Annotated in this window: 62 protein-coding genes, 17 tRNA genes and 1 rRNA gene; 33 read left to right on the top strand and 47 right to left on the bottom strand. The window is 40.7% G+C overall.

Features of this window, described 5'->3' with window-relative positions; genetic code table 11:
• Positions 1-113: ribosomal RNA gene (locus NFU46_RS06605) — 16S ribosomal RNA — on the bottom strand; the annotation flags it as partial.
• Positions 114-688: 575 nt separating this feature from the next.
• Here NFU46_RS06605 and NFU46_RS06600 point away from each other — a divergent pair.
• Positions 689-2,107: a sodium:alanine symporter family protein gene (locus tag NFU46_RS06600; RefSeq protein ID WP_175081176.1), complete on the top strand. Its 1,419-nt coding sequence runs from the start codon at positions 689-691 to the stop codon at positions 2,105-2,107.
• A 17-nt stretch (positions 2,108-2,124) separates the two neighbouring features.
• Here NFU46_RS06600 and NFU46_RS06595 read toward each other — a convergent pair whose 3' ends face one another.
• The 13 genes from NFU46_RS06595 to NFU46_RS06535 form a co-directional block, all read right to left on the bottom strand.
• The gene (locus NFU46_RS06595; RefSeq protein WP_175081175.1) at positions 2,125-2,571 is read right to left on the bottom strand and encodes a hypothetical protein; all 447 of its coding nucleotides are present in this window, start codon (positions 2,569-2,571) and stop codon (positions 2,125-2,127) included.
• Positions 2,572-2,730: 159 nt separating this feature from the next.
• Positions 2,731-2,817, bottom strand: a tRNA-Leu gene (locus NFU46_RS06590).
• Positions 2,818-2,852: 35 nt separating this feature from the next.
• A tRNA-Cys gene (locus NFU46_RS06585) sits at positions 2,853-2,926 on the bottom strand.
• An 18-nt stretch (positions 2,927-2,944) separates the two neighbouring features.
• A tRNA-Gly gene (locus NFU46_RS06580) sits at positions 2,945-3,020 on the bottom strand.
• Between the two features lie 189 nt (positions 3,021-3,209).
• Positions 3,210-3,296: transfer RNA gene (locus tag NFU46_RS06575), tRNA-Leu, on the bottom strand.
• A 39-nt stretch (positions 3,297-3,335) separates the two neighbouring features.
• Positions 3,336-3,411, bottom strand: a tRNA-Gly gene (locus NFU46_RS06570).
• A 59-nt stretch (positions 3,412-3,470) separates the two neighbouring features.
• Positions 3,471-3,557: transfer RNA gene (locus tag NFU46_RS06565), tRNA-Leu, on the bottom strand.
• 34 nt (positions 3,558-3,591) lie between these two features.
• Positions 3,592-3,665, bottom strand: a tRNA-Cys gene (locus NFU46_RS06560).
• A 12-nt stretch (positions 3,666-3,677) separates the two neighbouring features.
• Positions 3,678-3,753: transfer RNA gene (locus NFU46_RS06555), tRNA-Gly, on the bottom strand.
• Between the two features lie 139 nt (positions 3,754-3,892).
• Positions 3,893-4,438, bottom strand: a complete 546-nt coding sequence (gene pgsA, locus NFU46_RS06550) for a CDP-diacylglycerol--glycerol-3-phosphate 3-phosphatidyltransferase (protein ID WP_054564017.1) — start codon at positions 4,436-4,438, stop codon at positions 3,893-3,895.
• Positions 4,439-4,480: 42 nt separating this feature from the next.
• Complete coding sequence (uvrC, locus tag NFU46_RS06545; protein ID WP_054553646.1) at positions 4,481-6,304, bottom strand: excinuclease ABC subunit UvrC; 1,824 nt, start codon at positions 6,302-6,304, stop codon at positions 4,481-4,483.
• Positions 6,305-6,312: 8 nt separating this feature from the next.
• Positions 6,313-6,963 carry a UvrY/SirA/GacA family response regulator transcription factor gene (gene uvrY / locus NFU46_RS06540; RefSeq protein WP_054564041.1) on the bottom strand — a complete coding sequence of 217 codons (651 nt, stop codon included), beginning with the start codon at positions 6,961-6,963 and terminating at the stop codon, positions 6,313-6,315.
• Between the two features lie 108 nt (positions 6,964-7,071).
• On the bottom strand, positions 7,072-8,223 hold the full coding sequence (locus NFU46_RS06535) for a dicarboxylate/amino acid:cation symporter (protein WP_054553767.1): 1,152 nt from the start codon (positions 8,221-8,223) through the stop codon (positions 7,072-7,074).
• Positions 8,224-8,438: 215 nt separating this feature from the next.
• Here NFU46_RS06535 and NFU46_RS06530 point away from each other — a divergent pair, with 215 nt between their 5' ends.
• The 3 genes from NFU46_RS06530 (at position 8,439) to NFU46_RS06520 (ending at position 12,532) form a co-directional block, all read left to right on the top strand.
• Positions 8,439-10,772, top strand: a complete 2,334-nt coding sequence (locus NFU46_RS06530) for a carbohydrate binding family 9 domain-containing protein (RefSeq protein ID WP_251600710.1) — start codon at positions 8,439-8,441, stop codon at positions 10,770-10,772.
• A gap of 195 nt (positions 10,773-10,967) precedes the next feature.
• Positions 10,968-11,936, top strand: coding sequence for a cysteine synthase A (gene cysK, locus NFU46_RS06525; RefSeq protein WP_058583732.1), 969 nt, complete (start codon positions 10,968-10,970; stop codon positions 11,934-11,936).
• Between the two features lie 155 nt (positions 11,937-12,091).
• Positions 12,092-12,532 carry a hypothetical protein gene (locus NFU46_RS06520; protein WP_175081138.1) on the top strand — a complete coding sequence of 147 codons (441 nt, stop codon included), beginning with the start codon at positions 12,092-12,094 and terminating at the stop codon, positions 12,530-12,532.
• A 73-nt stretch (positions 12,533-12,605) separates the two neighbouring features.
• Here NFU46_RS06520 and NFU46_RS06515 read toward each other — a convergent pair whose 3' ends face one another.
• The gene (locus NFU46_RS06515; RefSeq protein WP_251600707.1) at positions 12,606-12,905 is read right to left on the bottom strand and encodes a DUF6172 family protein; all 300 of its coding nucleotides are present in this window, start codon (positions 12,903-12,905) and stop codon (positions 12,606-12,608) included.
• Positions 12,906-13,078: 173 nt separating this feature from the next.
• Positions 13,079-13,594, bottom strand: coding sequence for a VC2046/SO_2500 family protein (locus NFU46_RS06510; protein WP_055022407.1), 516 nt, complete (start codon positions 13,592-13,594; stop codon positions 13,079-13,081).
• Positions 13,595-13,706: 112 nt separating this feature from the next.
• Between NFU46_RS06510 and NFU46_RS06505 the strand changes: the two genes are divergently transcribed.
• Together NFU46_RS06505 and NFU46_RS06500 are read left to right on the top strand one after the other, a co-directional pair.
• Positions 13,707-13,791 (top strand) — tRNA-Tyr (locus NFU46_RS06505).
• A 49-nt stretch (positions 13,792-13,840) separates the two neighbouring features.
• Positions 13,841-13,925 (top strand) — tRNA-Tyr (locus tag NFU46_RS06500).
• 38 nt (positions 13,926-13,963) lie between these two features.
• On the opposite strand, the gene NFU46_RS06495 is transcribed toward NFU46_RS06500, so the two are convergent.
• Complete coding sequence (locus tag NFU46_RS06495; protein WP_175079735.1) at positions 13,964-14,644, bottom strand: M48 family metallopeptidase; 681 nt, start codon at positions 14,642-14,644, stop codon at positions 13,964-13,966.
• A gap of 102 nt (positions 14,645-14,746) precedes the next feature.
• Between NFU46_RS06495 and NFU46_RS06490 the strand changes: the two genes are divergently transcribed.
• On the top strand, positions 14,747-15,727 hold the full coding sequence (locus NFU46_RS06490) for an ion channel (RefSeq protein ID WP_062566990.1): 981 nt from the start codon (positions 14,747-14,749) through the stop codon (positions 15,725-15,727).
• On the opposite strand, the gene NFU46_RS06485 is transcribed toward NFU46_RS06490, so the two are convergent.
• On the bottom strand, positions 15,724-16,794 hold the full coding sequence (locus NFU46_RS06485) for a GGDEF domain-containing protein (protein ID WP_251600704.1): 1,071 nt from the start codon (positions 16,792-16,794) through the stop codon (positions 15,724-15,726). The two genes, NFU46_RS06490 and NFU46_RS06485, sit on opposite strands and share 4 nt — an antisense overlap.
• A 137-nt stretch (positions 16,795-16,931) precedes the next feature.
• Between NFU46_RS06485 and NFU46_RS06480 the strand changes: the two genes are divergently transcribed.
• Positions 16,932-20,261: a PAS domain S-box protein gene (locus NFU46_RS06480; protein ID WP_251600701.1), complete on the top strand. Its 3,330-nt coding sequence runs from the start codon at positions 16,932-16,934 to the stop codon at positions 20,259-20,261.
• Positions 20,258-21,247: a two-component system response regulator gene (locus NFU46_RS06475; protein WP_175083205.1), complete on the top strand. Its 990-nt coding sequence runs from the start codon at positions 20,258-20,260 to the stop codon at positions 21,245-21,247. The genes NFU46_RS06480 and NFU46_RS06475 overlap by 4 nt, the downstream gene beginning before the upstream one ends.
• A gap of 12 nt (positions 21,248-21,259) precedes the next feature.
• On the opposite strand, the gene NFU46_RS06470 is transcribed toward NFU46_RS06475, so the two are convergent.
• Together NFU46_RS06470 and NFU46_RS06465 are read right to left on the bottom strand one after the other, a co-directional pair.
• Positions 21,260-21,661 (bottom strand): VOC family protein, encoded by a 402-nt coding sequence (locus tag NFU46_RS06470; RefSeq protein ID WP_251600698.1) that lies wholly within the window; start codon positions 21,659-21,661, stop codon positions 21,260-21,262.
• Entirely contained in the window at positions 21,654-22,301 is a 648-nt protein-coding gene (locus NFU46_RS06465; RefSeq protein WP_251600695.1) for an HD domain-containing protein, read from the bottom strand. The genes NFU46_RS06470 and NFU46_RS06465 overlap by 8 nt, the downstream gene beginning before the upstream one ends.
• A gap of 135 nt (positions 22,302-22,436) precedes the next feature.
• On the opposite strand from NFU46_RS06465, the gene NFU46_RS06460 reads away from it, so the two are divergent.
• The gene (locus NFU46_RS06460; protein ID WP_251600692.1) at positions 22,437-23,627 is read left to right on the top strand and encodes a class I SAM-dependent methyltransferase; all 1,191 of its coding nucleotides are present in this window, start codon (positions 22,437-22,439) and stop codon (positions 23,625-23,627) included.
• Here the strand turns inward: NFU46_RS06460 and NFU46_RS06455 are convergent.
• From NFU46_RS06455 to NFU46_RS06430, 6 genes are all read right to left on the bottom strand, one after another.
• On the bottom strand, positions 23,624-23,920 hold the full coding sequence (locus NFU46_RS06455) for a PilZ domain-containing protein (protein ID WP_054564030.1): 297 nt from the start codon (positions 23,918-23,920) through the stop codon (positions 23,624-23,626). The genes NFU46_RS06460 and NFU46_RS06455 overlap by 4 nt on opposite strands.
• An 8-nt stretch (positions 23,921-23,928) precedes the next feature.
• Positions 23,929-24,342: a two-component system response regulator gene (locus NFU46_RS06450; protein ID WP_285835531.1), complete on the bottom strand. Its 414-nt coding sequence runs from the start codon at positions 24,340-24,342 to the stop codon at positions 23,929-23,931.
• 72 nt (positions 24,343-24,414) lie between these two features.
• On the bottom strand, positions 24,415-28,305 hold the full coding sequence (hrpA, locus tag NFU46_RS06445) for an ATP-dependent RNA helicase HrpA (protein ID WP_251600689.1): 3,891 nt from the start codon (positions 28,303-28,305) through the stop codon (positions 24,415-24,417).
• A 69-nt stretch (positions 28,306-28,374) separates the two neighbouring features.
• Positions 28,375-29,247 (bottom strand): peptidylprolyl isomerase, encoded by an 873-nt coding sequence (locus NFU46_RS06440; protein ID WP_251600685.1) that lies wholly within the window; start codon positions 29,245-29,247, stop codon positions 28,375-28,377.
• Between the two features lie 91 nt (positions 29,248-29,338).
• Positions 29,339-33,025, bottom strand: a complete 3,687-nt coding sequence (locus NFU46_RS06435; RefSeq protein WP_251600682.1) for a translocation/assembly module TamB domain-containing protein — start codon at positions 33,023-33,025, stop codon at positions 29,339-29,341.
• Positions 33,025-34,752 (bottom strand): autotransporter assembly complex family protein, encoded by a 1,728-nt coding sequence (locus tag NFU46_RS06430; RefSeq protein WP_405030607.1) that lies wholly within the window; start codon positions 34,750-34,752, stop codon positions 33,025-33,027. The genes NFU46_RS06435 and NFU46_RS06430 overlap by 1 nt, the downstream gene beginning before the upstream one ends.
• A gap of 171 nt (positions 34,753-34,923) precedes the next feature.
• Here NFU46_RS06430 and NFU46_RS06425 point away from each other — a divergent pair, with 171 nt between their 5' ends.
• Positions 34,924-35,256, top strand: coding sequence for a ribonuclease E inhibitor RraB (locus NFU46_RS06425; protein ID WP_251600680.1), 333 nt, complete (start codon positions 34,924-34,926; stop codon positions 35,254-35,256).
• Positions 35,257-35,282: 26 nt separating this feature from the next.
• Here the strand turns inward: NFU46_RS06425 and NFU46_RS06420 are convergent, their stop codons facing one another.
• From NFU46_RS06420 to NFU46_RS06385, 8 genes are all read right to left on the bottom strand, one after another.
• Complete coding sequence (locus NFU46_RS06420) at positions 35,283-37,028, bottom strand: DEAD/DEAH box helicase (RefSeq protein WP_251600677.1); 1,746 nt, start codon at positions 37,026-37,028, stop codon at positions 35,283-35,285.
• A gap of 68 nt (positions 37,029-37,096) precedes the next feature.
• Positions 37,097-37,402: an H-NS family nucleoid-associated regulatory protein gene (locus NFU46_RS06415; RefSeq protein WP_063707100.1), complete on the bottom strand. Its 306-nt coding sequence runs from the start codon at positions 37,400-37,402 to the stop codon at positions 37,097-37,099.
• Positions 37,403-37,513: 111 nt separating this feature from the next.
• Complete coding sequence (locus NFU46_RS06410) at positions 37,514-41,716, bottom strand: ATP-binding protein (protein ID WP_251600676.1); 4,203 nt, start codon at positions 41,714-41,716, stop codon at positions 37,514-37,516.
• Between the two features lie 115 nt (positions 41,717-41,831).
• Positions 41,832-42,713 carry a class I SAM-dependent methyltransferase gene (locus NFU46_RS06405; protein WP_251600672.1) on the bottom strand — a complete coding sequence of 294 codons (882 nt, stop codon included), beginning with the start codon at positions 42,711-42,713 and terminating at the stop codon, positions 41,832-41,834.
• Between the two features lie 60 nt (positions 42,714-42,773).
• Complete coding sequence (locus NFU46_RS06400) at positions 42,774-45,416, bottom strand: TonB-dependent receptor domain-containing protein (RefSeq protein ID WP_251600669.1); 2,643 nt, start codon at positions 45,414-45,416, stop codon at positions 42,774-42,776.
• Between the two features lie 394 nt (positions 45,417-45,810).
• On the bottom strand, positions 45,811-46,692 hold the full coding sequence (locus NFU46_RS06395) for a class I SAM-dependent methyltransferase (RefSeq protein ID WP_251600666.1): 882 nt from the start codon (positions 46,690-46,692) through the stop codon (positions 45,811-45,813).
• Between the two features lie 62 nt (positions 46,693-46,754).
• On the bottom strand, positions 46,755-49,376 hold the full coding sequence (locus NFU46_RS06390) for a TonB-dependent receptor domain-containing protein (RefSeq protein ID WP_251600664.1): 2,622 nt from the start codon (positions 49,374-49,376) through the stop codon (positions 46,755-46,757).
• A gap of 244 nt (positions 49,377-49,620) precedes the next feature.
• On the bottom strand, positions 49,621-51,969 hold the full coding sequence (locus NFU46_RS06385; protein ID WP_251600661.1) for a DNA polymerase II: 2,349 nt from the start codon (positions 51,967-51,969) through the stop codon (positions 49,621-49,623).
• A 150-nt stretch (positions 51,970-52,119) separates the two neighbouring features.
• On the opposite strand from NFU46_RS06385, the gene dinG reads away from it, so the two are divergent.
• The 8 genes from dinG to NFU46_RS06345 all read left to right on the top strand — a co-directional run bounded on the left by dinG (position 52,120) and on the right by NFU46_RS06345 (position 58,216).
• The gene (gene dinG, locus NFU46_RS06380; RefSeq protein ID WP_251600658.1) at positions 52,120-54,195 is read left to right on the top strand and encodes an ATP-dependent DNA helicase DinG; all 2,076 of its coding nucleotides are present in this window, start codon (positions 52,120-52,122) and stop codon (positions 54,193-54,195) included.
• Positions 54,195-54,971: a TSUP family transporter gene (locus NFU46_RS06375; RefSeq protein ID WP_055021493.1), complete on the top strand. Its 777-nt coding sequence runs from the start codon at positions 54,195-54,197 to the stop codon at positions 54,969-54,971. The genes dinG and NFU46_RS06375 overlap by 1 nt, the downstream gene beginning before the upstream one ends.
• On the top strand, positions 54,972-55,580 hold the full coding sequence (locus NFU46_RS06370) for a primosomal replication protein (RefSeq protein ID WP_251600655.1): 609 nt from the start codon (positions 54,972-54,974) through the stop codon (positions 55,578-55,580).
• Positions 55,577-56,470, top strand: coding sequence for a histone deacetylase (locus NFU46_RS06365; RefSeq protein WP_251600733.1), 894 nt, complete (start codon positions 55,577-55,579; stop codon positions 56,468-56,470). Before NFU46_RS06370 ends, NFU46_RS06365 begins: the two co-directional genes overlap by 4 nt.
• Positions 56,471-56,516: 46 nt before the next feature.
• Positions 56,517-56,789, top strand: a complete 273-nt coding sequence (locus NFU46_RS06360) for a late competence development ComFB family protein (protein WP_105175122.1) — start codon at positions 56,517-56,519, stop codon at positions 56,787-56,789.
• Positions 56,786-56,944 (top strand): YbaM family protein, encoded by a 159-nt coding sequence (locus tag NFU46_RS06355; protein WP_082874113.1) that lies wholly within the window; start codon positions 56,786-56,788, stop codon positions 56,942-56,944. Before NFU46_RS06360 ends, NFU46_RS06355 begins: the two co-directional genes overlap by 4 nt.
• A 72-nt stretch (positions 56,945-57,016) precedes the next feature.
• A complete protein-coding gene (locus NFU46_RS06350) occupies positions 57,017-57,904 on the top strand; it encodes a DMT family transporter (protein ID WP_251600652.1) in 888 nt (295 codons plus the stop codon).
• 69 nt (positions 57,905-57,973) lie between these two features.
• Positions 57,974-58,216, top strand: a complete 243-nt coding sequence (locus NFU46_RS06345) for a hypothetical protein (RefSeq protein WP_058583760.1) — start codon at positions 57,974-57,976, stop codon at positions 58,214-58,216.
• A 15-nt stretch (positions 58,217-58,231) separates the two neighbouring features.
• On the opposite strand, the gene NFU46_RS06340 is transcribed toward NFU46_RS06345, so the two are convergent.
• From NFU46_RS06340 to NFU46_RS06325, 4 genes are read right to left on the bottom strand one after another with little or no spacing between them, the layout of a single operon-like run.
• The gene (locus tag NFU46_RS06340) at positions 58,232-58,888 is read right to left on the bottom strand and encodes a tRNA (adenine(22)-N(1))-methyltransferase TrmK (protein WP_251600649.1); all 657 of its coding nucleotides are present in this window, start codon (positions 58,886-58,888) and stop codon (positions 58,232-58,234) included.
• Complete coding sequence (locus NFU46_RS06335) at positions 58,888-59,817, bottom strand: class I SAM-dependent methyltransferase (protein ID WP_175083209.1); 930 nt, start codon at positions 59,815-59,817, stop codon at positions 58,888-58,890. Before NFU46_RS06335 ends, NFU46_RS06340 begins: the two co-directional genes overlap by 1 nt.
• 5 nt (positions 59,818-59,822) lie before the next feature.
• Positions 59,823-61,817, bottom strand: a complete 1,995-nt coding sequence (gene uvrB, locus NFU46_RS06330; RefSeq protein WP_054563646.1) for an excinuclease ABC subunit UvrB — start codon at positions 61,815-61,817, stop codon at positions 59,823-59,825.
• Positions 61,814-63,193: an MATE family efflux transporter gene (locus NFU46_RS06325; protein WP_058583763.1), complete on the bottom strand. Its 1,380-nt coding sequence runs from the start codon at positions 63,191-63,193 to the stop codon at positions 61,814-61,816. The genes uvrB and NFU46_RS06325 overlap by 4 nt, the downstream gene beginning before the upstream one ends.
• 1,064 nt (positions 63,194-64,257) lie before the next feature.
• On the opposite strand from NFU46_RS06325, the gene NFU46_RS06320 reads away from it, so the two are divergent.
• From NFU46_RS06320 to nth, 12 genes are all read left to right on the top strand, one after another.
• Positions 64,258-64,334, top strand: a tRNA-Asn gene (locus NFU46_RS06320).
• 21 nt (positions 64,335-64,355) lie between these two features.
• A tRNA-Asn gene (locus NFU46_RS06315) sits at positions 64,356-64,432 on the top strand.
• Between the two features lie 19 nt (positions 64,433-64,451).
• Positions 64,452-64,528, top strand: a tRNA-Asn gene (locus tag NFU46_RS06310).
• A 29-nt stretch (positions 64,529-64,557) separates the two neighbouring features.
• A tRNA-Asn gene (locus NFU46_RS06305) sits at positions 64,558-64,634 on the top strand.
• Between the two features lie 195 nt (positions 64,635-64,829).
• Positions 64,830-66,773 carry an EAL domain-containing protein gene (locus NFU46_RS06300; RefSeq protein WP_251600647.1) on the top strand — a complete coding sequence of 648 codons (1,944 nt, stop codon included), beginning with the start codon at positions 64,830-64,832 and terminating at the stop codon, positions 66,771-66,773.
• Between the two features lie 177 nt (positions 66,774-66,950).
• Positions 66,951-67,532, top strand: coding sequence for an electron transport complex subunit RsxA (gene rsxA, locus NFU46_RS06295; RefSeq protein ID WP_054553689.1), 582 nt, complete (start codon positions 66,951-66,953; stop codon positions 67,530-67,532).
• A 1-nt stretch (position 67,533) separates the two neighbouring features.
• Positions 67,534-68,088, top strand: coding sequence for an electron transport complex subunit RsxB (gene rsxB, locus NFU46_RS06290; RefSeq protein WP_251600644.1), 555 nt, complete (start codon positions 67,534-67,536; stop codon positions 68,086-68,088).
• Positions 68,089-68,096: 8 nt separating this feature from the next.
• The gene (gene rsxC / locus NFU46_RS06285) at positions 68,097-70,802 is read left to right on the top strand and encodes an electron transport complex subunit RsxC (protein ID WP_251600640.1); all 2,706 of its coding nucleotides are present in this window, start codon (positions 68,097-68,099) and stop codon (positions 70,800-70,802) included.
• The gene (rsxD, locus tag NFU46_RS06280; RefSeq protein ID WP_175083183.1) at positions 70,799-71,854 is read left to right on the top strand and encodes an electron transport complex subunit RsxD; all 1,056 of its coding nucleotides are present in this window, start codon (positions 70,799-70,801) and stop codon (positions 71,852-71,854) included. The genes rsxC and rsxD overlap by 4 nt, the downstream gene beginning before the upstream one ends.
• Positions 71,854-72,489 carry an electron transport complex subunit RsxG gene (rsxG, locus tag NFU46_RS06275; RefSeq protein WP_054563640.1) on the top strand — a complete coding sequence of 212 codons (636 nt, stop codon included), beginning with the start codon at positions 71,854-71,856 and terminating at the stop codon, positions 72,487-72,489. The genes rsxD and rsxG overlap by 1 nt, the downstream gene beginning before the upstream one ends.
• A complete protein-coding gene (locus NFU46_RS06270; protein ID WP_054553694.1) occupies positions 72,489-73,187 on the top strand; it encodes an electron transport complex subunit E in 699 nt (232 codons plus the stop codon). Before rsxG ends, NFU46_RS06270 begins: the two co-directional genes overlap by 1 nt.
• Positions 73,188-73,225: 38 nt before the next feature.
• Entirely contained in the window at positions 73,226-73,858 is a 633-nt protein-coding gene (gene nth / locus NFU46_RS06265) for an endonuclease III (RefSeq protein ID WP_054553695.1), read from the top strand.
• Between the two features lie 117 nt (positions 73,859-73,975).
• Here the strand turns inward: nth and NFU46_RS06260 are convergent, their stop codons facing one another.
• Positions 73,976-75,514 carry a S10 family peptidase gene (locus NFU46_RS06260; RefSeq protein WP_251600638.1) on the bottom strand — a complete coding sequence of 513 codons (1,539 nt, stop codon included), beginning with the start codon at positions 75,512-75,514 and terminating at the stop codon, positions 73,976-73,978.
• A 254-nt stretch (positions 75,515-75,768) separates the two neighbouring features.
• Here NFU46_RS06260 and NFU46_RS06255 point away from each other — a divergent pair, with 254 nt between their 5' ends.
• A complete protein-coding gene (locus tag NFU46_RS06255) occupies positions 75,769-77,676 on the top strand; it encodes an aminotransferase class V-fold PLP-dependent enzyme (protein ID WP_251600635.1) in 1,908 nt (635 codons plus the stop codon).
• Positions 77,677-77,895: 219 nt separating this feature from the next.
• Positions 77,896-78,294, top strand: a complete 399-nt coding sequence (gloA, locus tag NFU46_RS06250) for a lactoylglutathione lyase (RefSeq protein ID WP_054553771.1) — start codon at positions 77,896-77,898, stop codon at positions 78,292-78,294.
• Between the two features lie 10 nt (positions 78,295-78,304).
• Here the strand turns inward: gloA and NFU46_RS06245 are convergent, their stop codons facing one another.
• The 8 genes from NFU46_RS06245 to NFU46_RS06210 all read right to left on the bottom strand — a co-directional run bounded on the left by NFU46_RS06245 (position 78,305) and on the right by NFU46_RS06210 (position 85,572).
• Positions 78,305-80,542: an ATP-binding protein gene (locus tag NFU46_RS06245; protein ID WP_251600631.1), complete on the bottom strand. Its 2,238-nt coding sequence runs from the start codon at positions 80,540-80,542 to the stop codon at positions 78,305-78,307.
• A complete protein-coding gene (locus tag NFU46_RS06240; RefSeq protein ID WP_251600628.1) occupies positions 80,539-81,702 on the bottom strand; it encodes an extracellular solute-binding protein in 1,164 nt (387 codons plus the stop codon). Before NFU46_RS06240 ends, NFU46_RS06245 begins: the two co-directional genes overlap by 4 nt.
• 68 nt (positions 81,703-81,770) lie before the next feature.
• A complete protein-coding gene (locus NFU46_RS06235) occupies positions 81,771-82,916 on the bottom strand; it encodes an ABC transporter permease (protein WP_251600730.1) in 1,146 nt (381 codons plus the stop codon).
• 5 nt (positions 82,917-82,921) lie between these two features.
• The gene (locus tag NFU46_RS06230) at positions 82,922-83,848 is read right to left on the bottom strand and encodes an ABC transporter ATP-binding protein (protein ID WP_251600626.1); all 927 of its coding nucleotides are present in this window, start codon (positions 83,846-83,848) and stop codon (positions 82,922-82,924) included.
• Positions 83,845-84,792, bottom strand: a complete 948-nt coding sequence (locus tag NFU46_RS06225; protein ID WP_175083178.1) for an HlyD family secretion protein — start codon at positions 84,790-84,792, stop codon at positions 83,845-83,847. The genes NFU46_RS06230 and NFU46_RS06225 overlap by 4 nt, the downstream gene beginning before the upstream one ends.
• A gap of 307 nt (positions 84,793-85,099) precedes the next feature.
• A tRNA-Glu gene (locus NFU46_RS06220) sits at positions 85,100-85,175 on the bottom strand.
• A gap of 167 nt (positions 85,176-85,342) precedes the next feature.
• Positions 85,343-85,418 (bottom strand) — tRNA-Glu (locus NFU46_RS06215).
• 78 nt (positions 85,419-85,496) lie between these two features.
• Positions 85,497-85,572: transfer RNA gene (locus tag NFU46_RS06210), tRNA-Glu, on the bottom strand.
• Positions 85,573-85,575: the final 3 nt, after the last annotated feature.

Here is an 85,575-nt window from a genome sequence, read left to right as displayed (position 1 = left end):
CCCGTCCGCCGCTCGACGCCAGAGGTGCAAGCACCTCTTCGTTTCCGCTCGACTTGCATGTGTTAGGCCTGCCGCCAGCGTTCAATCTGAGCCATGATCAAACTCTTCAATTAAAAGTTTTTTGTTTGAAGTAAACTTCAAACCATGCTCAATGAATTCTGATTTTGATACCTTTCGATATCGAATTGACTATGAAGTCACTCAGTTACATTTGAGACTCTAAATTTGTTTGCGTCACTTAGTAAACTAAGCTTCGCTGTTAGAACTCAATCTGTACGAGTGCCCACACAGATGATTGCTTTATATTGTTAAAGAACGTTGCGACGTTGTCGCTAGGGATGCGTATAATACATCCTTAAATTTTCGAGTCAACACTTAATTTCAAACTTTCTTTTTAGACCGTTTTAAACCCAAGTTTTACTTAACTCTCTGTTACGTTGTTCAGCGCTTTTCATTGCTGCCCGCCGTGTCAGTGGATGCGCATTATAGGGAGATGGATTTTTAACGCAAGCACTTTTTGAAGGTTTTTTTGAATATTTTCAAATTAATCAGATACCCACCAAGTGCAAACACGTTACCCACAAAGACCTGTGGATAACTGGTGTTTTTTAGCAGAATAACTAAACTCTCCTCGCTTGTTATGGTAACTTGCGCCGCAGATTTTCCACTCGCTCACAAGGCAAGAAAAATGACAGACATTATAAATAGTATAAGTGGTCTCCTTTGGGGTCACATTCTGGTTTACCTTTTAATAGCTGCGGGGCTATTTTTCACTCTTCGACTCGGTTTTATTCAATTCACTCAATTCCCACATATGCTCAAAGTGATGTTTCAGAGCCGCCAAGGTTCTGGCGATGGCATTTCTTCATTCCAAGCATTTTGTACTTCTTTAGCTGCGCGAGTAGGTACGGGTAATATGGCAGGTGTTGCCGTTGCACTTTATTTAGGCGGTGCCGGGGCAATTTTCTGGATGTGGCTTATTGCTTTAATAGGTATGGCGACAAGTTTTGCCGAGAGTACGCTTGCTCAGGCATATAAAACCGTCGATGAAGATGGCAACTTTCGCGGTGGCCCTGCTTATTATATGGAATATGGTTTGGGCAAACGTTGGATGGGTGTGATCTTTTCTCTGTGCCTTATTCTTGCTTTTGGATTGGTGTTTAATGCCGTTCAATCAAACTCTATTGCTGCTGCATTTGATGTTGCGTTTGGTATTCCAAACTATGTTGTAGGTATCGGCTTAGTATTAGGGTCAGGTATTATTATTTTTGGTGGCTTAAAAACTATTTCACGTTTTGCAGAAATGGTTGTGCCATTTATGGCGCTGGCTTATTTGTTAGTTGCACTTTATGTGTGTGCCATGAACTACGATTTATTACCGGGCGTATTTATGCATGTTATTAATAGTGCCTTTGGTATCGAGCAAGCGGGTGCGGGTGCAATAGGTTATGGTGTAATGCAGGCCATGATCCAGGGTATTAAGCGTGGCTTATTCTCTAATGAAGCTGGTATGGGTAGCGCTGCAAATGCTGCTGCAACGGCAACACCTAACCCACCGCACCCAGCCTCACAAGGTTATGTACAAATGCTCGGCGTATTTGTAGATACAATTATTATATGTACTGCAACTGCAGCACTTATTTTATTATCACAGCAGCTTATACCTGATTCAGGTGTGACTGGCATTGCGTTAACACAAGCTGCCCTTGAAGAACATGTTGGTAGCTGGGGTGCCACCTTTGTTGCAATTGCAATTTTGTTTTTTGCATTTACCTCGATTGTTGCTAATTATTCTTATGCCGAAACCAATTTATTGTTCTTAGAGCATAACCATGCATCGGGTATGTTGATCTTCCGACTACTGGTACTTGGTATGGTGATGTTTGGTGCGCTTGGAGAATTACCATTAGTTTGGACGCTTGCCGATGTCTCGATGGGTCTAATGGCTATCGTCAACGTCATCGCTTTATTTATGTTATCGGGCGTCGTTATTTGGCTTGCGAAGGATTACAACTCACAACGTAAAGCAGGTAAATTGCCTACTTTCGATCCTTCGCAAAACAAAAAGCTAAATCAAACTATTCCTAAAGGTGCGTGGCGCAAATAACCAAGCCAAGTGATTACTTAATTGGGGAGCGATTGTGCTCCCTTTTTTGTATTTGCTAATTTTTCAAAAACAGACAATATGAATGTGATTTGCTGTTCGTTAAGTTTGGATTCAAGCTCAGTAACAAGCTGCTCTTTAATTTGCGCTTTTAATGCTTGTTTTTGCTCTGCGGTTAATAATGGCTGCGATTGTTGCTGATAAGATTGCACAGCAGTGAGCATATCCATTACCACGTCATTATCAAAATCGGTTAGTGCTGCTTTCGCATTACTAATAGCCTGTTCTGATTTATCAAAGACGGTCGATACTTTATCAACAAGCACGCTCACCTCATGAATTTTCAGTACATCATTAATGTTTGACATAATAATCGCAACAGGAATGAGTACTAACGAGATCGCTAGACAAAGCCCAAATACGGCGCCTACCCAAAACTGGTTTAAGCCACGTTTAAATTGCTCCATTATCTTTCCTTAATCCTATTAATTGATTAAAACTTGAAACGCGTTAGCTGTTTTAAAAAGACTAAGGAAACTATAAAGCTATTTTGGCAATAAAAAAATAATTTGATGGGATTATAAAAAGAAATATAAATGAAATAGAGAAGAGGTATTTTACGTAAATGGTGCCCGGGGCCGGACTTGAACCGGCACGCTGTTACCAGCGAGGGATTTTAAATCCCTTGTGTCTACCAATTCCACCACCCGGGCATCGGGTCGCTCCTAAGAGCATGTGGAGTATTATATGGAGGCGGAACCCGGAGTCGAACCGAGGTAGACGGATTTGCAATCCGCTGCATGGCCACTCTGCCATTCCGCCTTATCGCTTCCAAATAATTGGAGCGGCACACGAGGCTCGAACTCGTGACCTCAACCTTGGCAAGGTTGCGCTCTACCAACTGAGCTAGTGCCGCAAATTTGTTTCTGTCAGTATTTTGTCCGTTGGTGCACAACCTTGGGGTTGCGATGATAACGTTCTGGCAACTGAGCTAGTGCCGCAAATTTGTTTCTGTCAGTATTTTGTCCGTTGGTGCACAACCTTGGGGTTGCGATGATAACGTTCTGGCAACTGAGTTAGTGCCGCAAACTTTTCTTTATCAAAATGGTGCCCGGGGCCGGACTTGAACCGGCACGCTGTTACCAGCGAGGGATTTTAAATCCCTTGTGTCTACCAATTCCACCACCCGGGCATCGGGTTTGCTGTTTAAAGCAAGTGGATAAAGCTAATATGGAGCGGCACACGAGGCTCGAACTCGTGACCTCAACCTTGGCAAGGTTGCGCTCTACCAACTGAGCTAGTGCCGCATCATATTAACTCTAATATCATTTTTATAACTACATTTGGTGTTGTAGTTAACCACAAATGGTGCCCGGGGCCGGACTTGAACCGGCACGCTGTTACCAGCGAGGGATTTTAAATCCCTTGTGTCTACCAATTCCACCACCCGGGCATCGGGTTGCTCATAGAGCGCGTGGAGTGTTGAATGGAGGCGGAACCCGGAGTCGAACCGAGGTAGACGGATTTGCAATCCGCTGCATGGCCACTCTGCCATTCCGCCAAATTAGATAATTGGAGCGGCACACGAGGCTCGAACTCGTGACCTCAACCTTGGCAAGGTTGCGCTCTACCAACTGAGCTAGTGCCGCTTTCTTTATCTTGGGGGCTATGCCCTCTCAACACGGACGCATTCTACAGAGATTATTAAACGCGTCAATATAAAAAATGCTAGTTTTGAACTGTTTGCTTATTTTTTATCTAAAACGGTGTGTAATTAAACGTTTAGGATCAATTTTTGGTCAATTCTGACCATGCCGCTATTAAATACTGCAACATAGAACTAAGCGTTAAGAATGTTGCGACGTACAAAAGGCCATAACTTAAGTAGATCATCCATGTATCAAACTGCCAGATCAAACCAATAATGGCTAGCATCTGCGCTGCAGTTTTAAACTTACCCATGTTTGATACAGCTACGTTGTCACGTTTACCCTGCTCTGCCATCCATTCGCGTAAAGCAGAGATAACAATTTCACGGCTAATAATAACTAATGCAGGAATAGTCATATACAAACTTTGGTAATGGCTTGATAAAGCAACCAGTGCTGCACACACCATTACTTTGTCGGCAACCGGATCTAAGAACGCACCGAAAGGCGTTGATTGATTTAAACGACGCGCTAGATAACCATCAAGGATATCTGTGATTGACGCAAGCCAGAAAACAAACGCAGCTGCGAAAAACGCCCATGAGAAAGGCAAATAAAATATCACCAAAAAAATGGGGATAAGAAAAAGTCTAAAGGTTGTGAGTGTGTTTGGAATATTCCACATAACTACTTGGAGATGTCTTTTTTTACTATATTCGCACGAAGGCTACGCCTTGTCATGCAAATGATTAAATATCTTTTCAGCCATTTCAGGGCTGATCCCAGGAACTTGTTTTAATTGGTCTATATTAGCAGCTTTTACCCCTTGCATGCCCCCTAAATATTTTAATAATGCTTGTCGGCGCTTTTGTCCTACGCCGGTAATTTCTTCTAACAATGATTGTGTGCGTTGTTTTTGTCGTTTATTACGATGCCCTGCAATGGCAAAACGGTGCGACTCATCACGAATATGCTGAATTAAATGCAGCGCTGGTGCATCTGAATCAAGTGGTATTGTTTTACGTCCGCCATCAATTAATAGCGTTTCTAAACCGGGTTTTCGGCTTGTACCTTTTGCAACACCCACCAGCAATGGCATTTTATTATGTGGCCAGTTTTCAAAATATTGCTCAGCACGAGATAATTGACCTTTACCACCATCGATGAAGATGACATCTGGAATTTTTTCTTCATCGACTACTTTGTTGTAGCGTTTATTAAGTGCAAATTCCATCGCAGCATAATCATCACCGCCGGTGATACCAGTAACATTAAATCGACGATATTCTTTATTATTAGGCCCTTGCGAATCAAACACCACACAACTTGCTACCGTGTTTTCACCCATTGTATGGCTGATATCAAAACATTCCATGCGATTAATATCATCTAGGCGTAATGTTTCTTTTAATTGTGCGTAACGTTTGTTGATTGAATCCTGCGTGCTTTGCTTAACACTAATGCTGTTAAGTGCATTTTTATTAGCAAGTTTTAAATACTGTGCCCGCTCACCGCGATTAGCAACTTTTAGACTCACTTTACGTTCAGAGATTGCCGTAAGCGCTTCGCTTAATGGCTCACTTTCTTCAATACTAAACGGTAATATAATTTCTTTAGCAATACGCCCTGTTGCACCGGGAGCTAGATAATATTGTCCTAAAAAAGAAGTTAGAATTTCTTCTTCACCTGAGTCTTTTGGCACTTTAGGAAAATAAGTTTTACTGCCTAGCACTTTGTGGTCGCGGATCATTAATAAGTGAACCGCATTCAATCCATTTAAATGCGCAAAACCCACTACATCCATTTCGGCATGGTTACCTGAAATAGATTGTTGCTCCTGCATTTTTCGAAGCAACATGATTTGGTCACGCACTTTGGCCGCAAGCTCAAATTTAAGTTCTTTACTTGCTTGCTCCATTTTAGTAACTAAATCGGCAATGACTTCATGAGATTTGCCCAATAAAAACTTGCGAACAAAATCAACTTCTTGTTGATATTCTTCATCGGAGATTTTATTCACACACGGCGCTGAGCAGCGTTTTAACTGATATTGTAAACATGGACGGCTTCTAGCTCGGTAATACGCATCTTCACATTGGCGAACCGGAAAGATTTTTTGCATTAAACGCAAACTTTCAGATACCGCTCCCGCACTTGGGAATGGGCCAAAATATTCGCCTTTAATTTTTCGGCTACCACGATGAAAAGCAAGTCGCGGGTGCTTATGATCAGTTAAAAGAATATACGGATATGACTTATCATCTCGCAGCAAAATATTGTAACGAGGCTGATATTTTTTAATTAGGTTGTTTTCGAGTAATAAGGCTTCGGTTTCAGTGTTGGTCAGGGTGACTTCAATACCGCAAATATTACTTACTAATACACGGGTTTTGCTATCAGTTACATTACTACGGAAGTAACTACTTACGCGCTTTTTTAGATTTTTAGCCTTACCAACATAGATAACTTGCCCTTCACTATCAAGCATTCGGTAGACACCGGGCTCACTTGATAGTGTTTTTAGAAAACGGGCTGGTTCGAAATCAGACATTGAGCAAATTAATGCGAGCTATCAATGTCGATCATTTTATGACGAATTGCTAAATGGGTAAGTTCAACATCACCCCCTACATTTAGCTTTTCAAACATGCGATAGCGATAGCTATTCACTGTTTTTGAACTCAGGTTCAAGCGATCCGCAATATCTTGCGCTTTTTCACCTTTAGTGATCATCAGCATGATTTGCAGCTCACGCTCAGACAAACTCTGGAATGGGTTTTCATCTGTGCGACCGCTTACCTGAGCAAGGGCAATTTGTTGTGCAATTTCAGGCGCAATATAACGTTGCCCTGCATTAACCGCACGAATGGCATTAACCATTTCATCAGAGCCGGCACCTTTTGTCAGATAACCATGAGCACCGATTTGCATTACTTTACTTGGGAATGGATCTTCACAATGCACAGTAAGCACAATAATTTTTACATCTGGGCAATAACGACAGATTTTTTTTGTCGCTTCTAAACCGCCAATACCTGGCATATTCATGTCCATCAACACGATATCAGGTGAATGTTGACGGCAAAATTGCACCGCTTCTTCACCGGTTTTAGCTTCACCCACCACTTTAAAACCACGAACATCATCAAGTATACGTCTGATCCCTGTCCGTACAAGTTCATGGTCATCAACTAAAAGTACATTAATCAATGGAACACCCTCAAATAACCCAAATAGCTGCTTTCGCACAATTTAATGTGCCACATTAGCACAGAAAAAGTGAAACGATAAATCAAAATATCGTTTCACTAATTAATTTTAAGCTGATGCTTTCTCGCTGAAACGATCAACCCACAGGGCAATGATACCATCACCTGTTACATTACAGGCAGTACCAAAGCTATCTTGTGCTAAATAAAGTGCAATCATTAATGCAACTGCACCTTCATTAAAACCAAGCATACTTGTTAAAAGACCCAATGCCGACATAACTGCCCCACCTGGTGCGCCAGGCGCAGCAATCATTACAACGCCTAGCATCATAATAAATGGCAACATACCAAATAACGATGGTACATCCATATTCGGTGATAAGAACATGACAGCCATTGCACATGTCACAATCGTAATTGTTGAGCCCGATAAATGGATAGTGGCACATAAAGGTACTGTAAAGTTAGCAACATCTTCTTTTACGTTATTTGCTTTGCTTGAGCGAAGTGAAACTGGAATTGTTGCTGCACTCGACATTGTACCTAAAGCAGTAAAATAAGCGGGTAACATATTTTTTACAAGCTCTAAAGGATTACGCTTTAGTAAAAGGCCTGTAGATACATATAAAACAGTAAGCCATAGCCAATGCATAATTAATGCAGCTAGCAAAACAATACCAAATGTTTGCAGCGTATCAACCACGGTGCCAGCAACTGTCATTTCCGCGAAAACACCGGCAATGTAGAAAGGTAACGCAGGAATAATTACTTTTGCTAATAAGCCATCAATCACATCACGGCCCTGATCAGATACTTTCTTTAACGTATCAAGCTGTAACTGGCTCATACCAATACCAAAAATGAATGCCGCAGCAAGTGCTGTCATTACACTCATAAGAGGTGGAATTTCTAAATCAATAAAGCTGCCCACTTCGGTAGCAACTTCTGCTTCAAACGTTAAACCGCCATCAAACAATGGGATCATAGCGCTGACAAGTAAAAAAGCTAAGGTTCCAGCAATAACAGTTGAACCATATGCAAAGCCAACTGTTTTTCCTAACAAGTGGCCTGACCCTTTTGGTAAACCAGCAATACCTGATGCGATAAAAAATAAAATAATTAACGGGATGGTAAAGGTGATCAACTGACCTATTATTTCTTTTACTGTGTAAAGGAGTTCAACACCTGTTAGTGGCACATATAAGCCCACTAAAATACCGGCAACAATACCAGCAATTAATTTTAGAATTAAATTCATAACGATCACTTCAATTTTTAGGTGGTAATCTTTTACCACGTTTTAGTTTACTTTTGTTATAAAACAGCCAAATTAACGTTTAACTGCGCAAATTACCACCACCGCTTGTTAGAATCTAATTTGAACGTAAATATATGCGCCCTATCGCGTTGCATTTGTTAACAAAGTTGCAAATTAATAACATGCTCGCAGTTTTGAATACCCGTATAGTGCTTATGTATAAATCAATGTTAAGTGCCGCTCTATTAAGCGTGCCTTTTACCAGCTTGGCCACCAGCCAACCCGTCACCCTTCCTTTTATTGCGGAGCAAGCAACAATCGACGGCCAGCTCAATGAGCCAAGTTGGCAACGTGCCAAAAAAATTACCATAGACAACGTTACTTGGCCTTACGAAAACAGTAAAAGCCCAGTTACCACTCACGCTTATGTTTATGAGGATGGCGAAACACTTTTTATTGGCTTTGAAGCGAATGATCCAAACCCAGAACTTATTCGTGCTTTTTACCGTGACCGTGACGCAGCCTGGGATGATGACCTAGTCGGGCTAAAAATTGATTCATACAATAATTCTCAATTAGCCTATCAATTTTTTATTAACCCACTTGGCGTACAACAAGATTCAATAGAAAACGAACTGACTAAACATGAAAGCTCATCATGGGATGGTATTTGGGATAGCGTCGGTGTTATTCATGATAAAGGCTACACAGTTGAAGTTGCCATTCCATTACGCGTATTGAATTTTGACGACAGCGTAGCAAGTAAGACTATGGCGATGGAGTTTTTACGCTTTTTACCGCGCAGTGAGCGGTTACGTATCTCCAATATGCAAATTGACCATGGTAACAACTGTTGGATTTGCCAAATGCCAAGTTACCAAGGTTTTGAGCAAGCAAAGCAAGGCAATAACGTGGCGATTATTCCATCTGTGGTGCTTGGCAAAAATGAGACACGTGATATTGATGGCGCACAGGTGGCTGATTGGGAGACAGAAAACAATACTGAAGCCAGCCTCGATGTTAAATGGGGGATCACACCAGATATCACCTTAAATGCGACGATTAATCCTGATTTTTCTCAGGTTGAAGCGGATGTAGCACAATTGAGTGTGAACAATAATTTCAGTTTATTCTTCCCAGAAAAGCGTGCCTTCTTTTTAGATAACGCTGACTACTTTGCCTCAACACTTAACCTTATTCATACCCGTAATATTGCCCAGCCAGATTACGGCACCAAGATCACCGGCAGCAAAAATGGTCATACATTTGCCGGCTTCATTGCCAATGATACGCAAACCAATGTGTTGATCCCGGGCAATTTAGGCTCATCGCTTGTCGCCCTTGACGAGACAAGTGAAAACGGTGCCCTGCGTTATCGATACGATTTTGAATCTGGGTTATCACTCGGTTCAACGGCAACACACAGACAAAGTGATGATTATAAAAACACAGTCTACAGTATTGATAGCAAATACAAACCAACAGTGAACGATGTTTTCTTAGTACAAGTATTAAAGTCACAAACGCAATACAGCCAAGATTTTATCGATGAGTTATGTGATGGTGATAACTGCTTACAGCCCGAGCAAGTAATCTGTGAATTAAATAGTGACTGCGACTATAACGAAGGCGTACTTCGTGTTTTAAGTAAAGAACAGCAATCCGGTACTGGCTACTACCTAAAGTATCAACACGACGAGAAGTACTGGCGTGCCTTCGCTGATTATAATTATCGTGATGCTGATTTAAGAGCTGACTTGGGCTTTATCTCACAAGTTGATTTTAAAAAGTTTACGACTGGTGGCGAATACCGCTGGTATGGCGATAAAGGCAATTGGTGGAATCGCGCTAACCTTTACGCCGATTGGGATATTACCCACAACGAAAATAACGAACTTCTTGAAAAAGAAGCACAAACTAGTTTTTCAGTCAGCGGCCCGTTACAGAGCTTTTTTGAGGTCTCTGTTGAACACCGTAACCGCACCGGCCTTCGCCACGATAAATCACGTTTAGATATCGACGGCAACACTGACTTGTTTAGCGAAAATGGCGTTGGCTTTTACAGTGACTTTAAACCAAAAGCAGGGGTATTTGCTTCTTTATATATGTATACAGGTAATGCCGTTGATTTAGCGAATAACCGCGTTGGTGATAAGTTCCATATCCGCCCTGTGCTGAATATGAACCTTGGTAAGCATTTTGAAGTGCGTTTACGTCATACTTATGAGCAGCTTGAAGCCGATGGCAGTGAAGTATTTACCGCCAACTTAAGTGATGTACGTTTTACTTACCAATTCAACGTGAATAGCTTTTTACGCCTTGCAGTCATTTATACCGATTTAGAGCGTAATCAAGCTAATTACATAGATGATGTTGATAGCCAATATAAAAACCTAGCCACTCAGCTGTTGTATTCTTACAAGCTGAACCCACAAACGGTTTTCTTTGCAGGTTACTCAGATAATGGCTATCAAGATGATGAGCTATCATCAATTACTAAAGAGCAGCGTACGTTATTTGCTAAATTTAGCTACGCTTGGTTGCTTTAAGACCCTATTAGCGCACCTTTTGGTGCGCGCCCTTCTTTTCCCCCCTTATTACTAAATGCTATAAGCCTATTCGCTATATGTTATAGCCAAACTTTACTTTCGTTTTTATTTCACCACAGTAAAGTGTGACTATTACAGATCACTAGCCTTAGCTAGTTGATCAACGATTGAATAAATTGCTTCCAAGGGAACACTATGTCTAACATTTTTGAAGATAATTCATTAACGATTGGTAATACACCAATTGTAAAGCTTAACCGCGTAACCTCAGGTAATGTTTTTGCTAAAGTTGAATCACGTAACCCAAGCTTCAGTGTTAAATGCCGTATTGGCGCTTCAATGATCTGGGAAGCAGAAAAGTCAGGTGTATTAACCAAAGAAAAAGAGTTAATCGAGCCGACTTCAGGTAACACAGGTATCGCACTTGCGTTCGTAGCAGCTTCTCGTGGCTATAAGCTAACCCTTACTATGCCTAACACAATGAGCTTAGAGCGTCGTAAATTATTAAAAGCCTTAGGTGCTAACCTAGTATTGACTGATGGCGCTAAGGGTATGAATGGCGCGATTGAAAAAGCAAAAGAAATTCAAGCCAGTGAGCCTGAAAAATACATTCTTTTACAACAGTTCGAAAACCCAGCTAACCCGAAAATTCACTTTGAAACAACGGGCCCTGAAATCTATGAAGCAATGGACGGTAAAATAGATATCTTCGTAGCAGGTGTTGGTACTGGTGGTACTATTACGGGTGTTAGCCGTTACCTTAAACTAGAAAAAGGTTTAAATGTACAATCGGTTGCTGTTGAACCAACTAACTCTCCAGTTATTAGCCAAACATTAGCTGGTGAAGAAGTTAAACCGGGCCCTCATAAAATCCAAGGTATCGGTGCAGGCTTCATTCCTGGCAACCTTGATTTAGAAGTTGTAGACGCTGCAGAGCAAGTATCAAATGAAGATGCGATTGCTATGGCTCATGAACTGATGAAAAACGAAGGTATTTTAGTGGGTATTTCTTCTGGTGCAGCAGTAGTTGCGGCAAAACGCCTTGCTGAAAAACCTGAGAACGCAGACAAGAACATTGTGGTAATTTTACCAAGTGCGACTGAGCGTTACTTATCTAGCCCATTATTTGCTGAAGAGTTCAGCGATAAAGAGCTAGTTCAGTAACCACTAAGAATCACTTAGTAGTTAAAAAAGGATGCAGACATGCGTCCTTTTTTATTACCTGAAATAAATAAAACCAATAATTTTACCGAGTTAACTTTACATCATGCTCATTTAGTCACACACTTAATTTTAAGTTCACTCGAAAAACTACAACAATGAAAAATATACTTTTAACTTTTATCCTTCTAAGTAGCAGCATTCTTTTCGGTTGCGGTTCTGAAGACGCACCAAAGGGCGAAAAAAACACCCCAGGTAATGTAGCGACTCTCTATTTTGATGCTTTGTACAACCAGAACGATTTAAACCTTGCAATGGAATACGCCACGCCGAAAATGGCCCGTATTATGAAGTCTTATGGTACTGCTGGGCAGTTCGCTCGTAACCTGGTTAATATGCAATACGATGAAGTGGTAATTGAAGTCGATATGACTAACATGAGCTTGCGCGAACAGTATGGCGATAAAGCCAACATCAATTTAATTTTTACAGGTTATTTTAATGGTAAGAAAATTGATGATATGCGCAGTGTGAAAATGATGCGTAAAAAAGGCAATTGGTACATAGAAAAAATTAATGCAGATCCATTTGCGCGATAATTAATTACGAAAACTAAAAAAGGGCCTGAAGGCCCTTTTTGTATTAGAGTATTACTGCAGAACAGTATGGATATTACTCTTCGTCAAACTCTTGATGTTGACGCTGTGCAGGACGCGCTAAGATTTCAACGTAAAACGATGTAAGCTGTTTTGCTTCAATATCGCTAATACATTTATTAATATCTGCCACGTGAACGACATTGGCCTCATCCGCTGATTCACCAAACTTACAGTCAAACGCCCAATAGTCGGCGCCTGCTGGGAGTGTTTTATTACGCTCACGTTTTAAGTATTTTTTTACTTCGTGCTTGGCTGCATCAACCATACGAGGATATTTAATTTTCTCGTGGTTTAGCGTGAATGTTTTCTTCATTATAGTCCTAGTAACTTGGTTCAATGACAATGGCATTAAGCCATAGACTGCTATTATAACAAGCACATCTTAATTTAGCTGTACTTTTTGCAGTTTTACTTAAATATAAGTCTATTCTAAGCTTATTCTTAGTGTATTCGAAGTCTATGACATTTCGATTAAGCCACTTATACCTAAGCTGTAGCTAAATGAAGAGGTTGATGTATCGCCTCGTCAGTAAGGCTATCATAAAATGCAGCTGCATCGATTTGTGGGCGCTCAACGGGTTTATTTTTTTCATAAAAGCGTTTTCTAACTGCAGGCTCACAGTTATCAATCACTTCTAGCGGCACATGTTGCTTATCATCACGAACATTCAATGGCTCTGGGTTTAAACAATGACGTAATCTGATGTCTGATAAACCACCTTGCAATAGTCTAAGTGCATTTTCTTGGCCAATCAGCATATCAAACTGTTCGGGAGCTAATGGTTGTGTGGGGCCTGCACCTAACTCGGTGCGCAAAGCAGATTCAGATACTTCAGGATTGCTTAATTCAGTTTTTGGCAGGTGAAACTGGCTAAAATCGAGCGCATCATGAGAAAGCATTGCTAGTAATAAAGCAAATTCTCCAGAGCGGTGCTCGTGAACACTTTTATTTAGACGATTATCGAGTTGGCTCTCTGTGAGCAACAAACCATCAATTTGCATAGTCTTTAGCCAAATAGTTTCTTGATTAACCAGTTATCGGCATTTATGCATTTTTCTTTAGTTTTTTTCTTTACTTAAATAATAAGTTTGCTATTATCAGCGCCGTTGCATTGGAGGGGTTCCCGAGCGGCCAAAGGGATCAGACTGTAAATCTGACGGCTCAGCCTTCGCTGGTTCGAATCCAGCTCCCTCCACCACTTTCCTTCTTAGAAAAGTGGGGCCAGATGCAATAGTAAAAATTTGTGTGGAGGGGTTCCCGAGCGGCCAAAGGGATCAGACTGTAAATCTGACGGCTCAGCCTTCGCTGGTTCGAATCCAGCTCCCTCCACCACTCTTTACTCTTTCTAACTTTGCTCTCGCTAACTTAAGCTACCAACTCAAACTACTTCCATTTGCTTTTAACCATTGCTCGGCTTTTTTATAATTTGGATAATACTGGTTCACACGTTGCCAGAACTTAGCGCTATGGTTCATATGTAAAAGATGCGCAAGCTCATGTACAACCACATAATCAATCACCCAGGTTGGCGCACTTGCTAAATGTAAGTTAAAAGTCAGCTCGCGGCGTTTATTACAACTGCCCCAACGACGTTTATAATGTTGAATTTTAAGCTTTGTAGGGAGCGATTCAGACATCTGTACACAATAATCATGAACACGCATTTCGATATAGCTCTCAAGCTTTTCATGTAAAAACTGCTCCAGCAAAGCGAGGTAGTTAGCTTCTTGATGTTTGACACGTGATGATATTGATAAGGTAAGCTGAGACTGTGCATCTTGTTGCCACATGCTTTTCGGGCCTTTAGCGAATACTATCGGCACGTTTTGCCCAAACAACTTAATAGTGGCGTTTACTAATGGTAGTTGACGGCGCTCAGCATGAATGGATTGTTTGGCTATTTGTTCAGCGACCCAACCTTGCTTGGTCTTTAACCAGGCATCAATCTCAGTTTGTGAAACATAAAAAGGCGCATAAACGGTCAATTTCTGCTCGGCAACTTTAATTGCCACTGTGGTTCTGCGTTTACTGCGCTTTAGGGTGTAATCCAACAAAGGTCAGCCAATTCGATTAATAAAAATAAGAGATTCCATTTTACCCTGCTAAATAGCTGCTAATCTATAAAGATGACTCACAAATAAGTTTTCACCTTTATGCCTGACAAACCATGTTGTAGTTATACCTCACCAACAGGTAACAAGTGCCAAGAAACAGATATGGGCTCTGGATTTTGCTTTTGGCATGATAGTAAATTTGATAAATCAGGGCTAGATCTAACCCAAAAATTAGAGCGCTATGCAAAAAAAGGTGGCTTATTAGAAGGCCTGCAATTGCAAAGAGCGAACCTTTCAGGACTTAACTTAATAAAGCAGGATGACGAAGAAGGTTATGATCTCTCCTATTGTAATTTTTATCGTGCGAATTTAACGGGCGCTCACCTATTTAATAATAAAATAGCCAATGCTTCATTAATGAAAGCTAATTTACATAGCGCGAGTTTGCATTACTGTGATTTAAAAAATACCAACTTACTAGGTATTAAGCTCAACGACAGCAGAATTGATAACATCGAATTGGGTAACCAATTATTACAAGAAGCGGCTGCATTTAAAGCACGTAAAAATAAACAGCATGATGAAGCACGAGACTTATTTGAGCAATCTGAAGAAATATATCGCAATTTAAGAAAAGCCTCTGAACATCAAGGGCTTTTTGAGCTCGCCGGTAACTTCACCTACAAAGAATTAAGAATGCGTCATGCGCAATACCGAAAAGGCTCAACCAAGCAAATTACTTCCAGCTTTATAGATATGTTATGTGGTTATGGCGAAAAGCCCGAAAATGTCATTCGCTTTAGTCTGTCACTCATTATTTGCTGTGCATTTTGTTATTTCTTATTCGGGGTAAGTTATCAAGATTCTGTGATGCAACTGAGCTTTGAAAACTCATTTCAAAGCAATTTGTCGGCATTGTTGAATAGTTTTTACTTCAGCGTGGTGACTTTTACAACCCTTGGCTATGGTGACATTACGCCAATAGGTTTTTCGAGGTTAATCGCAGCCATAGAAGCATTTTGTGGTAGCTTTTCGCTTGCTTTATTCGTCGTTGTTTTTGTAAAGCGTATGACTCGCTAACGCATAATGTATGAACCCTTATGCTCTTTTGCCTGATACATTTTTTTGTCGGCTCGATTAATTAACTCTTCAGCATCTACCGTGCTATCAAGTGGCGCTGCAATAAGACCAAAACTTAGATGAAGCTCAGGGTATTGTTGTTCAAATGCGGCTATAAGTTTTTCACAAATAGTAAAGGCGCTATCTAACTCGCAATCGGGTAAGATGATGCAAAATTCATCGCCGCCATAACGGCACGGTATATCAATCTCGCGAATATTTTCAAGTAAGTATTGGCCTATATATTTAAGGACTTCGTCACCTTTTAAGTGGCCTTGTGTGTCATTCACTGACTTAAAGTCATCTAAATCAAAATAAACAACCGTTAATGGTGATTTGTGACGTCTGGCTCTGGCAAGGTCGCGTTGTAATAGCTCTTGCATTACACGGCGATTGTAGAGGTTGGTGAGTGGGTCGAGTTTAGCGAGTTTCTCAAGTTCTTGAGTGCGCTGAGCTACTTTTTCTTCAAGGCCTTTCGCATAGACTTCGGTGCGGCGTTTCGCATTTTCAATTTCGCCCACTAAGCTGTCGATATAAGTATCAAAGACCAACGTCGTATCAAAGTAAATCAATTTATCAATGATGGTAAGGGTATGATTTAACTCATCTTGATCGCTTATTGTGGTGCGAAGCACATTAAAAATGAGCTCTTTTAAAGTACACACCGCCGATAAGTAAAGCTTTGGCTCAACCCCAATACGCTTATGCACCATACCAATCCGTAGACGGTTGTTAACATATTCATGCTCGTAACGACCACAAAATAAATCGATTATATACTGCCTTTGTGCATCTCTGAGTCGTGTTAAAGTATCTGCATCACCAATTAGTAACGAAATTTCATCCACTTCGGTTTGTTTTTTATAAAACTCATTCACTACATTTTCGATGGCTGATTCGATTATAGGTTTATAGTTCAAAAGAGATGACAGACTATTTGAAGTCAGCCCTAATAAGCTCATTCTGTGTTGGATTTCTACATCATTAATCTGCATTTGCTCAACTAATGTTTGCTCGGTTCTTCTCATCTACCCACCTCGAACTACTCCTTTTTAATTAAATATAGCCAAGGTTTTGAATCCTACGTACTTAAGTGATAGGTTTTTCTCTAATTTACTAATAATTTGTATTAGACTGCTATTACAAGTCGTTTCAAAAAAATATTATGCTCGCTAAATTTTTCATTACTGATCAGGACCCCAGCCTAATTATAAGTGGTGTCTATGATCCAAGCTTAGTTGCTCTTTCTATTGCTACGGCTATTTTTGCTGCTTATTTTTCACTCCATACCATTGATCTAGCAAATAGAACTCAATTTGATTCGTACCGTAAATTAGGTAGTGCAACAAGTGCCTTGGTGATGACAGGTGGGATTTGGAGTATGCACTTTATCGGCATGCTAGCTTTTTCATTATGCACCACCGTGGAGTACGACCCTACACTGACATTTTTTTCATTTATTCCTGCATTTTTAGCCTGCTATACCGCATTTTCATTTTTGAAACGCAAAGATTTAAAGCAAATACCAACAACAATAAAGCTACTCATTGGCTCTGTATTACTTGGCTCTGGCATTGGTGCAATGCACTACTCTGGGATGGCAGCCATGCAAATGAGTCCGCTGCTTCGCTACGACCCAGCTTGGTTTGCAGCATCTATTGTGATGGCTGTTGCATTATCTTTTGTCGGCTTATATGCGCGATTTCACCTAGGTGAGTATTTTAAAAAACTCACTGTGTTTCAAACCCGTGTCATTTGCGCCATTATCTTTGGCTTTGCTGTGGCTGGTATGCACTATATGGGAATGGCCGCTACTCGCTTTGTTGCAACCTCACCTTTGTTATCTGAAAACGTTCAAACCTCACAACTCACTTTTATCGCCATTAGCGTTTCATTTGCCACCGTATTATTAACCGCTCTGGTTGGTATCATTAACGGCATGGTACGTTTTCGCTTATTACTGGCAGAAAAATCAGCAGAAGAGTCGCGCTTGGATGCCATTTTAGGCACTGCAATAGATGGCATCGTAACAATTAATATTCATGGCATTATTTTAAGCTTTAATAAATCCGCAGAAACTATTTTTGGTTGGCGACAAGATGAAGTGTTAGGTAAAAACGTAAAACTATTAATGAACGACGATATAGCCGCTCAACATGATGGTTACTTAGCGGACAGTAGCAGACATGAAGTTAAAAAAGTGATTGGCGTTAACCGAAATGTGTTTGCAAAACATAAAGATGGTCATTTATTCCCGATTCGGTTAGGTCTTGGTGAAGTGAAGCAACCTAACGCAGAAACATTGTTTGTAGGCTTTATAACCGATTTAACTGAGCAACGTGCACTGCAGCAAAGTCTCGAAGAAAAAGAAAAGCAATATCGTACTTTAATGAACAATACTCCCGGCGCTGTATTTCGTTGTTTGTTAGATGAGCACTGGACAATGAAATTTATCAGCCCCAGTGTTGCTGACTTAACTGGTTACAGCCCTGAAGAGTTTACCGATGGCACAGTTACATTTGCTCAAATCATTAATAACGATGATGTAGCCCATATTGATGAAGTTATGGAAAAAGCCATAGCTGAAAAAAACCAATATGCGGTTGAGTACCGCATTCGCCATCGAAATGGAAACGTTGTGTGGGTTTTAGACCAAGGAACAATTAATGAAAGTAGTGATTCTGAACAAAAGTGGATCGATGGTGTACTTATCGATATCACTGCGCGCCACGAATATGAAGAATCACTCAAAAAGGCTAAACAAGAAGCTGAAGCCGCAGCACAAGCAAAACAATCATTTATGGCAAACATGAGCCATGAAATACGCACGCCAATGAATGCCATAATCGGCTTTAGCGACATATTAATGGATAGCCCACTCAGTAAAGAGCAACAAAAACATATTATTACCGTGAATAAATCAGCTCGCTCACTGCTGCATTTGCTCAATGAAGTACTAGATTCTGCAAAGTTAGAAAAAGGCAAACTCGATATTCAGGCTGAGCACTTTAACTTACAAGCCTTGCTCGACAATATCGTCTCGACTTTTTGGCTTGAAGCGAAGCGTAAAGATATTCTGCTTGATTTGATTATCGCTGATAGTGTTGCGCCCATTTATATTGGCGATGAGTCTCGCATTCGCCAAGTGATGAATAATCTCATCGGTAATGCCATTAAATTTTCCGAGCAAGGGTCTGTCACAATTACGGTGAGTCAAACTCAAAACAAACAATTGTTTTTCGAAGTGCAAGACAGTGGTATTGGCATAGCCAAGCACCGCTTAGAAGCTATTTTCCAGCCATTTGAACAAGCCGACGGCACCATGACACGCCGATTTGGTGGCACAGGTCTTGGCACCACTATCAGTAAGCAACTTGTTGAATTAATGGGTGGTTCAATTGGTGCTATCAGTGAAGAAGGTAAAGGCAGCTGCTTCTACTTTAACCTTCCTTTACAAGAAGGTGATATCAGCCAAGTCGATACCCTAACTTGTAATCAATTAGACTTACCAAAACTTCGCATATTAGTGGTTGATGACATTGAGCAAAATGTTGAGCTACTGAACATTTTATTATCGCAAGCTGGGCACACCATCAGTACGGCTCACAATGGTCTTGAAGCCATTGCAGCATTTGGACAGCAAAGCTTTGATGTGATTTTGATGGATATACATATGCCGGAATGTGATGGCATTACGGCCTGTAAAGAAATCCGCGAAATAGAGAAAATCAGATGCTTAAAAATTACACCTATCATCGCGTTGACGGCGAGTGTTTTACAACAAGATAAAATTACCACTAAACAAGCCGGTATGAATGGCTTTGCAAATAAACCCGTTGATATTAACCAGCTGAACCATGAAATTGCGAAAGTGCTTGGTTTAGAAGTAAATAAAATCACTAACAATAAAGTCGGTGATGAGAAAAAGCACATCAACTACGACAAAGGTGTTTTGATGTGGGGAAGCAAAGAGAAATTAAATACGGAAATTGGCTTATTCCTAAGCAATCATCAACAGAGTATTCTACGACTGAAGGATCAGAAACTCAGTGAAGACGAACAAAAAGCAATTTTGCATACTCTTAAAGGAGTCGCGGGTAATTTAGCACTAGCAAAATTATTATACTTGTTATCAAACGCTGAAAAAGAACGTGAAAAGGAAAGCTTCCCTACACTCATTGCCGAGTGCGAACAGGAATGGCAAACGCTGATTGCATTGCTTGCAGATCAGCCGCAGTCTAGTTCACAACAGCAACCCATACACGAAACGTCGTTGGGGGCATTTATTAGCCAAATTGAGGCACTGCAAGCGCAAGCTGAGCATGCAGAAATAGACGATGATTTATTAAGCCAAGTGCAATCCCAAGCACCGGCAACCTACCAAGAGCTGGTTGTTGAAATTTGTGCGCATTTTGAAAACTTTGACTTTGATGCAGCAAGCACTGCTTTATCAGCTTTAAAGCACACTCTCCAAGCTGCTAAGGAACACCTATGACGCAAATCTCAGAACGTGCAAGAATTTTGGTCGTCGATGATGAACCAGCCAATTTAAAAGTGATCCGTGAAGTACTCGCTAACGATTATCGCTTATCGTTTGCAAAATCTGGCGAGCTTGCTCTTCAGCTTATTGAAAATGAACCTCCTAAGTTGATTTTGCTCGATATTATGATGCCCGACATGAGTGGCTTCGAAGTCTGTAAAGTGTTAAAAGCAAACCCTAAAACCGCTCATATTCCTGTTATCTTTGTTACCGCACTTTCTCATGAGCAGGATGAGTCTGAAGGCTTTGCTCTAGGTGCAGTCGATTATATTACCAAACCAATTAGCCCTGCGATTGTCAGAGCACGGGTTAAAAATCATTTATCTTTAGTGCAAGCTGAACAACTGCAATTAGCCCATATTGATTTGATACAACGTTTAGGCCGCGCCGCAGAATATAAAGACACCGACACTGGTGAGCACATTGCAAGAATGAGCCGTTACAGTAAAGTACTCGCCCTTGCCTATGGCATGAGTGAGTACGAAGCCGAACAGCTTAAACAGGCAGCGCCTATGCATGATGTAGGTAAGATAGGTATTCCTGATTCAGTACTATTAAAACCTGGCCGCTTAAACGAAAACGAATACGAGCACATGAAACAACATGCCTTAATCGGTGCGAAGATTTTAGAGAACTCAACTTCGCCGCTATTACAGCTTGCTCATAAGCTTGCCCTTGAACACCATGAAAAATGGGATGGTACGGGCTATCCGTATGGCCTGAAAGGCGAAGAGATAAGTATAGAAGGGCGTATCGTGACAATTGCAGATGTGTTTGATGCTTTAACCTCAAAACGTCCTTATAAAAAAGCCTGGTCGGTTGAAGAAGCCATCGACTTATTGAAAGACGAAGCCGGTAAGCATTTTGACCCGCAACTAGTTGATTTATTTATCGGTCAAATAGATAGCATCATAGAAATCAAAAATACTTATACGAGCTAATATCTTAGGGCCTCATTTGAGGCCTTTTTTAATTGCACCGTAATCATGCGAAGTAATTTCATGGCTATTACCAGCACAATCTTTGAAATACATTGAATAAGTAACACCGTGGTCAGCAACAAATGTTTTAATATCAAACTGAGCGAGATGCTCAAGCCATGCTAAAAACTGTTCTGCATTTGCGCCAAAGGCAATACCTTTGCTTCTACCGTCTGCTTCAAAGAGTGCTAAACGAATTGTCTTTGCTTGGTCTTCTAAAGTTAAAGGCCCTTTTCCTTCATCCCAAAAAGCAAGCTCTGGTACAACATTAAAGCCAAGTACTTGCTGATACCACTTAAGCGCAGCCGCTAAATCATCAACATTTAAGTGGCAATGATCAACACCACGTAAAGATGGAATAGCCATGTTACTCACCAATTTCTGCTTTTAACTGCTCTAAAAATTCGAGCATGTAAGCTGTACGTCTTTTGGCTTCATCTTTTGCTGATGGCGTGTTCATACTCTCGCTAATGTGCAACAACTTAATGAAAAAATGATCTAGGGTATATTTTGTATCGTCAGGTTCGCGGTTTAAACAAAATGGGTCGTCTTTATGATACAAGTAGCGACCAATTGAGCCCCCTACTTTCATACAACGACTCACACCGATTGCACCTAATGCATCCATTCGATCTGCATCCTGCACTATTTGCGCTTCAACACTTTGTACTTTGATATTGGCACTAAAGCTATGTGCCGCAATAGCATGATGAATAGCGCTAAAATACTGCTCAGGATAATTAATTGAAGCTAAAAAGCTTAACGCCTTGTCTGCGGCCATGGTCGATGCTTTTGCCCTGTCTGGATGGTTTTTAGCAACCGCAACACAATCATGTAACCAAGCTGCGGGTAACACCACAGCCATTTCTGCCTGCTCGGCAATACATAATTGTTTTGCAACCCTCACTACTCGCTCAATATGACTAATATCGTGTGCGACATCGGCATGAAGTAAAGACAAAATAAAGTCTCGACACTGAGTTTCTAAAGCTGCAAAGTCTATTTCTGGCTGCATATACAGACTATCACCATTAACTAATTGAAATTATGCTTACTTTATCGTGGTTGCTGGATTTGTTCAAAACATTCATTGTATGTTTGTCAGTGCTTCATTAAACTATGCCCCCTTTTGTTTGACGCGAGAATCCCTATGTCATCTACTATTTACCTGCAAGCTGGACGAGAAAAATCATTAAAAAGAAAACACCCATGGGTGTTCTCAAAAGCCATTAAAAAAGTAAAAGGTAAGCCAGGACTAGGTGATACTGTCACTATCTATGACAATGACGGTAAGTTTTTAGCGATTGCAGCTTACAGCCCGCAGTCGCAAATTCGTGCTCGCGTATGGAGCTTCGATCAAAACGAAATCATTGACCAGGCTTTTTTTGAAAAGCGTTTGCGCCGTGCCTATGATGCGCGCGAACAGGTGATCAGCGAAGGCGGCTTAACGGGTTTTCGTTTAAGCGCTGCAGAGTCTGACTACTTGCCAGGCATCACTATCGATAAATTTGATAATGTACTGGTGTGCCAACTGCTTAGTGCCGGAGCAGAGCGCCATAAAGGTGAAATTGTTGCTGCACTAATGGCCATTTTCCCTGGTTGCGATATTTATGAGCGATCAGATGTTGATGTTCGTACAAAAGAGGGCCTTGAACCAATCAAGGGCATACTTTGGGGTAAAGAACCAACAGAGCCAGTCGTCATTGAAGAAAATGGCTTAAAACTCGAAGTAGACATTCTTGAAGGCCACAAAACAGGCTTTTACTTAGATCAACGTGATAGCCGTGCAGCCCTTGAGCGCTTTGTTAAAGACAAAACAGTATTAAACTGCTTTAGCTACACAGGTACTTTCTCGCTTTATGCTTTGCGTGGCGGTTGTAAGCACGTTACTAACGTCGATGTGTCACAGCCAGCACTTGATACCGCTAAGCGTAACGTTGAGCATAACAACCTTGATTTATCTAAAGTTGATTTCGTGAAACAAGATGTCTTTAAGTTATTGCGCCAATACCGTGATGAAGGTGTGCAATTTGATACTATTGTTATGGATCCACCAAAATTTGCTGACAACAAAGCGCAACTAACCGGTGCATGTCGTGGTTATAAAGATATTAATATGATTGCGATGCAAATCTTAAAACCAGGTGGAACCTTACTCACTTTCTCGTGCTCTGGATTAATGGAACAAAATTTATTTCAAAAAGTGGTAGCGGATGCTGCCCTTGATGCAGGTAAAGACTTGTTGATCATGGAACGATTAAACCAAGCTGCCGACCACCCAATTGCTGGCAGCTACCCAGAAGGCTTTTATCTTAAAGGCCTGATCTGTAAGGTTTACTAGTTAAAACTTACAATTTCTAAACCGGCACTCAAGGAGCCATCTTGCTCCTTGGTTGCTCGAATCACACGGGCTGTCGCATCAAATGAAGTAATCGCCGTGCTAGTCGAAGCAATTAACACCCGATACAGACTACCTATTTCTAAAACTTCATCAAGGTGTATTGCCAGCCCTGTTGCACTTAAATCAGTGCACATAGCCTGAATTTCTTCACCATTAACAACATCTAATGGGATCAGTTTTGCAGGGGTATGAATTTGCATGCGGCGAAAGTCGCGTTTCTCCTCATGAAACATATGGCCTCCTATACCAGTGTTTTTATTTTCTCTATTAATGTTTTAACAGAAAAAGGCTTCACTACATAGGCGTCACACCCGGCATCAAACCCTGCTTTTTGTTCAAGCTCGGTTTCAAGACCAGACACCATGACAACAGGAATTTGCTCTGTTTCTGGAGTGTTTTTTAGTAATCGGCAGGTATCATAACCATCTAAGCCCGGCATACACACATCGAGTAGTATAGCATCCGGCGGCTCAGCAATAGCCGATGTTAAACACGATGTGCCTGAGTTTGCATAACTTAATGAAAACTCATCCCCAAGGCTTGCTTTGAGCATTTCAAAATTAAAATATTCATCATCGACGACCAAAATAGTTGGACGCGGTCGATTTACCGTACGCTCAGGAACTGAGATCGGTCTTTCCTTTTCAATGCCCACATAATCTCCTTTTAGCATCTGTGTTTGTAACTTAAAGCAAGGAGGCGCTAACCCATTGCTCATTCCTTAGTATTATAACTCACATTCTTTGATTGCGTTTAAAACACGTTTAGCAGATACAGGATAAGGTGTCCCTAGTGTTTGTGCAAATAAAGAAACACGTAACTCCTGTTGCATCCAAAATATCGCACTGATCTCTTCAGGAATTGGCATACCCTTAGGAATTTTATTAGCTAATTTTTGATATTGCTCAGCTACTTTTTCAAGCTCAAGCACACACAACCTATCACGATTAGGATCAACAGGGAGCTTTTCTAAGCGGCGTTCAATGGCTTTTAAGTAACGAATTAAATCCGTCATTTTTGCTGCGCCGTGCTGACTAACAAAGCCTTTGAAAACTAAGCTTTGTAACTGTGATTTAATATCACCGTGCGCCGTGATCATGGTTAAATCAACGCGTCCTTTCATACGTTTATTTAAGCCATGAGCAATACTCAACACTTGCTCTACTTGGGTAGCGATCTCAACAACCGTATCACCGAGCTCGCCGCGAATTTGTTCTTTTGCCTTTTCAAACGCATCTGCAGTGCGAATGTTGCCGTATTTAGTTAATAGGCTATCAACGGCTGCAGCGATACAGTCATCAATTAAGTCATTGACCTTACCAAACGGATTAAAGTACAAACCTAATTTAGATTTGTTCGGTAAGTTTTGTTGTAAATACTTAATTGGTGATGGCACGTTTAATAACACTAAGCGACGTAAACCTTGTTGGTGCGCCTGCTGTGCTTTGTGTTCATTATCAAATAACTCAACCGCTGCTGAGTCTTTTTTATCCACCAGCGCTGGAAACGCTTTGATTTCGTATTGACCTTGCTTTTTCACGTAAGAGCTCGGTAACTCACCAAAGCTCCACTCGGTCAAATCAGCTTTCTCTATACCCTTGTCGGCTACTTTCGATAAGGTATCCGTTACCTTACCTTGTAACTGGGCTTTTAGTTTAGATAGATTTAACCCGCGAGCGAGTAACTTATCGTGTTCATCGCGTACTTCAAACTGTAAGCGTAAATGCGGAGCAAGGGTTGATAAATCCCATGCATCTGGCTCAACACGCACACCTGTCATACGTAATAAGCGCGTACTAATTGCATCAATTAAGTTGCCTTGCATCGGCTCGATTGCAGCAAGTACCGCATCGGCGTAGTTTGGCGCAGGCACAAAGTTGCGACGGATCGTTTTTGGTAGCGACTTGATAAGCGCACAAATTAACTCATGCCTAAATGCAGGAATATGCCAATCAAAGCCAGTTTCTTGTACTTGATTTAACAGTGCAACTGGAATTTGTACCGCAACACCATCAACGGCTTGCCCTGGATCAAAGTGATAAGCCAGTGGTAACAACAAGTTCTCTTGCTGCCAAGTATCTGGGTAATCAAACTCGGTAACATGATCAGCACCATGCTGCATTAATTCTTCTCGAGACATGTGCAAAAAGCGCTTATCTTTTTGCTTTTGCCCTTTCCACCACTTATTAAACGCGGCACGATTATTTACATCTTGTGGAATTTTCTTGTCGTAGAATTCAAATAAAGTTTGTTCATCAACTAAAATATCACGGCGGCGAGATTTATTTTCAAGAACCTGAATATCTTCAATTAACTCTTGGTTATATTGTAAAAAGCCTTCATTTTGACCCAGTTCTTGCTCTACTAAAGCGGTGCGAATAAACAACTCGCGACTTACTTTTGGATCAATATTGCTGTATACACAGCGGCGCTTATTAACAATTAATAGGCCATACAAGGTTTGCTGCTCAAACGCGATAACTGCACCCGGCTTTTTCTCCCAATGCGGTTCACTGTAGCTGCGCTTTACTAAATGCTGTGCAAAGCCTTCAACCCATTTCAAATCTATGCGCGCGTTGATCCGCGCATAAAGCTTACTGGTCTCAACAAGCTCTGCCGACATAATCCATTTTGGGCTCTTTTTAAATAATCCTGAACCTGGGAAAATATGGAATTGGCTGTTGCGGGCGCCTTTATAAATTTGTTTTTCATCTTTAAAACCAATATGACTTAACATACCGCTTAATAAAGATTGATGAATTCGCTCGCTATCAGCAACATTTGTAGTGGCCTTCATGCCCATTTCATTACATACCGTTGATAGCTGATAAACAATATCTTGCCATTCGCGGATCCGCATATAGGCTAAAAAGTCCTTTTGGCATAACTTTCTAAACTGGCTATTGCTCAATTCAGATTGCTGCTCTTCAAGGTAATTCCACAGATTTAAAAAGGCGATAAAATCTGAATCAGGGTCATCAAAACGGCCATGCTTTTCATCCGCTGCACCGCGTTTTTCTTGTGGTCGCTCTCTTGGGTCTTGAATCGACAATGCCGCAACAATAATAATCACTTCACGCAGTGCACCTAAGCCATCGGCAGTCAGCACCATTTTCGCTAAACGTGGATCAACCGGTAAACGGCTTAAACTTCTGCCTGATTTCGTAAGCTCAGTCTTTTTATGACGTTTAGCTGGCTTAATGGCTTCGAGTTCTTCAAGTAGCGTTAAACCATCATTGATATTTCGGCTATCTGGCGCTTGCACGAACGGGAACTGCTGCATGTCGCCAAGCCCTAAACCAAGCATTTGCAAAATAACAGAGGCTAAGTTGGTGCGTAAAATTTCAGGGTCAGTAAACTCCGGGCGCGAATAAAAGTCTTCTTCACTGTATAAGCGAATACAGATACCCGCTTCGATACGACCACAGCGACCTTTACGCTGATTGGCACTAGCTTGTGAAATTGGCTCAATCGGTAATCGTTGTACCTTGGTACGATAGCTATAACGGCTGATGCGCGCGGTACCAGGGTCGATAACATAGCGAATACCCGGCACCGTTAGTGATGTTTCAGCCACGTTGGTAGCTAAAATAATATGACGGCGGCTATGCGGCGCAAAAATTCGGTTTTGTTCTGCGTTTGATAAACGCGAATATAGCGGTAAAACATCCGTGCCTTTGAGGTTTCGCTTTGATAACGCATCAGCGGTATCGCGAATTTCTCGTTCACCGTTCATAAAAATCAGAATATCGCCAGGGCCTTCATCGCAAAGCTCATCAACGGCATCAAAAATACCCTGTAATTGGTCACCATCCGCTTCCATCTCGTCTTTGTTGATTTCAGTGGTTGGTCTATAACGTACCTCTACTGGGAAAGTTCGACCGGATACTTCGATGATGGGTGCATCATCAAAATGTTTAGAAAAACGCTCTGGGTCAATCGTCGCTGAGGTAATAATAATTTTTAAGTCGGGACGTTTTGGCAGTAAATTTTTTAAATAGCCTAAGATGAAATCGATATTCAGGCTACGTTCGTGGGCTTCATCGATGATGATGGTATCGTACTGATTTAGGTATCTGTCTTGTTGAATTTCAGCCAGCAGAATACCGTCTGTCATCAATTTAATATAGCTATTGTCAGAAACTTGGTCACTAAAACGAATTTTAAAACCCACTTGTTGACCTAGCTCGCATTGCATTTCTTCTGCAATACGATTCGCGACACTTCGAGCCGCGAGTCGGCGAGGCTGGGTGTGGCCAATGTATCCGTCAACACCGCGGCCAAGCTCTAAACACATTTTTGGGATCTGCGTCGTTTTACCAGAGCCAGTTTCACCGGCAATGATCACCACTTGGTTATTGGCAATCGCCTGTTTAATGTCATCTTTCTTTTGGCTAACAGGAAGTTGCTCTGGGTAGGTCACTTTAGGCAATGCAGCCAAACGTTGCTCGCGCAATTGCTGCGAACGATTAATATCTTCTGCTATTTTTTGCGCTATGTTTGCTTGCTTAGTTTCATCGTTGATTTTTTTAATACCATGAAGGCGTTTTTTGAAGATGAATTGATCTTTGCGTAAACACGTTTTTAATTCGCCGAACAGCGGACCTAGGTTAACCACCCGATACCCTTATATTTCTTAACCAATAGACTGATATTGTATCAAATAATCTATCAGGTGGTCATGGCTTTATTTAATCCGTTCGGTTGGGATTGGCATTGCACAAACATCGATAAAATCAGGGCTTTCAACAAACCACGCTTCTACTCGATTTTTACGCGCCTCGATGAGGGCCTTAAACACATTTGAGTCTGTTTTCATCACCCGAAACTCACTTTTATCTGTGTCTTTAATATCTGCTAATACTTGCATATCTGTGATGGGATTAAATGCCTGACCTTCAGTAGCTTTACGCTGCAATAGATTAAAATGCTCCATGCCTTCTAAAACACGACCAAACACGGTGATATTACGGTCTAAATAGCGCTGGCTATTGCCGATGATGACATAAAATTCGGTACCACCGGAATTAATATCATTACCGCGGGCCATGGCAAAAATTCCTGGGCAATGTACTTGCCATGTTTCGGTTTGGCTTTGGTTTTGCGCCACTGCGAAGCCATTTAAAAAGCCCGTTTTAGTGGCATAACCATCAGGCCCTTTAAGCTCTGTAATCGCTAAGGGAGTCTCAGTGCGTAGATAAAACTCAGCGGGTAACCCTTTTTTGGCATTTTTAATGGGTTTATTTTCACTGACATCCCCGCCCTGCGCGACAAACCCTTCAACAAAGCGATACACACTTAGGCCTTGATAGAACCCTTCTTTGGCAAGCTGTCGCATGTTATTTGCGTGAATGGGCGCTAGTTTATCGTTTAGTTCAATATAAGCAGCACCCGTAGGTAAGGTTAATTTAATGACGTTTTCGGCACTGACTTTTCGCCACTCACTGCTATTTGCGGTTTTAATGATTTCCCCAGCGGAACGTTTTTGGCTTGTTTCTTTTGCAGCAATTGGTGCAGCTAAAACTACGCCAAGGCACAGAGTTAATAGACTTAATTTCATTGTTATTATCTTTTAAGTAATTGACAATTCAGCCTATTAACTTATGCCCTAATAAGCAAGTAAAAGCGATGTTTGGCCACAAGTAGAGATATTAGTCCCAATCAAATTTATAAAGAATATCAACATTTTGATTTAAGCCGCTGGTGACCTCGATATACAATTGCGACAACAATTGATAACGTACCGCCACTTCACTTAATGAATCAAAAATACCGACACTGTATTTCACTTGAATACCCGGAGTAACGTAACCAGATATTTCGACTTTAGTATCATCCCCGCTGCCGCTTGAACTTAAGCTGACATCTGATAAGCCAAAGCTTTCACCAATTTTAGATACCACCCCCTCACTACGGTTTACACCTTGGGCAAGCAGTAATTGGGTGAGCATCGCATCGGTTGAACTATCTCCTTCATCAAGAGGTTGCCCATTTAATAAATAAGCCAATGCTTGGGCTTGGTCCATCGCTGGCTCTGAGAATACTTTTAATGAAGGCTGTTCAACATTACCAGTTAAGGTAATACCCGCAATCACGCCATTCGAGGTGTTGTCTGGATTTCGAATTGCCTTAATGTTCAAGTACGGTTTATCAATTGAGCCGCTAAAGCCCACCTGACCGGTACGAATTTGCAAGTCTTGACCAAAAGCACGATAGGTACCTTGAACAAGGTTCAACTCACCCGTTGCTATCATCGGCGTAACTTGGTCCATGCTGATGTTAATGTCACCTTCAACTTTAGACTGTAAGCCAAACGAGTCAACGCGCACATCATTTTCAACCAACACCTTTAAGTTAATAGCATAGTCAAAAGGGACTTTTTCTGACTGTTGCTGCTCAATATCAACAATGACTTCATCATCGCTGACTTGCACAGCACCTTCTGGTAGCTCTTCAATCGCAATACGTCCCCATGGCACGACGACTTGGCCATCAAGATTAAACGCATTATTTTTTAACGACATAGTTAAATCTGGAGACACTTTAAAGGTGACATCTTGCTGAGCACGCACAAAAAACTCTTTACCGTTTAGCTTCACGTTAACGTCCGGTAAATCTTGCTGCCAATCAACACCGCCAGATAAATTAAGCGCGCCCCCTTCGGTGTCTTTGAGCTCCCCCGTGAGCTTCGCACTTTGGTTATTAAAGGCAATGTTCACATAAGAGTTTTGCAGCGACACAGGCAAGGATGACCCTTCAAGGTTGATTTTTTCGACATCAAAATCACCATTGAGTAATGGCTCTTTTAAAGTACCAGCGATTGCTAACTGGCCTTTTATGTCGCCTGTTAATTGCTCAAGTGATGCAATAAAGGGTCGTAAGTTTGTTAACTCAATTTTCTCAATAACCAAGTCGCCCGCTAAGGTTTGTTGATTCTGGATATCATCAATCTTGAGCTCTGAGGTTACTTTACCTAATACAGATGAATCTAAAGTGGCATTAAGTTTACCCGTTTGCGCATCGCTCATTGCCGAGATATCTAAAACCTCTATCGGTAATTTATAAACATTTGCATCATCAATTAAAGATGCTTCAAGCTGCTGAGTTTTGATATTGGCACGAATCGTTTTCAATCCGCCATTATTCCAATTAGCAACAAACTCCCCGTTTGCATCGCCAGTTACTTTCAAGTTATCGGGTAAGAAGTGTTTAAATTCAGCAATAGATAGCGCTGCAAGCTGTGCATTTAGCTGGCCTAATTGCTTAGTTTGCTGCAAGGTCTCAAAGCATAGTTTTGAGTTATCACTTTGCCAGCAATGCGCGCCTACATTAAAGTCAAAGGTTTTAGTATTCAGTTGAATATTAACTGGCTTATTAGTGCCAAAGCGCACCTGATTATCGGTAACAAGAATTTGGCTTAGCGCACCTTGCCAGGTTTCTTTATTGAATTTACCGTCTATATCAAATGATGCCTTGCCTTGATCTGCATCGAGTAAAAAAGTTAAATGGTGATCTGTTTTATCGCCACTGGCGTCTAACTCAATTTGATTAATTTTGTGTTCGTTAATAGATGCAGAATCAAGCACCAAAGACACATCCGTTTGCCAGTCTGCAGCGTAATCAAATTGCCCTTTTAATGTTAAACCATCAACCTGAATATCTTGATAGCTCAATGTATTAAGAACTAGATTTAAATCAACCGTTGGCGCAAGACGCTCGCCACGTAAGCTCAAATCTGCAAAGCCCTTGCCTTGTATAGGCAAGATATCTTGACCACTTGCATCTAGACGCAATTTACCGTCGACACGCCATACGTCATCAACCTGTCCCGATAGCGCAATTTCATTTTTGCCGCTTTTTACTTCAAGTTTTTTAAAACTCGCATGCAGGCTGCTATCAAGTTCAAAATCCGACAACAAGGTCACTGGCACTTCATTAACTGAACCATTTAATTGCGTGTTATCTAAGGCAAGCTGCCACTCACCTGCCTGTAAATTAAATGAACCATTAAATTCACCAGATAAATCACTGCTTAATGCATCCGTTAAGTATTGGGCTTTTAAGTGGCTTAAAACCCCTTTAAACTCGCTTTTTACCCCGTTCGACCAATCAACTGATGCGTTAATGCCTGCTTTGCTGTCATTAGCATTGAGGCTTAACTGCTCAAGCTTTGCGTTTGTTAAACTACCTTGTAATTGCGATTTCACAGTCATTGCTGGTAATGCGTCTAACTGCGTAACTAGGCTCAAATCGACAGTATAAGCATCGGCATGGCCTTTCGCTTTTAAATCAAAGTCCGATAATTGCAGCTGTTGTGTATCTGACGTAATTTGCCACTTTGCTATCTGGCCTGTTAAATCAAATGGGTAATTTGTTTTTTTTAGGTTCACAGCCCCTTTTAACTCTGCTGGGTAAGTTCCTTGCGTTACTAAATCTAACGTTAAATCCTCAAGCGGGCCCCAAAGCGATAACTTCGCTTGATGCTCAGTGCCTTTTACAGACACTGCTCCATCAATTGTATTTTCACCAGAAAGCTCTGCCATTAAATTAGAGTGCAATTGCCATTGCTGATAACTTGCAGCAAGCTTTTCAAGATTAATATCGCTCCCCTTAGCAGACGCAACTAATTCGATATTTTCAACTAACTGAGCCTCTTCAGCACCATAAGGGGTAACAGCAACTTTACTGATTTGAAATTGCTTTAATTCAACATTAATCGGTAGCGTAATATCAATTGCGGGTAATGCTGGCAGCTCTGTTAATGGCTTTGATTGAGGCTGCTCTTTCGCCTCGTGCAGCATCACAGCAACATCAGCAATGGTCAGTGTATCTATTGTAATATCCGATGCTTCGCCGTGACCACTTAGGCTTAACTTGTTAACTGTTACATCGGCACTCGGATGCGCGAGGTTAAAGCGATTAATTGCAACGCGTTTAACAGCAACTTTCAATGGTAAATTGATTTGACCAGCTTGCTCAGCTTCAGGCTCTGCTTCAGTACTCTGCTCAGTTGATACAGCTTGGCTTTTAATGCTTATATCAATCGACTGGGCGCTTAAATTATCTAGGCAGATACCATCACAACGCCACCAGAATAAATCAATTTTTAGCTGCTTTGCATCAAGCTTGATGCCTTGATTTTCAAAGTGAACATCAAACGCATCATTATATAAAAAACGCCCAGATGGCAGGTTGATTTTTAAGCCACCAACTAACTTATTCGCTGCGTATGCAATGAAATGATTACCGGGTGCAGTGAAAAACAAACAAAACACAATAACTAGCAAACTAGCCAACGTGATTGATAGAACCTTGGTTATCTTTTTTAACATCTTCATTAGATTTCAGGTCCTATGGTAATACTTAATCTGGTACTTTTACTTTCTTTTGTTAAACCCCAAGCATGGTCGATACGCACAGGGCCAACCGGCGTTAAATACCGAAAACCAAAACCGGCACCGACTTCGACGCGATCACTAAAATCATTAGTCGCAGTACCACTATCGACAAATAAGGCTGCGCGCCAATGTTCAGCAAATTGATAGTTATATTCAACAGTGCCGCTCATTAAATATTTACCACCAATTAGGCGCCCTTCCTCATTTTCAGGGGAGATAGATTCATAGGCAAAACCACGTACACTCTGATCACCACCGGCATAAAAACGCAGTGATAACGGCACATCATTTATATTATCGACCAGCATGGCACCTAGGTTAGCTCTTAAGAAAAGCATATGGCGATCTGCAAAAGTAGTTAACCAGGCATTTTGCAGTTGTAAGCGCAAAATATTGGTTGTAGACATCATATCTTTTAAACCAAACTCGACTGACATCATCCATTGATAGCCTTCATAAGGCGTTGTCCCCCCCTCAGTGTCTTTTTTGGCATAGCTAATACCGGGCATCAACATTTTTGCGCTTTGTTCTTCATCCCCTATTCGATAGGTTTCGTAATCGCGTCTTAAAAAAGCAGTACGAACCCAATCGTCTTCGGTTAGCCACTGTCGCTGTAATTGCCCCGTGAATATTTTGCTATATAGATCATTAGTTACTTCATCTTCGAGCTTGTAACCCACAGAAAAGCGCCAAAGATCATCATTAGGATCATCAACAGGAACAGTGTAACTCATCGATATATCCTGCTGTTTTTCAGACACATTGAGGTTACTTTCTAAGTAGTGACCATCTTCGGTGATCCAAGGTTTAGTCCATTTGAAACGAACTTTTGGGCCAAAATCAGTATTAAAGCCACCACCCACTTCATAGCTATTGGCAGGCTTGTGTAAAACGTCAACGTTGACAGGCACTTGGTTATTTTTACGTTTTGCAATGTCTGCATACACACGAACACTGGTAAAATAAGGGGTACTCGACAGTGCTAAGTTGTAATCAGAAATCTCGGTGGCTTTATAAGGCTGACCTTGTTTAAATTCAGCCAGCGAACGAATGTATTTTTCAGCTGGGGTTTCAGTACCAATAGCGATATCACCAAACTGATAACGGGGCCCAGTATCGACATTAAAAATGACTTTTGCGCTATTATTTTTTAGCGAAACTGCCAATTTATGTTCATGCCATTTTGCATCAAAATAACCTAAGTCTAATAGTTGGCTTTCAATGCGTTTTCTTGCCGCCTCATATTTACCGTGATTTAAAAAGTCACCTTGTTTGATTTTGATACTGTTGACGGCAGACATGAATTCAGCGTCATCTTTACCGGCGCCCGTGATAGTCACGTTAATATCCGCAATTCGGGTAGCAGGACCACGCTGAACATCAACAATTAAAAGCTGCTGAGCATCATCGAAACTAATTTTGATGGTCGGTTTATAATAACCAAGGGCTTTTAAACTCATTTCTACTTGGCTTTTAGCATGACGCTTTAATGCCTTGGAAGTTTTTTCATCGACCAGTTGCTTAATGTAAAGCTCAACGTTTTTTTCGAGCTCATCACTGATCCCCTGAATTTTATAATCTTTAATAACCGTTGCCGCACTTAATGCAAGCTGGCTGTATGAAAAGCAGATAAACAAAAAGACAAAAAAGAAATGCCGAGTATACAAAAAATATCCTTACTTTTTTGGAAGAGTCATAGTCTAAAATGAGTACAAAATGATACTAGCACAGTGCCATAGCCACTGACATAATTGAAATGTTAAAATTAGTACGCGTTAAACAATTATTTTCGCTACAATAGCGGATAATACCTAGATTTATAATGAATGAGCGACTAAATGCACTTCCCTGATGACGAAAACGGTCAATTATTAGCTGAAATTGCTGACGCTGGTGTCGATTTAACCAGTATGCACACCATCGATTTCTATATTCTTTTTGAACAAAAGCCTGAAGCAGAAAAGTTTGCTGAAGCAATTACAAGTGATGAACTTGCCCCTTCAACAGAGTTAGCCAAATGCCCAGATACAGGGGTGTGGGAAGTAATTACTCGTGTGAAGATGGTGCCAGATCACACCTTACTTAGCCAAACAGAACAATACTTAGAAAGCATTGCTAATAGCCATAATGGTTATGGCGATGGTTGGGGGTTGATGGCCGAAGAAGAATAAGCCATTCCCACAATCTCGTAAGGGGATCAATTTAATTGATTCGCCTTACGAAAATTGCCCTGATAATCAAATAGCTTTTCAGCCACTTTCCAACCGTATTTTTTATTTTTACGCGCAATCACAAAATCGGGTGCAAGTAGTTGCTGTTGTAAATTGACAACCTGCTCCGCGCTTTGCCAATCTATTGGGGTAAAACCTGGTGCTGCTCGCTTACCAAACTGCTTATTAAAAATAAAACGTCCGGTGTCATTTGCTAAGTTAAATACCTCATCACAACTGGCTCCATCTTCATCATAATAGCTAATTTTAAGTAAACCTTTTGCTAGCACTTGAGCTGACAAACCACTACACCTTAATACCAAGGCATCTTTTAAATTTAGTGCTTCTCGTAGTTTATCATCAGGGTCTGCCATCATGGTACCACAGGACTGACACTGCCTTGCAGCAATATCATTTTGTTCACCACACTGCTCACATTCTTTAAACCGAAAACGATAATCGCACTGTACTTGTTCTTCACCATCGTCCAGCAAGCCTTGGCAACGCCTACCAAAATGCTCAACCACTTTGCCTTCGCTGTCTGTTTTACCCCAAAAAATATTCGCAAATCCACAGCCTGGACACAGCACTTGAACAGGCTCATTATCACTTTGCGCTTTTTTACTGCCGACCTCAGGGTAGAACAAATCAAAGCCGTTACCTGCATAATCAATCACTAAGCAGTCTTTTTTTCCTTCGCTTAAACGAAGGCCTCGACCAACAATCTGTTGGTATAAACTGACCGACTCGGTGGGACGTAAAATCGCAATATAATCGACATGAGGCGCATCAAAACCCGTCGTGAGTACGGATACATTTACTAAATATTTTATTTGTTTTGCTTTAAATTGATTAATAATTCGGTCACGCTCGTTATTATCAGTATCACCCGTGATAAGTGCCGTACTATCCTCAGGTAAATAACTGGTAATTTCTTTGGCATGCATTACGGTTGCTGCGAAGATCATCACGCCATGACGCTGTTCACTGTATTCTATAACTTGCTTGATAATCGCTTTTGTTGCGCGTGTATTATCTTTCAATAACGCATTCATATTCTCAATACTATACCGACCAAATGAATCACTCGGTAATGATGAAAAGTCATAATGGCTAATGGCTGCATCGACTTCATGGGGCGGCGTTAAATAGCCGTTCTTAATCATATAGCGCAGTGGTAGCTCAAAAATACACTTTTTAAACGGTGCATCTTTATCACCTCTAACAAAACCATGATAGTGATGATGGTAAACCCAACCCATCCCCATACGAAATGGTGTTGCGGTTAAGCCAAGTACTTTAAGATTGGGATTTTGTTTTTTTAGACTCGCTATCACCTGCCCGTACTGACTTTGTTCATCACCGCTTACACGGTGGCATTCATCAATGATCAACAAAGAGTAATCATCAGTGAGCTTTTCTGTATTGCGTGCCAGTGATTGCACACTCGCAAAGGTGACTTGCTCTGTTAAAGACTTTTGCTTTAACCCCGCAGAAAAAATACTCGCCTTAAAACCAAAGCTAATATATTTATCGGCGTTTTGCTCTACTAATTCTTTAACATGCGCGAGCACCATAATCTTTTGTTTAGCAATGCGCGCAAGTTCAGCAATAACAAGGCTTTTTCCAGCCCCTGTTGGTAAAACAATCAGCGCGGCGTCGTCAGTTTGTCGAAAGTGAGCAACCGTGCGTGCTACGGCCTCTTGTTGGTAGGGTCTGAGTACGTACTTCATGTTATCGGACTATAATCGACATAAAAAAGGGAAGCATACGCTTCCCTTGATATTCTTTAAAGCAAAAATTAAGCGAGGTGTTTTGTTAAATCGACACCTTGGAATGCTTTAGGACGTTTGCCACGGCCTGTCCACTCAACAATTTCGCCATTAAATTCGATGCGGTACTTTGGTTTAACCTTAGTACGTTTATCTGTTGTTGCTACATCCTGTAGATCTTCTAATGTAAGTCCTTTTTCTTTTAGTAAATCGAGTACTTCTTTTTTAGCTTCTTGCTGTTGAGTATATTTCTCGATTGCTGTGTCAATTAGCTGTTTTGCTTTTTCTAATTCAGATAATGACGCAGATTTTACAAAAGATCGGATTTCTTTCATTGAGAGCTCTCTTAAAAATTAAAAGTAAAGTTAAAATGTTCAACAATAACTAGTATATGTGGATTTAATGAAATAATCTATTCTATGTTTATTATTTATCCTATTTTTTCATTATAGCCATAGCTTAATTTTATCTATAACATCATTTAATTCAGCAATTAATTTCTCAACAATTAATGTGTCTTGCTGCTGATTAAAGCTACTTTCCGTTGCTACGATTAGTTCAGACAAAGGTGGATATTGCAGCATTACAATAGCTCCTTTAAGCTTATGTATTGCAGCAGAAACCTTTTCTAAATTTTGAGCTTCCAAGTGCTCTTGCAGAGTATTTAAATCACTTTGCAAACTGTTAATAAATACGTCGGCAAGCATTTTCGCATCACTCTCATTACCAAAAACAGTTAACCAATGCTGCTTATCTTTTATACCTTGTAAACTGATATCAACGCCTTCACTGCTATTAGGCAAATCATTAGAGCTTAAATCTATAAACTCAGCTAGACGATTATATAATTCATTAAGCTTATAAGGCTTAAATAAAACACTATTCATTCCTGACTTTAAGGCTGTATTTAAACACTCTTGAGAATCATCAGCGGTAAAGCCAATAATTGGCAAATGTTTAAATTTTTCTTGATTACGTAATTGCTCCGTTAATTTAAACCCATCTAAGTCAGGCATATGACAGTCGGTTAGTAATAAATCAAACTGTCCTGTTTCAAGTGCTCTGAGTGCAGCAATACCATCATCAACCATCACGGCTTTGATACCGAGCTTCTGGCATTGTTTTTCGAGTAATAATTGATTTGTTTTATTATCTTCAGCTATTAATATTTGCCCATGTAACTGAGCATTTTGCGCAGCCAACCCCTCATCATTGCTGGTATGTACATTATCTAAAAGCTCTCTTAGAGTATCTGGATATAATGGCTCTGTAGGTAAAATATGACAGCTACAATTAGCCGGCCTATGCTCTTTTTTTGCACTTGCGACTAAAATGTAGTTATTGGTTGCAGTACTAATTGATTGCAGCCAGTTAGCGCCCCATAACGCTTTAATATAGCTTTCATCAATAAGAATATTATCTTCCTGTGTAAATGCCTCTATATCTATTGGCCAACTTAATTGATGATGCTTTACACCCATATTAGCTAGATTATTTAATAACTGATGGTCTTGTGAACACACAGCCCAATTCACTGATACAGCCTGCAGTTTTTGTTTGCTGACGCTTTTAAGTGGCACAGCAATGTAAACATTGGTACCTTTACCAAAAGTACTTGAAATGGATATTTCACCTTGCATTGCTTCTACAAGTTGCTTTGCCAAGCTCAAGCCTAAGCCTGTACCTCCATGGCGACGTTGAATTGAGTTGTCAGCTTGCTCAAAAGGGGTAAATGTATGCGCCAACTGCTCAGCTGTCATACCTTTACCTGTATCTGATATTTCAATTTTTAAAGACTGCTTCTCAAATAACACATCGCAGCTTATTGAACCATTTTCAGTAAACTTCACAGCGTTATTTAAAACATTAGAGAGAACCTGCATCAAGTGGCTTATGTCAACAGAAGCTAAGGTATAAGCAGCTGTGCGCCATATCACGTTAAACTCAAGCCCTTTTTGCTTAGCTAGGTATTCATGGGCACGCAAAACACGACATAAATGTGCTTCTAGGTCGACCTCACGTAATTCAACTTCAATATTGCCTGTCGTGGTGTTAGCAAAATATAAAATATCATCCACTAATGTGCGAAGCTTGGTTACAGAGCTATCAATGTGCTCAACGAGATAATGCTGCTCTTCATCAAGCGGTGATGATTTTAACAACTCTATAAAGCCATTTACCCCAGACATTGGCGTTCTTAATTCATGACTCATAGTGGCAATAAAGCGGCTTTTTGCTAGATCAGCTTGATGTGCAAGCTGAGTAGCTTTACTTAAGTCTGCTTGTTGACGTTTAAGTAAGCTGATGTCCAGCAAGATCCCGTTCCAACGCACACCTTGCTTATCGTCTCGTTTATTAATTTCAGCATTAGCAATATAACGACACCAAATTTGCTGGCCGAGATTATTTATCCGAAACTCAATATCGATCAGTTTGTTTTGTTTTGTCGCGGCTTTAAAACTCTTGGCGATTTGCACGCGGTCTTCATCAACAATAAATGGCGAGATACATCCCGTCATACCGCGCTGGTTAATCATTCGTGAAGTGACACCTAATAAGCTCTGCGCGCCCTTACTTATATAGGTATAACACCCCTCACCATTGTCATAATACTCATACTGGAATACGCCGCCGGGTATGGTATCTGTGATGGTTTGTAGAAGCTGTTGAACTGACTGATTCTCACGTTGTAAATGGCGGTGCTCAGTAACATCAGTAAGTACTGTCATGATGCCTGCTAGTTCACCATCTAACCCCACATACGGCTTTTTAGTGTAAAGCAGCTCCAGTTCTTTGCCAGATTTGTTAGTGTAATTAATATGCTGATTAATGACTTTGCCTGAATTTAAACTTTGTTCATTTTGTGAAATTAGTTTTTTTACGACTTTAATGTCGCCGCGCAGATATTGGTTATTTTCATCCCATAAGTGAGCAAAATTTTCTTTGTAGGCACGATTCCACATAACGCGTTTTTGATGCTGATCTTGAATCACCACCATAGTGGGTAAGTCATCAATGAGTTTTTGGGTAAAGTTAAGCTTAATCAATGCCACTTCTTCAGCTTCTTTACGCTTTGCAATTTCGCGATTAATAGTTAACCGCCAGCTAATAAAATAAATCACAGACACAGCGATTAAAATTAAAATAAGAATTGCCGTGGTATTCACTGTTTTACGGTCGTAACCACGTTCAATACTAAAAATGCCATGACGGTTCACAACATGGCTAAAATCGTTGCTGGTCAGTGTTTTAAATAAGCTATCTAGCAAAGTCGCAAACTCTGAAAAGTGCTTATTCACTAAAAAGTAAATAGGCTGGGTATAACGGTATTTTGGATTAATATAAAACTCACCAATATAGAATTGGTTTAACTGGTATGCAGCAATACTTTGCGGCAGTATCACAGCATCAATGTTGTCATTTCTCAGTGCATAAAATAGCGTTTTAATTGAGTCAAATGATACCGTTTCAACGAGTTCATTCGTTACAAGCTTTTGCTTAGGGTCAGCAAACGCTTCTAAATAACCAATTCGTTTAGTTTGGCTTGCTCGTTTAGAGATTAACACCATCTCTAAACTGTAATGAGCTGGCAGCGCTATCAACACCCCCTCATCTATTTTCGTCGGATTCATGGTCGGGATTAAATCAATTTTATTGGCTAAAAATAGTCGTTCTAACTCTTTCGAATTAGCCGCAGGTATATACTTAAACTGAAAGTCACTGCGCTGCGCTAAAAGCTCAAGAGTATCGTTTAAATAGCCGTCTGCTTCTCCTAAATTACTTGTCGCATGAATTGGATATAAACCATCGACAAAAGAAAATGTCAGTAAGTAATTATTTTCTTCTTTTTTATCAATACGGTTAAAGTCACGCTTAAATTGACTATACGCTTTAGCGGCTAAATATTCTTCACTAGCAGAACTTTCCCATAGTTGTTTCGTGGTTGGTGAAATAGCGGCTAATACCGAATTAACCTGATTGCGTAATGCTGTTTTGTTTTTATTAAACATTACATGCAAGGTTTCGCTCGATAACCAAACTGGGCTTACAACTTTCAGGTTCTCTTGTGAGCGATTCTTTAGTTGGTGAGATAAAACCGAGTAATCACCCATAAACGCATCAAACGAGCCATCCGCTACTTTTTTAAAGGCGTCTTCGGGTTTTATAAAACGATTAATAAATAGCGCGCCATTTTCAACTAAGTATTCACAATGTGAGCTACCCGTAATGCACACCCAACGTAAACTCGCTAAGTTTTTCAAAGCATCATTTGCGATAGACTGATTTGCGACAATGCCTCTTGGCGCTTCCATGAAGGGTGTTGAAAATAAATAATGCTTTTTACGCTGCGAGGTTTTATTTAGGCCAACGGCAAAGTCGATATCACCGGCTTTAAGTGCATCTAATAGCTCGTTTAAGCTGTCATAAACACGGTATTCGAGGTCAGCTTCAGCTAGTCGAGCGATTTCATTACTATAGCCAACAATAACGCCAGAAAACTGCCCATCAGCATCCCGGGTGTGGTAAGGAAAAAAGTTATAATTAACGATACCCGCTTTTAGTGTTACGCTGTTTTTTTGAGCTTTTGCGCTAAGTGATACAAGTAATGAAAGTACTAAAAGAAGGGTAAATACAGTAATTTTACTCAACTAAAAGCCTTAACTAATTGTTAATCTGGAAATTCTAGTATAAGAGATTAACTGAGTTGGTACAAATAACTAATTTTTACTCTAAAAACTTTCTATTTCATAATTCAATTGATTGCTAAAATTTAGTTGCTTTAGCATACAAAAAGCAGGCTAACAAAGTTGAACTTTTATCTTCTCTTATATAGCCAACTTCAAGATCTATATTTTCTTGGTTTAACTTATTTATTATTAAGGGTAAGTTATCTGCAGCTTGTGTTAGCTCTTGCAATCTCAATATCAATAATTCGAGCTCTTTTTGAAATAATTTAAATGCTTCAACGAATCGAATTTTCTTACCTTGGTTTTTTTTCAAAAAATCAACAAAAGAAAGTAAATTGGTTCCTTTCAAGCCATGTATATTTCCACACCTCTCAAAAGTGAAGGTATCAATAAATTCAAAACTGCTGTTTATCAAGTCATGATCCTCTTCAACGAGTGCTCTTGCAAGAACATTCAGGCTAGTAAGTAGTTTGCTTTTGATTTCATTTGAAATATTAAGAATTTCTTGATTCGATTTAATAATCACCGATTCAGGGTGGTGGCAAATAAATACAAAGTTTCTTTTATTTTTTAGTACTCTAATTACTTCTTCTAGGCTTTTATCAATATTAGTGTATTCAATAGCAAACTGAGATATCACATAGTCAAATCGACTACTTTCAAATGGCAGTATCTCTGCAGAAACACCAGATAAAAGCTCACCTTTTACCAAGTTAATATAATCTTTATGAATTAAAGCTTTATCGACACCTACACAGTTAAAATCATGATTTTTCTGTATTAATTCTATTAACGCACCATTACCGGTACCTATATCAAGTACACTAGAATGTTCAGCTATATTGTCCGCAAACCTTTGCCAAAAATTTTTGAGTTCTCCTTCGTAGTTAGTTTTGAATCCACCTCCAAATGACGTCAAATGTCCCTGCTGCCAGTAATTAGTCCAATGATCACTCATTATTACTCCACAAATAAAAAAGGCTGAATAAATTCAGCCTTTTGCGTTTAATAAACTTAATTAGAAGCTAATTGAATAGCTTACACGGTAATCACGACCAAAGTTATTATATAGGTCTTGATCATCCCAAGTTCCATTTGATGATAATACAGGGTCTTCATCTGTTAAGTTATTAACAGTGAAGGTAAGTGCACCATAAGCACCTGCGTTATAGGTGTAGGTTAAGTTGTGTACCAACCAGCTATCAAGTCTACCTGATACATCATATTTAGCACCTGGGATTGGGTTATCATCAGCATCAAGAGGTGCTCTTTCAAACTCACTAGTGCTATCAGTAAATGTTGCATTCCATGCCAGCGAGTGATCTTCATAAGACCAAGCAACGGTAGCAACAGATTTAAGTTCAGGTTGACCAGACCAGCCTGATGTATCTTGAACTCGACCGCCTACCTCTTCTTCATAAGAAAGTACAAAGCTATTTACGTTTTGGAAACGGAAATCACCGAACCCTGTTTCAAGGTTTGCAGCAATAGTAAAGTCGATACCTTCAACCTCAAAACCAGCACCATTGAAGTAAGATGTACCCGCTTCAATAAGTGTTCCAGATGCTGCACGCTTCAAGTAGAAAGTTTCGTTTGAAGTATCTGTGTCTACTGATACTGCAGAAATTAAACCTGCAGCTTCATCAGATAATAGCGACTGTAATGTCTTTTGCTGAATTACATTATCGATTTGTAACTGGAAGTAATCAACTTTGAAAGTAAGGTTATCGTTTACATCCCAAGCGATACCAAGGTTAGTGTAATCAGATTCTTCCGCATCTAGCTCTGAGTTTTGTGTGTAATAAGTATCATACTGGCGTTCTGTAGTAGATCCATTTGCATAATCGATTGCGTCTTCTGCAGAGAATGAACGTGCTGCATTCAAACGGTCAAGGCCTGGAGCACGGAAAGACTCAGAGTATGAACCACGGATAACGATGTTATCAGCTACTTGCCAACGAGCTGAAATTGCAGGTGCAATATTATCGCCGAAGTCAGAATAATCATCGTAACGAGCTTTTAAGTTCAATTCTACTGTTTCAGTCACTGGAAGCACTGATTCGAAGAAGAATGCAGTTACATCACGCTTACCTTCAGAAGAGTTACCTGCTGAACCACCAATTCGACCGGCTTCTGACTGACCATCATAAATATCAGCAAAAGATTGCTCAAAGTACTCCATACCTACGTAGTGTGCTACTGTGCCACCAGGAAGTTCAAATAAATCAAAGCCTAAACCAGCAAAGTATTGGTCAAATGTAGAAGAAGATTGTTGAAGGGTTGTTGCTTTCATATTAGCAATACCTTCTTCAGAATCTAAAGATATATCATTTTGTTGGTTGTATGCTAAACCAGCATAAGAAAGGTAGTATTCACCAACTGACTTATTGTCTGCTTTGTTACGGTGATAGTAAACTTCCCAAGACGCATTGTTCCAGTCCAAATCACCACGAAGACCTGTCGTTAAATCGATATTGTAGTCATCTACGTTACCGTCACGAGTACCGATACCAACCCAACGGAATAACCCATATGCATCGTCTACGCCGTAAGGGTTATGCGGATTATCAGCTGACATACTCTCCCACGCGGCAGCAGGTGGAGCATAACGGCCAAATGATGAGTTTTGAACGAACATTGTTTGACCAAACCACTCTACGTTATCAGCAATTTCATAGTTAGAGCTGATGTAAAGCGTGTTACGATCAATAGACGCTGTATTGTAAGATACATTACCAAAAGCATACATACAGTATTCAGAACCAGGGCCCCAATCTTCATTCGCATCTACACGACGGAATGTATCTTCGCCGTACTCAGCAATTAGGTCATCACAAAGTAGTGATGCGCGTGCTTCAGAAAAATCAGGTGAAAGAACTGTCGCACCGTAGTAAGACCAACCCACAGTATCTGCAGTGTATGCTTCGATATCACCATCACCATCTAAATCGCCAATTTGAGCTTTAGTATAATCACGTGCAGCATCGCTGATACCCTCACGTTTTTGGTAATCATATGCAAACGTGATGTTACCTTTATCGTTTGAGATACCACCTACAACTGAAAACTCAGAAGATGTTGTGCCTTCATCTTGGTCACGGTGGCCAGCACCTATGTTGAAGCTTAAGCCTTCGTAGTTATCTTTTAATACAACGTTAACAACACCAGCCATTGCATCAGAACCATAGATAGATGATGCACCTTCAGTCATGATATCGATACGCTCAACTGCAGCCATTGGAATAGCATTTAAGTTAGCTGATGCGCCACCTAAAGTTGGTGAACCTGGGAAACGGCGACCGTTTAATAGTACAAGTGTACGACGAGAACCTGCACCACGTAAGTTGATTGTTGCTTGAGACTGAGCAGAGCTACCTGAACGCTCTGAGAATGAGCCGAATGAGTTTAGTGAGCTTGAGCGAAGAGCATCAGCTACAGTAAAGTCACCTTCCATTTTAATATCAGCAGATGTGATACTGATTACAGGCGATGCACCTTCAAGATCAGTACGCTTGATGCGTGAACCTGTTACTTGAATACGCTCAACTTTTTCTACACTATCATCTTCAGCTGCAATAGTTGATGCAGAAAATGCAGCTGTTGACGCTGCACCAAAAGCAATTGCTAAGCGAACTGCTTTTGAAACTTGATTATTTAACATTTGATTCTCCCTGGTCATATCCATGTTATGACTTTATTAATTTATTTTAACCCCAAAGAGCTAAACAACCCTTTAGAGCTATCAAATACTAATATCAGGTACAACTTTTGGTCAACTTATTTTTAACCTTTGTTTTTAAAGGGAAAATCAAAAATTAACAAATACTCAATAATCAACTGCACATGTTAACAATGGGTACAAAACAATTGCTAATAATGAAAGTAACTTTCAAGGAAAGGCTTAGTAACTAGCTTTGACTGAGTGAAAAATGCAACTATATAATTTCTGAGTTGATATAAATGAAATTATTAAAAATTCGCAAAAAGAAGTTAGTTACAGAAAAAGTAACATCTAATTTTAAAATGCTACTTTTATTAAAGAGAGTAAAGAAGCTCTAAATGCTAGCCCTGCCTACTATGTAAGTGGCTAACAATCCACTATGGTTGTTATCGAAAATTTTCCCTTCGTCATAACTCGTGGAAACAGCTTTAACTTTATTAATTAAAGTGGTTGATTGAGTCGCAGCATTTACTAATTCAGTGAGTCTAAGAATAAGTAGATCTAATTCATTCATAAAAAGAGATAATGCTTTTTTGAAGTCTATCTTGTTATTCACATTTTGGAGCAGAAAGCTCAGAAACGCAGGTAAGTTAGTCCCTGCTAAAGCATCGGTATCATTTTTAAACTCATTTTTGATTTGAGTGTTTATTTCATCAAAGTAACGTTCAGCAAAAGCAAACCCCTTTTCATCTAGGCAGCTAATCAAAGCAGTTAAACTGGGTGTAATATTTCTTTTGACAAAATGTGCCGCAGATAAAATAAGTGTGTTAGGCTTTACGATTATTGACTCTGGGTGGTGGCATACAAACGCAAATACCCCTTTTCTCTGTAACACCCGAAATACTTCTTGAATACTTTTATTGATTAGACTGTATTCTAGAGCGAATTGCGCAACTACACACGAAAACTCATCATCATTAAATGGTAATTTTTCAACGGCAGTGTTCGATAGAAAGGTTCCACCTATACTTTTTGAAACCTCTGGATGAATCGTTGCCTTATCGACGCCAAAACAGTTTAATTTTTTATCTTTCTGTAATAGCTGAATTAAAGCACCGTTCCCTGTGCCAACATCTAGTATAGCTGCATTTTCTTCTAACTTATTCGCAAAGCTATACCAAAATTGTTGAAGTGCACCTTGATAGTTATTTTTAAAACCATTACCAAAAGAGGTCAAATGCCCTTGCTGCCAATAATTTGTCCAATGGTCGCTCATAACATCTCCATAAATAAAAAAGGCTGAATAAATTCAGCCTTTTTTGCATTCAAAAAACTTAATTAGAAGCTAATTGAATAGCTTACACGGTAATCACGACCAAAGTTATTATAAAGGTCTTGGTTATCCCAAGTACCGTTTGATGATAACACTGGATCTTCATCTGTTAAGTTGTTAACAGTGAAAGTAAGTGCACCATATGCACCTGCGTTATAAGTGTAAGTTAAGTTATGAACTAACCAGCTATCAAGCTTGCCTGATTGATCATAGTAACCGTCACCATCTTCATCTACTTCAGTTTCAGAAGTGCTATCTGTATAAGTTGCATTCCACGCTAAAGAATGATCTTCATAAGACCAAGCAACGGTAGCAACAGATTTAAGTTCAGGTTGACCTGACCAGCCAGATGTATCTTGTACAACACCGCCAACTTCTTGGTCGTAAGAAAGCACGAAGCTATTTACGTTTTGGAAACGGAAATCACCAAAACCAGTCTCGATGTTAGCAGCGATTGTAAAGTCGATACCTTCAATTTCGAAACCTGCACCGTTAAAGTAAGATGTACCAGCTTCAACTAGAGTACCTGAAGCCGCACGTTTCAAGTAGAAAGTTTCATTTGAAGTATCTGTGTCTACTGATACTGCAGAGATTAGACCTGCAGCTTCATCTGATAGTAGAGACTGAAGTGACTTAGACTGAATTACATTATCGATTGCTAATTGGAAGTAATCAACTTTGAACGTAAGATTGTCGTTTACATCCCATGCAACACCAAGGTTAGTGTAATCTGAAGTTTCAGCATCTAACTCAGAGTTTTGCGTGTAATAAGTATCATACTGACGTGATGTAGTTGAACCATTAGCATAGTCGATTGCAGATTCTGCTGAGAATGTACGTGCTGCGTTTAGAAGGTCAAGACCTGGAGCACGGAAAGACTCAGAGTATGAACCACGGATAACGATGTTATCAGCTACTTGCCAACGAGCAGACACTGCTGGGGCAATGTTGTCGCCGAAATCAGAATAATCATCGTAACGAGCTTTAATGTTTACTTCTACTGTTTCAGTTACTGGTAATACTGATTCGAAGAAGAATGCAGTAACATCACGCATACCTTCAGATGAGTTACCTGCTGAACCACCAATAAGGCCTGCAGCTGATTGACCATCGTAGATATCAGCATAAGTTTGCTCAAAGTATTCCATGCCTACGTAGTGAGCTACTTGACCACCTGGAAGTTCAAATAAATCAAAGCCTAAACCAGCAAAGTATTGGTCAAATGTAGAAGAAGACTCTTGAAGAGTCGTTGCTTTCATATTAGCAACACCTTCATCTGAACCTAAGTCGATATCATTTGCTTGGTTATAAGCTAGACCTGAGTATGATAGGTAGTATTGACCAACTGACTTATTGTCTGCTTTGTTACGGTGATAGTAAACTTCCCAAGACGCATTGTTCCAATCAAGGAAACCACGTAAACCTGTTGTTAAATCGATATTGTAGTCATCTACGTTACCATCACGAGTACCGATACCAACCCAACGGAATAGGCCGTATGCGCCATCTTCACCATATGGGTTATGCTCATTGTCTGCAGACATATTTGTCCAAGGTGCTGCAGGTGGAGCATAACGACCGAATGATGAGTTTTGAACGAACATTGTTTGGCCGAACCACTCTACGTTATCAGCAATTTCATAGTTAGAGCTGATGTAAAGCGTGTTACGATCAATAGACGCTGTATTGTAAGATACGTTAGCGAAAGCATACATACAGTATTCAGAACCAGGGCCCCAGTCTTCATTTGCATCTACGCGACGGAATGTATCTTCACCGTATTCAGCGATTAGGTCATCACAAAGTAGTGATGCGCGTGCTTCAGAAAAATCAGGTGAAAGAACTGTCGCACCGTAATAAGACCAACCCACAGTATCTGCAGTGTATGCTTCGATATCACCATCACCATCTAAATCGCCGATTTTAGCTTTAGTGTAATCACGAGCACCATCGCTGATACCTTCACGTTTTTGGTAATCATATGCAAACGTGATGTTACCTTTATCGTTTGAGATACCACCTACAACTGAGAACTCAGAAGATGTTGTACCTTCGTCTTGATCACGGTGACCAGCACCAATGTTGAAGCTTAAGCCTTCGTAGTTGTCTTTTAAGATAACGTTAACAACACCAGCCATTGCATCAGAACCATAGATAGATGATGCACCTTCAGTCATGATATCGATACGCTCAACTGCAGCCATTGGAATAGCATTTAAGTTAGCTGATGCGCCACCTAAAGTTGGTGAACCTGGGAAACGACGACCGTTTAATAGTACAAGTGTACGACGAGAACCTGCACCACGTAAGTTGATTGTTGCTTGAGACTGAGCTGAGCTACCTGAACGCTCTGAGAAAGAGCCGAATGAGTTCAGTGAGCTTGAACGAAGAGCATCAGCTACAGTAAAGTCACCTTCCATTTTAATATCAGCAGATGTGATGCTGATTACAGGCGATGCACCTTCAAGATCAGTACGCTTGATGCGTGAACCTGTTACTTGAATACGCTCAACTTTTTCTGCGCTGTCGTCTTCAGCCGCAACAGAAGATGCAGAAAATGCAGCTGTTGATGCAGCACCAAAAGCAATTGCTAAGCGAACTGCTTTAGAAACTTTATTATTTAACATTTGATTCTCCCTGGACCACTATATTGTGGTTATATTTAGCATAAGCTTGTTTATTATTTGTTATCGCATCAGGACTGCGACCAACAAATAATAAACAAATTAAACAAAATATCCAGACATTTGTTTATAAAAAATTAATAAAAAACCACAAATGAAACCAAACTTTAATCTATCGAGCAAAATTCGTACAAAACAAAACACCAGCAACCCCACTAAAAACGGGACAAGCGTGAAGTTTTAAGTTTTAAAACAATTGAATTTGTTTATTTATTACCGATGAAGCAAAAGTCCCTAAATCAACAACAATCATTTCAGCTATTGGCAATAATTGTTTATTAACATAAATGCCATAATCATAATTATGTTGACCTGTGTAGTACTCAGCGCCTTTAGCGGTGTACACATATTCAATTATTTGACCACGTTGAAACGTTAGATGGGGGTTGTCAGCTAAATACTGTTTCGCTGCTTTTACATGAGGAGGGATGTTTTTTTGGTAATCAGTAAGATGCTGACCCAGTCGCTTGCGATAGGTTAGCTTAGAATCAAATTCACCTGCATAAAGTTTTTTAACATACCTATCAAAGGCTTGAAAAATAGATTCTTCTCTGTAATTTTCAGAAAATAATATTTCAAATAATTCTGTCTGAAACTCATGGGCAAGTTCTGTCCAATCACTTCTTACGGTTTCCATACCTTTAAAGACTAATTTTGAAGCGCCATTTTTTTCGACTTTTCCTACATAACGCTTTTTTGAACCCATTGTTTTGCCTCTAATTGTGGGCATAAAAAATGGGCTATAATGGGTTTCGTACTCAATTTCTAAAAAACTGTCTATTTTATAATCTTGCTGTAAAACTTGCTGCCAGCGTTTGTTAATTTTATCTGCCAGTTTCGTACCGATTTCATTACAGTTTAGTGAATTTAGATCATCGTCAAGTTTAACAAAGGTTGAATCTGTATCACCATAAATGACGTTATAGCCCCACTCTTCTATCCATTGCTTAGTTGTTTGCATTATTTCATGGCCACGTAAAGTAATTGAGCTCGACAATCTCGGGTCATAAAAACGACAACCTTTAGAGCCAAGTACACCGTATAAACTATTCATAATGATTTTAATGGCCTGCGAGAGCATAGGCTGGTTTTTATCTTTGGCTATTTGTCTTGTTGCTGAAAGTTCACGAATAAGCTCAGGCAAATGGTGCTCAGTACGTGAAAACTGTGCTTGGTTAAAACCTTCGATTGCGTCATCTGGCTTTTTTAAACCTTCAATTAGTCCCAGAGGGTCTATACAAAATGTGCGCATTATTGATGGATAGAGGCTTTTGTAGTCAAGCACCAAGATATTCTTATATAGGCCAGGCAGCGATGACATGACATAACCACCTGGGCTGTCAAAACTTAAGCCATGATCGCCTAAATTAGGGGCTACATAGCCACTTCTATGTAGTAGCGGTAGATAAAGGTTAGTAAAGGCGGCAACTGAGCCACCCATTCGTTCTAATTCAAGTCCGGTGAGTTGGCTTCTCACAACAGCAAAATCGAGTAACTTAAGTTTCTCAAAAATTCGCAGCACTAACATGCAATCTTGTCTGTTGTAATTAGCAAGAGACAGTTTGTCTTCATTAAACTGGCGAATAATTTCTTCTAAGCGATTATCTGTGCTGATCAGCTTCTCTTCACCAAGCTCAATACTCGCTACATTGGCAAGACTAAAACTATCGTAGTGATAGGTGGCGTTTTTTAGGGTATCAATACCATCTACAACTACGCGGCCAGGTATTGTAATACGGGTAAAATTACCTTGCCGCAGCTGCATTTTTTCTTTATTGCGGCCAAGCGGTAATTCAACACCGAGTGCTTCAGCGCGGGCATGTAAAACACTAAAATCAAATTCAATCACATTCCAACCAATGATCACATCAGGGTCGACAGTTTCAATGTGTATACAAAGCTGATTGAGTAAATCAATTTCATCCACACACCAATGAAGGTTAAATTCAAGTTCACTGGTATCTTGTGGCTGGCCTACCATCAACACTGTATCTATGTGTGCCCCTACTAGACCTATTGAAAATAGCACTCCTTCACCATTACATTCTATATCGAGCGACAAACTTGAAAACTGCGGCGTAAAATCGTTATTTTTTTTGAACTTAGTATCTGTTAAAACAGGATATGGATGGCTTTTTATTGGCCTTCCTTGAGCCCAAACTGACCCTTTTATGAAACGTTCCATCAAAAACCTATCAACAGGACGAATATCATCCTCATATACTTTTATATGCTGCGCTTTGAGTCGTTTCGCTGCATTGTAATAGTGCTTTAATGAGGAAAAGTAACAAGAAACTACTTGTTGTTGCATAAAGCTCTTCAGTGCCACAGGTTTAATTTCACAAAAAATACCATGCTCTGAAAACACTCTATTCGCAGCGTCTATTTGAGATTCATTAATAAAGAACACTGCTCTTTGTGGTGTGCTTATGAGTTTTACAGGTCCTTGCTTAGATAAAATCCACGCCACAATCGAAATGCCCTTAGCGCTATCATAGCATTGCGTGGAAAGAATAAAGCCGGAGGCTAACTGCATGTAATTAAACCTTTTTAATATAATTTAGGCATGTTAGTTAAGCAAAGCTAAGTTGATTAACTAATTAAAGTAACAAGTCGCTTGTAGTTGCCCAGTTAAATCTCTAAAATTCATTACTGTAATTATATACATACTTTAGGTTTTCTGGGCATGCTTTCTGACTCTTTAAAAAAAACAATTCGGCAAATTCATAAGCATGTTGCTGATAACCTCACCGATTATCGCCCACGAAGCAGTCAAAACTATTTAGTTGCCGAGATAGCAAAAACGCTGGCTGGCGAATATCACAAGAGCCAACGAATTTGTGTTATTGAAGCAGGCACCGGGACCGGAAAATCGTTAGCGTATTGTTTAGGGGCATTGCCCTTAGCGATGGCCAAGAAAAAGAAATTAGTGATTTCTACGGCAACCGTTGCCCTACAAGAGCAGTTAATTAGTAAGGAGCTGCCTTTTTTTAAAGAGCACTCTGGCCTAGACATCAAGTTTGATTTAGTGAAAGGTCGACAGCGTTATATCTGTGCACAAAAACTCAGTGCCGCCGTTAATGGCGACAGTCAAACGCAAATGGAGTTTATGCCGACCCTGTCATCGCCGCTTTCTGATATGGAAACCAAATGCTTAAAGCAACTTTATGATGCTTATTCAAAAAAACAATGGCAAGGTGACCGCGATAGCTGGGCTGATACTATTCCTGATAAAGTGTGGAATTTAATTGCCTGTGATAAGCATTCATGCCAACGACAAATGCGCGCTCATCAGCTCTGCCCTTTTCATATGGCACGTCAGCGTCTTATGCAAATGGATGTGCTAGTGATCAACCATTCTTTATTACTGGCTGATCTTGATTTGGGTGGCGGTAAAATTCTACCTGAGCCTGACGATACAATTTATGTAATCGATGAAGCGCACCATTTAGCGCACATCACCCGCGATTTTTCTTCTGCTGCAGCAACCATTAAAGGCACCATAGACTGGCTCGACAAACTGGTAAAATTTGCTGGTAAAATGGCTAATGTGCTCGTAGGTCAAAAAGCGATTGGGCAAAATTTTAAGCTCAGTGACAGTATCAATGATGCTGGTAAAAACTTAAAAGTGGTGCGTGATATTCTTGATAACGCAGACTTTAATTATAACAGTGATGACACCTATCGTTTTGAACATGGTGAAATCCCTGCTTCTTTACATGCCAAAGCAAAAGATATTAGCGATGCCACCCTTGATGCCCTAAGAGCACTCAACAAGATGCATGACACCTTAGTGCAAGACGTAAGTGATGGTGATATAAAACCTTATGTGGCTGATCCAATCTTGGCAGAAAGTGGTCAGTACATTAACCGTTTAGAGTTATTAAACAAGCTGTGGTTTAGCTACGCGACAAAAGGCGAAGGAATTCCCCATGCGCGCTGGATCAAACGCTTAGAATATAAGAACCATCACGACCATTTACTCAGTGATTGCCCTATTGAAGTTGGCTATTACCTAAAAGATAAGTTATGGAATCAATGTGCGGGTGCCGTGCTTTGTTCAGCCACCTTAACTGCATTGGGTTCATTTGATCACTTTGCCTATGAATGCGGTCTTGCCAAAGAAGAAGGCGTAAAATACATAAAAGTCCCTTCTCCGTTTGATTACCCAAAACAAGCGACGCTACATATCCCTGCCAGCCATATTGAGCCGACCGATAAAGCGTTTAGCGACCACTTGGCTGAGCAATTACCTAAGTTCCTTGATGATAAAAAAGCAAATTTAGTGTTGTTTGCCTCTTATTGGCAGATGGATCATGTTGTAAAAGCACTGCGTAGCAAAGGAATTGAGATCTTAGTGCAAGGTGAAATGTCTCGTGAAGCACTGTTGAAAAAACATAAAGCTAATGTAGATTTAGGCCGTGCTAGCTATTTATTTGGTACTCAAAGTTTATCTGAGGGTCTTGATTTACCAGGTAAATACTTAGAAAACCTGGTAATTACAAAAATTCCATTTGCGGTGCCTACCTCACCAATAGAAGAAGCGCAGGCTGAGTTTGTGCAAAGTAAAGGTGGCAACCCGTTTCTTTCGATAACCGTACCTGATGCGGCAAAGAAATTAGTACAAAGCTGTGGTAGACTGCTGCGCAAAGAAAATGATCAGGGTCGCATTACTATCCTTGATCGCCGTTTAGTGACCAAGCGATATGGCAAAGCCATGCTCGATACCTTGCCACCTTTTAAAAGACAAATTGATTATTAATGTTTGAATTAGCTTTAGACCCAGCAACCTGGGCACTATTATGCGCAGTCGCACTGGCAGCGGGCTTTATTGATGCAATTGCAGGCGGTGGCGGGATGTTAACTGTGCCAGCGCTATTAACTGCAGGCTTACCGCCCCATCTCACCTTAGGTACCAATAAACTTGCAGCGAGTTTTGGCTCATTGACGGCCAGCGTGACTTATTTTCGTAAAAAGTTGTTCAACCCACGGTTTTGGGCTGCATCTATTTTAGCGACAGCTATTGGGGCACTCGTAGGCACTTTAGTGGTTGATTACTTAAGTATTGAATTTTTAAATAAATTACTACCGGTGGTGATTATTTTAGTCGCTTGTTACAGCTTATTTGGCAGTTTGAGTACAACTGAGCATAACGAGTTACCAAAGCTTGATAGCAAAACTAAAATTAAACAATGGCTACAAGGATTAGGCCTTGGTTTTTTTGATGGTTTAGCAGGCCCCGGCACTGGCACATTTTGGACAGCCTCAAATAGCCTATTATATAAAATGAGTTTGTTGCTTAACTGTGGCCTTGCCCGCTCAATGAACTTTGTTTCAAACTTTATTTCTTTGATCACATTCGTGGCGCTTGGCCATGTGAACTTTTTACTTGGTATCACAATGGGCTTTTTCTTGATGCTTGGAGCATGGTTAGGAGCACATTCAGCAATAAAGTTTGGTAGTAAAATGATCCGCCCAGTGTTTAACACTGTGGTTATAGTGTTAGCATTAAAGTTAATCTATGAGGCTTATTTATAAATGCAAACGACTGCTTTTGATAAACTACGTTCACAAATTGAAAGGCTCAAACAATTAGCCACACAATTTGATAAGGGTAATTTATTTGCTAAAAATCGCTATATGCAAGCCCAACCAAGTTTGTTTGATAAAGCCGTGTTTAGCACAAAAAGTATGAAGCTAGCGGACTACGTAAGCGAAATCGAAGATGAGCTTAACAGCTTGCCGCCTGCTGAGCATCGCCATGCTTACCAATATGCACTTGAGCGCATTACCCTTCAGGTAGAGGCGGTATTTAATGTGATCAAATCAACCCCTGTATGGGCTAAAGAAAATAAGTACAGTTTTAAGCCAAAAGCTAAACCACAGGTTTATAAACAAGCAGTTAAAAAAATCATGCAGTCATCCCATGAACTTTATGACGAACTAAAGCAAAACCATGAGTTTGAACGCCGCTTAGTATTGATGATCGAAGAGCGAAAACTAAAACTTGAAGCTGCAAATACACAGCAAGCAGCCGAAATTAACAAAGAAATACTCGCATTACACGCAAGACTTGGCCGTTGTCGTAAGGCAATTTCTGCCACTGAAGACAAAATTCAACAGGTCGAGAAACAGCAGCTGAGATAATGTTTTACTACCATCCAAGTTATTCAGCGTTAGCTTTACCTGAGCGTCACCGCTTTCCCATTGATAAATATCGCTTGTTAAAACAGCTTGTCAGCAACTTCATTGATGAACAGTATTTCATTACCCCACAACAAGCCACTAAAGCTCAGCTTACTCTGTGCCATAACCCCGCGTATGTCGACGCATTTTTAGCTGGTAGTCTTGATAGCAAAGCCATTAAAAAAATGGGCTTTCCTTGGTCTACTCAATTGGTTGAACGAACACTTTACTCTGTTGGGGCGAGTATTCAAGGCGCTGAGTTTGCATTACAACAGGGTGCTGCTTTTAACCTAAGTGGTGGTTATCATCATGCTTTTACAGGATATGGTAGTGGCTTTTGTATTTTTAATGACTTAGCGATAGCTGCTGCACACTTGATTGATACTGAGCAGGCCGACACCGTATTAATCTTTGACTGTGACGTTCACCAAGGCGATGGCACAGCTGAAGTTACGCAACTACATCCTCAAATAATTAGCTGCTCAATTCATTGTCAGCAAAACTTCCCCCGCATTAAGCAGCAATCAAACTACGATTTTGCTTTAGAGCATGGCACTTCAGATGCTGAATACCTAGAGACCGTCAAACAAGCTTTAGCCCTAACAACTAGACTCCACCAGCCAGATATCATTTTGTATAACGCCGGCGCAGACATCGCAACAGATGACGAGTTAGGGCACTTTCAAGTTAGTTTAGAGGGAGTGTATCAACGTGACTATTTTGTATTAAACCAAGCAAAGCAAGCAGAAACCCCAGTGTTTGCAGCCATGGGCGGTGGCTATCAACGAAATGTAAGCCGTTTGGTTGATGTTCATGGTCAGCTTTTTAGGGCGGCTGTCGATTTATTTTAAAGCTTGGTATACACTAAAAGTGACTGTTTAATTGGGCTTATTTTGTATGAAAATGCATGACGACATTCACAACTACTATGAAAAATTAGTTGTCGAAGACATCACTAAACGCAACTTAGAATCAACCTATAGTGATGATATTATGGCAGATTTATGCTGCACCGTATTAAACCAACTGCCTGCCCGTTACATCCGTTACGATGTCGATATGGAATTTTATTTACCTCAAACAGAGCGTATTAAAATGGAGCAACAAGTGCAAACTGCTATCGATGTGGCCATCAGCCAAGTTGCTAAGAAAAAGGAACTGCAAAAATGAGTAATGAGTTAGATAGCGCGCCTAACTACATCAAGATTGCTGTAGATCTCATTATGCTCTTAGAACAAAACGACGTACCTGCCGAAGATGTATTAGCAGCTTTAGAAATCGTAAAGTCTGATTTCGAAAAGAAACTCCCACAATCAACTGATTAATAGACCGAAAATGGCGAGTATTGGGGCATAAATTTGTTATGCTCAGGTTTTATAATTTAAGAATGTAAAACCATGTCATTGCCAAGTTTATTACGCTTATTCATCCTTGCTGCTATTTGGGGCGCTTCCTTCTTATTTATGCGCATGGCAGCGAATAGCTTAGGCCCTGCAGTATTAATTGAGTTAAGAGTCGGCTTTGCAGCAATAACACTGTTTATTTTTGCGCTGTACTTACGCAAGAAACTGGCTTTCACGACCCACAAAAAGCATTTTTTCATTATTGGCGCGCTTAATTCCGCCATTCCCTTTTTATTGTTTGCCTTTGCAGCACAAACAATTAATGCATCTACCTTATCCATATTAAACTCAACAACGCCAATTTGGGGCGCCATAGTCGGTATTATTTGGAGTAAAACCAAACCCACTAAAAGTATGTTGCTTGGCTTACTGTTAGGTTTAACGGGCGTGGCCATTTTGGTAGGTCAAAATAGCCTCACTATCGACAGCCAAGCCATCACTGCTATTGTTGCAGCATTGTGTGCTTCACTCAGCTACGCCATCGCATCCCATTACACTAAACATGCACCTAAGTTATCTGCTTTTGATAATGCCCATGGCAGTATGTGGGCTGCGAGTATCATGGTACTGCCGCTTATTTTTGTTATTCCCGCCAGAGACATGCCAACTAACGAAGTGATGCTTGGTGTGGTGGCACTCGGAGTACTGTGTACTGCAGTGGCATATATCTTGTTCTTTCGTTTGATTGATGACATTGGCCCAACCTCTGCGTTGACTGTTACTTTTTTGATTCCACTTTTTGGCATAGTATGGGGAAATTTAATTTTAGATGAGCAAATTGGTCCCAATACCTTAGTTGGCGCACTGTGTGTTATCGCAGGTACCATGCTCGTTACAGGCTTTATTCGCATCAAGCCATTTCTAAAAAGAAACACCTTGTAACAGAATGCAAATTGCATTTTTAAATACAATCTATATTCTGTTAGATACTAAAAAAGGAAGGAGAAGTGTATGTCAGGTACTACCATGGTGGTGTTAATCGTGCTGATATCAGTCGGCTCTGGGGTAATTTATGATATGTATAAAAAACACCTTGAGTTTAAATCACGAACTTTAAAAAATTCAAAAGAAGCAAACGAACATGTAGCCGAAGTCACAAAAGAGTTACAAGAACTAAGAGAGCGTGTACAAACCCTCGAAGCCATTGTCACTGACTCTAGCTACAACGTAAAACAAGAGATTAATAAACTTTAATTAAGTTAACTCTAATTAAGACAATAATGCACTGTATTGTTCAAGCACAGGCTGATAATAATCGGCGTCTTGATTTAACATGCGTTGGTAATGAGCACATAACTGCTTTAAATACGTTTGGTGCTCTTTACTTTCTAGTTGCCACATTTGTTGCCCGACTCGCGTGATCGGCTGCGAGGATGACGCACTCATGGCAATAACTTCATAAAATCGTTTGTTTTCATACACTAACTGCTCAGAGACGAGCCCCAATGGCAGTGTTTGTAAATAGCTACGAACTTGATAACTGTGATGCACTGGGCAAACAACAAAGTCGATGTGCGTATTTGGCTGTTGGCTTACAATCTTCGCTAAGAACTGCACTAACAACTCACCACCCACTCCAGCAATAATAACAAGATGGCGTTTTTTAGGATCTGGTGAAATCATTGCTACATCTTGGCAATGTACCTGCCAACGGCCGCGTTGCTCTCTTTTAGCAAAACGTTCGAGTTTATCACCTAGTGCCTGCATTAACTCAGGCACAATATCAACAAAATGTATAAGCGGTGCTTTATCTTGCTGTAGCAGCTCAATGCCTAACAAACCGTGATCACAGCAACAATCCCAGATTTCGTCATAACCTGAATCTACCACATCAATGATGGCTGATAGTCGTTTACTCAGTGCCATTAGTTTGCTGTTTTATAAACTAACGCTTTTAAGCTGCGATCACTGTCTACTTCAATAAAACCATCGGTAGGAGCTAATCGCTCAACAAAACTAATTGCTCCTTGTGTATGATCGCTAATGAGATCTTTAAACGCCTGCTCTGAAAGCTCAGGGCTATTGGCACATAGTAATAATTGGGTGTTTTCATTTAACAGCTCAGGTAAACGACGCAAGATTTTTTGATAATCCTTGGTCAATATAAAGCTGCCCTTTTGAAAGCTCGGTGGATCAACAATGATTAATTCATAGGGCGCTGATTTTTTTAGTTTACCGAATGATTTTAAAATATCGTGCGGGAAATAACTCACACCTTGATCAAAACCATTTAGCTGATGATTTTGTTTACCCGTGCGCAGCACACCTTTATTCATGTCCATATTTATAACTTGGTCTGCCCCACCCTGCATTGCTGCAACAGAAAAACCACATGTATATGAAAATAGGTTGAGTACTTTTGCATTTTTACTATTGGCTTGTACAAACTCACGGCCACGGCGCATATCAGGGAAAATCCCGGTATTTTGGCGACTCAATAAATCGACTTTAAACTTAATGCCGTTTTCACTCACTAAATGCTCTTGCGGTAATTCACCAAACATCAGGGCATTACGGGTATTAATACCGCTGCGCTGCTGGTAAACCAATGCACTCACAAGCTCTGGCGCATTCTGTTGCGCCCATTGCCACAGGGTATCAGTTAATTGCGCAAGCACTTGTTCATCTATTTCTTCATATGAAACTAAAAAAAGTGCTGGCGGATAAAAGTCTAAGTTTATGTGGCTCAGCTCAGCGACTGAGTGACCACGGCCATGGAATACACGACATAATTCATTAGCAGCAAGTGGAGCCTCTGCTAAGGCATTTAAAATGGCAGAAAAATCGTTTGTCATCATCTTTAGTTAATTAACTGTTGTTGTAATTCGTGAATTTCATCACGCACAGACGCCGCTTTTTCAAACTCAAGATCGCTAGCATAAGCATGCATTTTCGCTTCAAGGGTTTTGATTTGGCTAGCAATATCTTTCGCGCTGAGTACTTGTTTAGACTCTTTACGCACCAACTTAAGGTTATCTTTCGGACTTGCTTCTTCACCCACATCCATAATATCGGTGATACTTTTAACCAGTGCTTGCGGCTCTATACCATGCTCAAGGTTATAAGCTTGTTGTTTTTCACGGCGACGGTCTGTTTCATCAATGGCTTGTCGCATCGAGTTAGTTATGCGGTCGCCATAAAGAATCGCTTTACCATTTAAGTGACGTGCCGCACGACCTATGGTTTGAATAAGCGAGCGAGTCGAACGTAAGAAACCTTCTTTATCGGCATCAAGTATCGCCACCAGTGAAACTTCTGGCATGTCGAGACCTTCTCGCAATAAGTTAATCCCCACTAACACATCAAACACACCGGCACGTAAATCACGGATAATTTCGACTCGTTCAACGGTGTCGATGTCTGAGTGCAAGTAGCGAACTTTTACATCATGGTCGTTGAGATAGTCGGTTAAATCTTCTGCCATGCGCTTAGTTAAAGTAGTAACAAGTACCCGCTCGTTCACTTCAACTCGTTTATAGATCTCAGAAAGTAAGTCATCAACCTGGGTGCCCACAGGGCGCACTTCAATTTCAGGGTCTATAAGCCCGGTTGGACGAATGACCTGCTCAGCAACCTCCCCTGATGAGCGCTCAAGCTCAAAGTCACCAGGTGTTGCCGACACATAAATAGTTTGCGGCGCAATGGCTTCAAATTCTTCAAAGCGTAATGGGCGGTTATCTAATGCCGATGGCAAGCGAAAGCCATACTCAACAAGATTTTCCTTACGGCTTCTATCGCCTTTATACATAGCACCAATTTGCGACACAGTAACGTGTGATTCATCAATAATCATCAATGCATCATCGGGTAGGTAATCTAATAATGTCGGAGGTGGATCGCCTGGTGTTCTGCCAGATAAATATCGCGAGTAGTTTTCAATGCCTGAGCAATAACCAAGCTCGGTCATCATTTCAATATCGTACTGGGTGCGCTGAGCAATACGCTGCTCTTCCACAAGTTTGTTGGCACTAAGTAGTTGAGCTCGGCGGTCTTTAAGCTCACCTTTAATTTTATCAATGGCATCAAGAATTTTTTCACGGGGAGTTACATAGTGAGTTTTCGGGTAAATAGTTGCGCGCACAATGTGCTTTTCAACAGCCCCTGTAAGCGGGTCAAAAATACTTAAACGTTCAATTTCATCGTCAAACATTTCCACACGAACAGCGTAAGTATCCGATTCAGCTGGAAATATATCGACCACTTCACCACGAACACGATAAGTACCACGGCTAAATTCAATATCGTTGCGTGTATATTGCAGCTCAGCAAGACGACGCAGCATATCGCGCTGATCGACGGTTTCACCCACTTTTAGCAAGAGCATCATCTTCATGTATGAGTCAGGGTCGCCCAAACCATAAATAGCAGACACCGAAGCCACAATAATGGTATCGCGTCGCTCAAGCAGCGCTTTGGTGGCACTTAAACGCATTTGTTCAATGTGCTCATTGATAGACGCATCTTTTTCAATAAAGGTATCACTGGCAACAACGTAGGCTTCTGGCTGGTAATAATCGTAATAAGATACAAAATACTCAACTGCATTATGGGGAAAAAACTCTTTCATTTCGCCATAAAGCTGTGCAGCGAGCGTTTTGTTGTGTGCCATGATGATAGTTGGACGATTCAAATCATTAATAATATTGGCCATGGTGAAGGTTTTACCCGTTCCCGTAGCCCCTAATAATGTTTGATGCGCAAGCCCAGCCTCTAGGCCATCTTTTAATTGCGCTATTGCCGTTGGTTGGTCACCACTTGGCTGAAATTTCGAAACTAGTTGGAAATGGTCGCTCATGAATGACACTCCTTCATATATGACTCACTTAACCCATCAACTTCTTTAATAAACCATTTATAGGCGACCATTGCAGTGAATAAGTTACCAATCGCCGCACCAATAAATAAACCGGTTAAGCCTGCGATTTCGCTGCCTATATAAGCAAAAGGTACATAAAAAACAAACAGGCGTACTACACTTAAAATCAGTGCATTCATTGGTTTATGCAGAGCATTAAATGAAGAGTTAGATAAAATAATCACCCCTTGCAGGCCATAACTCAATGGCAAGATATAAATGAATAACTTAATCACATCCATTACCGCTTGCTCTTTACCAAATACATCAGCGATAAAGCCAGAGGTTAACAGCAGTAAAATATAAATAGCGAACTGCCAAATCATCACGAATTTCAAGGTTTTTGTGTAGGCTTCTTTAACACGTTCAAACTTACCTGCCCCAAAGTTTTGACTCACAAATGGCGGCAAGGTCATCGACAAAGCAAGCACCACAAGGCTTGCAATAGATTCAATGCGACTGCCTACACCAAACGCCGCAACCGCTTCAGGACCATGTTTAGCCACTAATGCTGTCATGACTGCCATGGCAATAGGTGTCAGCATATTTGCGCCAGCCGCAGGTAAACCAATTTTAAGAATTTTACGAATCGAGCTAAGCGGCGTTTGTACACCAGCATGCAAACTCAATAGACCATTTTTTACCGCAAGGATGTATAAAATGATAACGACAGCAACTGACCATGCAATAACACTAGCAATAGCTGCGCCTTGAATACCTAATGCCGGAACAGGTCCAAAGCCAAAAATAAGTATAGGGTCTAAGATGGCATTAATCAGCCCTGCTCCACCCATAACAATGCTCGGTGTTTTGGTATCGCCACTGGCTCTAAGCACAGAGTTGCCAACCATAGGGGTAATTAGAAATACGCTGCCTAAGAACCACACACTCATATACTCATGAATAAGCGGTAAGACTAATTCGCCAGCACCCAATAACTTAAAGATCGGATCTATTAATAAATAACCTACTACAGATAAACTAAACACCATCACCACCGATACCAACAACGACATGCTGGCATCAAAACGTGCTTCATCTAACTTATCACTACCAAGTGCTTTAGCGATAACCGCAGAGGTACCTATCCCTAAACCAATTGCAAGGCTAATAACAGTAAAAGTAACAGGAAAGGTAAAACTAACAGCGGCGAGAGGCTCTGTACCTAACAAACTAATGAAGAAGGTATCAACCAAATTAAACATCATTAGGGTGATCATGCCAAAGATCATTGGGATGGTCATTTTTTTCAAGGTTGGCAGAATGGGTGAGTTTAAAAGATCAGGTTTAGTTTTGCTCTGCGGTTTCACGCTCATGGGAATACTTTGCCTCTTTTTCTGAACCTGTAAGTTTAAAGCATCCTTCTCTTGCAAGCTATGCTTTATTAACAGAATCAAAATTCATACACAAAACTATTACTTTTGACGCTTTGACATAAAAATAACGACTAACCCTCATAAAAAACAATATAAAAACAAGTTTAATAGCTTTGTTACAATTAAAAGGCAGTATTCGCTGTTTTTTTACACAATAAATAGCGCCATTTCATCGTCACGAATAAATTTACTCATCAATTCAGCAAGGCTTCAGATAAAAACACTAACACATTGATTTTAAATGAATTAAAAAAAGTGAATTAAATACTTGAAATTGCTGTAGCCCTCGAAAATCCTAGCACTATAGCTGTTCTTAAAGTTTAATAAACAGAGTTATCCACAGAAACCGTGGATAACTCACTAGAAGCCGCAAATATAAAGGCTTTTGAGGTAGGTGTTCAGCTCTTTATAGTAAAAATAACAAAGCCTATTGTTTTAACCCTTTTATAAGTTTCTAGAAAAGAACGCGCAAAAATTGTTCTGCTACAATGCAAAATTAAGTATGACAATTAAAGTACAACCAAGGTGGATTTTCTAAGTTAATGATATAAATAACTAAAAGTGGATTTATAGCTATTCAGTACAACTCGTTTTTTAAAACCACCAATAGAAATGGGATGAGAATTGTAAATTCGACCGAGGAAGATATCAAAAAGAAGTATCGTTAAGGAAGACTTTGATAAAAGGAATTTGATACATATTTTCTCATTATAAATAAACATTGAATAAATGTTTATTTCCTCAAGTTGATAGAAAATCACTAGTTAAAGAAACTTTTTTCTATTTTTAATCGTGCCCGAATGTTCAAAAAGCATACATAAATACAAATGCTCCGACATATCTCCACTACTACAAAGCAAAAATAGCTGTGCTTTTCAGTTACATTTTGTTCAGATCGAACATAAAAACATCGAATAAGCTTCTTTTTTGAATTTATGAAGTTTTTATGTTGACACTTTGCAATGCTGTCATTAATATTTCGCCCCGTTGAAAGGCATGACGCTTCCCCCTTAGCTCAGTTGGTTAGAGCGACGGACTGTTAATCCGCAGGTCCCCCGTTCGAGTCGGGGAGGGGGAGCCAAGTTTTTCAATCATAAACGTTTCCCCCTTAGCTCAGTTGGTTAGAGCGACGGACTGTTAATCCGCAGGTCCCCCGTTCGAGTCGGGGAGGGGGAGCCAAGTTTATGAATATGATTGTTCCCCCTTAGCTCAGTTGGTTAGAGCGACGGACTGTTAATCCGCAGGTCCCCCGTTCGAGTCGGGGAGGGGGAGCCAAATCATAGCACCACACTACTCTATTTAGTTCCCCCTTAGCTCAGTTGGTTAGAGCGACGGACTGTTAATCCGCAGGTCCCCCGTTCGAGTCGGGGAGGGGGAGCCAACTCACAGAAAATAATCAAGTTTATCTACTACTATTCTTCGATTGTATTAGACTTTAAAGCACTTATAATCTACCCTACATTAAAGTTATTTCTAAAGTTATTTCTATTGCTTACGATAGATTACAATAACTTTAATTAAAGCGATCAATCATGGAATTGATTCCTTCCTTACAGGCTTTTAAAAGAAAATAAACATGGCTGGCTTTAAAAAACTTATATTTATACAACTGATATCTTGGCTGCTGTTTGCTTTATTAGGTGGTTATTTTATTGCACTTAGTTTTGATAGTGCCGTCAGTGATGCTCAGCATAAAGCTCAACGCGTCGTTAATACATACATTAATTTACAAACAATAGAAGAGCTCTCACCTAATAAAATTAAACAAACTCTTGCCGATGGCAATACTTTTTCAAAGTTTGTTTTACGTAATAAATCTGGTGAAGTAGTTACCATGGTTGAGTCAAGCCGCCCTCTTCCCTTGTTTGCTGAAATTGTAAATAACAGTTTTAATTCAATTCGTCCTCAATTTGCTGTTAATCAAGCATCCGATATAAAAGTTGAATTTACGATCAATGCGTATGACTTAGCCGAACTTTTACAACAATCTTTATTCGTCGTTATTTTGATCTCAGGCCTCATCGCCCTACTTCCTATTATTTATATGAAGAGTATGTTCAGCCGCCTTAATCGTAAAATTAGTACTACCGTTGCAGATATCGTTGATATTTATATTAATCAAAACCAAATTGATGATGGTCTAGAGCAAGCAATGGATACCACCCGCTTAAAAAGGCTAAGCAAAGATTTAATTCCATCATTCAATCGCCTATCACATTTCTTACAAACTAAGCATGATGATATTCAAAATAATGCCCTAAGCATTAAAAAAGAAGCGTATAAAGATGTAGTCACAAACCTTGGCAATCGAAATATGTTTGTTGAGTACTACGAAAAGCACATTGAAAACGCAGAAAAGAGCACGTTTGGCTCGCTTGCGATGGTTCGTTGTAGTGAACTACAAGCGATTAACCAAACTAGAGGCTACCAAAAAGGTGATGAATACGTTAAAGGTGTAGCTGATATTATTAAGCATATCAGTGGCACATATACAGGTAGTCAGGTTTTTCGTTTAAACAGCTCTGACTTTGCAGTGGTATTGCCTAATACCCCTCTTAAAGAAGCTGAACGCTTTGGCGATAACTTACAATCGCGTTTTACTCAGTATCAGCAAAACCAAGAATTAAGTTCAGTTGCTAACACAGGTATTGTTGGCTACGAAAAAGGTAAGCCGCTTGGTGAGTTATTATCGATTGTTGATAATGCAATGAGCATGGCGCAATCAAAACAAGCGAATGCATGGCATGTGCAGCGCGAAACAGACTTGGTCAATAACGCCAGCGCAGGTTTTGGTAACCAAAACTGGCGTAAAGTTATTAGCGAAGTTATTGAGTCGAAACGTGTTCACTTGGTTATGCAGAACATTATGCCAATAGGTAAAAGTGTTAAAGCCTATGCCGAGATCCAAGTTCGTTTTAAAACCGCGGAAAACCAAATGTTGCCTACCGCCTCTTTCCTTGCTATGACAGAGAAGCTTGATATGGCAATGGAGATTGATCGCTTAATTATCGACACCACTTTAGAAAAAATTAAAACCCGTAATTTTTCTGAAAAATTCTTTGGTATTAATGTTACGGCATCAAGTGCTCACAATGATCAGTTTGTGATCTGGCTTGAGCGCCGCCTACTGAAAGACAGTAACATCGCATCGAAGTTAGTGTTTGAAGTCAGTGAATTTGGTTTACAACAGAACATAAAAGCAAGTAAACGCTTTATCGATATGGTACACCGAGTAGGTGCACGTATTACTGTAGAACGCTTTGGTGTGGGGTTAACCTCATTTAAATTCTTTAGAGACTTAAAACCTGACTTTATCAAAATGGATGCAAGCTATACTCGCGGCCTCGAAGAAGATAAAAACAATCAATACTTCATGCGCTTAATGGTGGATTTAGCTCACCGCATTGGTGTGAGTGTATTTGCTGAAGGCGTAGAAAGCCAAGAAGAAAAACATATCATCGAAACACTTTGTTTAGATGGTGTGCAAGGCTATTACATCGAAAAGCCAAAAGATATATAAGCCCCCTCTTTTAGGCCCAAAAAACCTTACTATTTTTGGGCCTATTCCAGCTATTAACTTAGCTTTAACACTTTAATCGTAAACAGCTTTGTTAATTTTAGCTATTCGTCCCTCATGTGTTGTGTCGGCCCCCATAAAAAAGGATAATAGAGCCGTTTTTATTCTCGTGAGGCACGCATGACAGAGTATGTCTTGTTATTGATTGGCACTGTGCTAGTCAACAACTTCGTTTTAGTTCAATTCTTAGGTTTATGCCCGTTTATGGGTGTATCGGGTAAGTTAGATACCGCGATTGGTATGTCTTTAGCCACAACCTTTGTACTTACACTTGCCTCCGTGACCAGTTATCTGGTGAATCATTATATTTTGATCCCGCTGGATATCGAATTTTTGCGTACCATGAGTTTTATTTTGGTTATCGCTGTTGTCGTGCAATTTACCGAAATGGTGGTGAGAAAAACCAGCCCGACACTCTATCGCTTATTAGGGATTTTCTTACCACTTATCACCACTAACTGTGCTGTTTTAGGTGTTGCTCTACTTAATATCAAAGAAGACCATTCATTCTTACAATCGGCTGTGTACGGCTTTGGTGCCGCAGTGGGCTTCTCTATGGTGTTAATACTGTTTGCCGCATTACGTGAGCGTTTAGCTGCGGCTGATGTCCCTGCTCCTTTTAAGGGTGCTTCAATTGCGATGATCACCGCAGGCCTTATGTCGATGGCCTTTATGGGTTTTACAGGATTAGTGAAGTTTTAATATGACCTTGTTTTATGCTTTGATAGCGTTAGGTTCATTAGCGCTAATATTTGGTTTAATTTTAGGTTTTGCCGCCGTTCGTTTTCGCGTTGAGAGCAACCCTATTGTTGACCAAATTGATACCATTTTACCGCAAACACAGTGTGGCCAATGTGGCTACCCTGGCTGTCGTCCCTATGCAGAAGCAATTGCCAATGGTGACGAAATAAATAAGTGCCCGCCAGGCGGCGAAGCCACGGTAAAAAAACTCGCTGATTTAATGGGTGTAGAAGCAAAACCGCTGGCTGGCGGTGAGCAAGCAGATCCTGTTAAAACCATTGCCTATATTCGTGAAGATGAATGTATTGGCTGTACCAAATGTATTCAAGCCTGCCCTGTTGATGCCATCGTTGGCGCAACCCGCCAAATGCACACTGTATTAATTGATGAATGTACCGGTTGTGACTTATGTGTTGAACCATGCCCTGTAGACTGTATTGATATGCTGCCTGTAAAAGAAACTAAACAAACCTGGAAATGGCAATTAAACGCAATCCCTGTGACTCAGGTAGATTAGGAGCACAGATGGAAAAGTTAATAGATCAAATTAAACAAGGCAAAGTGTGGTCTATACCTGGGGGCATTCACCCACCGGGTCAAAAACTGCAATCAACAACACAAGCCATTGCAAGACTGCCACTACCAGACAAGCTCGTTGTTTCTCTAAAACAACATATTGGTGCTAACGGTAAACTTATTGTTGAAAAAGGCCAGCAGGTTCTAAAAGGCCAAGCATTAACTAAACCAAGCGGTAATTGGTCAGTGCCTGTGCACGCGCCAACATCAGGGTTGATCAGCGATATTTGCCCAATGCCCTCTGCTCACCCGTCGGCGTTGCCTGAGCTTAGCGTAATTATTGAACCTGATGGTGAAGATAAATGGTGCGAGCTTAACCCTGTGCCTGATGCTAAAGCACTTTCCCATGATGAGCTTGTCGGTATTATTCATCAAAGTGGTATTGCAGGTATGGGCGGTGCTGGCTTCCCAACTTATGTAAAAGCAGATACCCGTAAAGCCATTGAGTTTTTAATTGTTAATGCCGTTGAGTGTGAACCTTATATCACTGCTGATGATATGCTAATGCGCGAACATGCCGATGGCATAATTGCCGGTATTGAATTAATGCAGCAGCTGTTAAGCCCACAGCTGACAATTATTGGTATTGAAGATAATAAACCTGATGCTATTGCTGCCATGAAACAAGCAGCACAACATAACGACAGCATCATAGTGCAAACAGTGCCAACGGTTTACCCGTCTGGCGGTGAAAAACAGCTAATTAAACTGCTAACGGGCAAAGAAGTCCCAAGTGGTAGTATTCCTGCCGATATTGGTATGTTGGTGCAAAATGTCGGTACTTTGTTTGCGGTAAATCAAGCCGTACATGAAGGTAAACCTCTTATAGAGCGTGTAGTAACGGTAACCGGTAACACCATTCATAAACAAGGTAATGTGTGGGCTTTACTAGGCACTGAAATTAAACATTTATTAGACTGCCAAGGCTTTTCTCCGGTTCCACAGCAACGTGTGGTTATGGGCGGTCCAATGATGGGCTTTACTTTACCAACCGTGCGTATTGGTGTGGTTAAAACGACGAACTGTATTTTAGCGCCAGATCACCAAGAGCTTGCTGAGCCGGGTGATGAAAAAGCCTGTATTCGTTGTAGTGCCTGTGCTGACGCCTGCCCTGCTTCTTTGTTACCTCAGCAATTACAATGGTTTGCTAAGTCTAAAGAATACGACAAACTCAACGAGCACAATTTATTCGATTGTATTGAATGTGGCGCCTGTGCTTATGTTTGCCCAAGCGAAATCCCCTTGGTGCAGTACTATCGTGTTGCTAAAGCTGAAATCAAAGAGCAGCAAGCAGAGCAAATCAAAGCAGAGCGAGCAAAAGAGCGTTTTGAAGCACGTAAAGAGCGCTTAGAGCGCGAACAAGAAGAGCGTCAAAACCGCCATAAACGTAAGCCGGCTGCTAAGTCAGATGGCGAAAAACAAAAAGTGGCCGATGCACTCGCCCGAGTTAAATCTAAATCTGATGATAAAGACAGTAAGTCAGCTGTCGCTGCAGCTATTGCCCGTGCGAAAGCGAAAAAGCAAGGTGCTGAGCTTGAGCCTGATAACTCTGAAGTAGCAAAAGAGCGTGCAGCGCGTAAAGAACAAGCACGTAAATACAAAGAGCAAAAAGCACTAGAGCAAGGTGAAGAAGGCGTCGATAAAGACGATAAAAAGTCTGCTGTTGCTGCCGCTATTGCCCGCGCTAAAGCGAAAAAAGCCGCACAAGCTACAGAAGAAAACGCTTCTGCTGAAACTGACGCTGCGCCAAAAGATGACAAAAAAGCTGCTGTTGCAGCTGCTATCGCTCGTGCTAAAGCGAAAAAAGCAGCGCAAGCTGCTGAGAATCAAACTGAAGCTGAAGAAGATAGCGCGCCTGTTGATGACAAAAAAGCTGCTGTTGCTGCTGCAATCGCTCGTGCTAAAGCGAAAAAAGCAGCACAAGCTGCTGAGAATAAAACTGAAGCTGAAGAAGATAGCGCGCCAGTTGATGACAAAAAAGCTGCTGTTGCAGCTGCTATCGCCCGTGCTAAAGCGAAAAAAGCAGCACAAGCTGCTGAGAATCAAACTGAAGCTGAAGAAGATAGCGCGCCAGTTGATGACAAAAAAGCTGCTGTTGCAGCTGCTATCGCCCGTGCTAAAGCCAAAAAAGCAGCTAAAGAGCAAGCGCAGAGTGATGACTCTTCACAGCAAACTAATGATTCAAGTGCTGAGGCAGATGCCCAGCCACAAGCTGACGCTCCTGAATCTAACGAAGATAAGAAAAAAGCCGCCGTTGCTGCCGCTATCGCTCGCGCCAAAGCGAAAAAAGCCGCTAAAGAGCAAGCACAGAGTGACGATTCTTCAGAGCAAATAAATGATTCAAATGATGAGGCTGATGCCAAGCCGCAGTCTGATGCTCCTGAATCTAGCGAAGATAAGAAAAAAGCCGCTGTTGCAGCTGCCATAGCTCGAGCCAAAGCGAAAAAAGCCGCGAAAGAGCAAGCACAAAGTGACGAATCATCAGAACAACTTGATGATTCAAGCGATACGGATGATTCAAGCGATACGGATGATTCAAAACCGCAGGTTGATGAACCTGAGTCTAGCGAAGATAAGAAAAAAGCAGCGGTCGCTCGTGCCATTGCAAGAGCTAAAGCGAAAAAGTTACAACAAGAAGGAAACGATAAGTCATGAAATTAACCATGGCGAGTTCGCCGCATAATCATAGCCATAAATCATTAAGCCGATTAATGATGACAGTGATTGCTGCGTGTATTCCAGGCTTAATCGCGCAAGTTTTCTTTTTTGGTAGCGCTGTTTTAATTCAGCTTGTTCTCGCGCTAATTACAGTTAGCGCCTGTGAAGCCGCTGTATTGATGCTTCGTAAACGCAAAGTTTGGCCAACACTCAGTGATGGTAGTGCGTGGTTAACAGGCGTATTACTGGCGTTGAGTATTCCGCCTTTAGCGCCTTGGTGGATTATCGTAATTGGCTGTTTGTTTGCAATTGTTATTGTAAAGCAGCTTTATGGCGGCCTTGGCTTTAATTTATTTAACCCTGCTATGGCAGCTTATGTATTACTACTTGTATCGTTTCCGGTGCAAATGACAAGCTGGTTACCTGTTAGTGATTTACTTGCATCTCCGATAAGCTTCTCACAGCAGCTGTCTGTTATTTTCAATGGCTTTACCAGCGCTGGTTTTAGTGTTGATCAATTACGTGTAGCGATTGATGGCACAACCATGGCAACGCCGCTTGATACCGTTAAAACAGATGTCGCCCATCACCTAACGGTGGCTGAGAGCATGAGTAAGCCTCTTTTTAATGACTGGTTTGGTCTTGGTTGGGGCTGGGTTAACCTCGGTTTTTTAATCGGGGGGCTTTATTTATTAAAAGCTAAAATCATTAATTGGCATATCCCTGTTAGCTTTTTAGCCTCATTGGCCGTGTGCAGTGGTATTGGTTATATTGCAGCTCCTGGCACAGAGCCAGGCGTGGTATTTCATTTATTCAGTGGTGCAACCATGTTAGGGGCATTCTTTATTGCTACCGATCCAGTTTCTGCATCAACAACGAATAGAGGCCGTTTAATTTACGGTGCGTTAATTGGTCTACTTGTTTACTTAATTCGTACTTTCGGTGGTTATCCTGATGCTGTGGCATTTAGTGTATTGCTGTTAAATATGGCGGTACCTTTAATTGATTACTACACGAAACCACGTACTTACGGCCATGGGGTGAAATAATGATCCTTTCCTCAATGACTAAAAACGGCGCTATTCTTACAGCATTTGCGCTCATTACCACAGGCACTGTGGCCCTGACTCATAGCCTAACTGCTGAGCGTATTGAAGAGCAAGAAAAGCAACAACTTGCAGAGCAACTTCAACAAGTACTTGATGCCCATCATTATGACAATCAACTATACAAAGATTGTGTTGTTATCACCGATGAGCGCCTTGGCCCACGCCCAGAGCAAGTTATTTATCGCGCTTACAAAGATAATAAGCCGTATGCTCTAGTGATGCGCCATGTAACACCAAGTGGTTATAGTGGCGATATCAACTTATTAACTGCGGTTTTTGCCAATGGTGAAATAGCGGGTGTTCGTGTCACAAAACACGAAGAAACACCGGGCCTTGGCGATAAAGTTGAGGTCAAAAAATCAGACTGGATCACCCTTTTCAAAGGCCAAAATGTACTGGGTGAAGATGATAGCCGCTGGGCTGTTAAAAAAGATGGTGGCCAATTTGATCAGTTTACTGGCGCAACCATTACACCGCGTGCCGTTGTCGGCTCAGTAAAACAAGCTGTGCTGTTTGCCCAAGCTGAATTTGATAACTTGTTTGCTGCACCAAACATCTGTCAAGGAGCCAAGTAATGAGCCAAGTTAAAACTTTATTTAAAGATGGCATGTGGGCCAATAACCCTGCCCTTGTGCAGTTATTAGGCTTGTGCCCGCTACTTGCCGTTACCTCTACGATTACCAATGCATTAGGCCTAGGTTTAGCAACTTTATTGGTTCTGGTTGGTTCTAACGTCACCGTATCGATTGTGCGTAACTGGGTACCTAAAGATATTCGTATTCCTGTTTTTGTGATGATCATCGCAGGCTTTGTAACCATCGTGCAGCTAATGATGAATGCCTATACATTTGGCCTTTATCAATCACTGGGGATTTTTATTCCACTGATTGTTACCAACTGTGCCATTATCGGTCGCGCAGAAGCATTCGCTTCTAAAAATACCGTGCCACTTTCAGCCTTTGACGGACTGATGATGGGACTTGGCTTTATGTTAGTTTTAGTGGTGCTAGGGGCAATGCGAGAGCTTATTGGTCAAGGTACGCTATTTGATGGCGCCGATTTATTATTAGGGCCATGGGCTGCTGCACTTCGAATCGAAGTATTTAGTTTTGATAACCAATTTTTATTGGCAATTTTACCACCGGGTGCCTTTTTAGGGCTTGGTTTATTGATTGCTGCAAAAAATGTCATTGATACACAAATAAAATCTAAGCAAGTTGTTACTCCAGAAGCAGAAAAAGGCCCTAGAGCCCGAGTGACAAGTTTAACTTAAAGGAGAGCACGCACCGTCACTGCGTGCTTTACGCCACCATGAATAAAGAAAAGCGCTATGAGATCTTATCTCGTTTACGTGAGCAAAACCCGCACCCAGAAACAGAGCTTGAATACTCAAGCCCGTTTGAATTATTAGTTGCGGTTACCTTATCAGCACAAGCTACAGATGTGGGTGTTAATAAAGCAACCCGTAAGCTATTCCCTGTTGCTAACACGCCTCAAGCGATTCTTGATTTAGGCCTTGAAGGCCTTCGCGATTACATCAAGACCATTGGTTTGTTTAATTCTAAAGCCAATAATGTCTATAAAATGTGTGAGATTCTGGTCAATAAACATAACTCAGAAGTACCAGAGAATCGTGAAGCGCTCGAAGCATTACCGGGGGTTGGCAGAAAGACTGCAAATGTTGTTTTAAACTGTGCCTTTGGCTGGCCGACTATTGCTGTTGATACGCATATTTTCCGCGTATCTAACCGCACTAAGTTCGCTATGGGTAAAGATGTAGTTGCTGTAGAACAAAAATTAGAAAAAGTGGTACCTAAAGAGTTTAAGGTCGATGTACACCACTGGTTAATCCTGCATGGCCGCTATGTGTGTACGGCTCGCAAACCTAAATGCGGCAGTTGTATTATCGAAGACTTATGTGAGTTTAAAGAAAAAACGGAATAGTTAAAGTCTTCTCTAAGCAAACAATCTAAAGGTGATGCTCTTCACCTTCCTCTATCACACCATAATCTCATTTTCTAAATGTGCCAAACACAGAGTTTGGCACATATAGTCTAGCCATTATCGCTGGTTTTGGCTCACCTGCTTTTTAATAAATTCTCGCGTATCTCTTAACAGCGCCACTCTTGCTGGTTCGTGAACATACATCATGTGACCGCCGTGATAATAGTGATAGTCAATTTTATCAGCGTATATACCGTGTCTATTTAAGGTGTATTCAGCATCAAAAAATGGCGTGACAATATCGTAATAACCAGAGGCGACCATCACTTTCATTTGTGGATTGCTGCGAAGCACATAAGATAAATCTGGCGCTGTATTGACGTATCTTGGCTCCCAGCCTTGTCCATCAGGCGCTGTGCGCCAGCGCCAGTTATCTGATAACTCAGGATCGCCTGGGTTTAGATATTTTCTTTTCCACTGTACGTTTAAATCTGTGCGCATGTATTTCATCAGTGCCGCTTTATATGCTGGCCCTATCACTTTTGACGCGTCTTGCTTAGGAGCTGCTGTTAAATCGTCTCGTTCATCAAGCTTATAACGTCCATCAAGAAAGCCTACTGCGACGCCCTCATCACGCAATAACTCTTTAGCGAATCTAAAGGCGTTAATGCGTAAATCAACCTGCTCAATATATTGTTTGCTTAGCCCTGTATAACGGTGCAGGCCGTCAACAATTTGCTTTCGGTCAGCTTTACTAAGGGCATTCCCCTTAAATAAGGCTGGTAGTAATTCATCAACTGCAAATTGTCGGCTCGCATCAATAAACGCTTCAAAATCTCCAGATGTGTCTACTTTTTTATGATACCAAGCGGTTGCAGCAAGTGTGGGTATGTAAGTGATATAAGAAATAATGTTGTCATCAACATAAGGGCTTGAACCTTGATAGTCTAAAGCTTGTGACACAAAAATAATGCCATTTACATTAATCAAGTGTTTATCCATAAGCACTTTAGAAACCGCAGCAGCTCGTGTTGTACCGTAGCTCTCCCCCAATAAAAATATTGGCGCATTCCAGCGATTTTCTTTTGTTAGCCACTGGGCAATAAAATCAGCAATAGAAGATGCATCTTGATTTAAGCCCCAAAATGCCTTGCTTTCAGTGTCACCTAAGGCGCGCGAGTAACCTGTGCCAACAGGGTCCACAAACACCATATCAGTCACATCAAGTATCGTCTCAGGCGCATCTTTTAATTCGTAAGGAGCCATTCCTGGATGTGAAGCATCGCTTGGTACAACAACTCGTTTAGGGCCATATGCGCCCATATGTAACCAATTAGACGATGAGCCTGGGCCACCATTCCAGATAAATGTAACGGGTCTGTTTTTGTTGTCGTCTGCAGCTAGGTAATCAAACGAAAAGATAGCAGCAGTTGGCTCTTCGTTTTTGTTTAATAAATAAGTTTCACCGGCTACAGCTTTGTATTTCAGCCTTTTGTCATTAAAAGTACCTTTATGCTGGGTCACAAATTTAGCGGCTTCGGGTATCGACTGTTTACTGTTGTTTGAATTTGAGACTTCATCTGCATTAACCGCGTTTGTACAAAACGCAAACAATGTAGAGATGACTACAGTTTTGAAATTGGCAACATACGCCATGTTTTATTCTCCCTCGCATGTTTATCTTTATTTTTATCTGTATCTGGCTTGAGTGGCTTTATCACTTATTGCCCAATTAACCGTGTACTTAAACGATTACTTTTACAGCAAGCACATGTAATTTCAACTATCTGCGATTAACATGTAAAAAGCTTATCCTGTCTCGGTACAAAAATATCAAAGTATTAATTTCACAAGCTTCCGTCCTTTCGTTATGCTGTTGAGTAATGTGAAATTTTTTTATATGAGTTGCTATGTTGCCTTTACTTCGTATCTTATTAATTGAGCAAGTTCCTGCCACCTTAAAAGAGCTTTCAACGAACCTAGCAAAAACAATCCCCAATTTTGAGCGCAGTGATGTTGATATCGACATTATTGAGTGCATTGAGCTCAAGCAGGCGTTGAAATATGTAGAGGAAGATGGCGATATTCAAGCTGTGGTACTTAGTTGGGATGTACTGAATAATGGCGAGCGCACCTATAGCCGTTTTATCGAGCAATTAAAAGGCATACGCCTTGAGCTGCCTGTTTATGTTATTGGTGACGATACGAAAGGCTTGGAGATAGTTAACGAGTCAGAAGAAATTGAATCTTTCTTTTTCAAAGATGAGGTCATTTCAGACCCTGAAGCAATCTTGGGCTATATGATCAATGACTTTGATGATCGTTCAGAAACGCCATTTTGGACCGCCTACCGTCGTTATGTGGGTGAATCGAACGATTCATGGCACACACCTGGTCACAGTGGCGGTGCTAGCTTTAGAAATTCTCCCTATATTAAAGACTTTTATCAGTTTTATGGCCGTAACGTATTTGTTGGCGACCTGTCGGTTTCTGTCGACTCGCTTGGCTCACTGTCTGACAGCACTAACACCATAGGCCGCTCTCAAGAATCAGCTGCGGCGACATTTGAAGTAAAACATACCTACTTTGTTACCAATGGGTCATCCACTTCAAATAAGATTATTTTGCAAACTTTGCTGCGTAAAGGCGATAAGGTGATCATCGACCGAAACTGTCATAAATCAGTACATTACGGTATTTTGCAATCGGCTAGTTTACCTATTTATTTATCGAGTATTTTAAATCCTAAATATGGTATCTTCGCGCCCCCTTCATTGGCTGACATTAAGCAAGCGATTGAGCAAAATAGCGATGCTAAATTACTGGTTTTAACCGGCTGTACTTACGATGGTCTGCTTAGCGATTTAAAACAAGTGGTTGAATTTGCACACCAGCACGGTATTAAAGTGTTTATCGACGAAGCGTGGTTTGCTTACTCGCTTTTCCATCCAAGTTTACGCCACTACTCAGCTATTAATGCTGGCGCAGACTATGTTACCCATTCGGCACATAAAGTGGTTTCAGCGTTCTCTCAGGCGTCTTACATTCATGTTAACGACCCTGATTTCGATGCCGATTTCTTCCGTGAGATCTACAGTATTTACGCCAGTACCTCGCCAAAATATCAGCTCATTGCTTCGCTGGATGTATGCCAGAAGCAATTAGAAATGGAAGGTTATAAATTACTGAATGCCCTGCTGAATCATGTTGCAGAGTTTAAGCAGCAAATGGCTTCACTGAAACATATTAAAGTGCTCGATAAGCAAGATTTCATGGACATATTCCCACATTTTAGTGGCGATAACATGGGTCACGATCCGCTGAAGATCCTTATCGATATTAGTGAGTTACCGTATTCATTAAAGGATATTCATAAATTCCTATTAGATGAAATTGGCCTTGAAATAGAAAAATATACACACAGCACCATTTTAGTTTTATTGACTCTTGGTGGCACACGCTCAAAAATCATACGTCTTTACAATGCATTGAAGAAACTCGATAGCGGTAAAGTAAAACTTGCCACTTCAATGAGACGCACACGCCTACCAGAGAATCTACCCGCTATTGACTTAGCCTGTATTCCTAGTGATGCATTCTATGGCGAACGTGAATCTGTGCCAATTAGCAAAAGTAACAACCGAATTTGTGCCGGGTTAGTGACGCCTTATCCTCCTGGAATCCCGCTTTTAGTGCCGGGGCAACATATCACTAATGAGCATATCGAATATCTTAAAGAGTTGGCGGGTCAGGGCCTGACAATTCAAGGGAGCTTTGATGGCGAAATTTATGTACTTAAAGGTAAAGTGAAAAGCTAAGGTTTCACTTATACCGCAAAAACCTCATTGTTATGCAGCAATCCCTATTTATTGCTGCATAACATCACCCTTTTCATATCAAACGCTTTGTCTCAATGCTACTGTGCATGCAATCGAAATAATTTATAATCCATTTTTAATAATTTTAATGCGCAGCGTTGTACCATGCTGCGTTATCGAAATTGTGCGAATTTAAAGACAAAAAAGAGGATGCTTATAATGCGCTTATTACACACAATGCTTCGCGTTGCTGATTTAGATAAATCAATTGAATTTTATACGCAGGTATTAGGTATGAAAGAGCTGCGCCGTGCAGACAACGAAGAGTACCGCTACACCCTTGCTTTTGTCGGTTATGGTGACGAAAAAGATTCGACCGTGCTTGAGCTTACTTATAACTGGGATACAGACAGCTATGATTTAGGTAATGCATACGGTCATATTGCTATCGAGTTTGATGATATTTATAAAGCCTGCGAAGACATTAAAGCTGCTGGCGGTAATGTGAGTCGTGAGCCGGGTCCTGTAAAAGGTGGCACAACTGAGATCGCATTTGTTAAAGACCCTGATGGTTATGCAATTGAGTTAATCCAGAAAAAAGATAACAACACTTTTTGATTCATACTGGCTATTTCAGCGGTTGCTGAGATAGCCAGTTTGCGAGTGCTTTTTCAAGTTCAGCAAAATTAATTGGCTTTGCGATATGGTCACTGATACCAATTTTTGCGCTATTTTCGATGTCGTCTTTCATAGCATTAGCACTAACCGCAATAATCGGCGTATCAAAATCTGGCCTTGCAAGTAAGTTTTCGCTGGCAGTTAATCCATCCATCACCGGCATTTGGATATCCATTAAAATCAGTGCGTAATCTTGTGTTAGGGTTTTCTCACAGGCAATTTGTCCGTTTTCTGCCAATTCATAATTTAGACCTAATTGAGTTAAATACTTAGTGATTACAATTTGGTTAATCGGGTTATCTTCAGCAATTAATATTGGCTTGTCGACGGCTTTAAAATCGAACTGAGTATCTTCATCTGATTGGTGTTCTTTTGCACTAGCGTCCTGTGTGTTTAGTGATTTAAAATTAACATTAATGGTAAACTCGGTACCTTTGCCAAACTCACTGTTGATAGCAATAGTGCCTCCCATCAAATCAATCATCCCCTTACTGATGGCAAGCCCAAGACCGGTCCCTCCATATTCACGAGTGGTACTACTTTGCGCTTGAACAAAGGGATTAAACAGGGCCGTTATTTTATCTTCAGCGATACCAATGCCTGTATCTTTTACCGATATCACGACGGCTGTCTGGTGTTCATCTTGGCTTTGCAGAGTAAGCGAAAGAACGATCTCTCCTTGATTGGTGAACTTAACAGCGTTAGAGAGCAAGTTAATTAGCACTTGTTTAACACGTATTTCATCACATTCTACATTCAGCGATTGTAATGAGGAGACATCAAGCCGGCAGCCAACACCTTTGGCATCACAGCTCGGTTTAAATAATAAAATAAGGTCATGACAAAGCGCGACTAAATCACATTGTCGTGACTCGAGCTCTATTTTATTGGCCTCTATTTTTGAAAAATCGAGAATATCGTTAATCACGGTCAATAGCACATCACTACAGTTATTTATTTGCCTTACAAACTCTGCTTGCTCTTGTGTTAACGTGCTTTTATTAAGTAGCTGTAAAAAGCCCACAATACCATTCATCGGTGTTCGTATTTCATGGCTCATATTGGCTAAGAACTGGCTTTTAACTTGCTCAGAGCGCTCAGCGCGAAGTTTTTCTAATTGCAATGAAGTAATTTGTATATCAATGGTATCGGCCATGCTGCTAAGCGAATCTGCAATATCTTTAAACTCTTGATAATGAAAATCGTCTGTATCTTGTTTGTAATTACCTAATGCATATTCACGGCTAAGAGCAGTAATACGATTTAGCGGGTTATGGAGTCGTGCCGTCAACCAACGCACTAAGAAAAATGAAATGATAGAGAGTCCTACAATTAACAACCCTGCTAATATGGCCGTTTGCTTTACAGCGCTGGTGTAAGCAGTTTTTGCTTCATTTATTTGGAACTGTAAACTGGTTAGCTTACCTTTATAATAAACATTACTGATTGAGGCCTGCTCCATTAATTTGCCGTAACCGCCAGCATCACCCACGCTATATAGAATGTTACCTTGTGCAGTAATTTGTACCTGCTTACCCGATTGATAAACCGGTTGCTCATTATGTATAGCAAGCCACTTTAACGCCTCTGATAAAGGCACAAAAGACACTAACACGCCCGTTTTAATTATTGGCTCACTGAGAGAATCTTGCTCATGTAGCAAGGTAGATGTAATAGCCAGTAAGGCATTTTGTGTTGCCTGTAGAGGTGCGAGTAGCTCAGTGACTTGTGGATTATCGATAATTTGAATTGTGTTTTGCTGTGTTGATGTTTTGGCGCTGTCGAGAATACTTTTTGTGAGTTTATAGTTCAAATTTAAAGAAGTAATAGGGTAACCTTCAACTATAAACCCTTGATTATCAATTACAATCGATGCTTTTATCTGTGGATTCTGGGCAACAAACTCCTGCAGTTGCACAAGCGCGAACTGTGAGTACACCACTTTATTGGGCAACTCAGTTATCGCTTTAGTGCTACTAAGCAATTGGCTATTTTTCTCAAGCTTAAATAATAGTTGTTCAAGACTGGCCGCATTATTTCTAGCTTGCCATTGTAAACTCGTATTTGCTTGGTCAATTGAGCTTAAATAGAATCGCCCTATCATCAAACCTGCAAGGATCAGCAGGGGAATAATGACCAGTAGTAATACACTGATAAATAAGGCGCGACTAAAGCGTGGACTACTCATTCAGCCCCTTCATTGGCAATCGAACGCTCTGCCAACCCTTGCATAAAAAGCCCCGCTTGCTCAGCAGTTAAGGCACCACTGCCATAGCGAATAAACCCTTTATTTAATACTTCCCATACGATGATCATAGATGCGGTAGAAGGCATAGGTTTTGTGAATTGTATAGCATCAATTAAGGTTGATAACTCAGTGCCTTGTTGTGCTTTTAGGTTATTTAAAACCTCAGTGTTAACTGGGATATCTTGAAGTTTTTGCCAAACCAGTGTTTGGAATTTTTCCGCTTGAACCAATTTAGCAAATTTGATCAAGCTCTCTTTATTAACACCATTTAAACCATCATTTGGAAACGCCAGCACAAAGGTTGAGTAATAAGGCTGCATATACTCACCATTGAGTTTCGGCAATTGCTGCACAGCTAAACTATCACCAAGCGCCTGCTCATATGTTTTTAACGCCCAAGCACCATCGATGATGAAGGCGGCTTGCTGCGCTTTAAATGCATTATTTGAGCAAGTGTAATCGCACTGTCCATCAACCAGGTTTTGTTTATTTAAATCCCAAACAAATTTGAGAGCCAATTGCATTGCCGGTGTATTAAGCTGAACATGGTTATCTACAATTAGGTCGCCATTAAAAGCCGATAAGAACGGGATAAACCAATACATTTCCATAAAACTCCATGTAACGAGTTTCACTTTTTCAGGCAATGATGATTGAATTTGGTATATATCCTGCCAATTTTCTATTGGCTCTTTAACAAACTCCTTATTATAAAAAAGTAACAAGTGATTCCCTTGAATGATGGGTATACCTAAGAGCACATTGTTGAGCTTTGCAGTTTCTAAGGTTCGCTTGTCTGTGGTGTCAGCTATGAGTGAGTGTGGAATAACGCTGTAGTTGGCATATTTATCAAGGCCTAAATGATCAGCAGGTACAATTACGACGTCTGTGGAGGTGCTGGTACTGGCATTTTGTACCAACCTTACCTTTAGCGCCTTTTGGTCAACCAATACAGAGTTAACCGTTAAACCGCTTTGCTCTGCAAACTCACTAAGCAATTGGTTAAAATGTTCATGCTTCATGGTATGGGCTAGGTTTATCGTTGCTGCATAGCCATCAAACGTAACTAATAGCACCGCCAGCCAAAATACTCGCCACACGCTAATGTCTACTCAAAATGAATTAAAATTACTTTTTAGTTAAGCACATATGCCTTAAATTGCCCAGCCTAATCAAGGGTTTTCTTAAACCTAAATGCAGCCACAGCCAAGCCCAAAATTGTAAAGGCTAAAAGCCAAAGTAAGTCACTGCTCATACTTATTAAATTGACATCTTTTAGCACGATTCCGCGTATTAACCTTAGGTAATGCGTTGCGGGCAGGCACTCAGCAAGCCATTGCGCTGCCTTTGGCATACCTTCATAGGGAAATACAAAACCTGACAATAAAATAGAGGGTAACAGAATAAAGATTGTCATTTGCATTGCTTGAAGCTGGTTTTTAGCGATGGTCGAAAGTACTAAGCCAAGCACTAAACTGGCACATATAAAAGCAAAAGTTGCGATAACTAATGCGACTAAACCGCCACCAAAAGGAATGTGAAACAAGAGCTTACCCATACCTAATATAATAAATAACTGAATAAAACCAATGAAGATATAAGGCACCACTTTACCGATCATTAATTCAAGCGAGCTTAACGGTAAGGTGATTAAGAGCTCCATATTACCTCGCTCTTGCTCTTTAACAATGGCAGCAGAGGTAAACATAATCATCGTCATGGTTAAAATAACAGCAGCTAAACCTGGCACAATATTCACTGCAGAGCGTTGCTCTGGGTTATAAAATAAGGTCGTCTCAAAGGTTGGGTAAGTTCTATTCGCAGGCTTATCGAGAAGCTCTGCAAGCGGCATATTGCGCAGCGATTTTATGCTCGACGCTACCATTGTATCTGAGCCGTCAACTAACCAATGCGCAATTGGCCTAACTAACGACTCATTACTGCCATCAGGCAAACCAAAACCAACTGTTGGGTGCTGAGCAAGTCGGTTTGCCACATCGTGGGGTATAAACAGCACAGCACGCACTTTCGCACTGGCGATTGCTGTTTTTGCCTGTTCAATACTGTCGTAATAATCCGTCACTTTAACCACATTTGTCGCCGATACTGTTTGTACTAAAATGCGACTGAGCGCAGTTTGACTATGATCGACCACTGCAACAGGAATATCTTTAACGTTGGTGTTAATAGCGTAACCAAATAGAATCAGTTGGATAAGGGGGATCATCACCACCATCGCAAAGGTCATTCTATCGCGGCGTAATTGTAATAATTCTTTGCTTACAATTGCTTTTATGCGGCTTAATGAAGTCATAATACTCATTGTCTGCCCAGCCCTGTACAGGTGACAAACACGTCCTCAAGGCTTGGACGCACACTATTTACTTGCCATGTATCCTGGCAGAATGATTGCTGTTTTATTAACTCAACGGGGTCTTGAACATTTTTTTTTACTAATACTCGCAGCTGTGCACCTAATTGAGTGGCTGAGATAACATGGTCGATTGTTGCTAGCTGTTTTTTTAATTCTCTGGTTTGCGCCCCTGCGATTTCAACAACATGAGCGTGCATGTCTGTCATTAATTGCTTTGGAGAGCCATCCGCGCGTTTAATACCAGATTCTAAAATGGCTAAACGATGACAACGCTCAGCTTCATCCATGTAATGGGTGGTGACTAATATCGTGGTACCGGCATTACTTAAATCAAACAGTGTTTCCCAAAAGTCACGGCGATTTTGTGGATCTACAGCCGATGTTGGTTCATCAAGAAATAAAATTTTCGGTTTATTAATCACTGCAGCAGCCAATGCTAAGCGCTGCCGTTGGCCCCCACTCATACTTCCGGCCATTTGATCAACTCTTTGATCAAGACCATAGGTATGGAGCAATTCGTCAATTCTTTGTTGTTTTTGCTGCTTTTTAAACGGGTAAAGCGCCGCCATGAACTTTAGGTTTTCAAGTACGGTCAAGTCACTATAAAGTGAAAACTTTTGCGTCATATAACCGAGTTGTGTTCTGAGCTTTTCAGCATCTTTTGGCAGACTTAAGCCAAGCACGTTGATATCACCAGAGGTTGGCTTCAATAACCCCGTAAGCATACGGATTGCTGTCGTTTTACCACAGCCATTAGGGCCCAAAAAGCCATAAATTTGCCCTTGCTCAACGTCTAGATCAAGGTTATCAATCGCGTTTAAATCGCCAAATTGTTTTACCAAACCTTTGGCATGGATCACCGATTCAGTCATGGCATAATCACTTGAGCAGGTACGCCTGTCGGTAAATTATTTTCACTTACCGGTAGTGTTACCTCAGCAAGATACATTAATCTCGCACGCTCTTCCTGATTAAGGGCATAAAAAGGCGTGAACGCAGGCTCTGAGGCAATCCAGGTCAGTTCACCCTGTATATCTTTATCTATGCCATCGACACGAACCGTAAGTGTCATGCCCTGATTGAGCTTGGCACGATATGGTTCAGGGATATATACGCGAGCGTAAGGTGCGCTGTTTGCTTGAATAATAACGACAGGGCTGCCTTTAGTAACTCGCTCACCTACGTGCCAAGGTAAATTATCGACCCTGCCAGCACGCATCGCTTTAATTGTCAGATCTGAGAGGTATTTTTGCTGTACTTTTAGTTCTGCTTCTGCCGCCTGAACTTGCGCTTTCGCACTATTAATATCTTCAACGCGAGAACCATTTGTTAACTCATTTAAGTTCTGCTTTGCTGATTCTAAATTAGCAAAAGTCTCATCTCGTGCAGCGGTAGCACTATCTAAGGTTTCTTGGCTTGCGAGTTTATCCTTAACTAAGGTTTTTGCACGGCGAAAATTAGCTTCGCTTTGCGTATATGCAGCATTAGCTGCTGCTACTTTGGCTGATGCGGCAGCAACTTCTTCGGGGCGAGCACCATTCAAGGTTTTTTCAAGAAATGCAGTGGCTTGAGCTAATTGAGCTTGTGCTTTAGCAACAATCGCTTGTTGTAGTTCAGCATCGAACTTTGCAATCACCTGCCCTTTTTCGACCAACTGGCCTGCTGAGACGGGTAAATCGATCAGTATTTCGTTAGTCGTTGCAGGATGGATCACACGCTCACGCTCAAGCGTTCCTAGCGCTACTCCCTCATTTGAGTCTGAGCAAGCAGTAATGACTAAAGAAATTAGAATGAATACAACACGTTTAGCTAACATTTTAATTTCCTTATGGTTAGCTGATGAGTTGCTAAATACTATAAAGTAATAAAATGATCAGTAAAAGTGTTCAATAGGAATTAAAGTTTTAGAAATTTATGGGGTCTATATCGTAAAGATATATGGAGAATAAGAAATATTAAGTTGAAAAATCTTAGTTCTATTTGAAATGATATATAGATAGTCTTTCCAACACATCAACTTACTTAAAGTAAGTGGCGTCCCCAAGAGATTTGTACTCTTGATAACGTCGTGCATAGATTGCGCGGTGTTCATCGCCCCACTACACATAAGCAACTTGAATAAGTGGCGTCCCCAAGGGGATTCGAACCCCTGTTACCGCCGTGAAAGGGCGGTGTCCTAGGCCTCTAGACGATGGGGACGCAGAAATTGGTTTGCAAATCACTGATTTGCTATTTCTGCGTAAGATGAGACCGAGCCTGCGAGGCGAATGGCCTTAGCTTAAACAGAAAGTTTCTGTGTCACTAGGACAACTGAATAGTTAAACTCGATTCAGACGAGCTCTTAACAACACAACACTTAAAGTAAGTGGCGTCCCCAAGGGGATTCGAACCCCTGTTACCGCCGTGAAAGGGCGGTGTCCTAGGCCTCTAGACGATGGGGACACATAATGTGTCACTAGGACAACTGAATAGTTAAACTCGATTCAGACGAGTTCTTAATAACACAACACTTAAAGTAAGTGGCGTCCCCAAGGGGATTCGAACCCCTGTTACCGCCGTGAAAGGGCGGTGTCCTAGGCCTCTAGACGATGGGGACACA

The sequence above is a fragment of the Pseudoalteromonas sp. NCCP-2140 genome (assembly GCF_023708065.1).
GTDB lineage: Bacteria > Pseudomonadota > Gammaproteobacteria > Enterobacterales > Alteromonadaceae > Pseudoalteromonas.
This window is presented reverse-complemented; position numbering and strand designations above follow the sequence as displayed.

Bases quoted from the DNA above. Each gene is read 5' to 3' on its own strand.
- NFU46_RS06435 (WP_251600682.1), bottom strand. From the start codon at position 33,025: ATGAAGATGTTAAAAAAGATAACCAAGGTTCTATCAATCACGTTGGCT.
- NFU46_RS06455 (WP_054564030.1), bottom strand. From the start codon at position 23,920: ATGTTTCATGAGGAGAAACGCGACTTTCGCCGCATGCAAATTCATACC.
- gloA (WP_054553771.1), top strand. From the start codon at position 77,896: ATGCGCTTATTACACACAATGCTTCGCGTTGCTGATTTAGATAAATCA.
- NFU46_RS06465 (WP_251600695.1), bottom strand. From the start codon at position 22,301: ATGCAGCCAGAAATAGACTTTGCAGCTTTAGAAACTCAGTGTCGAGAC.
- NFU46_RS06230 (WP_251600626.1), bottom strand. From the start codon at position 83,848: ATGACTGAATCGGTGATCCATGCCAAAGGTTTGGTAAAACAATTTGGC.
- NFU46_RS06270 (WP_054553694.1), top strand. From the start codon at position 72,489: ATGAGCCAAGTTAAAACTTTATTTAAAGATGGCATGTGGGCCAATAAC.
- NFU46_RS06420 (WP_251600677.1), bottom strand. From the start codon at position 37,028: ATGAAGTACGTACTCAGACCCTACCAACAAGAGGCCGTAGCACGCACG.
- NFU46_RS06370 (WP_251600655.1), top strand. From the start codon at position 54,972: ATGCAAACGACTGCTTTTGATAAACTACGTTCACAAATTGAAAGGCTC.
- NFU46_RS06395 (WP_251600666.1), bottom strand. From the start codon at position 46,692: ATGAGCGACCATTGGACAAATTATTGGCAGCAAGGGCATTTGACCTCT.
- NFU46_RS06530 (WP_251600710.1), top strand. From the start codon at position 8,439: ATGTATAAATCAATGTTAAGTGCCGCTCTATTAAGCGTGCCTTTTACC.
- cysK (WP_058583732.1), top strand. From the start codon at position 10,968: ATGTCTAACATTTTTGAAGATAATTCATTAACGATTGGTAATACACCA.
- NFU46_RS06375 (WP_055021493.1), top strand. From the start codon at position 54,195: ATGTTTGAATTAGCTTTAGACCCAGCAACCTGGGCACTATTATGCGCA.
- rsxD (WP_175083183.1), top strand. From the start codon at position 70,799: ATGAAATTAACCATGGCGAGTTCGCCGCATAATCATAGCCATAAATCA.
- pgsA (WP_054564017.1), bottom strand. From the start codon at position 4,438: ATGTGGAATATTCCAAACACACTCACAACCTTTAGACTTTTTCTTATC.
- NFU46_RS06460 (WP_251600692.1), top strand. From the start codon at position 22,437: ATGTCATCTACTATTTACCTGCAAGCTGGACGAGAAAAATCATTAAAA.
- NFU46_RS06345 (WP_058583760.1), top strand. From the start codon at position 57,974: ATGTCAGGTACTACCATGGTGGTGTTAATCGTGCTGATATCAGTCGGC.
- NFU46_RS06300 (WP_251600647.1), top strand. From the start codon at position 64,830: ATGGCTGGCTTTAAAAAACTTATATTTATACAACTGATATCTTGGCTG.
- uvrB (WP_054563646.1), bottom strand. From the start codon at position 61,817: ATGAGCGACCATTTCCAACTAGTTTCGAAATTTCAGCCAAGTGGTGAC.
- dinG (WP_251600658.1), top strand. From the start codon at position 52,120: ATGCTTTCTGACTCTTTAAAAAAAACAATTCGGCAAATTCATAAGCAT.
- rsxC (WP_251600640.1), top strand. From the start codon at position 68,097: ATGGAAAAGTTAATAGATCAAATTAAACAAGGCAAAGTGTGGTCTATA.
- NFU46_RS06235 (WP_251600730.1), bottom strand. From the start codon at position 82,916: ATGACTTCATTAAGCCGCATAAAAGCAATTGTAAGCAAAGAATTATTA.
- NFU46_RS06490 (WP_062566990.1), top strand. From the start codon at position 14,747: ATGCCTGACAAACCATGTTGTAGTTATACCTCACCAACAGGTAACAAG.
- rsxG (WP_054563640.1), top strand. From the start codon at position 71,854: ATGATCCTTTCCTCAATGACTAAAAACGGCGCTATTCTTACAGCATTT.
- NFU46_RS06355 (WP_082874113.1), top strand. From the start codon at position 56,786: ATGAGTAATGAGTTAGATAGCGCGCCTAACTACATCAAGATTGCTGTA.
- NFU46_RS06535 (WP_054553767.1), bottom strand. From the start codon at position 8,223: ATGAATTTAATTCTAAAATTAATTGCTGGTATTGTTGCCGGTATTTTA.
- NFU46_RS06475 (WP_175083205.1), top strand. From the start codon at position 20,258: ATGACGCAAATCTCAGAACGTGCAAGAATTTTGGTCGTCGATGATGAA.
- NFU46_RS06340 (WP_251600649.1), bottom strand. From the start codon at position 58,888: ATGGCACTGAGTAAACGACTATCAGCCATCATTGATGTGGTAGATTCA.
- NFU46_RS06260 (WP_251600638.1), bottom strand. From the start codon at position 75,514: ATGGCGTATGTTGCCAATTTCAAAACTGTAGTCATCTCTACATTGTTT.
- NFU46_RS06350 (WP_251600652.1), top strand. From the start codon at position 57,017: ATGTCATTGCCAAGTTTATTACGCTTATTCATCCTTGCTGCTATTTGG.
- NFU46_RS06425 (WP_251600680.1), top strand. From the start codon at position 34,924: ATGCACTTCCCTGATGACGAAAACGGTCAATTATTAGCTGAAATTGCT.
- nth (WP_054553695.1), top strand. From the start codon at position 73,226: ATGAATAAAGAAAAGCGCTATGAGATCTTATCTCGTTTACGTGAGCAA.
- NFU46_RS06480 (WP_251600701.1), top strand. From the start codon at position 16,932: ATGCTCGCTAAATTTTTCATTACTGATCAGGACCCCAGCCTAATTATA.
- NFU46_RS06600 (WP_175081176.1), top strand. From the start codon at position 689: ATGACAGACATTATAAATAGTATAAGTGGTCTCCTTTGGGGTCACATT.
- NFU46_RS06385 (WP_251600661.1), bottom strand. From the start codon at position 51,969: ATGCAGTTAGCCTCCGGCTTTATTCTTTCCACGCAATGCTATGATAGC.
- NFU46_RS06335 (WP_175083209.1), bottom strand. From the start codon at position 59,817: ATGACAAACGATTTTTCTGCCATTTTAAATGCCTTAGCAGAGGCTCCA.
- NFU46_RS06400 (WP_251600669.1), bottom strand. From the start codon at position 45,416: ATGTTAAATAATCAAGTTTCAAAAGCAGTTCGCTTAGCAATTGCTTTT.
- NFU46_RS06325 (WP_058583763.1), bottom strand. From the start codon at position 63,193: ATGAGCGTGAAACCGCAGAGCAAAACTAAACCTGATCTTTTAAACTCA.
- NFU46_RS06405 (WP_251600672.1), bottom strand. From the start codon at position 42,713: ATGAGTGATCATTGGACTAATTACTGGCAGCAGGGACATTTGACGTCA.
- NFU46_RS06485 (WP_251600704.1), bottom strand. From the start codon at position 16,794: ATGAGAAGAACCGAGCAAACATTAGTTGAGCAAATGCAGATTAATGAT.
- NFU46_RS06440 (WP_251600685.1), bottom strand. From the start codon at position 29,247: ATGAAATTAAGTCTATTAACTCTGTGCCTTGGCGTAGTTTTAGCTGCA.
- NFU46_RS06360 (WP_105175122.1), top strand. From the start codon at position 56,517: ATGAAAATGCATGACGACATTCACAACTACTATGAAAAATTAGTTGTC.
- NFU46_RS06415 (WP_063707100.1), bottom strand. From the start codon at position 37,402: ATGAAAGAAATCCGATCTTTTGTAAAATCTGCGTCATTATCTGAATTA.
- NFU46_RS06245 (WP_251600631.1), bottom strand. From the start codon at position 80,542: ATGAGTAGTCCACGCTTTAGTCGCGCCTTATTTATCAGTGTATTACTA.
- uvrC (WP_054553646.1), bottom strand. From the start codon at position 6,304: ATGTCTGATTTCGAACCAGCCCGTTTTCTAAAAACACTATCAAGTGAG.
- NFU46_RS06595 (WP_175081175.1), bottom strand. From the start codon at position 2,571: ATGGAGCAATTTAAACGTGGCTTAAACCAGTTTTGGGTAGGCGCCGTA.
- NFU46_RS06510 (WP_055022407.1), bottom strand. From the start codon at position 13,594: ATGCAAATTGATGGTTTGTTGCTCACAGAGAGCCAACTCGATAATCGT.
- rsxA (WP_054553689.1), top strand. From the start codon at position 66,951: ATGACAGAGTATGTCTTGTTATTGATTGGCACTGTGCTAGTCAACAAC.
- NFU46_RS06515 (WP_251600707.1), bottom strand. From the start codon at position 12,905: ATGAAGAAAACATTCACGCTAAACCACGAGAAAATTAAATATCCTCGT.
- NFU46_RS06390 (WP_251600664.1), bottom strand. From the start codon at position 49,376: ATGTTAAATAATAAAGTTTCTAAAGCAGTTCGCTTAGCAATTGCTTTT.
- NFU46_RS06520 (WP_175081138.1), top strand. From the start codon at position 12,092: ATGAAAAATATACTTTTAACTTTTATCCTTCTAAGTAGCAGCATTCTT.
- rsxB (WP_251600644.1), top strand. From the start codon at position 67,534: ATGACCTTGTTTTATGCTTTGATAGCGTTAGGTTCATTAGCGCTAATA.
- NFU46_RS06225 (WP_175083178.1), bottom strand. From the start codon at position 84,792: ATGTTAGCTAAACGTGTTGTATTCATTCTAATTTCTTTAGTCATTACT.
- NFU46_RS06255 (WP_251600635.1), top strand. From the start codon at position 75,769: ATGTTGCCTTTACTTCGTATCTTATTAATTGAGCAAGTTCCTGCCACC.